Raw genomic sequence first — 115,343 nt, forward strand, 5'->3', positions numbered from 1 at the left:
TGGCCATTGCTTTTCCCGACGCTACCGTACGCCTGGCCGCGAGTCTCGCGGCGGCGCGCGAATGCATTGCCCAGGCAGCGCCCGACCTGGCGCTGGTCGATCTCGGTCTGCCGGACGGCAGCGGCGTCGATCTGATCCTGGCCCTGCGCGAACGCGCCCCCGGCTGCGCCTGTGTGGTCACCACCATCTATGCCGACGACCATCACCTGTTTCCGGCCCTGCGCGCCGGGGCCACCGGCTATCTGCTCAAGGATGCGCCGCAGCAGCGGCTGGCCACGCAACTGCGCGGCATCGTCGAGGGCGAGCCGCCGTTGTCGCCGGCCATCGCCCGCCGCCTGCTGCAGGTGTTCGAGCCGCCGCCGGCCAGCGAGGCCGCCGAACACCTCTCGCCACGCGAACGCGAAACCCTGGTGCTTATCGCCAAGGGCTACCGCCTCAACGAGGTGGCCGAGTCGCTGGGCGTAACGCGCAACACTGCCGCCGGTTACATCAAGAGCGTGTACCGCAAGCTGGCGGTCTCCAGTCGGGCCGAGGCCACGCTGGCGGCGCTGCGACTGGGGCTGGTCAGCCAGGATTGCTGAGCCAACGCAGCAGGCGTCTGCGGCAGGGCATCGCGTGCGAGCTGCTGATTCCGGCGTCGATCACCGCCCCGGGCCGGTCGAATTTTCGGTCAGTCGATGCCTGGTCTCTCCGGCTTGATCGGCAACGCCGTGTCAATCGACGACGGCACGAAAGGCCGGTGCTCGTGTCACAGGAATACGTGGCTTATCCACGATAACAATCTCCACTGCCGCGGTTCGCGCATACGGGCCGGAACCGGGAACGAGTGTTGCGCTACCCGCCCGGATCGGTCCCGGCCGCGGCCGGCCAATACACGCAGAGGAAGCAGCTATGCATCGAACCTGGATCGTGGTGGCGGACTCGGCACGGGCCCGCATCTTCGAACGCGACGGCCGCTGGCAGCCGCTGGCGGAACTGCAGGGCCTGGCGCACCCGGAATCACGGCTGCATCACGGCGACCTCAAGACCGGCGGGCGGGGTGAACAGCAGGAAAGCACCGGCCGCGCCAGCCATGCCTCGGACTGGTCCACCACCCCCTCGCAGCAGGAGGCCAAGCGGTTCGCCCGGGAAGTGGCCGATACGCTGCACGAGGGCCGCACGCAGAATCGCTTCGAGCGCCTGGTGCTGGTGGCGGCGCCGGCATTCCTGGGACGGCTGCGCGACAAGCTCGACGGGCCCACCCGCCACTGCGTGACCCAGACGCTGGACAAGAACTGGGCGCGCCACGCAACCCCGGAGATCCAGGGGCTGCTCGAGCAGCACTTCTGACCGGGGTTCGTCTAACCCTCGAGAATCAGGCGATAGCCGGGTCGGTCCAGATAGGCCTGTTCCCGCTCCAGGTCGGCCCGGGTGAGCGGGTGCTCGGCCAGCCAGTCGGCGTCGCACTGCAGTTGCAGCCGCTTGCCGGTCACGTTCAGTGACACCGGGGGCCGGGTAGCCCGGGGGTCGCGTCCGCGATGGAGCAGCACGGCCAGCCGCAGCAGCACTGCCAGGCGTGTGGCGCCCGGTTGCTGGGCGACGGGCAGCGACTCGATCAGGTTGTCGCGGAACTTGCCCCGATGCAGCCGGATGAGCGTGGCCAGCACCGCCTGATCCGATTTGGAAAACCCCTGCAGGTCGGCGTTGCGGACGATGTATTCGCCGTGCTTGTGGTAACCCTTGTGGGCGATGGTCAGGCCGATTTCGTGCAGCTGACCGGCCCAGTGCAGCAGATGCCGGTCGGCGTCATCGGCAATCCAGTCGCCGGCGTCCCGGCACAGGCGGGCCGCGGTGTCCGCCACCCGCCGGGCGTGGGCGGCGTCGACGCCGTAACGGGCGCAGGCGGCCGCGACCGTGGCATCGCGCACGTCGTGGTGTTCCAGCCGGCCGAGCAGGTCCAGCAGCAGTCCTTCGCGCAGGGCCTTGTCGGACACCTGCATGGCGTCGACGCCGAGGCTGTCGAAGATGGCACTGAGTACGGCCGCGCCGCCGGCGAAGATGGGTGCGCGTTCGGCAGACAGGCCGGGAAGCTTGTCGGGGTCGACCCGGCCGGTCTTGACCAGCGTCTTGCCCAGCTTGCGCAGGGCGCCGGCGGTGATGGCCTCCTCGCACCAGCCGGCGGTCACGCACACTTTCTGCACCGCCTTGATGCTGCCGGACGCGCCCACCGCGACGTCCCAGCCGGCCTCGCGGTAATCCCGGATCAACGGCTCCAGCCCGACCTGGGCATCCAGCACCGCGGCGGTCCAGTCGGACGCCGATACCCGGCCGTCGGCGAAATGCCGCTGGGTGTGCACCACCGCCCCGAGCGACACGCTCTCGATCAGCGTCGGGTCGGCGTGTTCGCCGATGATCAGTTCGGTGGAGCCGCCGCCGATATCCACCACCAGCCGGCGGGGCACTTCGGCAGCCAGGTCTCGCGCCACGCCGCCGTAGATCAGGCGGGCTTCCTCCGCGCCGTAGATGATCTCGATCGGGTGGCCAAGCGCCTGTTCGGCGTCGGCCAGGAATTCGTCGGCATTGCGGGCCCGGCGCAGGGTGTTGGTGCCCACCGCCCGGACCCGGCCGCGCGGCAGATGCCGCAGCCGCTGGCCGAACCGGGCCAGGCAGTCCAGCGCCCGGTCGCGGGCCTCGGCGGACAGCCGGCGGCGCTTGTCCAGCCCGGCGGCCAGCCGGACCGATTCCTTGAGCCGGTCGACGATATGCAGTTCGCTGCCGGCGGCCCGCGCCACCACCATGTGAAAGCTGTTGGACCCGAGATCCACCGCGGCGACGCTGGCGGTGGGCTTAGCATTGGGCCCGGAGGCACTGGTCATGGTGACGGGATCGCGGCGCTGAAAGCGTGAGTGTAAGCAAAACACGGGGCCTGCCGCAGCCGCGGAGGCTCGCGGCGTATCATCCCGGCATGCCGATGCTGCCCCCATCCCCGCGCACCCGCCGGATTCTGGTCCTGTCGTTGCCCATCGTGGGCGGGATGACCTCGCAGAATCTGCTCAATCTCGTCGACACCGCCATGGTCGGTGCGCTGGGGCCGGCGGCGCTGGCGGCGGTGGGCATGGCCAGTTTCCTGAGCTTCATGGCGGTGGCCATGGTGATCGGCCTGTCCACCGGCGTGCAGGCAATCGCCGCCCGTCGATACGGCGAGGGCCGGTTCGATGAAACGGCGGTGCCGCTCAATGGCGGCTTGCTGCTGGCGCTGCTGCTGGGCCTGCCGATCAGCGTGGTGGTGTTCGTGTTCGCGCCGGATATCTTCGCATTGCTCAACGAAGATACGGATGTGATCCGCGAGGGCACGCCCTACCTGCAGGCCCGCTGTCTGGCGGTGGCGGCGGTGGGGATGAACTTCTCGTTCCGGGGCTACTGGAGCGCGGTGGATCAGCCACGACTGTATCTCTACACCCTGCTGGTGATGCACGCGGCCAATATTCTGATCAGCTATGTACTCATCTTCGGCGCGCCCGGCATACCGGCCCTGGGCACGCTGGGGGCCGGCATCGGTACCGCGGCCAGCACGGTCCTGGGTACGCTGATCTATTTCCGGCTGGCGCGACGCCGGGCGGATGCCGCGGGCTTTCTGCACCGGCGTCCGGACTGGCGGCAGCTGGGTCGCCAGTGGCGGCTGAGCCTGCCGGCGTCGGCCCAGCAGTTCCTGTTCGCGGCCGGGCTCACGGCGCTGTTCTGGATTCTGGCGCAGGTGGGCACGCGGGAGCTGGCGGTGGCCAATGTACTGATCAACGTGACGCTGGTGGCGGTGCTGCCGGCCATCGGGCTGGGGCTGGCGGCGGCCTCGCTGGTGGGGCAGTCCCTGGGGCGTCGAGACCCCGCCGAGGCGCATCGCTGGGGCTGGGATGTGGTGCGGGTGGGCGGTCTGGTGCTGGCGCTGCTGGGGGCACCCATGCTGCTGGTGCCGGATCTGATCCTGGGCGTGTTCCTGCACCAGCCCGATCTGCTGGAACTGGGGCGTCTGCCGCTGCGCATCATCGGCGCGGGCATCGCCATCGACGGTATCGGCCTGATCCTGATGCACGGCCTGCTCGGCGCCGGTGCCACCGGGCCGGTGATGCGGGTGGCCCTGGGTTTGCAGTGGCTGTTCTTCCTGCCACTGGCCTGGCTGATGGGCACGCAGTGGGGCCTGGGGCTGCTGGCGATCTGGCTGGTTTTCGTCGGTTCCCGGGTGCTGCAGACGCTGGTATTCGCCTGGCTGTGGCAGCGGCGCGGGTGGCAGCGGATCGAGGTTTAGCCGATCGGTTGCCCCTGCCAGCAGGCGCGGGCGAAATCCGCGATCTCCGCCACCGCCGCATCGGCCTCGGGCAGCAGCCCGGCATGCAGATGGAATACGTGCCACAGGTCCGGGAATCGCGTGAGCGTCACGGGCACGCCGGCGGCCCGCGCTGCCTTCACGGTGGCCAGTCCCTCCGAGACCAGGATTTCATCGTCGGCCAGATGCACCAGCATCGGCGGCAGGCCGTGAAAGTCCCCGAACAGGGGTGACAGCCCCGGATCGGCCAGTGGCCGGTCGCCGGCATAGGCACGCGCGGCATAGGCCGCGAAATCGGTGGTGAGCATCGGGTCGATATCGGCGTGGGTGGTCATGCTTCTGCCCGAGCCGGTGAGATCGGCCCATGGCGAGATCAGCGCCAGCCCGGCCGGCTGCGGCAGGCCCGCTTCGTGCAGTGCCATGGCGGTGGACAGCGCCAGTCCGCCACCGGCGGAGTCGCCGGCGAACAGGATCCGCGACGGCTCGATACCGCGATCCAGCAGCCAGCGATAAACGGCCAGCGCGTCGTCGCGGGCGGCCGGGAAGGGATGTTCCGGCGCCAGCCGGTAATCGGGTACCCGCACCGTGGCCCCGGTTGCCAGGGCCAGGTGGCCGGTCAGGGCGCGGTGGGTGGCTGGCGAGCCGAAGACGTAGCCGCCGCCGTGCAGATAGAGGATGGTGTCCGGCCCGGCCTCGACCGGTGCCAGGGTCTCCAGGGGGATGCTGTCGACCCGGGTGTCCGAGCGGCGCACCCCGCGCGGGCAGGGATTGGTCCGCGCCATGGCCGCCATCCAGGTCCGGCGCAGGCCGACCGGCATGCGTGGCGACATCATCGGCTGGACGGTGCGGCGGACCAGGGCCCGTAGCAGGGGGCGGCGGCGTGACATGGTGATGGCGGGTTGTCGGTATTAAAAAGGCCCTTCCCGGGGGAAGGGCCTGGCGGTCGCGATGGCGGCTCGAATCAGGCCGGCTGTGGCTGGCGTCGCAGGCTTTCCAGCAGGTGCCGGGATACCGCGTGGGTCAGCATCTCGTGGGCCCGCTCGATGGCGTGATCCAGCGCCTCGTGGCGGACCTTGAACTTGCGGTGGGCGCGGGCCTTGAGTTCCTCGAGGCTGGGCAGTTCCGGCAGCTCGATTTCCGACAGGTAGGCCTCGGCTTCCTCCCACTTGCGGTGGGCCAGATGCCGCAGGTCGTCCATGCGGTGGCTGCCTTCCCAGCGCTGACGGATGTTGGCGCTGATGCGGTCCACCGAAAAGCCGTCGGCGATGTATACCGCGCACTTGTCGATGACCTTCTGGGTCGGGGCCTTTTCATTGGCCAGGATCGACTTCGGCGGCTGGCGCAGGTCCCAGACCAGCCCCACGGCGCTCAGCCCCTTGAGGAAGTAGTAGGTCAGGTCGAATTCCCACCAGAAGAAACCGTTGCGCGCGGTGGAGGGATAGTAGTGATGGTTGTTGTGCCAGCCCTCACCCATGGTGATGATCGCCAGCAGCCAGTTGTTGCGGGAATCGTCCCCGGTCAGGTAGCGCTGGCGGCCGATCATGTGGTTAAGCGAGTTCACCGTGAAGGTGGCGTGGTACACCAGCACCGTGGACAGGATGAAGCCCACGAACACGCCCGGCCAGCCGGCGATGAAGAAGCAGGCCACGGCCAGCAGCAGCCCGGGCGCGAACTGGTTTTTCTCCAGCCAGCGGATTTCCGGATACTTGGAGAAATCCTGGATCAGATCCAGATCGGGGCTGGAGCGGGCCTTGCGATAGACCCAGCCGACGTGGGCGTCGAACACGCCGTACTGCCGCGGGGAATGGGCATCCGCCGGCATGTCCGAGTCGCGGTGGTGTTCGCGGTGCTTGGCGGCCCACCAGAGCGGGCCCTTCTGCAGCGCGGTGGCGCCCAGGAAGGCCATCACGAACTGGAAGCCGCGGCTGGTCTTGTAGCCGCGATGGGAAAAGTAGCGGTGATAGCCGCCGGTGATGCCGAATACCCGCAGCACGTAGAGCGCCACGCACAGGGTCACGGCCTGCCAGGTGAAGCCGGTCCACCAGATGCCGACCAGCGCCACGTGCAGCAGCGCGAAGGGGATGAACTCGCGCCAGTTGAAGTCGTCGCTGAGGTCGGGATTGGCGGGATACTTGCGGGAGTCGGTCACAGTGTTACTCATGCAAAATGGTCTGAAACAGTTAACGGCCGAAGTGTCAGCCATTTGAGAATGATTTGCAATTGAATGCCTCGATCAAGCCCATAAGTATGGCATATTACGCGCCCTCCCGGCGCCTCGATGCGCCGCGTTTCCATCGATGTCCGCACCGCTCATGACTGCCGACGCCTTTTTCGAGCCGCACGCCGATCACTGCCTGGCCACGCCGCTGACCCGCGGCCCCTGGAGCCCGGATCATCAGCATGGCGGCCCGCCGGCGGCCCTGACCGTCCGGGCGATGGAACGGGCCCTGCCCGCCGATCCGGCCATGCAGATGGCGCGGGTGACGTTCGAACTGCTGCGGCCGGTGCCTATCGGTCCGCTGGCGGTGACCACCGAGATCACCCACGCCGGCCGCAAGCTGCACCTGATCGAGGCGGTGCTTGCCGCGCCCGGCGGCCCGCCGCTGATTCGCGCCCGCGGGCTGGCCATGCGGGTCGACGCCGTCGCAGTGCCGGCGGCCCAGCCAGGCTTCGAGGCGCCGGTGGCGCCGGCGGATGCCGACCCCTTCGAATTCCCCTTCTTTACCGGCGACACCGGCTATCACACCGCCATGGAAACCCGCCTGGCCACCGGCGAGTTCGGGTCCGGCCGGGTGACGGCCTGGATGCGCATGCGGGTGCCGCTGGTGGCCGGCGAGGCGCCCTCGCCCCTGCAGCGCGTGGTGGTGGCGGCCGATTCCGGCAACGGCGTGAGCCTGCTGCTGGATGTCAGACACTTCACGTTCGTGAATCCCGACCTCACTGTCTATCTGCATCGGATGCCGCGCGGCGAATGGGTTGCCCTTGAAGCGAGTACCCGCGCCCAGGCCAACGGCATCGGCCTGGCCGATACCCGGCTGCATGATGAGGCCGGCGTCATCGGCCGTAGCGACCAGAGCCTGCTGATCGCGCCCCGATGACGGCCGAACGCGGCTCCCGCTGGCGTCTGCCGCTGCTCTGTCTGCTGGCATTGACCCTTGCCTATGTCTGGTTATGGCAGAACCGTCCCACCGCCACCCCGGTGGACCCGCTGGCGGGTGAGCCAGCCGATCAGCCGGCGGATAGCGCCCCGGTGGCTGGCTCCAGGAGATCACTGGACCTGAGCTTTCCGGAAAGCGTGCCCGACGGCCGTGGCAGTGCCCTGTCGGCCCTGCGCGACCCCGGGTCGACGATGGTCAACGGCCAGGGCCGAACCTCCGGCGGCGCTGACCGCGGGTCTTCGGCAACCGGCTCCGGCGTGCCGGTATCGGAACGGATGCGGCTGCACGGCGATGTGGGTGCGACCGCGGCGGACGGCGACGCGGGTATCGGTATCGGGGTGGAAGTGCTGGTGGATTAGGTTCCACGCCTGCCGGGAACGCCATGCGTGATGTCCTGCCGTCGGGCGGCTTTCAAGCCGCCATTTCGCGATCACGGAGAGCGAACAAAAAACGGCCGCGAAAATCGCGGCCGAGAGGTTCGGGTCGGAGAGGAGGACCCGCGGTTGGAGAGAATTCTCCGGAGGAGATCAGATACCCAGTGCGGACAGGTCCGCGGTTTCCAGGCCCGGCAGCGTGTCGGTCAGCGCCGCGGCGGTGAAGAAATCGGCAGCCAGGAATTCGCCGGTCCCGATAATGGAGTCGGCGATGAACATGGCGGTACCGTTGAAATCGTTGACCAGGAAGTCCGCGGTGCCGGTGATGCTGCCGGTGAGGTATTCCTGTGGGGTGATCTCGCCGTTGGCCAGGGCGAAGAAGGCATCCACATCGCCGGCCAGGAAGTCACCGGTGGCGGCCAGGCCGTCCGTCAGGAAGAGCGTTGTGTTCTCGACGTCGGCGGCCAGGAATTCGGCGGTGGCGATGATCGAGTCGCCGGTCAGCGTCAGCAGGCCGGACAGGCTGGCTTCGGGCGCCGCCCGGGCCGGCAGGGCAGCGGCGATCAGCAGGGTGGCGAAAATCAGCTTCTTCATGGTTTCCATCCTCGAACAAAGGTTGAGACAAGAGCGTTCGGATGGATTCATGCAAGGGGCGGGCCAATCCCGGAATCCGTGTGTCTCGGGCGACAATTCGGTCGGCCGCGAGGGCGGCGGCGGCTGTCGGCCGGATGGGGCGGGCCGGTTTGGCGCGTGACGCACCGGGGTGGCGCCCCGCTTTGCGTCAGTCCGGGTCGGGACGCAGGCCGGCGAAATCGAACAGGTCGGTATCGGCCAGCTGTGACGGGGCGATGCGAGTCATCGAGCGGAATATCTGCTCGGTGCGCCCCGGGGCGGTGCGCTCCCAGTCCGCCAGCATCGACTTGATTACCTGCCGCTGCAGATTGTCCTGCGAGCCGCAGAGATTGCAGGGGATGATGGGGTACTCCTGCAGGGCGGCCCATTTGCCGATATCGCGTTCGGTGCAGTAGGCGAGAGGCCGGATCACGACGTTGGCACCGTCGTCCGATTTCAGCTTCGGCGGCATCGCGGCCATGCGGCCGCCGAAGAACATGTTCAGGAACAGGGTTTCCACGATGTCGTCGCGGTGGTGGCCCAGCGCGATCTTGGTGAAGCCGTTTTCCCGGGCGTAGCGGTAGAGGATGCCCCGCCGCAGCCGCGAGCATAGCCCGCACATGGTACGGCCTTCCGGCACCTTGTCGGTGACCACGCTGTAGGTGTCCTGCTCGAGAATCTCGTAATCGACGCCGGTATCATCGAGGTAGGCCGGCAGCACGTGCTCGGGGAAGCCCGGCTGCTTCTGGTCGAGATTCACCGCCCGCAGCTCGAACGACACCGGGGCCTTGGCCTGCAGATGTAAAAGCATGTCGAGCAGGGTGTAACTGTCCTTGCCGCCGGACAGGCATACCATCACCCGGTCGCCGTCCTCGATCATCCGGTAGTCGGCAATCGCCTGGCCGGTCAGCCGCCGCAGGCGCTTGGCCAGCTTGTTGGCATTGACGGACCCGGGCTGAAGCGCGGTGGCGGGCACTGACATGGTCTGGTCGTTCGCGGTGGTCGAATCGGGCGGCATGGTAGCAGCCGGCTGGTGCGTGAGCATCGGCCCGGCGTCAGTCCAGAAAGCGTTCGGCCCGGGCCGGATCGGGCACCAGGCATTGGTCGTGACGCCCGAACCAGCGGTAGCGGTTGCGGGCCACCCGGTCGTAGACCCAGTCGCGCACCGGCCGCGGTACGGCCCGCAGAACCAGTCCCGCCCGCCACGGCAGGGGGAGCTGCCGCAGGATATGCAGGAAGGCGGTGGATTTCTGATGGAGCCGGCCGTTGTCCACCACCAGCATGCTCTCGTACTGGTCGGTCGGCAGGTCGTACCAGGCCAGGATCGCCTGGCCGGCGGGGGATTGCATGGTGGCCAGCCGGAACCGGGCATGGCGGTCGGCCTTCAGCAGCCAGCGCACCCAGGCCGAGCAGAGCCGGCAGACGCCGTCGAACAGCACCACCCGCTCGCCGGGTGCCAGTCCGGGCGGCAATGCGCCGGATGTGCTCAACGGGGGTTCACTTCTCCACGAAGGCACGTTCGAACACGTAATCCCCGACATCACCGATGTGCTTGGCCACCTTGAAATCGCGCGCGTCCAGAATGCTGCGGAACTCGTCCAGCATCGCCTGGCTGCCGCAGATCATGGCGCGGTCGCGTGCCGGGTCGAGCGGGGTGTCGAGCCCCAGGTCCGCCTGCAGCTTCCCGCTGGTAACCAGGTCGGTCAGTCGGCCCTCGTTGCGGAAAGGCTCGCGGGTGACCGTGGGGTAGTAGTGCAACTGGGCCTTGATGATGTCGCCCAGCAGCTCGTGCTGCGGCAGTTCGCGGGTCAGGTAGTCGTGATACGCCAGATCCCCCACCTCGCGCACGCCGTGGGTGAGCACCACGTTGTCGAAGCGCTCGTAGGTCTCCGGGTCCTTGACGATGGACAGGAACGGCGCAAGCCCGGTCCCGGTGGCGAACAGATACAGATTGGGCGCCGGATGCAGATCGTGGATCAGCAGCGTGCCGGTGGGCTTGGTGGACAGCAGGATATCGTCACCCGGCTGGATGTTCTGGAGCCGCGAGGTCAGGGCGCCGTCCGGCACCTTGATGCTGAAGAACTCCAGCGTGTCCTCCCAGTTGGCACTGGCCACCGAGTAGGCCCGCATCAACGGCTTGTCCTCGACCTCCAGGCCGATCATCAGGAACTGGCCGTTCTCGAACCGCAGGCTCGGGTCCCGCGTGGTGCGGAAGGAGAAAAGGCCGTCGTTCCAGTGATGAACGTCGAGGACGCGTTCGGTTTGCAGTTTGGGCATATCGGGTCGGGTGGAATCATCCGGAATCGAAATCTCGCGCCGTGGCGCGGCTCAGCCATCCAGTATAACTGAGAATGGTTCTCGATTGTAGGGTGGTGCCGGGCGCGGCAGGTCCTATCGCAGCTGGAAATTGACCGGCACCACGAGTTGCAGACGGGCGATGTCCATCTCGTCCGGCATCGCCGGCATGGGGTCGGCGCGGCGGATCATGTCCGCCACCGCTTCGTCGAGCAGCCGCTGGCCCGACTTTTCGCGGATTTCCCACTCCAGCACCTTGCCCTCGCGGTCGATCACGAAGTAGAGCAACACCTTGCCCTGAATACCCAGCCGCCGGGCCCGGCGCGGGTACTCCTTGTGCCGCTCCAGCCACGCCTGCAGCTTGGTGCGGTAATCGGGCGTCGCGTCCGCCACCCCGCCGGTGGCGCCGGCGGTGGTTTCGGGGGCCTCCTGTTCGGCGGGCGTCGAGTCCTCCGGCGGCGGTGAACTGCGTGGTGGTGGCGGAGGCGCGGGTTCCGGCTCGGGTCGGGGCTCCGGTTCGGGCTCGGGCACCGGCGTGGGCTCGGGCTCCGGCTCTGGCTCTGGCTCTGGTTCGGGCTCTGGTTCGGGCTCCGGTTCCGGTTCCGGTTCCGGTTCCGGTTCCGGCTCGGGCTCGGGCTCCGGCTCCGGCTCCGGCTCGGGTTCCTCGACCGGCTCCGGCGCCGGTTTGGGCGCCAGCGCCACCGTGATGGCCCTGGCCCCCTCGTCGACTGCCTGTGGCTCGGGCGGGGCGTTGACCAGACGCAGGAACAGCCCGACATGCACGGCGGCGGCCACCGCCAGCACAACCCCCCATTGCTGCCAGCCGGGTCGCGTCATTCGCCGCGATGCACGGTCAGCAGCCGAATCCGGGGAATGCCCGCTGCCCGGATATCGGACAGCAACTCGGTCAGCTCGGCCGCCGGCAGGCCCGAGTCGGCCTTCACCTGCAGCAGGGTATCGCCCTCGCGCTCGCGCAGCCGCGCGGTCAGCGCCGCCCGCTCGAGCGTGTCCCCGCCCAGTGCCAGCTCCCCATCCGCGCTGATCGCCAGCACGTGGTTGTCCGGATTGCTGCCGTCGGCATGCTCGGTACCCGGCGGCTCCACCTCGAACGGCGCCCGCGTATGCAGCGCCCCCGCCACCATGAAGAAGATCAGCAGCAGGAACACGATATTGATCAGCGGAAGAATGTTTTCCTCCGTATCCCGGCGTCGTTGCGGCAGCGGTAGCAGCATCAGCGCCCCTGTCCCAGCCCCAGGGCCTCGATGCCGGCCCCGGCCAGCGCATCGAACGCCGCCACCGTCGGGCCCAGCGTCACCCCGGCATCGGGCTCGACCACCACCGCCGAGGCCTCGCCCGATTCTATACGGGCCTGCATCAGCGCCGCCGCCTCGGCGGGGTCTTCATACACCCCGCCGTCGTAGCGGATCGAGCCATCGGCCAGCACCGTCACCGTGATCGGCGGCGGCGTATCCCGATCCGCGGGCGTGCTGCCCGTGGCCAGCTCGATGCCCCGCCAGTCCAGTAGACTCGAGGCCAGCATGAAGAACACCAGCAGAATGAACACCACATCGATGAGCGGGGTCAGGCCGATGCGGTGCGCCCGCCGGGGCGCGACCTCAATGTGCATGGGCGGCCTGGTCTCCCGTGCCCGCGGGGGCCTCGGCGGTGTCGCTGCCCAGCCCGGCCTGCTGGGTGAACAGCCGGGTCAGCGCGTCCTGCATGTCCTCGTGCAGGCACTCCACGCGCCGCTCCAGGTAATTCAGCGCCGCCACCGCGGGGATGGCCACCACCAGGCCCACGGCGGTGGTCAGCAGGGCCTCCCAGATGCCCCCCGACAGCACCGCCGGATTGACCTGGCTGCCGGCATTCTCCAGCTCGCGGAAGGCCTCGATCATGCCCATCACCGTGCCCAGCAGGCCCAGCAGGGGCGACAGGGTGCCGATCACCTCCAGCGGGCGGAAGTGGGCGCGCAGGGCGCTGAGGTCGCGGGCGCCCACCCGGGCGGCTTCCTCGCGCACCAGCGCCGGGTCCACCCCGGCGCGCAGACCGCGCATGGTGGTGGCCAGGGCCCGGGCGATGGGATTGCGCCGGCCCTCGAGGGTGTCCAGGGCCGCCGGGGCCCGCCCGGCCTGCCAGTCGGCCAGGGCCGGCTCGATGAACGACCGGTCCCCCAGCCGCACGCTGGCAAACTGCCAGAGCTTCAACAGCACAATCGCCAGGCCGAATACCGATAGCACGCCCAGGACGGCGACGACCGGGCCGCCCAGACTCAGAAGTTCGAATGCGGCGCTCGGATCGAGCCAGCCGGAAGGTTGCATAACGCGCCTCGCCTTATTGCCTGCATGCACAGTCGGATTGATCAGCCGCGCAGTATGCCCAACCGTGTCGGTTAATGCGAATCATTGCCATTTGATCGGATACGCCCTTGCACCGCGACCGCGCCCCGTGATCGCGCCGATTGCCGGCTGCTGGCGCAGCGGCTGCCCCCGCCACCCGGCGTTGGTGCGACTACAACACCAGACCGGGCCGTGATTCCGGGGTTCCTGCCGCTCTGGCGTGGTGTTTGCAGCAGCTGGTGTCGAGCATGGCGCGGGTGACGCGCCGGGCTCCTCTCCCGCTCGGGGGCCTCTCACGAGGTTCTGACATTGCGGTTCCGGGCGGGTCGTTCGACCTGCCCGGTTTTCTATCGATCGAGACTCGCTTCTCAGGCGCCGACGGCCTGTGCCATCTCCGGCGCCTGGCTGGCACGCTCCTCGGCAATCATCGCGGCGCAGCGCATGCCGATCATGATGGCTGCCGCGTTGGTGTTGCCGGCGACCAGGGTCGGCATGATCGAGGCATCGGCCACCCGCAGGCCTTCAACACCGTGCACCCGCAGCCGCTCGTCGACCACCGCCTGGTCGTCCCGCCCCATGCGGCAGCTGCCCACCGGGTGGTAGATGGTTTCGGCCTTCTGCCGGATGAAGGCGCGCACCTCGGCGTCGGACTCGACCGACTCGCCGGGCAGCATCTCCTTCTTGTAATGGCGCGCGAAGGGGCCGCTGCGGAGAATCTCGCGGCCGATGCGAAAGCCCCGCACCAGCGTGTCCAGGTCTCGCTCGTCGCTCAGATAGTTGGCCTCGATGCGCGGCGTATCGAAGGGGTTGGCGCTGTTCAGGCCGATGCGGCCGCGCGAGTGGGGCCGCAGCGCGCAAGCGTGCAGCGACACGCCGTGGCCATAGGGCAGCTTGCGGGCATGGTCCTGCAGCAGCGCGGTGATGAAATGGAACTGCACATCGGGTGTATCCAGGTCGTCTCGGGTGCGCACGAAGGCCCCGGCCTCGGCCGCATTGGAAGCGAACAGCCCCTTCTTGTGGAACGCGTACTGCCAGGCTGCGATCAGGCTGCGGGGAATGGCTAATGCCGCCACCGCCAGCCCGTGGCGGGTGCGGGTGCGCAGGTTGATCATCACGTCCAGATGATCCTGCAGGTTGGCGCCGACCCCGGGCAGTTCCTGCCGGATCGGTATGTTCTGGGCGTCCAGCTCGGCGCGCGGGCCCAGGCCGGACAGCATCAACAGCTGCGGTGACTGCACCGCCCCGGCCGCCACGATCACCTCTGCCGCGGCCGCAGCCCGGCGCGTGTCGCCCCCCTGGCGATAGCGCACGCCGCAAGCACGCCGGCCGTCGAACTCGATGGCGGTGGCGTGGGCGCCGGTCAGGACGGTGAGATTCGGCCGGGCCATCACGCTCGGGCCCAGATGGGCGGCGGCACTACTCCACCGCCGGCCTTCGCGGATGGTGCACTGGTACCAGCCGGCGCCTTCCTGGGTGGCGCCGTTGAAGTCCGGATTGGTCGGGATGCCGGTTTCGGTGCAGGCCTCGATGAACGTCTGTGACAGCGGATTGCGGTAGCGCGGATCGCTGACCGTCAGCGGGCCGCCGACCCCGTGATAGTCATCCGCGCCGCGTTCGTTATCTTCCATCGCCCGGAACGCGGGCAGCACGTCCTGCCAGCCCCAGCCGCGATTGCCCAGTGCTGCCCAGTGATCGTAGTCGCGGGCATGGCCGCGGATGTAGATCATGCCGTTCATGCTTGATGAGCCCCCCAGCATCCTGCCGCGGGGCCAGAACAGGCGACGGTTGTCCAGGGCGGGTTCGGGGGCGGTGTCGAATGCCCAGTTGCGGGTCTTGCCGCGCAGCAGGAACATCGTGCCGGCCGGCCAGTGCACCCAGGGGCGATTGTCGCGCGGCCCGGCTTCCAGCAGGCAGATGCGGCTGTGGCCGTCGGCGCTCAGATGGGCGGCCAGGGCGCAGCCGGCCGAGCCGGCGCCGACGATGACGTAATCGTACATGGCGTGGGCATGCTCCTCGGAATCGACAGGCCCCGGTTTATAGCATGCGACAGTCCCCGCCTGCCGGGGCGGTCAGAAGCGGCTGTCCAGCCACGGCAGGTCGGGCGGCTTCTCGCCCGGGGCGTCGATCAGGCGCCGGATCAGCAGGCTGCCGTCCAGCCGGTAGAGGTCTATCAGCGCCTGCCGGTAGGCCAGGAATGCGTCCGCCCGGTCGAGCTGGGCGGCCAGCAGGTCACGCTGAGCCTGGGCCACCAGCAGGGAGGTGGAACGCCCGACCTCGAAGCGGGCCTGTTCGGCTTCCAGGGTTTCTTCCTGCAGGGCCAGGGTGGCGGCGGTGGCGTCGATCTGGGCCGCGGCGCGGCGAGCCTCGATCACCGCGTTGCGGACTTCCGCACTGATCAGCCGGCCCAGATTGGCCAGGCTCGCTTCGGCCTGGACCACCTCGCGCCGGGCCCGGAGGTCCTCCGCATCGGCGGCGCGGTTGCCCAGGGGATACTCGAATTCCAGCGCGGCGGACAGATCATAGGTGTCGCCGCTGTCGACCTGGCTGTAGGCCTCGCCGAAGCTGTCGGAAAAACCGGTCTGGCCCAGGGTGACGAACAGGTCCAGCCGCGGCAGCAGGCCGTTGCGGGTGGCCACCACCTGCAGTTCGTTGCGGGCCAGCAGCAGTCGGGCCTCGTTGATCTCGGGCCGGCGGGCCAGGGCCAGGTCGATGTGCTCGGCGGCAACCGGGTCGTCGCCCGGGGTGAATTCCACCTCGCTGGCCAGCCGGATGTCGCGTTCGCCGTCCTGCTGGCCCGGCGGGTTGATCTGTCGCAGCAGGCTGGCCTTCAGCCGCTCCGCCTCGGCCCGGCCGTCGATCAGTGCCTGCCGGCGGCGGGCCACTTCCGCCTTCACCGCGGCCAGCTCCGTGCGGGCCACGGTGCCGGCCTCGATGCGTTGCCGGGCCTGTTCCACCTGCCGCTCGGCCAGTTCCAGCGACGATTCCAGAATGCGGATGCGCTCGCGCGCGCCCAGATACTGCCAGTAGGTACGTTCCACCTCGGCCACCAGCGTGGCCACGAAACCACGCAACTGATAGGCGCTGGCGGCGACGTCGGTACGGGCCTGGCGCAGGGCTACCAGGTTGGTGCCGATGCCGGCGCCGCGCAGCAGCGCCTGGGTCAGCGTCAGACCCACCCGGGCGCCGGCCTGGGTGGGGGCGCGGTTGGACTCGAACTTGTCCTGCGAAACGGACAATTCGACGTCGGTACCGGTGGGGAAGTACTGGCGCAGCCCCACCGCCGCCGATTTGGTGTCGCGTTCGATCAGCAGATTCTCGTTGGTGTTGGCGAACTGCTGCTGGCTGACTTCGGCCCCGATACTGGCGCTGGCGAACACACTGGGGTCGAAGCGCGCCCGTTCGACATCGGCGAAGGTGCCGGCGATTACCGGGTTCTGGCGTTCGGCCAGCAGTTCCGGGTTGGCCTGCAGGGCCAGGGCCACGGCCTCTTCCACCGAAAGTTCGAGCGGTCCGGTAACCGGCGCGTCCACCGTCTGGGGCGGGGCCACGGTGTTGTCGGGCTCGATGCCCTGGGCGGTGGCTGCCAGGAAAAGACTGCCGAACAGACCGGTGAGGAAAGTGAAACGACGCATTATTGAGGGCTGCCTTGTCGGGCGGGTGGCCAGGCGCGGTGGAAACCGGCGTAGACCACGGGGATCACGATCAGGGTAATCAGGGTGGATGACAGCAGCCCGCCGATCACCGCCCGGGCCAGCGGCGCCTGGGATTCCGAGCCTTCGCCGACGCCGATGGCCAGCGGCGTCAGGGCCAGGATGGTGGTGGTGGCGGTCATCAGGATCGGGCGCAGCCGGCGTCGGCCGGCCTCGCGTACGGCGTCCAGCGGGCTGTTGCCCTGACGCTGCAGGAGGTTGGCCTGATCCACGATCAGGATGGCGTTGTTGACCACGATCCCGATCAGCATCAGACAGCCCACCAGCGACTGCGCGTTCAGGGTGGTGCCGGTAAGCAGCAGCATGGCCACCACGCCAATCAGCGCCAGCGGCACGGTGATCATCACGATGAACGGGTCGCGCAGCGATTCGTACAGGCAGGCCATCACCATGTACACCAGCAGCAGCGCCAGAATCACGTTGATGCCCATCTCGTTGAAGGTTTCCTGCTGTTCCTCGAATTCACCGGCCAGGGCGATATCGTAATTGCTGGGCACGGCGATACCGGCCAGGGCGGTTTGCACGTCCTCCACCACCGAGCCCAGGTCGCGACCGGAAATGTTGGCGTAGATCAGGTTCAGCCGCTGCTGGTCCTCGCGGTCGATCTGCACCGGGCCGCGGGCTTCGGTGAGCGAGGCCACTGCGCCCAGCGGCACGGTATTGCCCTCGCTGGTGGGCACGGGCAGGTCGAGGATGTCATCCGGCGGGATGGTGCGGTTGTTGGCCAGCTTGAGCAGGATGCGTACCTCGTCGCCCTGATCCAGGTAATAGCCGGCGGTGGTGCCGGCGATGGCGGCTTCCACGGTACGGCCCACGGACTCCACCGATACGCCCAGGTCGGCCGCGCGGCTGCGGTCGATGTCGATCAGCCGCTGGGGTTCGCCGCCGGTGCGCGGCAGACGCACGTCGGTTATGCCGGGAATGTCCTGAATGGCGTTTTCCACCTGCCCGGTCAGCCGGTTGATCACGTCGAAATCGTAACCGCGGACTTCGATCGAGAGATTCTCGCCCTCGCTCTGATTGCCCGACAGAAAGCGCAGGAAGAAGGGCTGGCGGGTTCGCACCCGCACGGTGGTGTCCGGCAGGCCGGTAATGGCCTGGCGCAGCGCGGCGGCCACTTCGCTGCTGGAGCGGTCACGCTGGTTCACCGGCGGCAGTTCCACCTGGATGTCGGTTTCCGCGCCGCCCTCGGTTTCCACACTGGTGACCATCGACAGCAGTTCCGGCACCTCCTCGCGGATGATCGCCTCGGCGCGGCGGCTCTGGCGATCGAGCACGTCCATTGGTGTTCCCAGCGGCATTTCCAGATCCACCCGTACCTCGCCCTCGTCGCTGGCGGGCATGAACTCGGTGCCCAGCAGCGGCACGGCGGCTACCGCGGCCGCCAGCGCAAGACCCGTCACGGCCAGGATGCGGCGCGGGCGCCTCAGGGCCCCGGCGAGGCGGTCCCGATAGCCATCCTGGACACGGTTGAAGCGCCGGCCGATACCCGCGATCAGGCGACCCAGCCAGGGCCACGGCGGGTTGGGGCGAGCGTTGACCAGCCGGGCGGTGAGCATCGGCACCAGGGTCAGCGCCACCAGCAGGGCGCAGATCAGCGCAAACGCCACCACGATCGCCAGTTCCCGGAACAGCTGGCCGGCCAGTTCGCGGGCGAACAGCATGGGGATGAAGATGGCCAGCGTGGTCAGGGTGGAGGCCACGATGGCGGCGGCGATCTCATTGGCGCCGTTCACGCCCGAGTCGATACGGTTTTCGCCGCCCTCCTCGCGTCGGCGCAGGATGTTGTCGAGCACCACGATGGCCGAATCCACCATCAGCCCAACGCCCAGGGCCAGTCCGCCGAGCGTCATCAGGTTGATGGTGTAGCCGTTGAAGAAGATCAGCGCGAAGGTGGCGATCAGCGATACCGGAATCGCCGTGCCCACCACCAGCGTGGCGCGGGGGTTGCCCAGGAAAAGCAGCAGCACCAGCACCGCCAGTGCGCTGCCGTAGAGCAGCGAACGGGACACGTTGGCGATCGATCGCTCGATGAAGCCGGCGGAATCGAAGAACGGCCGGATCGACAGCTGCGGGTATTCGGCGTTGAGTTCGGCCACTTCTTCCAGCACCCGGCGCGAGACGTCCACGGTGTTGGCGTCCGACTGCTTGCGCACCGCCATGCGCACGCCGTTGTCGCCATTGATGCGGATGATGCGGTTTTCCCGCTGCTGGGTATCCACCACGGTGGCGATGTCGGCGACGGTCACGGGGGTGCCGTCGCGGCTTGTTACCACGGTGTCCCGCAGGTCGTTCAGGCTGTCCAGCCGCCCGGGCGTGCGCAGGGTGATCTCGCGCTGGCCCACCTCGATCGAACCGGCCGGCAGATTGCGGTTGGCCTGTTGCAGCGCCTGGCTGATGTCCACCAGCGACAGGTTCAGGGCCTGCACCTGGGCCAGGTCCACGTTGACCTGGATTTCACGCTCCGGTCCGCCCCAGATTTCGGTGGAGGCCACGCCCGCCACCTGCTGGATGCGGTAGAGCAGGCGGTTATCGATGATCCGCCGCAGTTCCACCGGATCGATGGGGCTGGCAATGCCCAGCGCCATGATCGGCAGATCGGCGCTGTCGAACTTGCGGATGCGGGGTCGTTCGGCATCGTCGGGCAGGTCGTCGACCTCACTGAACAGCCGGTCGCGCACGTCGTTGGCGGCCGCGTCGAGATCGGTCCCCCAGGCGAAGCTCAGCGTGATATCGGACTCGCCTTCGCGCGATCGCGAGCGCATCTCCTCGAGCCCCGGGGTGGCCGCCACCGCCTGTTCCACCACCCGGGTGATCAGTTCCTCCACCGTCTGTGGCGAGGCGTTGCGGTAATTCACCCGGATGTTGAGCGAGGGTGCTTCGATATTGGGCAGCAGGTCGACCGGGATCCGGGTGAGCGCCACCAGCCCCAGGAGCACGGCGATCAGGGTGATCATCACCGTGGTCACCGGCCGGGCGACCGCAAAACCCGGTAATGTCACGAGCGCTGGGCCTGGCCGGCGCGGGTGATGGCGGCACCGTCGGTGAGCTGGTCCTGGCCGAGCACGACCACCGGGCCGGCCAGCGAGTCGACGCCGCGCAGCGCCGCCCGGTCATCGGTTTCGAGGGCGACCTCGACCGGCACGAAGCTGGCGGTATCGGCGTCGGGCGCCACGGTGAATATCCCCTGACGGCCCTGGCGGCTGACCAGGGCGGCGCGGGGCACGATCACGGCGTCGTCCACGCGCCGGCTTTCCAGGCCCACCTGCACGAACATGCCGGCGGCCAGCCGGCGGTGCTGGTTGTCGACGATCAGTTCCACCCGCGTGCGCCGCGATTCCGGATCGAACCGCGGGGCGATGCGGCTGATGCGTGCCTCGACCGCCTCGCTGTCGGGGCCCGGCGGCAGAATCTGCGCGGGATCGCCCACGGCGAGGCCGCCGTAGAGGGACTGCGGCACCTCGATCACCGCGCGCAGCTGGTCGATGTCCACGATCGACAGCAGGGGCGTGTTGGCGGCCACCGTGTCGCCGGCGTCCACCATGCGTTCGCCCACCAGCCGGGTCTCGTCCTCGCCGGGCCAGTCGGCCCGCACCCGGGTGTAACCCAGCCGCACCTCGGCCGAGTTCAGGGCAGCCTGGGCCTGATCCCGTTGCGCGCGAGCCACTGCCACCGCCGCCTGCTGGGCCTGCGCCTCGCCGCGGGCGTCATCGAGTTCCGAGGCCGAGGCCACGCCGCGGGATTCCAGTCGCTCGATCCGATCCAGCCGCCGGGTGGCCAGGTCAGCCGCGCTGCGGGCCTCCTGCAGGCGGGCGTCGGCCACCGCGAGCTCGGCCCGCGCCTGGGCCACGCTCTGCTCGAACTCGGCGTCGTCCAGCCGGATGACCACGTCGCCCCGGGCCACGGAGTCGCCGATATCGGCCAGCACTTCGACGATCTGCCCGGCCACCTTGGGTGCCACCTGGAATTCGGCGGCCGGCTCCAGATTGCCGGCAAGGCGCTGACGGGTCACCAGCGAGCCGTGTTCGGCCGGCGACAGTTCGACGGCGATGGCGACGCTCGAGCGACTGCTGGTCGACTCCGGCGCGGGCGTCATCAGCGCGTAGGCCGCAGCCGCGAACGCGACGCCGATCAGGCCTGCGATGAGCAGGCGTCGGTTCATGTGGGTCTCCTGTCTGGCGGTCCGGTGCAGGTCGGGCAGGTCCGCAGTGTACGCATACCGGTCCGAACTGGTTGTGGCGTCACGAGCGGTCCCGACCGGGTGGCGCCACTTGCACACGTGGGCCCGCGCAGGTTAAGAACGCTGTCATGTGGGCCGCTCACTATGACCGTGCAAATCGACCGGAGTTGCGTGGCAGCAGCACCGGTCCCCGCGAGGATGATGCCGTGGAGGTCTTTCCGAGAGTTCTGAAGCTGGATGTCGGCGGGCTGCCGGTCGAATGGATCGACTGGCGCGAGGCCGTCGGCCTGTATTTCACCGACAAGATCGCCTGGGAGGCGGGGTCGGAGAAGATCCGCCTGCGCGGCGGACGCTGCCGTGAAACGGGGGACCGCAGTGAACTGGCGATCGACTCGATCGTGGCGGTGCGTGATCGTTCCCACCGGTTTGCCCGCGGCCTTGTGCCCACGCTGTCGCGGCGCGAGCTCTACCATCGTGACGGCGGCATCTGCATGTACTGCGGGCTGCACATGAACTACCGCGACATGCAGATCGAGCACGTGGTGCCGCGCTCCACCGGCGGGGTGCACGAGTGGACCAATGTGGTCGCCGCCTGCGAACCCTGCAACCGGCACAAGGACGATCGTACCCCGGAAGCGGCGAAGATGAAGCTGCTGGCGCTGCCCTATGAACCCAATCTGGCGGAGTGGCTGATCCTGGCCAATCGCCGCATCCTCGCCGACCAGCAGGCGTTTCTGGAGCGGCTCGCGCCACGACGCAACCGTTTGACTTGAAAGTATTTCGCGGCGGTGAAATCACTACCCGTCTGTGTAGTGGTCACCGGCGACCGAGGCCGTTAACTTGAATGTCATGGTCGGCCCTGCTGGTCGACCCATCAGCTTCGGCGCCGGCGAACTCGCCCCCGGTCACCCCGCGTAGACCCGTCGGTGCGGAAGGTTGGTGGGCCCGGGATTCCCGGGCCCACCAATTATCTTCTGAACCCGCCGCCGCGGCTCAGCGCTCGCGCAGCTTGATGTCCCCGCTCTTGAGATCCTGGATGGTGCCCACCAGGGCAACCAGCTGATCGCGGCTGATCATTTCATCAATCTTGGTGACGATGCTGTCATGCAATTCCTGCACCGATGTCGCCACGGCCTCGACGCGCGTGTCACGCAGGGTTTCGTCACCGCGGGTTTCCACCACATAGTTGTGGCGGATGCCGAGGTTGTGAACGTTCAAGCGGTTGATTGCCACCGCACTGCCGGTGACCGGCTCCACCAGCTGGTAGAGGAACTGGCCTTCGAGCAGCAGTTCGCCGGTCTCGGTGCAATGGTCCTCCACGCACTCGCGGCTGTCCACGTTTCGCATGAACGACAGGGTGGCGCTGGGGATGCTGGTCAGCATGACGTCCTGACGGTCTTCCGTATCCAGTGCCGCCATCCCCTCGAGGTCGCCCGACGCCTGGAAGCCGCGGGCCGTGAACAGGCGGCCGATGTTTTCGGCCACGGCGTTCTCGAATTCGGTCTGGTACGCCTCGCGATAGATCGCGTTCACGTCTTCGGCGATGTTGCTGTAGTCGAGCAGGATCAGCTTGACCTGGCCCCGGTACTGCCACTGGGTATTCTCGTAGGGTGGAAGTTCGACTTCGTAACCGGGAATTTCGCCGACGTCCTCGGCCAGCCGAAGGTCCGGGTGGAACATGGCGATGGTGATCCCGACGTCCTCGCCCTGATTCGTCAGGGGATATTCGTAATCCGGTGTTGGCGCGGCGGTGGCGGCGGCACAGCAGAGACCGGCGAGCAACGGGATGACCTTGGTCGACAGAATGGACGGCATGATGGGACGCTCCCTTCTTGAATTGTCTCCCCGGTGACTTCTTCCGGGTCTTGGTATTGCATAATCGTGTACGCGGGCGTGGCGATCGCGGATGACCGCATGGCGTGCCAGCGTAACCTGCGTTCAGCCGGGGTCGACGGATACTACCCTTTCGAGTGGTAGACCCCCCGGCGCTGGCCGCTAGACTTCGTGGTAGCCTAATTCGCGTCGCCCTAGGTGACGCTGCCCTGAGAAACTGTCCCGCATAACAACCAAGGGGCGCAGGGTGCGAGATTGCGAGGAGGGGTTCACGTGAGTCAGGACGGCATCCGTCGACAGGCGGTTAATCCGCAACCGTCGACGGAGGCATCAGCGCCGTCCGTGGCGGTGTGTCGCTGCCGGTCACGCTCAGTCATGTCCCCCGCTTCATCGCCAGCCGGCAATTCCGGTTGGCGTCGAGCCGCTGTGGTCCGGTAGCCGGGCCGCGGCGATACAACAGATCAGACAGCAATGGGAATGAGGGGACATGGTCGACGTCCGTAAGAGCATCGCAACCTTTGTGTTCCGGCACCGCATACTGGTGACCGGCGTGGTCGCCGCACTGACCGTGTTCTTCGCGGCCGGGTTGCCCAATGTGACCATCAAGACGATCTTCTCGGATCTCTTGCCGGTCGGTAACCCCTTCGCGGAAACCTTCCGCGACCATCCCAACTTCGGTAATCCGCTGACCGTATCGATCATGGTCAAGCGCAAGGATGGCGACATCTACAGCACCGAGACCCTGCAGAAGGTATGGGATCTCACCCGGGACATCGATCTGGCGCCGGCGGTCGACCATGATCAGGTGCTGTCCATCACCACGCCCAAGGCCCGCTATGCCGAGGCCACGCCGTTCGGCATCGACATGCGCCCGCTGATGGGTGACGAGGTGCCGCAGACGGCCGAGGGCATCGCGGACTTCAAGTCCCGCGTGAACCGGTCCCCCAACGTGCGCGGTTTCCTGGTGTCGCCGGACGGCTCGGCCACGCTGATTCAGGCCACTTTCATCGAGCAGAGCCTCGACTACGGCGAGACCTTCGAGTTCGTTCAGAACCTGGTCGAGGAGGCGCGTGACGAGAATCACGAGATCCACGCCGCCGGCCAGCCGATGCTCACCGGCTGGGTGTATCGCTACCAGTTCCAGATGCTGCTGATCTTTGGCGTTACGCTGGCGGCACTGTTTATCGCGCTGTTCCTTTACATGCGCAATGTCGCCGGTGTGGTGACGCCGTTCATCACCGGCGTGGTGTCCGCAGTCTGGGGCTTCGGTTTCGTCGGCTGGCTGGACCTGGCGGTGGAGCCGTTGCTGCTGCTGGTGCCGCTGTTGCTGGTGGCGCGAGCGTTCTCGCACACGGTGCAGTACATCGAGCGGTTCTACGAAATCCTGTCCGTGGTCAAGGACAAGGACAAGGCCGGGGAGATCGCCCTGCGTGTGATGATGGGGCCGGGCACGCTGGGCATCATTACCGACGCGGCGGCGATTCTGCTGATCATCATCGCACCGGTGCCGGCGATGCAGCGGTTCGCGCTGTTCTGCGGCTTCTGGGCTATGATCCTGATCCCGACCTCGCTGTTCCTGGCGCCGCTGATCCTGTCGGCATTGCCGCTGCCGCGGAATCTCAACGACATCGTGGACCGCGATGGCGGCGGGGGTGGCATTCACCGCGCCATGGCCAAGTTCCTCGGCGGGACCGCGTCTTTGACCTACGGCAAGAAGGCGATTCCGACCGGCATCGTGCTGGCCATCTTCGGTGCCGCCGCGGCCACCATCGGCTGGCAGATCAAGGTGGGCAACCCGGTCGAGGGCAGCTCGCTGCTGTGGCAGGACTCCGAGTTCAACGTTGCGGTACGGCAGATCAACAACTTCTTCCCGGGCGTGAACACGCTCGAGATCGTGCTCGAATCCAAGGAGGCCGGTGAAGGCAGCCTGGAGCGCACCGCCCGCAAGTCCGACGCCGTACATACCATGCTGGCGCTGCAGGACTACATGGAACGGGCGCCGGATGCGCCGCGGGCGACGCTGTCGTTCGCGGACTATCTCGGCGCATCCGTGCGCCTCTACAACGGCGGTGACCCGCGCTGGGTGCCGCTGGGTTTCGAGGATTCCGACACCCAGGCGGCGGCGTCCGCGTCCATGATGGGGTCCGGGCCCAAGGCCTTCTCCCACGTGGTGGACATGAAGCAGCAGAACGCGACGGTGTCGTTCTGGTACAAGGACAACAAGCAGGAAACCGTGGACGACGCGCTGCGCCACGCGCGTGAGGCGGTCGAGAAGGTTGGCGTCGAGCACGAGAACTTCATCGTGCGGCTGGGCTCCGGCACCATCGCGCTGCAGCAGGCGGTCAACGACACGGTCGAGGCCAACTACTGGGAAATCGTGCTGTTTCTCAACCTGATGATGTTCGTGCTGGCGTCTTTCGCCTTCAAGTCGTTCATCGCGGCGCTGATCCTGCTGGTGCCGGTGAATATGTCCAACTTCGTGATCGTGGCGTCCATGTCACTGATGGGCGTGGGCCTGGACATCAACTCGGTGCTGGTGGCCGCGGTAGGCGTTGGCGTGGGCATCGACTACGGCATCTATCTGCTCGCCCGCATCGTCGAGGAATACGACAACCAGGAAGGTGACTTCGGTCGCATCATCCACGAAGCGGTGACCACCACCGGTCGCGCGATCGCCTTCACCGCGACCATCATGCTCATCGGCATCATGCCGTGGTATTTCCTGTCCGGCCTGAAGTTCCTGGCCGACATGGGTCTGCTGCTGGGTCTGGTGATGCTGATCAACATGATGATGTCGCTGCTGGTGCTGCCGCTGCTGATCTGGTTCATCAAGCCCAAGTTCGTGCAGCGCAACGACCTGATCGTGTGCGAACACGTCGATCTGAGCCGTTACCAGCAGGAGGGCTAGCATGCGCCGAACACGGCAGGTTACGGCAGACAGGCACGCGGCACCCACGCCGCGGCGAGTTCATCGAACGGAGAACAGGGGTATGGGATTGGCAAGGCTGGCGCGGACCACGGGGATGCTGGTGGCACTGATCGCGGGCACCGCCGCTGCGGCGGAATCGGGCCCGGATGTGACCACGATCACTACCGGTACGGCCCATCGCGATCTGTTCGCGGTGGCAGTGGGCGAAGGCGGCGTGGGAGTCGCGGTTGGCGATCGCGGTTCGCTGGTGGTCAGCAGCGACGGCGGCCAGACCTGGGAACGCCAGGATTACGACACCCGGCGTGCCTTCCTCGACGTCACCATGGTCGGTGATCGGCAGGTGGCTGTCGGTCAGGACGGTGTGATCATCTGGCGCGATGGTGACGGCGAGTGGACCGAGGTCGAGCCGCTTACGGAAGAGCGTCTGCTCGGTGTCAGCATCAATCGCGACGGCTTCGGCGTGGCGGTCGGCACTTTCGGTGCCATGCTCATGACCGAAGATGGCGGCGAAAGCTGGGCCAACGTCGACTTCGACATTACCCAGGTAACCGAGGGCGGCTATCAGGCCCACATCAACGACGTCACCGTTACCGACGACGGCACGGCCCTGGCGGTGGGCGAATTCGGCCTGGTGCTGCGCTCCACTGGTGATGCGCGTGACTGGGAGGTGGTGCGGCGCGGGGAGAGTTCGCTATTCTCCATCCAGATGCGCGCTGACGGAACCGGTTATGCCGTGGGACAGGAGGGCACCGTGGCCCGAAGCACGGACGGGGGTGAAACCTGGACCGATCTGTCCACCGGTGTGGATGCCAATCTGCTCGGCGTACACGCCGACGACAGCGGCCAGATCGTGGCGCCCGGCATGCGGCACATGATCTACAGCAACGACGATGGCGAAACCTGGCAGCAGGTGACCGCCGGTGACGTGAACGAGAACTGGTACATGGGTGCCACGGTGGCCGGTGACGGCTCGGTGCTGGCCGTTGGTCACACCGGTCGGATCATCCGGATCGGCGGGGCACGGACAAACTAGGCGCTGCAGGCAGTCGCGAACAGCCTCCGAAGGCTTGGCAGGCGGCGCCGGCGGTGTATATTGAAGCATTCAGAAAGCTAGAACTTCTCAGGAGGGGTGCGCGATGAAAGGGAGAATCAGTTGGGTGGCTGCCGCGAGCGTCGCCGCCGGGACGATGCTGACGGTGCCGGTGGCACAGGCCGGCATCTTCAATGACATCATGGGAGACATGGATCTCTCGATCGATTACGGCGGCTTTCTGCGTAACGAAACCGCATTCAAGCTGACCAGCGACGAGAATCCGTACAACCAGGCCGGCAACCTGTACAACGGGGTGCCGACCCAGCGCAACAACGCGCCGGTCGGGGTGCCCGTCGGTATTCCGGATACGGTAACTCGCGCCGTGCCGCGCGAGGACAACAGCATCAACCTCGAGTATCTGCGCGGCGAGTTCAAGCTGCAGGGCGGCATTACCGACAACCTGCGCTACAAGATCAGTGTGCGCGGCATCGCCGATCCCGATCTGTACAACAATTTCGATGTCGACGAAGTACCGGGCGCCGACCCGGTCGGCAGTCTGCAGAACAACCCTAACCTGTTCCAGTTCCGCTACGAGGACGGGCCGGTACTGTTGCCGGGCCAGGAACAGGCCATGGGCGTCAGCAACGCCCAGGATCTTGCCGACATCCAGGGCGCCGAGGGCAGCAGCCCGCTGGAGTTCGCCGGCGAGCAGTACATGATCGACTTCCCGCAGCTGTACCTGGACTACCAGAACGGCCCGCTGACCATCCGTCTGGGTAACCAGCAGATTGCCTGGGGCGACCTGCTTTTCTTCCGCATCATGGACGTGCCCAACGGGCTCGACCTGCGCCGCCACAGCCTGCTGGATTTCGTGCCGGAGGAATTCTCCGACAAGCGCGTGCCCTCGCTGGGCTTGCGCGTGTCCTACCTGATCGGCGGCTCCACGTTCCTCAAGGGCTGGGAAATCGATTCCTACGTGCAGCGGTTCCGTCCCACCATGTACGGCAACCCCAACACGCCTTACAACGTGATCCCCTCGCAGTTCACGGTGCGTGACGAGTTCAAGCAGTACGACAGCGAGTTCAACTACGGCGTGCGTCTGCGTGGCCCGGCCGGCCCGTTCGATATCACCCTGCTGGCGAACCGCCGCTATAACCATTTCGGTATTTTCCAGTGGACCGACGCCGACGTGGAGCAGGGGCTGCAGCCGGCCGGCGTCAGTGGTATCGGCGGTGGTCTTCTTACCGAGGTTGACGGCCTGTTTGGTTCGCTCGGCATCAACACCAACCTTGCCGGCAACTTCAATGGCGTGACCGTGCCGGGCACCGGTGCGCTGCTGGCCGACATCCCGTTCGAACCGGATCCCACCGGCGTGGTCTCGGGTCGGGAGTTCTCGACCTACGGTGCGCTGGCCCGGCTTGATCACTTCAATGGTCTGAACGCGGCCATTCGCGAGATGCCCGCCGCGCAGACGCTGGGCGCGATGGAAGCCTCCAGCGCGGCCGAGCAGGAACGCCAGGAAGATCTGTTCTTCGCGCTGACCGGCGGCCTTCGCGGCCACATCACCCGCGATTTCTACCGCGAGAACAACTTCGGCATGGGCATCGGCTACCGCATCGAGGGGCCGCAGGACTCGCTGTTGTTCGACCAGATCAACGCCAGCCTGGAGATGAAGTACACCCCGGACCGACATTTCACCCCGATCACGCTGGATCCGAACGACCGCGAGATCATCGTCGAGGACGAGTACGAAATCGGCCTGGTGTTCCAGAAGTTCGTGCGCTACAGCAACACCTTCCCGGCGGCGTTCGCGATTCTGCAGTACCTGCACCGGTCGGAGTCGGATATCTTCAACCGGCATCTGTCCGGTTTCGGTGGCGACCCGTTCGCGGAGGACGCGGCAGACCGGATTCCCCGCGGTATCGGCAGCTTCAATGCCATTGCCTTCGCGTTCCAGCAGCCGTTCGCCAACCGGGTGTGGCGCATCGATTTCGCCACGCTGTATGACGTCAAGGGCGGCATCCTGACCCAGGCCGGTCTGCGCTGGAAGCCCAGCCGCGCCTGGACCTTCCAGGCCTTCGCCACCATCGTCGAAACGATCCACGGCGAAGATACGGAGAATGCGCTTTCGACGGTGGATTTCGCCGACGAAATCACCACCCGCATCGAGTACCAGTTCTAGGCGCGACGGCCGATAACCGTTACCGGCAGGGCGATCTGCCGGGACGGGGCTGAATCCATTGCCGGCGGCCGGGGCTTCCCGGTCGCCGGTTTTTCGGCCTTGCCGGATGTTCTTCCCGGTGAGTTCCGGCCTTCGCCGTTGTCCAAGCGAGGTGCCTGCCGCTTCACGGCATGCCTGACCTGGCCACGCAAGGAGGCTTGAAATGCATATCCGCCGATTTGACCGCGACTACAGCCGCCGCCGTTTCCTGGCCGGCCTGGGTGCGGCCGGCTCCGCCGGCGTGCTGGCCCCGCTGTGGTCGACGATGGCCCGCTCGGGCGAGATCAACGAGGCCTATCCCGACGAATTGCTGTCGGTCGACGAGTACACCAAGGGCAAGGTAAGCACCGGCGATACCATCGACGCATCCAACGTCGAGCACGTCCGCGACCTGCTGGACGAGATCAAGTACAAGCAGATTCGCGACATGGGCCGCAAGCTCAAGGTCGGCCCGACCACCACCGACATGATGCGCCTGTCCCCCTGGGAATATCAGGAAGCCACGCTCCGGAATCAGGGCAAGGCCCAGTTCGATGATCGCGGCAACGTGGTCACCGCAGATGGCAAACCCTGGATCGGCGGCAATCCGTTTCCCGACGCCAAGACCGGCGTCGAGCTTTTCGCGGCCCTGACCCTGAGCTGGGGTCGGCATGACGCCTCGCTGTACGCGATCAAGGAATACGACATCGGTGCCGAGGGTGACCTGGAGTACGCCTACGACCTGGTGTGGGCGGAAATGGCACCGGTTGCCCGCGTTTCCATGAATCCGCGGCCGTACTGGCGGGATCACATGGACAAGCTGCGTTTCCAGAGCGTGATCTTCACCGCGCCCAACGACATTGCCGGCACCTCGTTTCTCAACATCTGGGACTACGATCAGCACGAATTCCCGGAGCTGGTGGGCTACCTGCCCGAGTTCAAGCGGGTGCGCGAATACCCCACCAACCAGCGCTTCGAGCCGCTGGTGCCGGGCGGCACGCTGTTCCTGTCCGACGCCTGGGCGGCCGGCGACCCCATGTACACCTGGGGCAACTACAAGATCGTGGACCGCGGGCCCATGCTCACCGGCATCTCCGAAGGCTGGAACCCCGACCACCCCAACTGGGAGCACAACACCCACGGTGGCGCCAAGGGTCAGACATTCTGGGACACCACGGTGGAGCTGGTGCCCGAGGCGATTGCCGTGGAAGCCGAGCCCACGAGTTACAGTCGCGCGCCGGTGGGCAAGAAACGGGTCTGGTTCGATGCGCGCACCGGTCTGCCCATCGCGATGAATTCCTATGACCGCAAGGGCAACGTCTGGCGCAGCTTCGACGGCGCCTATGCCATCTATGACGACGGCAATGGCCGCCGTGTGATGGACGGAGAGCACCCCTACTGGTCCTGGGCACACGTGCATTGCTACGACATCCAGACAGGGCGCATGTCCCGGCTGGAACAGGTCAGGGAAGTCGGGGCGGGTCATCACATGCAGGTCAACACCGACAGCATGTACGACGATTATCTGACGCGTAATGCCCTGCGCCGGTTCGGCTGAGCCGTGCCCGCCGCCTGATCGATCCGGCGGCGCCCACTCGCCGCGATGAAGCAACAGGCCTATATCGCCGGGGCGGGCATGAGCCGCTTCGGCAAGCATGCGGATCGTGACCTCAAGAGCCTTGCCGCGGAAGCGGTGCGGGCTGCGCTGGATGATGCCGGCATGGTCGCGGGGGACCCGGAGTTTGCCTATGTGGGCACCGCCGGTGCCGGCGCGATCACCGGCCAGACCTGTGTGCCGGGTCAGGTAGTCCTCCGGGCGGCAGGTCTGGGCGGCATACCGGTGGTCAACGTGGAAAACGCCTGCGCCACCGGCGCCACCGCGTTTCATCAGGCAGCCTCGATGATCACGTTCGGGGCCTATGACGTGGTGCTGGTTCTGGGCATGGACAAGCTTCACCACCCGGATCGGCAGCGCACGATGGATCTGCTCACCGGCGCCATCGACGTGGCGGAACGGGCGTCGGTGATGGCGGACGTGACCGAGCGCATCCGAGCGGCCGGCCTGACGCCGGATACGGCTGACGCCGGGCGCACCCGGTCGCTGTTCATGGATATCTACGTGGCCTGGGCCGCGGCCCACATGCAGGCCCATGGCACCACCCGGGCGCAGTTCGCGGCGGTGTCCGCCAAGAATTCGGCCCACGGCAGCCTCAATCCCCGCGCCCAGTATCGGGACCGGCTCAGTGTCGACCAGGTGCTGGCCGCTCGCGAGGTCGCCTGGCCGTTGACCCTGCCCATGTGTTCGCCGATCGGCGACGGGGCGGCGGCGCTGGTGCTGGTCTCGGCGCGGCGGATGCGGCAGATGCCGGACCGGAACCGCGCGGTGCGGGTGCTGGCCTCCTGCCTGGGCGGGGGTGGCGCACCTGATCGGCCGCCGCTGGCCGAACGCACGGCCACCGCGGCCTATGAGGCCGCCGGCATCGGTCCCGAGGATCTGTCCTGCGCGGAAATCCACGACGCCTCGGCGCCGTCCGAAGTGCTCCTGTACGAGCAGCTCGGTTTCTGTGGCGCGGGGGCGGGCGGCGATTTCGTGGAAGCGGGCCACAGCGCCCTGGGCGGGCGACTGCCTGTGAATACCTCCGGCGGCCTGCTGCGCAAGGGACACCCCATTGGCGCGACCGGCTGCGCCCAGATCGTCGAGCTGACCGATCAGCTGCGCCGCGAAGCGGGCGCGCGCCAGGTCGACGGCGCGCAACTGGGATTGGCCGAGAACGGCGGTGGTTATCTCGACGACGACAGTGCGGCCATGGTGGTCAGCCTGCTCGCCCGCGAGGCGCGGGCGGCCTGACCCTGTGGTCCCGGTTTCTGGCATATTGGACGCACCGCGGCGCTGCCGCGCCCCCGTCCGACCGAACGTGAACGACAGGATGTTGTATCAACTGCGAACGGGCGCGCTGGCCGCGCTGTTACTGCTGCCGGCCGGCCTGGCCCTGGCCGCCACCGACCGCGGCCAGGCCGCCGAGCAACAGCGGGCGGTCGCCATGACCCAGGAGCGGGCCTTCGACCTGCTGTCGGCCCGCCGGGGCGAGGCCCAGTCCGTGGCTTTCCCCGCGGAAACCGATGTCTCGATATTCATCGGCATCAACGTACCGTCCTTCGTACTGGAGGAGGTCACGCTGTTCCTTGATGGCCGGCGGGTGACCAACAAGCGCTATTCCCGCGCCGAGGCCCTGCTGCTGCACAGCGACGAGCGGCGGCTCGACCGGGTGGTGCGCACCAACGTCGAACCCGGCTCGCATCGGGTGCGGCTCGAGTTCGCGGGACGCCTGCGGGATGCCGAGCCGGACGGGACGCAACTCACCGGCGAGATCGATCTCGAGTTCGACAAGGGCGAGGCCCGCAAAGCGCTGATCCTGCCGGCCGCCCCCGCCGCGCTGCAGATGAACCGGCGGCTCGACCCCAAGCCGTGGCAGTGGCGCGAGGAAGCCGAAGACCCGCGCCTGGCCCTCACTCGCTATCTGCGCGCCCGCGACCAGTCCTTCGAGGCCATGATCGAACTGATCGACATGGCTGCAGTCAGCGGGCAGGAAAACCTCAAGCCGGCCTACTTCGCCCTGCTTGCCCACGTCTATCTCGACTTCGGCATGGCCGAGCAGGCGGAACAGGCGGTGGAGACGTACACACGGCTCGGCGCCGAGCGCGAACCGTTCGAGGATATCCGCCTGCGCCTGGCCGAGCTGGATCTCAAGCGCGGCAATTACGGCCCGGCCGGCCGTCGGCTGGACAAAGCGAAACAGTTTCTTACCCCGGCGCAGCGGGTGCGCTGGCAGGATACGCTCTCGCGCCTGCAGATGGCCGAAGGCGCCTTCGCGCAGGCCGCGGCCACGCTGGCCAGCGGCGAGAACGCGCTGGAAGTCATCACCGAGGTGGACGACGCCAACAACCAGAGCCTGACCATGCGCTACAACCTGGCGGTCGCCTGGCTGCGCAGCGGGGAGGTGGCCAAGGGCCGAACGCTGCTGGACCGGATCGGCAGGCTGACGCCGTTCACGCCGGCACAACGCTTGCTTCGCGATCGTGCGAACGTGCTGCTGGGGTTCAGTTTCCTCAACGCCGACCAGAGCGCCACCGCCAAGCACATGTTCCAGCGGGTCCGTCTGCACGGGCCGCTGTCCCCGGTAGCCCTGCTGGGGCTGGGCCGGGCCGAGATCACGCCACCCGGCGACCGCCAGCAGCGGGTCGCGATCGGCGACGAGCCCGAGGCCGGGACCTACGGTATTGCCGACACCGAATCCGGCCGTCTGCAGCGCAGCGACCAGCGCGACCGCTTCAGTGCGGATGGTTACAGCAAGGTACAGCTCGGTACCTATCCCATCGCAGATATCGCCGCCGAGGAAGAACAGCAGCGCCAGCGGGCGCTGGTGGCCTGGCAGACGCTGACCCAGCGCAATCCCCGCCACGAGGCGGTGCAGGAGGCGCTGGTGGCGATTCCCTATCTGCTGGAGGAATTCGAAGCCTACGGCGCCGCCCAGCAGCAGTACGCGCAGGCCATGGACATGCTGCAGGCGGTGCGTGACGAGCTGACGCGCGCGATCGAGGGACTGGAAGGCGGCGAACCGGTGTCGCTGCCGGCGGCGGGTGACTCGCTCACGGCGCTGGGCCGCGAGTGGCGCCGTCAGGCCCTGGGCGACTCGCTGGCCAGCTCGCGCTGGGTCCAGCGAATGCTGGCCTCCAACGCGTTCAGCGAACCGCTGGCCAACATCCGGCGCATCCGCCGGTTGCAGACGGCGCTGGCGCAGGCGCCTACTGCCACGGCGCGCCCGGTGGCCTATGACGGCGGCGCGTCACGGGCCGTGGCCGGGCAGGTGGACAGCCGGGTCATGGCGATGCTGGACAAGGCGGCGGACACCGAAATCCAGCGCCTGGCCTCGGTGGCCATCGACACACTCGCCACCCAGCGCGAGCAGCTGGACCGTTTCCTGCAGGCGGTTCGCTACGGCGTGGCGCGCATGCATCTGCGGCCGGCGCTGCGTGAGCAGGAAGAAGCCGAGGCCGAGGGTGAGGACAGCGGCGTGAAGGATTTCGCGCCGTAGCGTGAGCCGCTACAGCAGCTGCATGTGCCGGGCGGCGCTGATCGCCTGCACCCGGCTGTTGACCCCGAGTTTCGAGTAAATGTTCTTGAGGTGGAATTTCACGGTGTTCTCGGACACGAACACGTGACGGGCGATGTCCTTGTTGGAGGCCCCGTTGGCCAGCAACTGCAGGATTTCGCTCTCGCGTTCGGTCAGGGGTTCGAGCGGGCGGTGGGGATCCCCGGCCGGGGTGCGGACCGCGTCGGCATCCACCACGCCGGCGGTGGCCAGAATGCGCACCACGAACTGCTGCACGGGGCCCTCGGCGCCTTCCACGCCGGCGCTGCTGGTCAGTATTGCCAGATCGCTGCGCAGCAGGTCGATCACCGCCGGGCCTTCCTCCAGGAAGGTCCGGACCAGGCCGGCCGGCGCCGCCAGATTGAGCGCCCGTCGCAGCGAGCGATGGGCCGCGTTGGCGTTGTCGAGGCGGCGGTGGCCGATGGCCTCCAGGATATGCAGCTTGATCTGCCGCCGGGTCCGCCGCTGGGCGGCGGCCGCGGATTGTTCGGTCGAGATCAGGCGCATGGCCGCTTCCGGATTGGCCTCGCGCAGGCCCAGCCGGATTCTGCCGATGGCCTCGCCGGCGGTGTCCTCTGCAAACGGCAGCCACCCGGTCGGTAGCGGCGCCGGTTCGGCCTGGATCGCGGCGGCAATGCGCCGCGCATGGTCGACTTCGTCAGCTGCCAGTGCCCGACGTACCCGCTCCCAGCCGACCAGTCGCAGCAGCCGCGGCCAGCGACTGGCATGGCCGAGGGTTTCCGCCTCCTCGAGGACGGTGGTGGCGCGCTTGCCGTCGCCGCGGCTGTCATGGATGCGGGCGGCGGAGAAATAGGCCAGCGCCAGGTAGTCCAGCAGCGCGGCGTCGGCGATCACATCGTGATAACGCCGGAACTGGTCCAGCGCGGTGTCGATGTCGTCGACCTCGTACAGGGCGTGCACGTAGCAGGCCACGATCGCGGCCGAGGCGAAGGAGTCGTCCACCTGCACCCGCGGCTCGTCCAGACACTGCCGGAACATGCCGATGGCGTCCTGCGTCTGCCCCTGCAGCAGCAGGTTCATGGCGGCCGTACCCACCGAATAGCCCCAGCTGAAGGTGGCGTCGCCGCGGTCCGAGTGGGCGCGGGCCAGCGACAGGATTTCGCGGGCGGATTCGAACTCGCCCCGGGTCATCGCCAGATAGCCTTCCAGATTGGCCGCCGCCCCTAGTTCGAAGGCGTGAAAGCCCTCGACCTGGCTGTCGCGCACGTCCATGGTGGCCACGATGTCGGCGGCCTCCTGAATGTCATCCCGGACCACCGCGGCCATCGACAGCACTACGGCCGGATGGGTCTGCATGCGGGCCCGCTCGGTGGCGGGGATGTCCTCGATCATGGCCAGCAGGGGGGCGAGCTTGCGGTGCCGGCGCAGGAATGTCAGCGCCCAGACAATCTTGACCACCAGGTCCGGGTTGGCCCGCAACTGCCTGGCGGGGATGCGCTCGCTCCAGCGCTCCACGGTCATCAGATTGCCCTCGGCAATCAGCATGGTGGTCCAGCTGTCCAGAATCCGGGCGCCGAAGTCGGCGTCGCCGCTGGCGAGGGCATGGTGGATGGCCTCCTCGTGCAGGCCGTGGTCGTGGAACCAGCGGGCGGCTCGCTCGTGGATGCGGCGGGCGGCCTCCGGGTCCTGTTCCTGCAACTGGTCGGCCAGGAACGAGGAGAACAGGGTGTGGTACTTGAACCAGTAGCCTTCAGCGTCGAGGCTGCGCAGGAACAGGCCGGCGCTTTCCAGCGCCTGCAGCATGCGCTGGGCGTCGTCGCGTTCGAGCACCGCATTGCACAACGGCGCCGACAACCGCGTGAGCAGTGAGCTCTGCAACAGGAATTGCTGGACCGCCGGGGTCTGCAGCTGCAGCACATTGTCGGCCAGGTAGTCCGCCAGCGGGCGGGGCCGGAAATCGGCGATGTCGCGCAGCGATTCGCGTACCGACGGCTGGGCGAGCGACAGCCGGTAGAGCTGCACCGCGGCGGGCCAGCCTTCGGTGCGGTCGTGAATGGCGGCGGTTTCCTCCGGCCGCATGCCCAGGTCGCTGACGTCCTGGAAGAAGCGGACCACCTCGTCCCGGGAAAAGCACAGATCCGCCGGCCGGATCACCATCGCCCGGTTGTTCACCTCGAGGCGCGACAGCCCCACCCGCGGCAGGGTGCGGGTGCCCACGAAAATGCGCACCTCCGCCGGTACCGATTCGAACAGGTTGCGGAAGAAGCTCAGGACCGGGCGGTTGGACAGGGTCTGGAACTCGTCCAGGAACAGCGCCACCGGGCGGCCGATGGCCACCAGCTGCGTGGTCAGCCAGTCCGCGTGCTGGGTACGCCCCCGCGCCTGAGTCGGGATATCCTGCGCGTCTTCCCGGCTCGCCACGGTATCCACCAGTGCCTGCATGTGGGCGGCGAAGCGCGTGATGTCGTTATCAGCCTCGTCGAAGGTCAGCCAGCCGCAGCGCATGCCCTGGGCGTCGCAGGCGCTCCAGGCCTGTTGCAGCAGGGTCGTCTTGCCGTGACCGGCGGGGGCCTGGAGTAGCACCACGCGCGGGCTGTTGCGGCCGAGAATCCGTTGCAGAATGGCATCCCGGCGTACCGCGCCCGGCGTGCCGGCCGGTGCGAACAGCTTGTGAGCAATCACCTGATCGCCCGTCCGGCGCGTTTGCCGCTGGCGGCGACTCAACCGCGGCACCCCTCGGCGACGATCGGCCACCGGGTTGGTGGTGGATTCATGAGCAACTCCCGCATCGACCATGCAGCCGGGTGGAAGCACGGTATCCGGCGGGCCAGCCCGCGGGCGTGGCGCGCATCGGGCCGACTGTCAGCGCCGGCGACGATTGTTATGGTGGCCGCTACTAAACCGTGCCGGACCGGTCAGCGTCAACTGAGCAGGCCGTAATCTTTTCTACTGCGGCGCACAATGCGGTAGCATGTCGAGTTGTCTGCCATTCGGCTTAATACCCCACGGGGTAGCAGGGGCCTGCCATGGATGCGTTACTTCTTTCCCGCCTGCAATTCGCCTTCGTGGTCAGCTTCCACATCCTGTTTCCGGCCTTCACCATCGGGCTGGCAAGCTGGCTGGCCATGCTCGAAGGCCTGTGGCTGGGCACCGGCAAGGATGTCTTCCGCCGGCTCTATCGCTTCTGGGTGAAGATATTCGCGGTGTCGTTCGGCATGGGTGTTGTGTCGGGCATCGTGATGAGCTTCCAGTTCGGCACCAACTGGAGTGTGTTCGCCGAGGCCACCGGCAATGTGCTGGGCCCGCTGCTGTCGTACGAGGTGCTCACGGCCTTCTTCCTGGAGGCGACGTTCCTCGGCATCATGCTGTTCGGCTGGGATCGCGTGGGCCGTGGCCTGCACTTCCTGGCCACGGTGATGGTGGCGGTGGGCACGTTGTTGTCCACCTTCTGGATTCTGTCCGCCAATTCCTGGATGCACACGCCCGCGGGCTTCGAACTGCGCGACGGCATCTTCCATCCCACCGACTGGTGGGCGATCGTGTTCAACCCGTCGTTTCCCTATCGTCTGGCCCACATGGTGCTGGCGGCCTACCTGACCACGGCATTCGTGATTCTCGGAGTGGCGGCCTGGTACCTGCGCCGTGGGCTGGCGCCCCAGGGGGCGAAGGTGATGCTGGCCATGGGCGTGGGTTTCATCGCCATCACTGCGCCGCTGCAGATCGTGGCCGGCGATTTCCACGGGCTGAACGTGCAGGAGCACCAGCCGGCCAAGATAGCGGCGATGGAGGGCCACTGGGAAACCCGGCGCGGGGCCCCGCTGTATCTGTTTGCGATACCTGATCCGGCGAACGAGACCAATCATTACGAAATCGCCATCCCGAAGCTGGGCAGCCTGATCCTGGCGCATGATCTGGACGGCGAAGTGCTGGGACTGGATGCGTTCCCGGTGGAAGACCGTCCGCCGGTGATTCCGGTGTTCTACGCCTTCCGGGTGATGGTGGCGCTGGGGATGCTGATGCTGCTCGCGGCGGTCTGGGGGCTGTGGCTGTGGTGGCGCGGCCGGTTGTTCGAGCCCGGCTGGTATCACCGCTTCATGGTCTGGATGGCGCCGGCCGGCTTCGTGGCGGTGCTGGCCGGCTGGTTTACCGCGGAAATCGGGCGTCAGCCGTGGGTGGTCTATGGTGTGATGCGCACCGCCGACGCGGTGTCGCCGATTCCCGCCGGCGCAGTGGCCGCCAGCCTGATCACGTTCGTGTGTGTCTACTCCGTGGTGTTCGGCGCCGGGCTCTACTACATCCTGCGGCTGATCCGGCAGGGGCCGGAAGCACCGCCACCACGCACGTCCGGCTTCAAGACCCCGGCGCGGCCGATGTCGCTGCCGGACGAGCTCCCGGAGGATTGACCATGGTGGAATGGCTTCCCCTGATCTGGTTCGGAATCATCGGCTTCGGCGTATTCATGTACGTGCTGCTGGACGGCTTCGTGCTGGGCATCGGCATGCTGTCGCGCCTGGCTGCCACCGAGGAAGAGCGCGACATCATGATGAACTCGGTCGCCCCCATCTGGGACGGCAACGAGACCTGGCTGGTGCTGGGCGGGGCCGGTCTGCTGGCGGCGTTCCCCCCGGTCTATTCGGCCATGCTGACGGCGCTGTACCTGCCGCTGACGCTGATGCTGATCGCGCTGATCTTCCGCGGCGTGGCGTTCGAGTTCCGGTTCAAGGCGCGCGACAAGCGGGGCTGGAATCTGGCCTTCCAGGCCGGGTCGGTAGTGGTCACCTTCTGCCAGGGCGTTTCGCTGGGCGCACTGGTCCACGGGATCAACGTGGTAAACAATCAGTATGCCGGCGGCAGTTTCGAATGGCTGTCCCCGTTTGCCCTGATGACCGGGCTGGCGCTGGTGGCCGGGTATGCCCTGCTCGGCGCCACCTGGCTGGTGATCAAGGCGGAAGGGCCGCTGCAGACCCGTGCCTACGGCTGGAGCCGCACATTGCTGGCCGCCGTGGTGGTATTCATGGCCCTGGTCAGCCTGTGGGTGCCGTTTCTCGATGACGCCTATGCCCAGCGCTGGTTCGGCTGGCCCAACATCGTCTGGTTGCTGCCGGTGCCGGTTATCACCCTGGCGCTGTGCGCGGGGCTGTACCGCAGCCTGGGCCGACGGGCCACGTTCAAGCCGTTTCTGTACTCGCTGGGGCTGTTCGCGGTGGGTTATGCGGGGCTGGCCATTTCCATCTGGCCGCATATCCTGCCGCCGCACCTGACCATCTGGAACGCGGCCTCGCCGCCCGCCACCCAGGGCTTCCTGCTGGTCGGGCTGGTTGCGCTGCTGCCCTTCATCCTGTTCTACACCGCTTACTCGTACTGGGTATTCCGCGGCAAGGTCACCGCCTCGACGGGGTACCATTGAACCGGCAGGATGAGGAAACGCGGCCGCCGGTGCGGCGTTCGTGGCCGCAGCGGCTGGCCTGGTTCGCCGGCCTCTGGCTGGCCGGCCTGGTGGTCGTCGGCGGGGGCGCCTACGGCCTGCGGGCGCTGATCAGCCTGCTTTACTGACCCGCGGTCCGCAGCTGGGTGTCGATTTCGGCGGCGATGGTGTCGTAATCGACCACCCCGGGAAATACCTTGTTGCCCACCATGGTTGTCGGGGTGGAGGTCACGCGCAGCTGCTCGGCTACGGCCGCGCTCTGGGCCACCCGCTGGTCGGCTGCCCCCTCGTCCAGACACTGTTCCAGGGCATCAGCGTCGACGCCGCTTTCCACCGCCATATCGAGGAACTCGTTGGTCACGTTGCCGGCCGAGGACCAGCGGGACTGCCGCTCGAACAGGACTTCGTGGTACGCCCAGAACTCGCCCTGCCGCCCGGCGCAGCGGGCCGCCGCCGCCGCCTGGCGCGCATGCTGATGCATGGGCAGCGGGAAGTCGTAGAACACGAAGCGCACCTTGCCCTCGTCGGCATAGTTCTCGCGGATGCGCGCCGCAGTATCCGCGAAGGCGGCGCAGGCCGGGCACTGATAGTCGGCGAATTCCCGCACCACCACCGGCGCATCGTCCGGCCCGTAGGCCACGCCGCGGCGGTCGAATTCGGTGGCCAGCTGTTCCATGGTCTGCGGGTCCAGCGTACGGCCGTCACGGCTTGCGGTGCTGTCGGTGCCGCCACCGCCGGTGATGCGATCACCGAACGTGATCACCAGCAACGCCAGGATGATGGCGCCGACGAACAGGCCGACGGGCACCACGAGGGCCCGGACGAGGCTGTTCTGCGGCGGCGGGTTGTCGGGGGTCTTGCGGCTCACGCGGGTCTCCGGAAAATCAGCTGGAACGGCCGCGAGCATAGCCCAAACGGCCGTGCGAAATAAATCTGGCGGCGCCTCAGTGACAATGCTTGAGATTGCGGGTGAGCAGCCAGTAGTTCACCGGCCAGGCCGCGAGATAGCCGCAGGGCAGGGCCAGGCCGAAGCCGATCCAGAATATCGGCGCCGCCAGCGACCCGGCCTGCACACCGCCCACGGCGTAATCGATGCCGTTCATGGCAATCTCCATCACGGAAATCGAGGCCACCTCGCCCAGCCAGACGGTCGCCAGCGCCGCGCCCAGGGCCAGGCCGTGATTACGCATGACCGTGACCGCCGCCAGGCTGATGCCGACCACGAAGGCCAGGACCACCGCGAGACTCATGGTCGCGAACGCGCCCCAGCCGGCCAGCGTGCCGATGACCAGCCCCAGCAGCTCGCCGATCCCGCAGCCGGTCAGGCAGTGCAGGGTGACGTGGGCAGAGGACTTGAACAGCCCGCTGGTGTGGCCGCCGTGTTCGCAGGTCTGATCGGTTGCGGTGTCGTTCATGCTGTTGTCTCCTGATCGAGCGCTTCGATGATGGGGCAGCCGCTGACGGTGCCGCGCCCGGAGCAGCGCTGGTCCAGATCCGCCAGGGCGTCGCGCATGCGCTGAAGGTCGGCCAGTCGCGCGTCTAGGTCCGCCAGCCTGGCCCGGGCCAGCTCCTTCACGGCGGCCCGGTTGTTGCCGGCTTCCCGCAGGCTTAGCAGTTCGCCGATCTCGGCCAGGGTGAAGCCCAGGGTCTTGGCCCGCCGGATGAATCGCAGCCGGCGGGCCGCGTCCGGCGGATAGCGGCGGTAGCCGTTGCCGGATCGCGGGGGCGGCGGCAGCAGGCCGCGACGTTCGTAGTAGCGGATGGTTTCCACGTCCGAGCCGGCGCGGCGGGCCAGCTGGCCGATGGTCATGTCGGACTCGGAAAGCGCGTTCATGGTCGCCATTGTCACCCCGGAGTTGACTACGGGGTCAAGTCGAAAGAAAGCCCCGTTGCCGAATCGGCAACGGGGCGCTGCAGGCGGGTCCGTCGATCGGTGTCAGGCGGCGGCGTACCGCGCCTTGAGCGCGGCTTCCCGGCCGGGCTGCAGATTGGCCCGGTCCAGGTCGCCGTCGTAATGGGCGACCACCTTCGGGTCCATCACCCGGTACCAGAGCCAGGGAATATAGGCCAGCACGATCATGCCGGCGTAGCCGGTGGGCAGCTGCGGGGCATCGTCAAAGTGGCGCAGGGCCTGGAACCGGCGGGTGGGGTTGGCGTGATGGTCGGAGTGGCGCTGCAGGTGGTAGAGCAGCACGTTGGTCACGATGTGGTTGTTGTTCCAGGAGTGTTCCGGCTTGCAGCGCTCGTAGCGGCCGTCATCGCCCTGCCGGCGCTTGAGGCCGTAGTGCTCGAGGTAGTTGACGGCTTCCAGCAACGAGGCCCCGATGGCGGCCTGGATCAGCAGGAACGGCAGCACGACCCAGCCGAACAGCAGCGCGAGGCCGCCGAACAGCACCACGGTCATGGACCAGGCCTGAAGGTTCTCGTTCTCGAACGACCACACGCTCTTGCCACAGCGGGCCAGGCGCTGCTTCTCGATCTCCCAGGCCGAGGTCAGGCTGCCGATCACCGTGCGTGGCAGGAAGCGGTAGAAGGATTCGCCCATGCGCGAGCTGGCCGGGTCCTCGGGGGTGGCCACGCGCCGGTGGTGGCCCTTGTTGTGCTCCACGAAGAAATGCCCGTAGGCCACCGGGGCCAGCGCGATCTTGGCCAGCCACTTCTCGCCGGCGGGCTTCTTGTGCCCGAGTTCGTGCGCGGTGTTGATGCCCACGCCGGAGAGGATGGCAAGCGACCAGGTCAGGCCGGTCAGTGCCACCCAGTCGAGCGAGCCACTGCCCACCAGCCAGGCGGCCCAGACCACCACCACGTACTGGACCGGGATGAACAGGTAGGTGCACCAGCGGTAGTAGGGATCGTCCTCGAGCTGGCGCAGCACGCTGTCGTCGGCGTTGCTGTCGTCGTCGCCCACCAACCAGTCGGCGAGCGGAACCAGCCCGTAGAGAAAGGCCGGGGCGAAAAACCAGGCCCAGCTGCTGCCGGTGAGCCAGGCAAGCGCCCCGCCGATCATCGGCAGGAAGGCGACGACGGCGCCCCACAGCCAGAGATAGCGTTTGCTGTCGTGGGCGCGGGCGAGTTCGGCGGTGGTGACACTCATGTTGACCAGTCTCCTCGTTGATCGAATTGACCGAGTGGTCAATTCCGGCTGCGCCGTTCAGTGCAGCAATAAGTCGGACGATAAAATTAACCGACCGGTAAGTCAATAGCATGCTATCCTTTGGCCAAATTCCCGCGATGGCACGCCCATGCCCCGCCGCCCCGCCAGTGAACAGGGCGATACCCTCAAGCAGGTCCGCGAGGCCGCATTCTCGTTGTTCGGCCGTTACGGCTATGACGGCGTGTCGATGCTGGCCGTGGCCCGAGCCGCCGGTCTGACCAAGGCCGCGCTCTACTGGCACTACGACGGCAAGGAAGCCCTGTATACCGACTGCGTGCGCCAGCTGAACGCGTTGTTCCGCCGCCACGTGTTCACCCGCATGGCGGCCGAGGACACCCCGATCGAGCGTCTGATGGCGATCTTTCGCGGCATGGGAACGCTGCTGGCGGACCCGGCGGTGGACGAGGGCGTGGCCGGCTACTGGCTGATGCCGTCCACCGCGGACGTCGCGGAGGCGCGCGCGGTACAGGCGCAGTTCGAGGAGGCGTCGGCCCGGGTCATTGGCCAGGCCATCCAGGCGGCGGTGGACGACGGCGACCTGACGCTGGATATCCCCGTCGTGGACATGGCCCAGGCGGTGATGGCCACGATGGAAGCGATCGTGCTGCCGCTGCGGCGCAGCAACCCCGAGCGCAGTCGCCGTCTGATTGCCGCCCTGGCGCATACGTTCTTTCGTGCCCACGCGGTCCGGCCGGAGCTGGCGCGGATGGCGATGGGCGAAAGCGGCCTGGCCACGACTTAGGTTCGGCATAACTGCCGATGGCCCTGACATAGTAGAGTGTGGCTTCCGTAGCGCATCGGGGGCGCACGACAGGAGGAGTGATCATGAGTACTGCCGTACAGGACATTCGCGACCGGTTTGCCCAGGCACCGGACAATCAGGCCACCGAGATCGAGCGCGTATTCGCGCTGCAGCAGAAGCGGGCCCTGACCCTGCGCACGAGCACCGCCGCCGAGCGGATCGCCAAGATCAAGCGACTCAAGCAGGCGCTGCTCGACCGCACCGAGGCAATCCACGAAGCCTGCTACAAGGATTTCCGCAAGCCGCCGGCCGAGGTCGACATGACCGAGATCATGCCGGTGGTGATGGAGGCCAACGACGCCATCCGCCATACCAAGCGGTGGATGAAGCCGATGAAGGTGCCCACCACGCTGGCAATGCTGGGCACCAAGGCGCACGTGCGCTACGAGCCAAAGGGTGTGAGCCTGATCGTGTCGCCGTGGAACTACCCGGTCAATCTCACCTTCTCGCCACTGGTGTCGGCGCTGGCGGCCGGCAATACCGCGATCCTCAAGCCCTCGGAGATGACCCCGCACTGTTCCCAGCTGATGGAGGACATGGTGCGCGAGGTATTCGACGAATCCGAGATCGCCGTGTTCCAGGGCGCGGTGGAAACCTCGCAGAACCTGCTGGACAAGCCGTTCGACCACATCTTCTTCACCGGCTCCCCGGCGGTGGGCAAGATCATCATGGGCGCCGCGGCCAAGCATCTGACCTCGGTTACGCTGGAGCTGGGCGGCAAGTCGCCGGTGATCGTCGACAAGAGCGCCGACCTGGACAAGGCGGCCCGTGCGGTGGCCTGGGGCAAGTTCTTCAACAACGGCCAGACCTGCATCGCGCCCGACCTGACCTACGTCCACGCCGACGTGAAGGATGAGTTCGTCGAGGCGATCAAGCAGCGGCTGGAGACGATGTACGGCTCGCTCGAGAGTATCGAGTCGAATGCGGACTACGCCCGCATCGTCAACAACAAGCACTACAAGCGGATCAAGCATCTGCTGGACGACGCGCAGTCTCGTGGCGCCAGGGTGCTGGCGGGTGGCCAGCATGACGACGCCCAGGACTTCCTGGCCCCGACCCTGCTGACCGACATCGAGCCCGATGCCGAGATCATGCAGGAAGAGATCTTCGGGCCGCTGATGCCGATCATGACCTTCAAGGACACCCGTGAAGTGATCGACGACATCAACAGCCGGCCCAAGCCGCTGGCGCTGTACGTCTTCGGCAAGGACAACGCGTTTGTCGATCGCGTCATCGGCGGCACCTCGGCCGGCGGTACCGCCATCAACACGGTGATGATGCAGTACCTGCACGGCAATCTGCCGTTCGGCGGGGTTAACAACAGCGGCATCGGCATGGCCCACGGTCACTGGGGCTTCAAGAGCTTCTCGCACGAGCGGGGCATCGTGCGCGATCGCTTCTCGTCGACCCACCTGATGCACCCGCCCTACACGCCGTTCACGCGCAAGCTGATCAACTGGACGATCAAGTATTTCGTCTAGATATTCGGGTATCGCGACCCGCCGCGGCGGGTGTTGACCGGCACGGCCCCACCATCAGGTGGGGCCGTTTCATGTGGCCTGGCGTAAAATAACGGGCTCGAAACAGCACAACGGAGACAACCTGATGGCGAGTGCCGCGCAACGCTTCAATCACGCGCTCAGCGAAGAGAACCCCCTGCAGATCGTCGGGGCCGTCAACGCCTACAGCGCGATGCTGGCCGAACACAGCGGCTTCCGCGCCATCTATCTGTCCGGCGGCGGCGTGGCCAACGCGTCCTACGGCCTGCCGGATCTGGGCATGACCAGCATGAACGACGTGCTCGAGGACGTGCGCCGCATTACCGCCGCCACCGACGTGCCGCTGCTGGTCGACATCGACACCGGCTGGGGCAGCGCCTTCAACATCGCCCGCACCATTCGCGAGATGGAGCGCGGCGGCGCCGCCTGCGTGCACATCGAGGACCAGGTCGCGGCCAAGCGCTGCGGGCACCGGCCGGGCAAGGCCATCGTCTCCCAGCAGGAAATGGTCGACCGGGTGAAGGCCGCGGTGGACGCGCGTGACGAAATGCTGGTGATGGCCCGCACCGATGCGCTGGCCGTGGAAGGCCTGGACGCCGCCGTGGAACGTGCCGCGGCTTGCGTGGAAGCCGGCGCCGATTTCGTGTTCGCGGAGGCGATGACCGACATTGCCATGTACCAGCGTTTTGTCGACATCGGCGCGCCGGTGCTGGCCAATATCACCGAATTCGGCGCCACCGACCTCTACACTACCGAGGAACTCGCCGCCCAGGGCGTGCGCATGGTGCTGTACCCGTTGTCGGCCTTCCGTGCCATGAGCCAGGCCGCTCTAAATGTCTACGGAGCGATCCGCGCCGATGGCACCCAGAAGAACGTGCTCGACGGCATGCAGACCCGCAACGACCTCTATGAGCACCTCGGCTACCACGAGTACGAGCAGAAGCTGAACGCGTTGTTCGGTCAGTCGGACTGACCAGCCGCCCGACGCACCATGCATCTGCTCGCCGTGGGCGGTGGCGGCGCGCTGGGCCGTGCCGCTCTGGACCGCATTCGTCAGCTGCCCGCGGTGGCTCGTATCACCGTGGCCGACTATGACGGTGCCGCGGCCGCTGCGGCTGCCGCCGAGCTGGGGGCATCGGCCGCGCCGCTGACGCTGGACATCTGCGATGCGGCGGCGCTTGACGCCGCGGTGGCCTCGGCCGATGTGGTGCTCAACACCAGCGGGCCCTATTTTCGTTACGGGCTGATCGTGCTGAAGGCGGCCCTGGCCGCCGGCCGCCCTTACCTGGATGCCTGCGACGATCCGGAAACTACCCTCGGCATGCTGGTGCTGGACCGGCAGGCCCGAACCGCCGGCGTGCCCGCGCTGATCGGCCTGGGCGCCAGCCCCGGCGTGACCAACCTGCTGGCGGTGGCGGCTCTCGAAGCCCTCGACGACACCCGGCGGCTGGCCACTGCCTGGCGCGCCGACGGCCGGCTGAGCGATGCGGACAATCGCGGGCCGCGGGACACGGCCACCGCGCTGGACCTCCACCGGGTGCAGCAGGCCAGCGGGCAGGTGTCGGTGTACCGCCACGGGGCCCGGGAACTCGCCGAGGCGCTGGCCCCGGTGAAGCTCTCGCTGCCCGGCTACGGCAGTCGTGTGTTCTATCAGTTCGGTCATCCGGAAGCGGTGACGCTGGGCCGCCGGTTTCCGGACCTGGCCGATGCGCCGAGCCTGATTGCCCTGACCGCCAGCCAGCACCACGGCTGGAAGGCGCTGATGCGCAGTAATACCGGTGCCGAGGATGAAGTCGACCGTCTGGCCGGGCTGCTGGCCGCCGGCGCCTTTCCCGGGCCCGGTCTGGGCCGGCGTCTGCGGCGATTCAGCGGGGGAGTGGCACCGCCAACGGCGGTACCCGAGCTGTTTGCCCTGGCCGAGGGACAGCGGGCCGGTCGCAACGCCTCGGCCCTGGCCGAACTGACGGCAGTGCCGGCCAGCAGCTACGCCGAACTGGCGGGCAGCGTTCTCGCGCTTGGCGTCCAGGCGATTGTCGATCGCCGTCTGCCGGAACCGGGCATTTTCACCCCCGAATCCGTGTTCGTGCCGGCAGCGTTCTTTCCGGCGCTGGCCGCCCTGATCACGCCCGATAATCCGGAAAGCGATCTGTTGAAAATCACCGTTACCTGATCCATCGCCGTCATTTCTGCGTAATAATGGGATGGAACGACCAATAATCGAGCCGGCCTCGACGCCGGTCGGAGGAGATTCCCATGCGCGAATTGTCGGTGCGGCCGCTGATAACGGCCCTGGCCGCCCTGTTTCTGCTCGCCGCCTGTGGTGGCGATTCCGGCGGGGGTGGTCTGAGTCTCGGCCCCGGCGGCGACAACGGCGGTGACCCCGGTGATCCCGGCAACCCCGATCCGGCCAGCCGCGCCGGCGAAACCTACCGCCAGGCCATCCAGGTACCGAGCACCGACGATACCCTGATCGCCCAGGTATTCGAGCCGTCAACCGTGACCGATGGCGAGACCTACCCGCTGGTGCTGCACAGTCACGGCTACGGCGGCAGCCGCAACGCCACCCCCAGCGATTTCCAGCAGCGCCTGCGCGACGCCGGCTATTACGTGATCTCGTTCGATCAGCGGGGATTCGGGGAATCCTCCGGCACCGTGCGTATCCAGTCCCCGGATTTCGAGGGCCTTGACCTGATTGCCCTGCTGGACTGGACCGAAGCCAACCTCGAGCAGCTGGCCTACCGCGACGGGCGCATGGTGGTGGGCAGCTACGGTGGTTCCTACGGGGGCATGTATCAGGTGCTGCTCGCGGCGGCGGACCCGGAACAGCGGCTGCGCGTGATCGCGCCGGATATCACTCCGCATGATCTGACCTTCTCGCTCAACCCCGGCGGCGCGATCAAGTCCGGCTGGGCCTTGGCCCTGATCGCCGGTGGCGAACTGCCGCTGCTGGGGCTGGCGACCGGCGGCGCCGGGCCGGAAGCGCTGGTGGACGAACTCGTCACGCTGGCGCTGGAGCGCCAGAATCTGCGCCAGGATCCGCTGATCGTCGAAATTCTCGCGGACGGGGCGCTCACCAATCGACTGTCCGACTCGGGTCGGAATCTGCTGGCCTATCACAGCTTCCGGCATTTCTGTGACGCGCAGGTCGCCGGGCCGCAGGATGGCTTCGTGGTGGGCATGCCCGACCCGCGGGCATTCAGCCCCGGCACCCCGCCGCCGGCCGTCGACGCCCTGATCACCCAGGGGTTCAAGGACACCCTGTTCAACGTCAACGAGGCGCTGGAAAACTATTCCTGTCTGCGCCAGGCCGGTGGCGACGTGCGTCTGCTGACGCACCAGACCGGGCATGTGCTGCCGGCAAGCCTGGAAACCCTGGGTCTTGAGGACCCGCTCGACCCCTTCTACGCGGCGATTAACCCGCCTGCGTTTCAGGACAGCGGCGGCAGTTTCAGCTGTGGCGGTCTCGATCTGGACGATGTGCGCTTCGGCTGGTTCGAAGCCAAGCTCAAGCGTGATTCGGCGGCGCTGGATTCGGCGCTGCCGATCGGCGACGAGATCTGTCTCAGCCTCGCCGAGGGTGACGCGATAACCGTCGACGAGGTTGCCGCCGGCGGCACCTCATTCGACCTGGCCATGACCACCGAAACCAACAGCCTGACTGGCGTGCTGGCTTCGCTGGCGGGCGGGGAAGTGCTCGAGCCCCTGGAACTGGGCACGACGCCGCTCGCCACGGTGGATCAGCCGCGCATTCTGGCGGGCGTGCCCCGTCTTTCCGTGACCGTGGAGCCGGTCATTTCCCTGCTCGGCGATCTGGGCCTGGACTGCGCCCTGGAGGTTCTGCCGGGTCTGCTGCCAACCGGTTGCGATCCGATCCTGCTGTTCGCAGTGGTCCAACGGCCGCCCGGCCAGCAGCGCTGGGACATGGTGGACGACCAGCTCACGCCCGTGCGCGGCTTCGACACCCATGAGCTGGACATGGTGGCTATTGCCGAGCGGTTGCCGGCCGGCACGGAACTGGGGCTGCAGGTGTTCGGATTCCATCCGCAGTACCCGGTGACGCTGTCCCGCGATCTGTTGGTGCCGGCGGTGACCATCGGGGGTCGTGTGGAGCTGCCGTTGCTTGAGGCCACGGATATCGTTCGGGATGGTGTCTGATGTGGGGGCGTTTTGCTGGAGGGCCGCAGGGTGCCATTCATGGCGCCGATCTAATTTCCGCGGCAATTTAAAGAAGAAGATTCCGCCCCGCTGAAGCGGGCCGGGTGACTTTCTTGTGCGACAAGAAAGTCACCAAAGAAGCGCTTCCGGCGGGCGAGTCTTGCCTCGAACGGGGTTCGAGGCAGGATGCCCTGTGCGCTTCGGTCGGCGAGGGGGTTTCCGACAGTACATCCTTGTACTGCCGGAAACCGCGCGCCCGTCCTGGGCGCGCCCCTTCGGGCCTGGAACCTCGCCGCCCTGCAGTGCTCGGCTCGTCCCGACGGGAATAAAAAAGGTGCCACATCCGGGTTCGGCTGCTTCTTCCTCCCGTTAGCGCTTGCCGCCCGATCGCCGGGGCATCGGGTAAACGGGCCACGGATGGCCCGTTTAGTGCCGTTCAGGACACGATGTCCTGTCGGCACGGCCCGCTTCATGCGCCGGCGGTCGGGCGGGAATCCCCCGGTCAGCGCGGCTGCGCTGACCGGGGGACAAGCGGTTCGGGCGCCCTTCTTTTCGTTGCTTTTCTTGGGCGCGCAAGAAAAGGAACTCGCCCTTCAGGGCGAAATTCTTCCGTTTAGCAGCATGAGTCGCATCATGAAGTGTCGCCGATCTTGACTGTCCGCTTCGAACGGACGACTGGCCTACTCGGTCAACCGCCTCTGCGCCTCCCGATACTTGGCCGCGGTATTGTGCAGCACCTCGTCAGGCAGCCGCGGTCCCGGCGCGGTCTTGTTCCAGTCCAGCGTCTCGAGGTAATCGCGGACGTACTGCTTGTCGAACGAGGGCGGGCTGATGCCGGTGCGGTACTCGCTGGCCGGCCAGAAGCGTGACGAATCGGGGGTCAGGACTTCGTCGATGAGTACCACCCGGCCGTCGGCGTCGGTGCCGAATTCCAGCTTGGTGTCGGCGATGATGATGCCGCGCTCGGCAGCGTAGGTGGCTGCCTGCCGGTAGATCGCCAGCGAGATGTCGCGTACCTGCTCGGCCAGATCACGGCCGACCAGGTTGACGGTGGTTTCGAAATCGATGTTCTCGTCGTGTTCGCCGGCCTCGGCCTTGCTAGAGGGTGTGTAGATCGGCTCGGGTAACTGCTGGGCCTGTGCCAGGCCGGCTGGCAGTTCGATGCCGCAGACCCGGCCGGTCTGCTGATAATCCTTCCACCCGGAACCGATGAGGTAGCCGCGCACGATGGCCTCGATGGGCAGCGGGGTGAGTCTCTTCACCAGCATCGCGCGGCCCGATACCTGCGCGAGTTCGGCCGGCGACAGGAAGTCGGTCAGCGCCCGGCCGGCCACGTGGCTGGCCACGCGGTCGCCGAAGTGGTCGAACCAGAAACGCGATACCGAGGTCAGTACCGCGCCCTTGCCGGGGATGGGGTCGGGCAGGACCACGTCGAATGCGGAGATGCGGTCGGTGGCCACAATCACCAGATGATCCGCATCGGCGGCATAGATGTCGCGCACCTTGCCGCGGTTGAGCAACGTCAGGCTGGTGAGATCGGATTCGTACAGCGTGTCTTGCATCGGGTGGGTCCCGCACCTTGAAAAGCCGGCAAGCGTAACCGCGCGAACGCGGCAGGCCAATACGCGGCGGTTGATTACAGCCGGCGGTGCGTCAGTGCCGGAAAGCGTTCGCGGGTGCGCAGCAGTCCGGCCACGTCGACATCGGCCATGGCCAGGCCCGGGCCGGCGGCAACGCGGTCGAGCACGCGGCCCCAGGGGTCGACGATCATGCTGTCGCCGTGGGTTTCCCGGCCGCTGGCGTGGCGCCCGCCCTGATCCGGCGCGATCACGTAGCACAGGTTCTCGATCGCCCGCGCCCGCAACAGTACTTCCCAGTGGGCGCGGCCGGTGGCGGCGGTGAAGGCGGCGGGCACCGCGAGCAGTTCGGCGCCGGCTGCGGACAGTTGCCGGTAGAGTTCGGGGAAGCGCAGGTCGTAGCACACCGTCAGCCCGAGGCGGCCCAGCGGGGTATCGATGACCACCGGTTCGGTGCCGGGGATGGTGCTGCCGGATTCCTTGTACTGTTCCCCGGTATCCGGCACCGATACGTCGAACAGGTGGATCTTGTCGAAGCGCGCCACCCGGGCGCCGTCCTCGGCGTAGACCGGGCAGGTCGCGAATGCGCGATCGCTGCGATCGTTGCCCCGGATCGGCAGCGTACCCCCGACCAGCCAGACCTTGCTGGCCGCGGCGGCGTCGGCGAGGAAATCCTGGATCGGCCCGCTGCCGTCGGGCTCCGCGATCCGCAGCTTGTCCGACTCGCGCTTGCCCATGAAGGCGAAGTTCTCCGGCAGAACAACCAGCCGGGCACCGGCATCGGCGGCGCGCCGGATCAGCTCGCCGGCGGCGGCCAGATTGCGGTCGCGGTCGGCACCGGAAACCATCTGGATGGCGGCAGCATTGGGCATGGTTCGGGTCTACTCCTGGGTGGCCTCTTCCACGGGGTCGATCTGCGGATCGCTCCACTGGCCGGTCAGATCATAGGTCACGCTGGAAATTTCCGCGATCGGTTTGCGCAACAGCCGCTGGGCCACGAACAGGGCGGCCCCCACCGCGGGCCCGCCGAGTACGGTGCCGGCAATGGCCGCGGCGGATGACATCTTGGGCACGATGGTCACCCGCTGATCGTAGTCTCGGGCCGCCAGGCCCACCCGGCCGCGAATGCGGATGATGGCCGACGGCGTGTTGATGCGCAGATTGTCGGTGCGAGCATCGCCCGCGGTCACGTTGAAATCACCCTGCAGCCGGTCGAAGGCCATGCCCTCGTTCAGCACGTCGCGGAAATCCAGCAGCAGCCGGCGAGGCAGGGCGTAGAAATTCACCAGCCCCAGCACCCGGCCGGCGCCGGGTTCGATCGGCACCAGCGTGCCGTCCTCGAGCTTGAAGCTGAGGTGCCCATTGAGTCTTTCCGGCACCAGACCCGCGGCGGACGGTTCGAAGCGCAGCGCGGTAACCACCCGCGCCTTGTCGGCCCGCACGCTGGGGCTGAAGCCCAGGGCCTGGATCAGCCGCGCCAGGCCGCTGCCCTCCAGGGTGCTGTCGAATGTTGCCTGCGATTGCCCGCCGGTCCGCGTCCACTGGCCCTGGCCGGTCAGGTGCGTATCGTTGCCGTTCAGCGAAAGCTCTTCCAGGGCCACGCCGTTGTCGACGGCCCGGGCAGTGGCGGTCAACCGCCCCAGTGCGGTGCCATCGACCCAGAGTTCACTGATGGCAAGATCAACGCCGGGTAGCTGACCGGGGTCCATGGGGGCATCGGTGGCCGCCTGATCATCGGTGGGTTCGGTACGCGCAGCCGGCAACAGCGCCAGATGATCCAGCCGGGCATGCACGGTCGGTCGGCTGTTGCCGGTCTCCCAGCGGACGTTGCCGGTGGCGCCGTCGCCGCTGAGATCGGCCTGCCAGCCGCGGTCGGCGGGCAGCGGCTTTACACGGAAACGCGTCGTCGGGACTGCCTGACCCTGCAGTCGGAGCCGGTCCACGGTCAGGTCACCGCCTCGCAGCCCAAGGCCAGATCCGTTGCGGGCACCGCCTGTCGGCAACAGGGCCTGCCAGGCCGGCAGGTCCAGCTCGGCCAGATACCCGCCCACCCATAAACCGTCGCCGGCCGGCGGGTTCACCGGGTCAGTGCCGAATACCAGGTCCGCCGCCTGCAGACGGTCGTCGGTACGGCGGAGTTCGGCGCGCAAGCGGTCGGCATAGTCCAGGGTGATGCGATTGCTGTCGGCGCTGACCGTGACCGACAGCGGGGCGCTGGTGCCGGCCGGCTTGCCCAGCGGGGCCGGCAGATCGAGGGCCAGGTCGGTCAGGTCACTGTGCAGCCGGAGGTCCGATATCCGGCCGCCGGCCGACACCCGCAGCCCTGCCTGCCAGACGGCGCTGCCGTCGGCGCGGGCCACCAGGTCGGCCGGCAACAGCGGTTCCCACCATGGCGCCTGGGCCGGCAGGCTCAGGTCGGCTCGGGCATCGATGGCCAGGCCGTCGGCCCCGGCCGGGGTCAGGTCCGCCTGCACCGGCATGCCCATGAACCGTCCCTCGATGCCCTGCGCATACAGGCCCTTGAGGTCGAAGCGCAGATCGCCCTCCAGGCCCTGCAGAGGCCGTGGCAGCGCCGGGTGCGTGAGGGTGACGCCGCGCAGGTCGATGGTGCCGTCCACGGCCACATCGGCATCGAGATCCGGCTTCAGCGGCAGCGACAGGGCCAGCGTCAGCCCCGCCGGCCCGCTGACCTCGAGAACTTCTGCAATCCGCCCGAACTTGTCGGCCAGTGGCGACGCGGGAATGAAGCGCATCATGGCATCGGCGCCGGCTTCGTCGAGCCGCCCGTCGACCGCCAGGACGGGTTCGCGCACGTTGGGGACATGGGCGCTGGCCGGCCCTACCTCGACGCCGAGGATGCGCCCCCGCGAGGCCTGGATGTCGAGGGTGTCCCCAACCAGCGTGAGTTGGCCTTCGATGTCCTGCATCGCGGGCCAGTCGGGCTTGTAGGCCATGTCCACGTCTTCGCCGACCACCGAGACGCGGAACTCGCCATTACCCGCGGCGAACGGAAACTGCGATAGCGGACCCGCCAGACGTACCTCGGCGCTGGTGACGCGAGCCGCGGTGATCGCGCGCGGCAGCCAGTCCCGCAGCCGCTTGTTGGGCATGTCATCGGCCTGGGGCAGATGCGCGAACAGCGGCGGGAGATCGGCCGATTCGCCGGTGAACGTCAGATCGGCGCGCGGGGCACCGCCGTTCCCGTCCCAGCTCAGTTCGCCGCCGCCGGCAAACGTGGTTTGCCCCGAGGTCAGCCGGGCATCCGCCAGATGCAACGTGCCGCCGCCCCCGCTATCCGGTGACCAGCTCAGCTTGCCGCGACCGTTGGTCAGCGGCAGTTCGCCGCGCACGTAGCGCTGCCAGGTCAGGCCGCCGTCCACATTTTCGACCGTCAGCGTGGCGCCTTCGGGGCCGAGGGTGGACTGGCCGTCGATTCGCCCCAGCGCCAGACCCAGCCCCGCATGATCCAGGGCCAGGTCCTCGAAGGCCACCAGGCCTCGTGTCTGACCCGGCGTTCGCAGCGGCATCCGGAACGACAGCCGTGATATCCGGCCCTGGCCCGTTAGCTGCCGGGCGCCGAGCAGGCCCACTCGCGCCGCGGCCGCTGCCAGGCTGGCCGGCAGATCGGTGATCTCGCCGCTGAGGCTGGTCAGCGCCGGATTCAACCGGGCCCGGCCGTTGGCCTCAACGGGGCGATCATCCGCGCGTAGCGATTCGAGGTTGATGGCATAGCCCTCCGCGTCGGGCTCAACGTTAAAGTCCATCCGCAGCGGCGGGGCGACGGGGCTGGCATCCCGACCCCGAAGCGCCTCGCTGACGGCCGTGGCCCGCGCGCCGTCCAGCGCCCGGTCGGCCCAGTCCACCCACAGTTCAACATCGCTGTGTCCGCCCTCGAGGCCGGCGGTCTCCAGCCCGGCTTCGGACAGCAGCTCCGGTGCGTTCAGGCCGCCGAGGCGGATGTAGGCATTGGCGGCCAGATCCCGCCAGCGGGTGAGATCGCCGTAGGCGAAGATATCGGCATGCACGTGGTCGCCCCAGGCCGGCGGCAGTTCGGCATCGCCGATCACCCGGTGGCGGCTGTCCTGCGATTGCAGGGTCAGTTCGACATCATCCAGGGTGCCCAGTATCCGGGTGTTGGCGCCGGCGGCCAGGCCCAGCTGGCCGTCGCGAACGCGGATGCGATCCACCCGATCCAGCCAGGTGGCGGCATCGTCCAGGCTGAAAGCCGGGCCGCCGCCGCTGGCCAGCCCGCGCAGACGCAGCCCACCGTCATCACCGCGGTAGATCGCCAGCTGCGGCCCCACCAGCGTGAGGTCGCGCGGAATGCGGCCGCCGCGCAACAGGTCCACGAAGCTGAAGCGTACTGCCAGCTGCTCCAGGCGCACCACGGTGGGGCCGCCGGCGGATTCCAGCAGCGCCACATCGCTGAGTTCCAGGACCGGCCCGGTCCAGTCCCAGGCCAGACCCAGGCGGCCGATAGTCAGCGGCTGCTCTAGCTCCTCGCCGATGCGTTCGGTGAGTTCGGCACGGTAGCCGGGCAGGGTGCGGTCGATCAGGCGTACGGCGCCCACCGCCAGTCCGGCCACGATGACCAGACTGGCCAGGGTGACCAGCAGCAGGGTCTTGAGTCGCAGGTTGCGGCGCCGCATGGCGGCGGCTCAGCCGCGGTCGGCCCGCGGGCGCATTCGGTTGGTGTCTGGCGGCATGGTGTCGGTGGGTGTCACTGGTTTGTACGTCTGTGCCGGTGGGCGCCTGCGGCCGGAAGCTGTTCTCGCGGCAGCCCCGCTACATCAGTACGACATCGAAATTGGCCTGTTGATACAGCGACTCCGCCTGTAAGCGTATCGGCCGATCAATGGTAGCGGACAGTTCGGCCAGTGCCTCGGCCTGTTCATCGAGCAGTACCGCCACCACGTCCGGGCTGGCCAGCAGCAGGATTTCCCGGGCCTCGAACTGGCGGGCGCTCCGCAGGATGTCGCGGAAAATCTCGTGGCAGACGGTTTCCGGCGTTTTCACCGAACCGCGGCCCCCGCAACTGGGACAGGTCTCGCACAGCTGATGTTCCAGGCTGTCGCGGGTGCGCTTGCGGGTCATCTCCACCAGGCCCAGAGGCGAGATCGGGTAGATGGTGCTGCGGGCCGAGTCCTGCGCCAGGGCCTTCTCGAGCATCCGGAGGACCTGCTGGCGGTCCGCCTCCAGGGTCATGTCGATGAAATCGACGATGATCAGGCCGCCCAGGTTGCGCAGGCGCAGCTGCCGGGCCAGCGTCTGGGCGGCTTCCAGGTTGGTGCGCAGGATGGTCTCGTCGAGATTGCGGCTGCCCACGAAGCCGGCGGTGTTCACGTCCACCGTGGTCATCGCCTCGGTCTGCTCGATCACCAGGCTGCCGCCGGATTTCAGCGGCACGGTCGATTGCAGGGCCCGTTCGATCTCGTCCTCCACCCCGAACAGGTCGAAGATGGGCGCGGCACCGGTATAACGCTCGATACGTTCGACCATCTCCGGCACGAAGCGACGGGCGAAGTCCACGGTTTCCTGCCAGGCCTCGGCGTCGTCGATGCGGATGCGCTCGACCGCCGGCGAGAGCAGATCCCGGATCATCCGGGTGACCAGCGGCAGGTCGCCATGCACCAGGGTCGCGGGCTGGGCGGTTCGGACCTGCTCGTTGATCGATTCCCACAGACGCGCGAGAAATCGCATGTCCGCGGCCAGGGCATGCGGCTCGGCCCCCTCGCCAACGGTACGCACGATGAACCCGCCCGGCATCTCCATCTGGGTCTTCAGACGGGTGACCACTTCGATCAGCCGCTCGCGCTCGTCCGTGTCCTCGATGCGGGCGGACACCGCCACCTGCTCGTTGTGCGGCATCAGCACGAGAAACCGCGAGGGAATGGACAACTCGGTGGTCAGCCGTGCGCCCTTGCTGCCGATCGGCTCCTTGACCACCTGCACCAGCACGTTGTCGCCGTCAGCAAGCAACTGCTGGATGCCGGGCGCCTCGATGGTGTCCTCGCCGTGCTGGCGGACGATATCGCTGGCGTGGAGAAAGGCGGTACGGGCCAGCCCGATTTCAATGAAGGCCGCCTGCATGCCGGGCAGCACCCGCTGCACCCGGCCCATGTAAATGTTGCCCGCTACGCCGCGGCGCGAATCGCGCTGCAGAAAGACTTCCTGGAGAGAAGCGTTTTCCACCTGGGCAACGCGGGTCTCCCCCGGTGCCACATTGACCAGGATTTCGAGGCTCACGGCAGGTGGCCTCAGTCGGAATCCGGATCGTCAGTTCGGCGGCTGGATTTGTGATGACAATGGTTCATGGCACCGATTGTCGAACGGCGCCCGGATTGCTGCAAGTTTCGGTGCCGCTGACGGCGATTTCAGCGGTGGTAGGGATGTCCGGCCAGCAGCGAGGTCGCCCGGTAGAGTGCCTCCGCCACCACCACCCGCACCAGACCGTGCGGCAGGGTCAGCGGGGACAGTGACCAGCTCTGATCGGCCCGGGCCCGGCAATCCGGCGACAGGCCATCGGGCCCGCCGATCAGCAGGCTGCGGTCGCGGCCGTCCATGCGCCAGGCTTCGATCTGGTCCGCGAGATCACGGGTGCGCCAGGCGCGGCCGTCCACATCCAGCGCGACTACGGCGTGATTGTCAGGCACGGCAGCCAGCATCCGACGCCCCTCGTCGGCCACCGCCGCGTCCGGGGGTTCCTGCTTGCGGCGGTGCCCCAGCGGGATTTCCGTGAGTTGCAGCGGACAGTCATTGCCCAACCGCTTGGCATACTCGCGATATCCCCGCTCGACCCAGTCGGGCATGCGGGTACCGCAGGCGACCAGATTCAGCCGCAAACCGCGCCTCCGGCTCAGCCCGGCAACAGGCCGTAACGTCCGCCGGCGGCCACCGCCACCACGATCAGGCCCAGCAGCAGGTTGACGCCGATCAGCACGCGAATCTGATTGAGGTAGCGGGCCCCCTCGTTGAGGGTGCCGGCCTCCAGGGCCAGACGCAGCCGGCGCCAGGGGGCGAAGTACACATGTCCGAACAGCGCGAACATCAGCCAGCCGAGGCCGTGCATGATGTGCACATGGGTTCCGGCGCCGCCCATGCCGCCCAGCACCGCGAAGATCAGCCAGTAGCCGGTGGCCAGCAGCGCGATTACCGACAGCCACACGAACGGGAAGAAGCGGGCGAACACGCCGGCCCACAATGCCAGCCGGTCGGCCAGTGCCAGTTGCCCGGCGGCCGGGCGCAGGGCCATGTAGGCGAAGAACATGCCCCCCACCCAGACGACGGCGGCGAGTACGTGGAGTGCGATGGCAAGGCCGTTGATGCTCATGGCGATTCCCTGCTGTGAGGCAATGCCCGGTAGGTTACAGTACGCCGGCCGTGAAACGTGTCGCGCCCGGCCGGTTCGCCCGGCGCGGATGACATCAACAGTAGGAGACGATCATGGCGCTGGCGGATCGTGATTTCCTGATTGCCCCGTCCATTCTGGCTGCCGACCTCGCCCGCCTCGGCGACGAGGTGCACGACGTGCTCGAGGCTGGCGCCGACTGGGTGCATTTCGACGTGATGGACAACCATTACGTGCCCAATCTCACCTTCGGGCCGCCGGTGTGCAAGGCGTTGAAGGATTACGGCATTACCGCGCCGCTGGACGTGCATCTCATGGTCAAGCCGGTGGACCGCCTGATCGGGGATTTTCTCGAGGCCGGTGCGGCCAGCATCACCTTCCATCCGGAGGCCAGCGAGCATATCGATCGCAGCCTGCAGCTGATCCGCGACGGCGGCGCCAAGTGCGGGCTGGTGTTCAACCCGGCTACGCCGCTGTACTACCTCAAGCACGTACTGGACAAGATCGACATCGTGCTGATCATGTCGGTCAACCCGGGCTTCGGCGGCCAGAGCTTCATTCCCGAGGCGCTCAACAAGCTGCGGGAAGCACGCGAGCTGATTGACGCCTCCGGCCAGGACATCCGGCTGGAAGTGGACGGCGGGGTGAAAACCGAGAACATTGCCGAGGTGGCGAAGGCCGGGGCCGATACGTTCGTGGCCGGTTCGGCGATCTTCAGCAAGGATGACTACGCCGCCACCATCGCCGACATGCGGCGCGAGCTGGATCGCCTGCGTTCGGTCTAGAGTGCCTGGCTGGCGGTTGATGACGCAGTCGCGTCTCGCCGTGGACGGCGGGAACGCGTTAAGCTTGGCGCATCCGCGCAACGCGACAGAGTTCCATGCGGCAACGATATTCGATAGGCAACGCCGCCCCGCGGGCGGCATGGCGATGGTGAAGCGCCGCCGCCCGGTCTAGCCGGGCCTGATGGCCCTGTGCCGTCGCCGATGCCCATTCGTTCGCCTGAAGTGTCGTTGCCATGTCCCAGTTCGCCTCCTTTCAGCCCGTCAAACGCGTTCCCGTGGTCCGCGAGGTCCTTGCCGATCTCGACACGCCCCTGTCGGTATATCTCAAGCTAGCCGATGCGCCGTACTCCTTCCTGCTGGAGTCGGTGCAGGGCGGGGAACGCTGGGGCCGTTATTCCATCATCGGCCTGCCCTGCGACGAGCGCATCCGGGTTTCCGGGTCATGCCTGCGCCACGAGCGTGGCGACGACCTGCTGGCCGAGGTCGAAACCGATGATCCGCTGGCCTGGATCCAGGCCTTTGCCGACAGCCGGCCGCTGCCGCGTCTGCCGGAACTGCCGCGGCTGACCGGTGGGCTGGTGGGCTATTTCGGCTACGACACCATCCGCTACATCGAGCCGCGCCTGGCCGGCGTCGATAAACCGGACCCGCTGAATCTGCCGGACATCCTGCTGCTGGTTGCCGAGGAACTGGTGGTGTTCGACAACCTGTCGGGCAAGCTCTACTGCATCGGTCATCACGTCGCGGGGGATACTGCCGATGCGGACCGCGTGGCCGCCCGGCTGGACGGGCTGGTGGCGAAGCTGGCCGAACCCCTGGCCCTGCCCGAGGCCGCGCTGGGCGACGACAGCCTGGACGACGCCAGTTTCGTGTCCGGGCTGACCCAGGCCGGCTACGAGGACGCGGTGCGCCGCATCGTCGACTACACCCGCGCCGGCGACGTCATGCAGGTGGTGCCCAGCCAGCGCCTGTCGGCCCCGTTCACGGCGGAGCCGCTGTCGCTCTACCGAGCGCTGCGCTGTCTGAACCCTTCGCCCTACATGTATTTCATGAATTTCGGCGACCACCACGTCGTCGGGTCCTCGCCGGAAATCCTGGTGCGGGTCAGCGACGACGAGGTCATGGTCCGGCCGATTGCCGGCACCCGGCCGCGCGGGGCTACGCCCGAGGCCGATGCCGCCCTCGAGGCCGAATTGCTGGCCGATCCCAAGGAGCTGGCCGAGCACCTGATGCTGATCGACCTGGGCCGCAACGATGTCGGGCGCGTCGCCGAGACCGGCAGCGTCGAGGTCACCGACCGCATGGTGATCGAGCGCTACTCGCACGTCATGCATATCGTGTCCAACGTCACCGGCCGGCTGCGTGCGGGCCTGCGGCCGCTGGATGCGCTCAAGGCCACGTTCCCGGCCGGAACCCTGTCCGGCGCGCCCAAGATACGGGCGATGGAGATCATCGACGAGCTGGAACCCGTCAAGCGCGGAGTCTACGGCGGGGCGGTGGGCTATCTGGCCGACAACGGCGACATGGACCTGGCGATTGCCATCCGCACCGCCGTGCTCAAGGATGGCGAAATCCATGTCCAGGCCGGCGGCGGCATCGTGGCGGACTCGCAGCCGACGAGTGAATGGGAGGAAACCATGAACAAGGCCCGCGCGGTGATGCGCGCGGCGGCGATGGCAGCGCGCGGACTTTAAGAATGGATCCGCAGATTTCGCAGATTGCACAGATTTTTTTGTGCGGGCTGCCGACGCGCCGAAGTCATTCAAAGCCTATTCGACGGCCTGCATGCAATTACGCTAGCTACTGCCAGGAACAACCGATCTGTGCGATACCAACCGCGTCAGCGGCAACCCTGTCAATCTGTGAAATCTGCGTAATCTGCGGATAAAATTCTTTTCTACTGCAAGGCTGGTAAGCCGGAACATGATTCTCGTCATCGACAACTACGACAGCTTCACCTACAACCTGGTCCAGTACCTGGGCGAGCTGGAGGCGGATGTCGAGGTGCTGCGCAACGATGCCAGCGACCTGGCGGCGATCCGCGCCATGCAGCCGGCGGGCATCGTGATTTCGCCCGGCCCCTGCACCCCGAACGAGGCCGGGGTATCGCTGGAGGTGGCCCGCGAACTGGCAGGGCGGGTGCCGATGCTGGGGGTCTGTCTCGGGCACCAGGCCATCGGTCAGGCGTTTGGCGGCGAGGTGGTGCGGGCCCACGACGTCATGCACGGCAAGACCTCGGTGATCCATCACACCGGGGAAGGCGTGTTCGCCGGTCTGGCCAATCCGCTGACCGCTACCCGCTACCACTCGCTGGTGGTGGCCCGCGACACCCTGCCGGCGGATTTCGCGGTAACGGCCTGGACCGAGACCGAAGCCGGCGAGGTCGACGAGATCATGGGGCTGATCCACCGGCCCACGGGCGCCGAGGGGGTACAGTTCCATCCCGAATCCATCCTCTCCGAGCATGGCCATGCCATGCTGAGGACCTTCCTCGACCGCACGGCAACGCCGGTGCCGGCAGCCTGAATGACCCAATCGGCGGATCAGATTTATTTTGTAACCGCAGATTACGCAGATTTCGCAGATGGGGCGAGGGGATGAATAGTGCATTCCGGCGGATTACGCGACGAGTATCGAACAGGTGGCGGCAAAGCTGTGCGCGCAAGGCCACTCAAGTTGAGTAGCCCGTTAAAAATCTGCGCCAATCTGCGTAATCTGCGGTTTCTCTTCTTCGAATTTTCAAACAACGCCAAGCCATGATCGACGCGCAACTGATGAATCATCTCGTCGCCGGGCGGGACCTTGATCGAGACACCATGGTTCAGGCCATGCGCACGATCATGACGGGCGAAGCCACTCCGGCGCAGATCGGCGGCTTCCTGGTAGCGCTGCGCATGAAGGGTGAGACGGTGGCCGAGATCACCGCCGCTGCCGAGGTCATGCGCGAGCTGGCCACCGCGGTGCCGGTGGACGCGGCCTATACCGAGGAGCTGGTGGATACCTGCGGCACTGGCGGCGACGCGGCCGGGCTGTTCAACGTTTCCACCGCGGCGGCGCTGGTGGTGGCGGCCGCCGGCGGTCGCGTGGCCAAGCACGGCAACCGCTCGGTCTCGGGCAAGAGCGGCAGCGCGGATGTGCTGGAAGCGGCCGGGGTGAATCTGAACACCAGCCCCGATCAGGTTGCCCGTTGTGTGCACGAACTGGGCGTGGGCTTCATGTTCGCGCCCGGCTTCCACGGCGCCATGAAGCACGCCATCGGCCCGCGCCGCGAGCTGGGGGTGCGCACCATCTTCAACATGCTGGGCCCGCTGACCAATCCCGCCGGGGCTCGCAATCAGGTGGTGGGCGTGTTCAACGGCCATCTCACCACGCCGATTGCCGAGGTGCTGGGTCGCCTGGGCAGCCGCCACGTGCTGGTGGTGCACGGCGAGGACGGTCTGGACGAGCTGTCGATCAACGCTCCGACCCGGGTGGCCGAACTGCGCGACGGCCGGGTGGAAAGCTATCTGCTGGCGCCCGAAGATGTCGGCTTGGAGCGGGGATCGCTGGATGCCCTGCGGGTGGAGGATGCCGGGCAGAGCCTGGCACTGATCCGCCGGGTGCTGGACGGCGAGCCGGGGGTGGCGCGCGACATGATCTGTCTCAATGCGGGGGCGGCCCTTTATGTATCCGGTCACGCCCGCGACATTGCCGAGGGTGTCACCCGCGCCGGTGACGCGGTGGACAGCGGCGCGGCGGCCGGCAAACTCGCCGCCCTGGCCGAGCTCACGGCGGGCATGACGCCATGAGCGACGTGCTGACCCGCATTCTGGCCACCAAGCGGGCCGAGATCGCCGCGCTGCCGGCGGTCGACGTGCTGGCCGAGCAGGCGGCGGCCGCGCCGGCCCCGCGTGGTTTCGCCCGGCAGCTGCATCAGGCCGCGGACGCGCGGGGCATGGCGGTAATCGCGGAGATCAAGAAGGCATCGCCCAGCAAGGGCGTGATCCGCGAGGACTTCGACCCGGCCTGGCTGGCCGGCTGCTATGCCGATGGCGGCGCCGCCTGTCTGTCGGTGCTGACCGACCGGGAGTATTTCCAGGGCGCGCCGGAATATCTTGCCGCCGCCCGCGCGGCCTGCGATCTGCCGGTGCTGCGCAAGGACTTCGTGATCGACTCGCGGCAGGTGCTGGAGGCCCGGGCGATGGGCGCTGATGCCGTGCTGCTGATCGTGGCGGCGCTCGATGACGCGGACCTGCGCGCACTGTCCGTGCAGGCCCTGGATCTGGGCATGGACGTGCTGGTCGAGGCCCATGACGGCGAGGAACTGGCCCGCGCCCTGACGCTTGACGAGCGTTGCCTGCTTGGCATCAACAATCGCGATCTGCGCACGTTCCACACCAGCCTGGATGTGAGCATCGCCCTGCGCGACACGGTTCCTGCCGATCGTCTGCTGATCAGCGAAAGCGGCATCCACACCCGGGGCGACCTGGCCCGCCTGCGCGGCGCGGACATTCGCGCCGTGCTGATCGGAGAATCCCTGATGCGCCAGCCGGATCCCGGGCATGCGCTGGCGGGCCTGCTTGCGTAGCCCGGCCAAGGCGTTTCAAGTTTCCGGTTTCGTGTTTCATGGTCTATCGGAACCCACGGAGCCGGCCCAACTCGAAACTCGAAACCTGAAACTCGAGACATCCGCATGAAAGCCACCATCAACTGGCAGGACAACCTGCACTTCACCGGCAGCGCCGACAGCGGCCATCACATCGACATCGACGGGCCACCCGATCTGGGGGGCGAGAACGTCGGCTTCCGGCCGATGGAGCTGATTCTGCTGGGCGTGGGCTCCTGCAGCGCGATGGACGTGATGCACATCCTGAAGAAGGCGCGCCAGCCGGTGACCGGTTGCGACATCGAGGTGGACGGCACCCGCGCCGACACCGATCCCAAGGTATTCACGGCGATTCACCTCAGGTTCGTCGTCACCGGCGATGGTCTGTCGGACCGCCAGGTAGCGCGGGCCGTGCAGCTGTCGGCGGAGAAGTACTGTTCCGCCTCGATCATGCTGCAGAACAGCGTGACCATCACCCACGATTACGAGATTGTTTCCGCGAGCGGCTGACGCGGGCATAATTCGCGCCCTTTCGTCACAGCCCGTACAACCGCTGGAGGTGCCATGGACAAGCTGAGACTCCACGGTTTCAACAACCTCACCAAGTCGCTGTCGTTCAACATCTACGACATCTGCTATGCCCGAACCGGCGAGCAGAAGAAGGCCTACGTGGCCTATCTGGACGAGGTGTTCAACGCCGAGCGGCTGACGCAGATTCTCACCGAGGTCACCGACATGATCGGGGCCAACGTGCTCAATATCGCCCGCCAGGACTACGAGCCCGAAGGCGCGTCGGTGACCATCCTGATCGCCGAGGAAACCGCCTACGACGGGCCGTTACCCGAATCCGTGGTGGGGCATCTGGACAAGAGCCACATCACCGTCCACACCTATCCGGAGTTTCATCCGGACCACGGCATTTCCACCTTCCGGGCGGATATCGACGTGTCCACCTGCGGGCTGATCTCGCCGCTCAAGGCGCTGAATCTTCTGATCAACAGCTTCGAGTCGGACGTGGTGGCGCTGGACTACCGGGTGCGCGGGTTCACCCGTGACGTGGAGGGCGCCAAGCACTTCATCGACCACCAGATCCACTCGATCCAGGATTACATCGCCGACGACATCAAGAACCGCTACCAGATGGTCGACGTGAACGTGCCGGCCGAGCGTATCTTTCACACCAAGATGCGGCTGCTGGACTTCGATATCGATGACTACCTGTTCGGCGACAGTCCCAATGACCTGAGCACCGAGGAGGCCGACGGCATCCGCGAGCGTATCGAGCACGAGGTCAACGAAATCTTCTACGGCCGCAACATCGTCGTGGACGGGGACGGCTGACCGGCAGTGGATATCAAGCCGGAACAGGTTTCCGATCACCTGGCCCGGGGCGCGCTGGCGCCGATCTATCTGCTGGCCGGCGATGAGCCGCTGCTGCTGGATGAAGCCACGTCCGCCATCCGTGCCGCCGCCGTCGCCCAGGGGTTCGACGAGCGCCGGGTGCTACATGCCGAACCCGGCTTCGACTGGTCGGAGCTGACCGCGGCGGTGAGCGAGCCGTCCCTGTTTTCCAGCCGGCAGCTGATCGAACTGCGGCTGTCATCGAAAGGCCCCGGCCAGCCCGGCAGCGCCGCGATCAAGGACTTCGCCGCCCGGGCGCCGGCGGACTGCATGCTGCTGGTACACGCCGGGCGCCTGGACGCGGATCAGCGCCGCTCCGCCTGGGTCAAGGCAATCCAGGGCAGCGGTCACGTGATCTACGCCTGGCCGTTTCCGGTGGCTCGCCTGCCGCAGTGGATCGAACGGCGGTCCACCGCCCGCGGTCTGACCCTGGACGAGGAGGCGCTTGCGGTGCTGGTGGCGCGCACCGAGGGCAACCTGCTGGCCGCGGCCCAGGAGATCGAGCGCCTGACCCTGCTGTTTCCGGAAGGCCGGGTGGACGCCGACGGCATGCGCGCGGCCACCGGCGATTCCGCCCGCTTCGACGTGTTCGATCTGTCCACCAAGGCGCTGGATGCCGACACCGCCGGGGTGGTCCGCAGCCTCGACCGGCTGCGCGAGGCCGGCATCGACCCGGTGCCGGTATTGTGGGCCCTGGTTCAGGACCTGCGCCTGCTGTTCACCGCCAGCCTCGCCGCCCGCCACGGCGGGGTCGATCGGGTGGTCAACGATCGCCGCGTGCGCATGCCGCCGGCCCGCCGCCAGCAGATCGGCGCGGCCGCCCGCCAGCGCCGGCCGCGCGATCTGCTGGCCTTGCTGCGCCGGGCCGCCCATGCCGACCGCGTGTGCAAGGGTGCGGCCCGGGGGCGGCCGTGGGAGGAACTGTTAACATTGGCATTGGGACTGGCCGGCCGGCCGATGGCTGTCTCGGCCCCTGAATCGAGGACAAACGGAGCGCCATGAGCGCAACTCAGACTGCGACCGCCGACGCCGCCAACGGCGTGGCCGAGACCATGCAGGCGATGGGCCGACAGGCCCGCGAGGCCGCCCGGACCATGGCCGCCGCCGATCCGGGCAGCAAGAATGGCGCCCTGTTCGCCATAGCCGATGCGATCGAAGCCGCCGAGGCCGATCTGCTGGCTGCCAATGCCCGGGACCTGAAGGCCGGGAAGGGGCGGTTGGACGATGCCCTCATGGAGCGGCTGGAACTCACCCCTGCCCGCATCGCGGCGATGGCCGAGGGCGTGCGCCAGATCGCTGCGCTGCCCGACCCGGTCGGTGCGATCAGCGACCTCGCCTACCGCCCATCCGGCATCCAGGTCGGACGCATGCGCGTGCCGCTGGGGGTGATCGGCATCATCTACGAGTCGCGGCCCAACGTCACCGCCGACGCCGCTGCCCTGTGTCTGAAATCGGGCAATGCGGCGATCCTGCGCGGCGGTTCGGAAGCGCGTGAATCCAATCTGGCCATTGCCGCCTGCATCGAGCGGGCGCTGGCCGATGCCGGCCTGCCGGCCGCGGCGGTCCAGGTGGTGGCCACCACCGACCGGGCCGCGGTGGGTGAACTGCTGCGCATGGAGGAATACGTCGACGTGGTGGTGCCGCGGGGTGGCAAGTCGCTGGTGGCGTTCGTGGCCGAGAATGCCCGGGTGCCGGTGATCAAGCATCTGGACGGCGTCTGCCACGTTTACATCGACGACGACGCGGACATCGACAAGGCGGTGGCCATTGCGGTGAATGCCAAGACCCAGCGCTACGGCACCTGCAACACCATGGAAACGCTGCTGGTATCCGAGGCCGTGGCCGATCGCGTGCTGCCGCGCATCGGCGAAATCCTGGCCCAGGCCGGCGTCGAAATCCGTGGTTGCGACATTACCCGTGGGCTGCTGACCGATGCCGTCCCCGCCAGCGATGCAGACTGGGGCGAGGAATATCTCGGGCCGGTGCTGGCCGTGCGGGTGGTGGCCGGCGTGGATGCGGCCATGGCGCACATCGACGCCTACGGCTCGCATCACACCGATGCCATCGTCACCGAGAACATGGTCAATGCGCGCCGTTTCATGCGGGAAGTGGATTCCTCCTCGGTGATGGTCAACGCATCCACTCGCTTCGCCGACGGCTTCGAATACGGCCTGGGCGCGGAGATCGGCATTTCCACCGACAAGCTGCACGCGCGCGGGCCGGTAGGGCTGGAAGGCCTGACCACGCTGAAGTACGTGGTGTTCGGGGATGGCCATGTCCGTTGATACCCGGCCGATGCGGGACGTCCGCTCCTGATGTCGCTGACTCGCCCGGTCGGCATCCTCGGGGGTACGTTCGATCCGGTGCACAACGGCCATCTACGGTTGGCCATCGAGCTGGTGGACCAGCTGGGGCTGGCCGAAATGCGGCTGATCCCCTCGGCGCGACCCCCGCATCGGGGCGAGCCCGCGGCCTCGCCCGGCCAGCGCGCCAAATGGCTGCGGGTGGCCATCGCCGAACAGCCGGGACTGCGGCTGGACGACCGCGAGCTGCTGCGTGACGGCCCCTCCTACTCCGTTGATACGCTGGTGGGCCTGCGCGCGGAACTGCCCGACACGCCCCTGTGTCTGGTCATGGGCATGGACGTGTTCGCCGGTCTGCCGGACTGGCATGAATGGCAGCGGCTGTTCGACTACGCCCATATCCTTCTGGTGGCCCGGCCGGGCACCGACGAGGCCCTGCCGGCCGCGGCCCAGGCGGTGCTCGATGCGCGCCTGCAGCCGCATGCCGCGGCGCTGGGGCAGTCACTGGCGGGTGCAATCGTGCGCTGCGAACCGCCGCCGCTGGCGATCTCTGCCAGCCGCATCCGGTCGCTGCTGGCGGCGGGCCGCTCGCCCCGATTCCTGTTGCCGGACGTGGTTCTGGCCGACATCCTCGACGCCGACGTCTACCGGCAACAACAACCTGCGGATTGCGCATGAACGATGACCAACTGCGGACCCTGGCGCTCGATGCCCTGGAAGAACTCAAGGCCGAGCACATCCAGGTGCTCGATGTCCGCGAACTGACCACCATCGCCGACCACATGATCGTGTGCACCGGCCGCTCCGGTCGCCACGTCAAGCGGCTGGGCGAGACCGTGGTCCAGCACGCCAAGCAGGCCGGGCTGACACCCGGGGTGGAGGGTCTGGCCCAGTCCGAATGGGTGCTGATCGATCTCAACGGGGTGATCGTACACATCATGCAGCCCACCACGCGGGCCTATTATCAGCTGGAAAAGCTCTGGGACATGGGCGGCGAATCCGCCACCGAACAGGGCTGATCGGTTTCGATCACGAGGCAGACATGGCAGCAGCGACGCAGGCAACTACCACCGATACCCTCGCCCAGGCGCAGGATGCCCTGCTGGGCCCGACCGCGCTGGAATCGAGCCAGATCGCCCGGGTGCTGGGCTCGCTGATGCGGCCGAACGTGGACGCCGCCGATCTCTACTTCCAGCGTCGCCGCCGCGAGGGTTGGGCGCTGGAGGACGGCATCGTGCGCACCGCCAGCGCCGGCGTGGAACAGGGCGTGGGCGCCCGTGCCATCAGCGGCGAGAAGACCGGTTTCGCCTATTCCGAGGACCTGACCCTGCCCGCACTCACCCGGGCCGGCGACGCCGCTTCGGCCATCGTGCAGGCCGGCAGCACCGGCCGGGTGGCGGCCTGGCAGTCGACGTCCGCGCCGTCGCTGTACGCGGCCCTCGATCCCGCCGACGGCTGGGACGAGGGGGCCAAGGTGGCGTTGTTACATCGCGCCGACGCCGTGGCCCGCAATGCCGACGACCGGGTCACCCAGGTGCAGGTCAGTCTGGCCGGGGTGCAGGACGTCGTGATGGTGGCGGCCTCCGACGGCACGCTGGCCGGGGACGTGCGTCCGCTGGTGCGTCTGACGGTCACCGTGCAGGTGGCCGCGGGCGGCCGGCGCGAACGGGCCAGCGCCGGGGGCGGTGGCCGCTGCGGCTACGATTTCTTCGTCGCCGACGACGAAGACGGCCGCGCGCGGGTCGAGGGCTACGCCCTGGAGGCCGTGCGCCGTGCACTGGTGCGGCTGTCGGCCGAGGAGGCGCCGGCCGGCACCATGAGCGTGGTGCTGGGCCCGGGCTGGCCCGGGGTGCTGCTGCACGAGGCGGTCGGCCACGGGCTGGAAGGCGATTTCAATCGCAAGGGCAGTTCCACCTACAGCGGCCGCGTGGGCGAGAAGGTCGCCTCCGAGCTGTGCACCATCGTGGACGACGGCACCATCGCCGGCCGCCGCGGTTCCCTGAGCATGGACGACGAAGGCGTGCCGGGTGGCTTCAATACCCTGATCCGGGACGGCGTGCTGGTGGGCTACATGCAGGACAAGCACAACGCCGGCCTGATGGGGGTGGCGCCCACCGGCAACGGCCGCCGGGAATCCTTCGCCCATCTGCCCATGCCGCGCATGACCAACACCTACATGCTGCCGGGTAGCGACGACCCCGCCGCCATTCTCGGCTCGGTCGACGAGGGCATCTTCGCGGCCAATTTCGACGGCGGCTCGGTGGACATCACCTCGGGCAACTTCGTGTTCTCCGCGTCCGAGGCCTATCGCATTGAAGGCGGCCGGCTGGGCGCCCCGATCAAGGGCGTCACCCTGATCGGCAACGGCCCCGACGTGCTCGAGAAGGTCTCCATGGTCGGCAACGACCTGGCCCTGGATACCGGCATCGGCGTCTGCGGCAAGAACGGCCAGAGCGTGCCCGTCGGGGTCGGTCAGCCCACCCTGCGGGTGGACGGGCTCACCGTCGGCGGCACCCAGGGCTAGGCTGCCCCGCTTGGGCCAGCGCGGCGACCTGCGCATCGTCGGCGGCGCCTGGCGCGGGCGGCGTATCCCGATCGCCGACGCCCCCGGCCTGCGGCCAACCCCGGACCGGGTTCGTGAAACCCTGTTCAACTGGCTGGCCCCACAGCTGCCGGGGGCCCGTTGTCTGGACGCCTTTGCCGGCAGCGGCGTGCTGGGGCTGGAGGCCCTGTCGCGCGGGGCCGCCGGTTGCGTGTTCATGGAGCCGGACCGCCCCTGCCGCGAGCGACTGGCCGCCGCGGTCGACACCCTGGGCGCGACCGGCGCGGTCATCGACCCGGGCCGGTCGCCGGACGGCTGGCCCGGCCTGGCGGAATCGGGTTTCGATCTGGTGTTTCTCGACCCGCCTTTCGACGCCGATCTGCTGATCCCGGCCCTGGCCGCGCTGCCGCCCCGGCTGCGGCCCGGCCATCGGGTCTATCTGGAGTTCGCTGCCCGCCGGGAACCCGATCTGCTCGCCGGCTGGGCCTGGCACCGGCGCAAGCGGGCCGGGGACGTGGGCTATGGTCTTGCAACCTGGTCGGGTGCGGGCGAGGATGCGGAGCATGACTGAGCACAAACCCGTGCGGGCGGCCTATACCGGCACGTTCGACCCCATTACCAACGGGCACGCGGATGTCATCCGCCGCGCGGCCCGCCTGTTCCCCGAGCTGGTCGTGGCAGTGGCCAATAACACGTCGAAGAAATCCATCTTCGAGCCCGACGAGCGCATCGAACTGGCCCGCCGGACGCTGGCGGACCTGGACAACGTCACCGTCATGGGCACCTCCGGTCTGATCGTGGACTGGGCCCGCGAGCAGGGCGTGACCGTACTGGTGCGCGGCGTGCGCGGCGTGGGGGATTACGAGTACGAACGCCAGATGGCGGTGATGAACCAGCATCTGAACCGCGACGTGGAAACCGTGCTGCTGGCCCCCTCGCCCCAGTACGCCCATATCTCCTCCACGCTGGTGCGGGAAATCGCGATCCTGGGTGGTGACATCGGCGGGCTGGTACCGGCCCCGGTGGCCGAGGCGCTGGCGGCCAAGTCCCGCGGCTGACCCCCCGCCGGCCTGTTCCGGCTCGACACAGATTCAGTGAGGAGACCATTACCGTGCGTATCGTTCCCGGTCGAATGATTCGATCCCTTGTCCTGTGGCTGACCCTGGCCGGCGCCGCAGGCATGGCCGCAGCGGCGGAACCACCGCCGGGTGCGGCCGTGGCCAGTGCCCATCCCGCGGCCACCGAGGCCGGCATCGAGATTCTGGAAGCCGGCGGCAACGCATTCGATGCCGCGGTGGCGGTATCCGCCGCGCTGGCGGTGGTGGAGCCGCAGGGCTCGGGCCTCGGCGGCGGCGGTTTCTGGCTGCTGCATCAGGCCGGGTCCGGTCGCAACGTCATGGTGGACGGCCGCGAGGAGGCCCCGGCGGCGGCCACCGAGGACATGTACCTGGACGAGGACGACGACTACGTGTCGTCGCGTTCCAAGAACGGGCCGCGGGCCGCCGGGATCCCCGGCGAGCCGGCGGCGCTGGCGCACATTGCCGAGAAATACGGCGAGCTGCCGCTGGCCGAGTCGCTGGCGCCGGCGATCCGCCTGGCCCGGGACGGCTTCGCCATCGGCGACGAGTTGGTGACCCTGCTGCACTGGCGGGCGACTACCATGAAGACGGTGGGTGGTGTGGCCGGTGAGCTGTTTCTGCCCGGGGGCGTGGTGCCCGACGCCGGCTTCGTGCTGAAGCAGCCGGCCCTGGCCGACACGCTGACCCGGCTGGCCGAGCAGGGGCGCGACGGGTTCTACACCGGGCCGGTCGCGCAAGCGCTGGTGGACGGCGTGCGTGCGGCCGGCGGTATCTGGCAGCTGTCGGATCTGGCCGATTACGACGTGATCGAGCGCGCGCCCATCGTCTCGAGCTTCCGGGACATGACGCTGATCGGCGCGCCGCCGCCGTCCTCGGGCGGGGTAGTGCTGGCCGAGGCGCTCAATATTCTCGACCGCCTGCCCTGGTCGGGCCTGTCCGAGGTCAAACGCAAGCACCTGGTGGTCGAGGCCATGCGCCGCGCCTATCGGGACCGCGCGGCCTACCAGGGCGACCCGGATTTCGTGGATATGCCCATCGACCGGCTGATCAGCGGTGATTACGCGGCCGGGCTCCGCGTGGGTATCTCGCTGGAACGAGCCACGTCCAGCGACAGTCTGGCGCCGGCGACGGCGGATGTGTCGCCCGGTACGGATACCACGCACTTCTCGGTGATGGATGCCGCCGGCAACCGGGTGGCGGCCACGCTATCCGTGAACTATCCCTTCGGCAGCGGTTTCATGCCGGCCGGCACTGGAGTAGTGCTCAATAACGAGATGGATGATTTCTCCGCCAAGCCGCTGACGCCCAACGGCTATGGTCTGATCGGCACCGGCGCCAACGCCATCGCACCGGGCAAGCGACCGCTGTCCAGCATGAGTCCCAGCTTCGTGGAGGCGCCCGACCGGACCCTGGTGATCGGCACGCCGGGCGGCAGCCGCATCATCTCCATGGTGTTGCTGGGCATTCTCGAGTTCGCCGAAGGCGCGGACGCCCAGGCGATTGCCGCACTGCCCCGGTACCACCACCAGTTCCGACCGGATCATATCTACTTCGAGCCGGCTGCCCTGTCCGACGCCGAACGGGACGCGCTGAAGGCCATGGGGCACGCGCTGGAGTTGTCCGATCGGGATTACGGGGACATGCAGGTGGTGATTCACGACCGCGCCGGTAATCGGCTGGAGACCGGGAGTGATCCGCGGGGTATCGGGGCTGGAAAGGTTCTGGTGGCCGAAGAAGACGATTAAACCGTGCAGCGCGACACGATGTGTAGGGCGCCATTCATGGCGCCTGCCCGAATCAAAAGGCCACCCAACATCAGGCAAGGCGCTGGGGTCGTGCCGGGCAATTGCCGACGACGCCGTTACGCTGCCCGTGATGCCTCGTCAAAACGCTCGGCGAGCGCATTGGCCTCGGCGATGACCCGCTCCCGATACTGAGCCTCCAGCAGCTGGCGCTCCGCATCCAGCCGCTCGATCTCGGCCCGGGGGCGCTGGCGGCGGGCCAGCCGCCGGGGCATGTGTTCGGTGGCGTCATGCAACCCGTAGATGGCCGGGTAGTGATACTGGCCCTCGCCCGGCGGCAGGCGGTTGTCGATCAGTACCTTGAGGCGGATCGCCGCTTCGGTGAGGTTGAGATCGTCCTGCAGCAGGGCGTTCGTGATCAGCCGGATGCTTTGCGACTGGTCGGCCCGGGCCGCGCGGTGCTGTTCGGCCAGCGCCCGCCGGCGGGCCAGCACGCGCCGCCAAAGCCAGGCGGCGTAACCGGCCAGGCCCAGCACGATGACGGCGCCGACGATCATCAGGAAATCGAGCATGGCCGCATTGTACGCGCCGGTTGTCGGTGTCGACGCGTTGTGGTGCACTCCGTTCACGTCATCCGCCGCCGCTTCTTCATGGTCGAAAGCCTCTATCCCCCGGTTCCCCGCTCGCAGTCGGACCTGCGCCATCTGCCCGGCGAGCGCGGGTTGCCGGTGCTGGGCCAGACGCTGTCGTTCGTGTTCCGCATGGACGAGATGCCCCGGCGATTGTGGGAGCGCTACGGGCCGGTGTCGCGGGGGCACGTGCTGTTCGAGCCGGTGGTGAACATGCTGGGGCCGGATGCCAACCAGTTCGTGCTGGCCGACCGGGCCGGCAATTTCTCCGCCTACGGCGGCTGGGAGCCGATCATCGGCCGGCTGTTTCCGCGCGGGCTGATGCTGCGTGACGGCGAGGACCATCGCGCCCACCGCCGCATCATGCAGACGGTGTTTCGCAAGGAAACCCTGGCCGAGGACCTGGCGTTGATGCAGCCGGTGATCCGGCAGCACGTGGAGGCCTGGCCGGAAGAGCTGGCGTTCTACCCGGCGATCAAGTCACTGACGCTGGAGATTGCCGCCGCCATCTTTCTGGGCCTGCCGCTGGGCCGGGAAGCGCGCGAGATCAACGCGGCCTTCGTGGACGTGGTGGAAGCCTCCATGGCCATCATCAAGGCGCCGCTGCCCGGCACCCTGTTGCGGCGGGGCCTGATCGGCCGCCGCCGGCTGGAGCGTTTCTTCCGCGAGCATCTGCCGGCCAAGCGCGCCGCCGAAACCCCGGACCTGTTCAGCCGGCTGTGCCACGCGCGCTCGGAAGACGGCGAACGCTTCTCCGACGCGGAGGTCGTGGATCACCTGGTGTTCGTGATGATGGCCGCTCACGACACCACCACCAGCGCGCTGTCGTCCATGGCCTATCTGCTGGCACGGCACCCCGACTGGCAGGCCAGCCTGTACGACGAAGTGAGCAGCGTGTCGGCGCCGCTGGCCCATGAGGATCTGGACCGGCTCGAGCAGACCGCGGCGGTCCTGCGCGAGGCCCTGCGTCTGTATCCGCCGCTGCCGGCGATGCGGCGCCGGACCCTGCGGGACTGCGAGTTCGAGGGTTTCCACCTGCCGGCGGACACGCCGATCAACATCTTCAACCACTTCACCCACCACATGCCGGAATACTGGGACGAACCCGAGCGTTTCGATCCCACCCGCTTCCAGCGCCAGGAACACCGGCGTCATCCCTTCCAGTTCATTCCGTTCGGGGCCGGGGCGCACACCTGCATTGGGCTGCATTTCGCCGAACTGCAGGTGAAGGCGGTGATGCAGGCATTGCTGCGGCAGCGCCGGCTGACGGTCGAGCCGGGCTATCACATGCCCTGCCAGGTCAGTCCCATCAGCAAGCCGCGCGACGGTCTGCCGCTGCAGTTGATCCGTCGCGGCTGATTCGCGGCCGGGCGAGAATTCGAGGCGCGCTCAGGCGCGACGAACGCGAACCTCGGCCACCACGCCACGCTCGACGAGCTTGCCGCGGACTTCCGCGGCTACCTGATCGTGGACCCGACGGCTCACCAGCCGTGGCGCCACGCGGCCGAGTTGTCCGCCCCAGCGAGTGTGCTCGCGTGCCAGTTCGATCGGATTGTCGATCGTGATCTCGATGGCGGTGCCGCGTTCTGCCGGATCGAGCCGGGCCTGCACCTGGCGCAGCCGCGCCCAGAGCACGACGCTGAGAGCGCCGAGCCCGGCAGTGGCGAGGATCAGGGCAACAACAAGGGCAGCAGAACCCGGGGGCATCGGCGCGAGCAGGGCAGGTTGGCGGCGCGCAAGCTTAGGGCGTGACCGCGTTGCCTGCAACGCGCCCCCGGCGTCGGATGACGGTCAGGCGGCGTCGCTGTCGTCCTTGCTCTGGGCCGCGCCTTTCTTCTTCTTGCCCGGCAGGATACCCATCAGTTTGCAGATGATGCCCAGCATGATCTCGTCGGCGCCGCCGCCGATGGAAATCAGGCGGGTGTCGCGCAGGGCGCGGGCGGTTTCCGACTCCCACATGTAGCCCTGGCCGCCCCAGTACTGCAGACAGCTGTCAGCCACCTCGCGGGCCAGCCGACCGGCCTTCAGCTTGGCCATGGAACACAGCATGGTGGCGTTCTCGCCGCGGGTCATGGCCTCGGTGGCGCGGTAGACTGCCGAGCGCAGCATTTCCACCTCGGTCTTGAGTTCGGCCATGCGGAAATGGATGGTCTGGTTGTCGATCAGCGGCTGGCCGAAGGTCTGGCGGTCGCGGGTGTAGTCGATGGTGGCATCGATCAGGCGCTCCATGCCCTTGAGCACGCTGGCGGCGCCGAACAGACGCTCCTCCTGGAACTGCAGCATCTGGTACATGAAGCCGGCGCCTTCCTGGCCGATCAGGTAGCGCTGCGGCACCCGCACGTCGTCGAAGAACAGCTGTGCGGTGTCCGAGGACCACATGCCCAGCTTGTGCAGCTTGCGGGCCCGTTCCACGCCGGGGGTGTCCAGCGGCACCATGATCAGGGACTTGTTCTCGTGGACCTTGCCCTCCGAGGTGTTGGCCAGCAGGCAGATCCAGTCCCCCTTCATGCCGTTGGTGATCCACATCTTGGAGCCGTTGATGATGTAATCGTCGCCATCCTTGCGGGCGGTGGTCCTGATCCCGGCCACGTCGGAGCCGGCCTGGGGTTCCGACACGCCGATGCAGGCCACCTGTTCGCCCGATACCGCCGGGCCCAGGAACTCGGCCTTGAGTTCATCCGAGCCGAAGCGGGCCAGCGCCGGCGTGGCCATGTCGGTCTGAACGCCGATGGCCATCGGTACCGCGCCGCAGGACACCCGGCCGATCTCTTCGGCCAGGACCAGTCCGTAGCTCCAGTCCAGGCCCAGGCCGCCGACGGATTCGGGCTTGGTGATGCCCAGCAACCCGAGCTCGCCCATCTTGCGGAACAGCTCGTGGGAGGGGAATTGCTGGGCCTCCTCCCACTCGTCGACGAAGGGGTTGATCTCGTTGTCGACAAAGCGCGCGACCGTGCGGCGCAACTCTTCGTGTTCGCTGGTGAACTGCATGGCTGATCCTCGTCGAGGCAAATAATGAAATCGGTGTTACCGGGAAGAATCCCGTAATGCAGGCGTTGTTAGTAGCACGGCGGCAGCGAAGGGCTCAACAGGTAACGGAAATTTCCGTTTTCGGTTGCGATCCCCGGTGTCCCGGATGACGCGGACTTTCCCGGGTGTCCGGTAGCGGTTACATTGCCGGGAAAACGCGACGATGCACGTCACGACCACAACAACGGAGGAGAGCGAACATGGGGGATTTGCAGGGCAAGATCTGTCTGGTGACCGGCGGACTGGGCGGTATCGGCCGGGCCTGCGTGGAAAAGTTTCTTGCCGAGGGCGCCACGGTCCTGTTCACCGATCTGGACGAGGCCGCCGGCCGGGCCGCGGCCGAGGAGCTGGGCGACCGGGCGGCATTCATGGTCCAGGACGTCACTGATACCGACGCCTGGCGCGAGGTCTTCGCCACCATGCGGGAACGCTGGGAGCGGGTCGACGTGGTGGTCAACAACGCCGGCATCGCCGAAGTGGCCAATATCGAGGATGTCAGCCCGGCGTCATGGCGGCGGACGCTGGCGGTAAACCTGGACGGGGTGTTCCACGGCACCCAGCAGGGTATTGCGGCAATGAAGGCTGGCGGTGGCGGGTCGATCGTGAACATCGCCTCGATCGAGGGCTTCATCGGCGAGCCGATCGTGCCGGCCTACAACGCCAGCAAGGGCGGGGTGCGGATCTTCTCGAAATCGGCGGCCAACCACTGCGCCCGGTCCGGCTACAACATCCGCATCAATTGCGTCTGCCCGGGGTTCGTGGGCACCGAGATGGTGTCCGGCGCCATGGCCGCCCTGCCGCCCGATCAGGCGGCCGATTTCGAGACCGCCCTGATGCAGCGGGTACCGATGGGCCGCCTGGGCGAGCCTGCGGAAGTGGCCAACGCGGTGGCGTTCCTGGCCAGCGACGAGGCCAGTTTCATCACCGGCGCCGATCTCTGCGTGGACGGCGGGCATACCGCAAGCTGAGCCCCTAGGCGGGCCGCGTCGTCCGTCAGTGCTCAGATATCGGTGAAATCGCCGCTGCGGCCCTTGCCGTCGGCGAAGCGCCCGGCGCCGGTCACGCCCTCGCCGGACAGGCAGGCCTGGCCGTTGTACCACTCGCGCTGCTGGGCCTCCCGCACGCTCAGGCCGTGCTGCATGTATACCGAGCGCCGGTCGGCGTTCATGCAGGCCTGGGGGAAGCGGGCGATGTCGGCGGCCATGGCCTCGGCGTGTTCGCGGGCGCTGCCGGACGGCACGATCGATTCGCAGGCGCCAATGCGCAGGGCCTCCTCGGCGCCGACCTTGCGGCCGGTCAGGATGATCTCCATTGCTCGGCCCTGGCCCACCAGCCGTGGCAACCGTACCGTGCCGCCGTCGATCAGCGGAATGCCCCAGCGCCGGCAGTAGACGCCGAAATAGGCGTCTTCGGCCATCACGCGGATGTCGCACCAGATGGCCAGTTCGAAGCCTCCGGCCACCGCCGGGCCCTCGACCGCCGCGATTACCGGCTTGGACAGATCCAACCGGGTGGGGCCCAGCGGTCCGCGCGGCACCGGGGCGTTGTCGTCGAACGGGTAATCCAGTTCCGGCAGTGGGCGGTTGCTTTCGCCCAGGCTACTGACGTACTTGAGATCCCAGCCGGAGCAGAAGGCCCCGCCCTCGCCCCAGAGCACCGCCACCCGAGCCTCCGGATCGGCGTCGAACTCATTGAACGCCGCAACCAGCGCGTCGGCGCTGGCCGGGTCCATGGCGTTGCGGGCCTCATCGTAACGGCTGTGGATGATGGTCCAGATGTGGCCCTGCTTTTCTGTGCGAACGGTCATGCGTGGCTCCCGATGGGTGGCAGGCCGGCAACCTTAGCAATTGGTCATCGCCTGCGCGCCACCCGGCGGCTCGACCTGCATCAGCACGACAGACAGAGCCGAAAGACTTACTGGCTGCCAAGAAAGTCGGCTGGGGTCCGGATGGGGATGCCGCGGAAACTGTCGAGGTCGAGCAGGTCGCGGTCGCCGCTGACGATGACATCCGCATGCGCCGCCAGCGCGGTTTCCAGCACCCGGTTATCCGCCGGATCCTGCGTGATGACCTGCAAAGCTTCGGAGGGAGCAACGAATTCGAATGATGTGCTGAACACCCGCAGCATCTGCGCGACTTCCGTCGTGGTCAGCCCGAACTTCGGGCGACGCAGGACCGCGTCCAGTTCCCGGAACATCGGGGTGCTGGTGTAATTCACCAGCCGGTCACTGGCAATCAGTCGCAGAACCCGGTTGGGCGGACCGCCGAACAGCAGACCCGAGACGATGACGTTGGTGTCGCAGACAACTCTCAAGCCTGCCGCACGGCATCGATTTCGCGTTGTATATCCGCTTCGGTCAGCCCCTGTTCGTCCGTGGCGCGTTGCCCGATATCGAACAGGGCGTCCCAGCGGCGCTGACGCTCGATGTAGCTGCGGGCCGCTTCCCGCAACAACTCCGACCGCGAGCGGTGCTCGCGCCGTGCCACCTCGTCAATGGCGGTCAGCAGTTGATCCTGAAACGAGATGTTGACGGTGGTCATGGTGACGGCGCTCGTGAATATACAAGCATTGTATGTGCGCGCCGTCTACCCCGCAACCGGGATTTCCGGCCGCGGCGCGGATTGGGCACCCAGGCACTCAGGCCGCGGCACCGTCCCGGTTGCCGCCATCGCCGGACAGGCTCAGCAGCATCTGATTCATCCGCCGAACGAAGGTGGCGGGATCGTCCAGTTCGCCGCCTTCGGCCAGCACCGCCTGCTCGTGCAGCAGGTGGGCCCATTCGCCGAAACGGTCATCGTCGGTTTCGCCGTCCATGCGCTTGACCAGCGGGTGAGTGGGGTTGACCTCCAGGTGGGCCTTGCTGCCCATGGGAATGGACTGGCCGGCCTCCTTGAGGATGCGCTCCAGATGCGCGGACAGCCCGGCCTCGTCGGCCACCAGACAGGCCGGGGAATCGGTCAGGCGGTGGGTGACGCGGACTTCACCGACGGTCTCGCCCAGGGCGGTCTTGAGTCGCTCCAGCAAATCCTTGGATTCGTTCTCCAGCTTTTTCTGTTCGGCCTTTTCCTCGTCGGTTTCGGCCTCGCCCAGGTCCAGCGCACCCTTGGCCACGGACTGGAATGCCTTGCCCTCGAATTCGGTGAGGTGGGCCATGACCCACTCGTCCACGCGGTCGGTGAGCAGCAGCACCTCGATGCCCTTCTTGCGGAACACTTCCAGATGCGGGCTGTTCTTCGCAGCGGCCAGCGATTCCGCGGTGTGGTAGTAGATTTTCTCCTGCCCCGGCTGCATGCGGGCCACGTAGTCGGACAGCGATACCTTCTGGGCCGGATCGTCATCGTGGGTGGAACTGGCCCGGATCAGTTTCGCAATGATCTCGCGGTTGTCGCCGTCCTCGACCACGCCTTCCTTGAGCACCGGGCCGAATTCGGACCAGAATGCGGCGTAGTCTTCGGGGCGCTTCTCGGCCATGTCCTCAAGCAGGCCCAGCAGCTTCTTCACCGAGCCGGCGCGGATGCGGTCGATCACCCGGTTGGACTGCAGCAGCTCGCGGGATACGTTCAGGGGCAGATCGTTGGAATCGATGATGCCGCGCACGAAGCGCAGGTAGCGGGGCATGAGCTGCTCGGCGTCGTCCATGATGAACACCCGCTGCACGTACAGCTTCACGCCGTGGCTCTGGCGCTGCGGGTCGAACATGTCGAACGGCGCGCGCTTCGGGATGTACAGCAGTGACGTGTATTCCTGGCTGCCCTCCACCTTGTTGTGGGTCCAGGTCAACGGGTCGTCGAAATCGTGGCCCACGTGCTTGTAGAAGGCCTTGTACTCGTCCTCGTCGATGTCGGACTTCGGCCGGGCCCACAGCGGGGCGCCGCGGTTAACCTGTTCCCAGTCGCCCGCCTTCTCGTCGTCGGCGTCGCCCTCGGTCCGCATCTTGATGGGGAAGGCGATGTGGTCGGAATAGCGTTCGATCAGGTGGCGCAGCCGCACGGGCTCAAGGAACTCGTCCTCGCCCTCGCGCAGGTGCAGCGTCACTTCGGTGCCGCGGCCGGGCCTGGCCACCTCTTCGAGGGTGTATTCGCCACCGCCGTCGGATTCCCAGCGGATGCCGGTTTGCTCGCCGGCCTTGCGGGTGGTGACCGTGACCCGGTCGGCGACGATGAACGACGAGTAGAAACCCACGCCGAACTGGCCGATCAGGTGCGCGTCCTTTTTCTGATCGCCTGACAGCGAATCCAGGAACGCCCGGGTGCCGGACTTGGCGATGGTGCCGATGCGGTCGATCACCTCGTCCCGGTTCATGCCGATGCCGTTGTCGGTGATGGAGATCGTGCGGTTGTCCGCATCCACCTCGATCCAGATCGCCAGATCCGGGTCCTTTTCGAACAGCGAATCGTCGGCCACCGCCTGGAAGCGCAGCGTATCCAGCGCGTCGGAGGCGTTGGATACCAGCTCGCGCAGGAATACCTCCTTGTTGGAATACATGGAGTGGATCATCAGCTGCAGCAGCTGCTTGACCTCGGCCTGGAAGCCGTGCGTTTCGCGGTTGGCGGTGTTGTCGCTCATCGTCGTGAAGTCCTTGCGGTTCGCCCAATCGATCCCGGCGAGATAGGGTCGGTACGGCGTTTTTCAAGCGGAGACGCGACTTGCGTATCGAATCGGTGAATGCCGTGACGCTGTTCGTGGCGGAGATGGGAGCCGCCTGCGCGTTCTACGAGGCACTGGGTTTCGTATTGAAATTCGGCGGCCCCGACGCGCGGTTTACCAGCTACCACGCCGGTGACAGCTTCCTGAATCTGGCCGTCGCCCCGGCCCCGGAGACCGGCTGGGGCCGGGCGATATTCCATGTGGACGATGTGGATGCCGTATACGCGACGGCCCTGGCGGTCGGGCTCGAGCCCGCCTTTCCGCCGTGCGATGCGCACTGGGGCGAGCGCTATTTCCACATCCGCGACCCGGACGGACACGAGCTGTCCTTCGCCCGGCCGTTGTCCGGCGCTGGTGTCGTTCCCGATACCGGGCCGCTGCGATAGAATGGGTCGCTTGCGGGTCAGGTGGACCCGGAACAAGACGACGAGGACGCCGACATGGGTATCTGGTTGCTCACCGCCTTTGTACTGTGCGCGGTTTACGTGCAGATGCGTGGCCGGGTCCGGCACGCGGGGCTTGGCCGGAAGATTTCCGACCACGCCAATCTGTTCGCGCCGATCAACTGTCTGTTCTACTGGACCTCGGCAGTGCGCAGCGATCCCTATGCGGCCGTAGACCAGTTCCCCGAGTTGCGGACACTTCAGGAAAACTGGGAAACCATCCGCGACGAAGCCCTGGCGCTCAACGACAGTGCCCGCATCGCCGCCTCCGACCGGCTCGATGACATCGGCTTCAATTCCTTTTTTCGCTCCGGCTGGAAGCGCTTCTATCTCAAGTGGTACGGGGCCAGTCTGAAATCGGCCGAGCAGCTGTGTCCGCGGACCGTGGCGCTGGTCAACCAGTGCAAGTCGGTCAAGGGGGCCATGTTTGCCATGCTGCCCCCGGGTGGCCGGCTGGTAAAGCATCGCGACCCCTACGCGGGCTCGCTGCGCTATCACCTGGGGCTGGCCACCCCCAATTCGCCCGACTGTTACATCTGCGTCGACGGCCAGAAATACCACTGGCGGGACGGCGAGGCAGTGATGTTCGACGAAACCTTCATCCACTACGCCGCCAACGAAAGCGACAGCAATCGCATCATTCTGTTTCTGGACGTGCGCCGGCCGGTCCGCCTGTTCCTGGTGGACTGGTTCAATACGCTGTTCTCGCGTCTGGTGGTGTCGGGTACCGCGAGCAAGAACACCGAGGCCGACAAGGTCGGCTTCATCAACAAGGGGTTCTACTACCTCTACCAGTTGCGCACGCTGGCCAAGCAAGTGAAGGCCTGGAACCGGCCGGTCTACTACGCGCTCAAGTACCTGCTGTACGGCGGACTGGTCTACTGGCTGTTCCTGCGCGGCTCGCTCGAGTGGTTAGCCGGGGTGGTCGGCGTATCGGGCTGAGTCGCCGGCTCGAGCGCGGCCGACACGACGGGCCCGCAAGCAGCACGATTCCCGCGCGGCCGTAAGGCCGGCGCGGGTCGCAACCACGGCGATCATCTCCCCCGTCTGATGTTGGTCGGCAGCCTGATGCCCGGCCGCCCGCCGTTCCGTTCTCGGATTCCCGGCCGACGATCTCGATTCGTGTCGTTGCACGGCAGCACTGGAAACTCCCGAGCGCGTTCCGTAGAATGAATGCGAATGACTTGCATTAATAACCAGCAATGACTGAGGGAGAGCTCATGACACATCGATATCGGGGAATGGCGGCGGTCGCCGGCCTGGCCATGGGTCTGGCGCTGCTGGCGCCGGGCCTGGCCGCAGCCCAGCAGGAATCCGGCAACGGGGCCACGGAACTCGGGCCGATCAGCGTCCAGGCACAGGGTGAATCGGCCACCGGCCCGGTGGATGGCTACAAGGCCGAGCGTTCCACCACCGCCACCAAGACCGACATCCCGCTGATCGAGTCGCCGCAGTCGGTGTCGGTGATCTCGCGCGAACAGCTGGAGGATCGCCAGGCCGACAATCTGGCGGAAGCCGTGGCCTATACCCCCGGGATCTACGTGCAGAACCGCGCGGCGCAGCGGGTGATCGATTCGTTCTCCATCGACATCCGCGGCTTCTCCGCCCAGAACGCGACCTACCGCGACGGCACCCAGATCCAGGCGGGTCTGGTGTACGACTCGCCGCTGGAAACCTACGCCTTCGATCGCATCGAGATCCTGCGTGGCCCGGCGTCGATCCTCTACGGCCAGGCCCAGCCCGGCGGCATCATCAATCTGGTGACCAAGAAGCCGACTGTCCAGCCACTGCGAGAGATCGGTCTGGAGATCGGCGGCGACGGCCACAAGCAGGCCACCGTGGACATCAGCGACCGCATCGATGAAAACGGCGACTGGCGCTACCGAGTGACCGGTCTGGTGCAGCGGGCCGATACCTTCATCGATTTCGTCAACGACGACAGCACCTACATAGCACCCAGCCTGACCTGGCAGCCCACGGATGCGACGTCGCTGACGCTGCTGACGCACTACCAGTCCTACGAGACCCGCTATCCCTGGACCGCGTTTCCACGCCAGGGCACGGCGGACCCGGGCCAGTTCGGCCAGGTGCCCGACAACCGCTACATCGGCGAGCCCGAGTTCGACCGCTACGATTCGCAGGAATGGGCCGCCGGTTATCTGTTCGAGCACGAGTTCAGCGACGTGCTGACCTTTCGCCAGAACCTGCGCTACCGGGAGATCGAGTACGACGTACTCGACACCTTCCGCAACTATTTCGGGCCCTACATCGACGATGATCTGCGCACGCTGGTCGACCGCGGCCAGCGCATCCGCTACGACGAGGGTGACACCCTGACGGTGGACAACCGCCTGATTGGCAAGCTGCGTTTCGGGGCGGTTCAGCACACGGTACTGGCCGGCATCGACTACAAGACCCTGACGCTGGATACGCAGACCAGCGGCTTCGTTCCCATCAACGGGCCTGCCAGCGACCTCGACCTGTTCAACCCGGTGTACGGCCGCGACTTCGTGCCGCCCAGCCTCAATCCGCCCACGTCCACCGACGCCGACCAGATCGGCCTGTACCTGCAGGATCACATCAAGTTCAACGACCGCTGGGTGGTGTCGCTGGGCGGGCGCCAGGACTGGGTGGAAGAAGAAACTACCGGCCAGCCGACTGAGGATCAGGACGAACTGTCGCTGCGCGCGGGCGTGGTCTACCTGGCCGGCGGTGGCTGGGCGCCCTACGCCAGCTACTCGGAATCCTTCACCCCGAATTATGGCGAGAATCAGTTCACCGGCGAGGCTTATGACCCGCAGGTGGGCGAACAGCTCGAGGCCGGGCTGCGCTATCGGCCGCCCGGCAGCGGCCTGTCCGCCACCGTGGCCGTATTCGATATCACCCGCGAGAACGAGGTGGTGCAGAATCCCGCCAACCCGGGCAACCCCATGGATCAGGTGCAGATCGGTGAAACCGAGTCCACCGGGGCCGAGCTGGAAGTGATCGCCGACCTCACGGCAAACCTGCAGGTCATTGCCGGCTACACCTGGCAGCAGGTGGAAGTGGGCGAGGCCGGCGGTGCTCAGGCCACCAACGGCAAGCGGCTTGCCAACAAGCCGGAGCACCTGGCCAACCTCTGGCTGGACTACACACTCTATACGGGCCCGCTGGCCGGTCTCGGGCTGGGTGCCGGGGTGCGTTACACCGGTTCGTCGTTTGCCGACGGCGCCAATGCCGTCCGGTTCCCTTCGGCCACGCTGGTGGACGCCGCCGTACGCTATGACCTGGCCGGCAACGTGGGTTTGCAGCTGGCCGCCAACAATCTGTTCGACGAACAGCCCATTTATTGCGCGGGCACGGCCCCGACTTCGACTTGTGATTACGGCGTCCCGCGCCAGGTGGTCGGCAGCCTGACTTACCGCTGGCAGTAAGTAGCCGGCGGCCTCCGGGGCGCGGCAATGGCGCCGCGCCCCGCATTCCCGGCCTGCCGGCTCGCGGCGGGCCGAAAAACAATGGAAGGGAAAGACGATGAACAGTCGGTTGTTCATGACCGTCTGCGCCATCGGCTTGCTCGGCAGCATGGCTCTCATGCGCGTCGGGCCCGCAAACGCTGAGCCGGAGGCGCGCAACGACAATCAGGAAGCCGGCGAATCCCGGCTGGACCCGATCGAGGTGTCCGGCGACAGCGGCCGGGAAAGCGATGCCTACATCAATCTGGATCAACCCAGCCAGGTGGGCAAGAACCGGGTGCCGGTGGCGGACACGCCGCAGTCCATCGAGGTGGTGGAGCAGGACTTCATCCAGGATATCGGCGCCCAGACCATCGAGGACGCGCTGGTCTATTCGTCGGGGGTGTTCGCCGAGCAGTTCGGCTTCGATACCCGCGTGGATACCGTATCGGTACGCGGGCTCGATGCCTCCCGCTATCTCGACGGCCTGCGCTCGATCTACGGGTTCTACAACAGCGTGCGCACCAACCCCTACGCGCTGGAACGCATCGAGGTACTGAAGGGGCCGTCGTCGGTGCTCTACGGCCAGTCGGAACTGGGCGGCATCATCAACGCCGTGTCCAAGCTGCCGCGTGCCGAGCAGCAGGGCGAAATCTGGGCCCAGGCCGGGTCGTTCTCGCGCCTGCAGTTCGCCATGGATCTGACCGGGCCGCTGACCGAATCCGGCAATCTGCTCTACCGGTTGGTCGCACTGGGGCGGGATGCCGATACGCAGGTGGATTTCGTTGAAGACGACGGCTATGTGCTGTCGCCTTCGCTGACCTGGAAACCGCGTGACGGCACCGAGCTGACCGTCCTGCTCAACCGTCAGGTCAACACCGGCAAGGTGTCCGCGCAGTTCCTGCCCTCCCGCGGCACCATCGACCCCGCCCCGCGTGGCCGTATCCCCACGAACACTTTCGTGGGCGAGCCCGAGTGGGACCGCTACGACCGCGAGAAGACCGAAGTAACGCTGTTCCTGGATCAGCGCCTCACCGAGAACTGGGATTTCCGGGCCACCGCGCGGCATACCGATTCCGAAGCCGAAACCCGTGAGCACTGGACCCAGGTGGGCGAGGTGCCGGACGACGACGGCAACATCCCACGCACCATCTTCCAGAGCGACAAGGCCACTGACGTCACCAATCTCGATCTTCGTCTGGAAGGCGTGGTGGAGCTGGGGCCGACGCGGCACCACCTGGCGATCGGTCTGGACCATCAGGATGCCCTGTTCACCGAGGACAACTACTACTCCGGGCCCGGTGAGGGCGGCACCATCAACGTCTACGATCCGCAGTACGGCAATCTCCAGTCCCAGGTGCTGGACCCCGTCGACCGCCCGGACAGCGAAATCCGCCAGACCGGCCTCTACCTGATCGATCACATCGAGATCGATCGGCTGGTGGTGTCGGCGGCGCTGCGGCGGGATGACTCGGAAAACACCACGCTGGCCGTGGCCGGCCCGGATACCACGACCGAGGACGAGGTGACCACCGGCCGCGCGGGCCTGATGTACCGCTTCGATTCCGGTATATCGCCCTACGTCAGCTACGCGGAATCGTTCGTGCCCAATCTGGGTACCGACGAAGCCGGCGGCACGCTCGAGCCCACCACAGGTTCGCAGGAGGAAATCGGGCTGAAGTACCTGTCGCGCCGGCACAGCCTGTCGGTGGATCTGGCCTGGTTCGATATCGAGCAGGAAGACCGCGTTGCCCGCGGCAACACCCCCGGCGGTGTGACCCAGACCGGGGCCGTGGTCGACGGCTGGGAGGCGCAGGTCAAGAAGCGGTTCGGTCGCTTCGAGGTGCTGGCCAACTACACGCGGCTCGACGCGCGTGACGCGAGCGCGGGTACCCGCCTGGGCTATGTCGCCGAGGAGCTGGCCTCGGTCTGGAGCAAGTACCGCTTCGTGAACGGCTTTCGCCTGGGCGCCGGCGCCCGGCATCAGGCGGGGCTGGTTGGTGGCGGCGGCGCCACGGCAATCCCCGACGTCACGCTTTACGACGCCATGGCGGGGTACCGCACCGGCGCCTGGGACTTCAGCGTCAACGCCCAGAACGTCACCGACAAGACCTATGTTTCCTGGTGTCGCGGGCCGGGGCTGGACTGCGGTTACGGCAGCCGGCGCAACGTCACCGGCAACGTCCGCTACCGTTACTGACGGGGTCCTCACGGTGCCATCAGGCCCGCGGGGCCGTGCTATGCTGCATTACCGACAATAAATCTTTCCCGATAATGCAGCAGGCCTTCCCCGTCGGCGCGGCCGACCTCGCCCGTGCCATCGCCGCCGGCGAGATCGGCAGCCGCCAGGCGCTGGACGTGTTTCTCGAGCGCATCGAACGCCGGAATCCGGCCATCAACGCGGTGGTCGTGCAGGATATCGAGGGCGCGCGCGCCCGGGCCGATGCGGCCGACGCGGCGCGGGCGGCCGGGCAATCCTGGGGGCCGCTGCACGGCGTGCCCATGACGGTTAAGGACACCTGGGAAGTGGCCGGCATGGTCACCGCCTGCGGCGATCCCGGTCTGGCCGATTATCGGCCCGCAACCACAGCCGTGGCCGTCCAGCGGCTGCTCGATGCCGGCGCCATCGTGTTCGGCAAGACCAACACCCCGCGCATGGCCCAGGACCTGCAGACCTACAACAAGGTCTACGGCACCACCAACAATCCCTGGGATGTCAGCCGCACGTCGGGCGGGTCCTCCGGCGGCGCGGCGGCCGCGGTGGCTGCCGGATTCACCGCCCTGGAACTGGGCAGCGATATTGGCGGGTCGATCCGCACCCCGGCCCACTGGTGCGGGGTCTATGGCCACAAACCCAGCTACGGCCTGATCCCGATGACCGGCCATATTCCGGGGCCGCCGGGGACCCGGTCGCAGCCGGATCTGGCCGTGGGCGGGCCGCTGGCCCGTGACGCCGCCGATCTGGAACTGGCAATGGACGTGCTGGCCGGGCCCGATGACCTGGCCGGCCGGGCCTGGCGGCTGTCGCTGCCGCCGGCCCGGCATTCCTCGCTCGCCGATTTCCGCATCGGCTGCTGGTTCGATGACGAGTTCGCGCCGATCGATACCGAGACTCGCCGCCTGCAGGGTACGCTGGCGACGGCGCTTGAGGGGGCGGGGGCCGAGGTCGACGCATCGCCGGATCTGCCGGTTCGCTTTCCCGACAGCTTCCTGCTGTATCAGCAGTTGCTCAACGCGGTGGTCGGGGCCGGCATTCCGCCGAAGCTCTACCGCAGGGCCCGGCGGGCAGCCGCCCTTTTCCGGCTGATGCGGCGTACGCGGGCCGGCACCCTGGGCGGGTTCGTCGCCGAAGCCACCCAGAGCCACAAGACCTGGGCCGGCGCCCACGAACGGCGCGAGCGCCAGCGCCGCGACTGGGCGGCGTTCTTCGAACGCTTCGACGTACTGCTGATGCCGGTGACCGCCACCCCGGCCATCCCGCACAACCAGGAAGGCAACCTGTTCGCCCGCCGCATCGACGTGGACGGCCGGGCGCTGCCGTATCACGAGATGTTCAAGTGGATTGCCCCGCCGACGTCGGCGTATCTGCCGGTGACCGTGGCGCCGATCGGCCGCACCGCCGGCGGGCTGCCGGTTGGCGTGCAGATCGTGGCGCCGTATCTGGAGGACCGCACCGGAATCGCCTTCGCCCGGCTGCTGGCTGACGCGATCGGCGGCTTCGTGGCCCCGCCGGCGTCCTGAGGTCGTCGGCGCGGTCCATCCGTGGCACCGTATCGGATCGCGAACATCAAGGAACGCCGTGACTGCCATGCGTCTGACGCTGATTGCCGTATTCTGTCTTCTCGCCGGCCTGGCCCGGGCCCAGTCCGTCGAGGATCTGGGCGCGGATCTCGAAAATTTCGACTACCCGCATCCCGTCGAGGTCTTCGATCTGGAGACCCTGCGCGGCCCGGTGCCCATGGCCTACATGGATGTCGCGCCGGAAGGCGAGGGCAACGGCGAAACCGTCCTGCTGCTGCACGGCAAGAACTTCTGTGCCGCCTACTGGGAGGCCACCATCGCCACGCTGGTGGATGCCGGCTACCGGGTGGTCGCACCCGATCAGGTCGGTTTCTGCAAATCCGGCAAGCCGGCGGCCTACGGCTACAGCTTCCATCAACTGGCGGCCAACACGGCGACGCTGCTCGACCAACTCGAGGTCGAGCGAGCGACCGTGCTGGGACACTCCATGGGCGGCATGCTGGCGACCCGGTTCGCGCTGATGTTTCCCGAGCGCACGGACCGCCTGATGCTGGTCAACCCGATCGGACTGGAGGACTGGAAGGCGGAGGGCGTGCCGTATCGCGGAGTCGACGCCTGGTACCGGCGCGAGGCGGGCAAGGATTTCACCGCCATCCGTCGCTATCAGCAGAACTACTACTACGACGGCGAGTGGAAGCCCGAATATGAGCGCTGGGCGAGGATGCTGGCCGGCATGTATGTGGGTGACGACGTCTCCCGCGTGGCTTGGGCCCAGGCGCTGACCTACGACAGGGTCTACACCCAGCCGGTAGTGCATGAATTCGGCAATCTCCAGGTGCCGACCACCCTGTTCATCGGCCAACGCGACCGCACCGCCCTGGGCAAGGACCTGGTCGACGACGAACTTGCCGACCGCCTGGGCGACTACCCGGCCCTGGGCCGCGACGCCCGCGACGCCATTCCCGACGCCGAACTGGTCACGTTCGACGACATCGGCCATCTGCCGCATGTCGAGGCACCGGCGCGGTTCCATGACGCGTTGCTCGAAGCGTTGAACGTGCCAGCGACCGAGTAGTCCGGGTACAGGCGTTCAGACACGTCATCAGGCCATGCGGGGGCGCCGGATATGCTGGTCAGCAAGGCCGCGTGCGGGATGGGTTCCGCAGGAAAGCTCGTTTCTCCGGTCCCTGATAGAGCGCGCGCGGTTGCATCGCTGACGTAGTTGATTCGGGTGCGTCTCGGACATTGCCGTCGCCGCAGTATCGAAATCACGATTGTTAATTCATTCAGGATAGACTGAATGAACTGAATGCCACATAATGGCGCCCATGCCTGAATCCAACCCGACAGCCGTCGAAGCCTTCATCGAGCGCATGGGCCTGCATGCCCAGGGTGACGGGCTGCCGCGCATCGCCGGGCGCATGCTCGGTTACCTCATCGTGCACGGCGGTCCGGCCAGCCTGGCGGAGCTTGCGCGCATGCTGCAGGTCAGTCGTGCCAGCGTCAGCACCAATGCGCGGGTGCTGGTGAATCTGGGTGCGATCGAGCGCACCAGCATGCCGGGCGACCGCCAGGACTACTACCGCCTGGCGCCGCAGCCCTACGCCCGCATTCTGGAGGGTTACCTGGAACGCATGCGGCGCACCCGCATCGACGTGGCGCAGCTGGAGGCCGATCTGCCGGCCGAGTGGGCCGGCGCACGGACGCGCATCACCGAGATGCGCCGGTTCTACGACGCCGCGCTGGACAACACCGAGCGTGTGCTGGAGGCGCTGGCGCAGGAAGAAGGAAAACACCGATGAGGGACTGTCCCGGAGCGCGCCCGTGAAGCGGCTGCGCAACCTACACCCGGCGTGGATCGCCGCCGCCATCGCTGCGGCGGTCGCCCTGTGGATGGCGACCGGCCAGGTGGGCGAGGAACCGCGGCCGCAGTCGAAGACCGACGAGTCCGCGCCCGAGCCCGGCCGGGTGAGCGTGCAGGTACGCGAGTCCGAGGCCGAGCCGGTGATGCGGGAGGCCCGCCTGAGCGGTCGTACCGCGCCGGTGCGTGCGGTGACCGTGCGCGCGCGCACCCAGGGCCGGGTGGCGGAGATTGCCGCCGAACGCGGTGCACGGGTGTCCGAGGGCGAGGTGATCGCGCGGCTCGATCCCGACGACCGCCGCAGCCAGCTGGCCGAGGCGCGCGCCACCCTGGAGCAGCGCCGGCTGCAGTTCCAGGCCGCCGAGTCCATGCAGGCCAAGGGCTACCAGACCGAAGTCGATCTCGCCCAGGCGCGCGCCAATCTGGACGCCGCGCGGGCCGCGGTCGAGCGCATCCGTACCGACATCGACCACACCACCATCCGGGCGCCGTTCGACGGGGTGCTGGATACGCGCCCGGTGGAGGTCGGCGACGTGCTGGCGGTGGGCGACACCGTGGGCCGGGTGATCCAGCAGGACCCGTTCATCGTCTACGGCAACGCTCCCGAGGACGTGGTGCCCTATCTGGAGGAGGGCCAGCCGGGTAGTGCCGAACTGATCTCAGGCAAGACCCGCGAGGGGAAGGTGCGCTACATCGCCAGCGAGGCCGATGAAGCCACCCGCACCTTCCGGGTGGAACTCAAGGTCGATAACCTGGACGGCCGCCTGATCGCGGGTGCCTCGGCCGAACTGCGGCTGCCGTTGGAGGAAGTCACCGCGCACGCGGTGGAGCCGGCCATCCTGACCCTGGACGAGGACGGCGTGTTCGGCGTCAAGTCGGTGACCGACGATGGCACCGTGCGCTTCCACGCCGCCGACATCGTGCGCAACCGCGACGGCCGGGTGTGGCTGTCCGGCCTGCCGGAGCGCCTGCGGCTGATCACCGTCGGCCAGGGCTTCGTGCGCGCCGGCGATGCGGTGGACACCGGCACCGAGGACGATAACGACGCGCCGACCGCGGCCGCCGCAGCCGAAGCGGAGTCGCCGGCGCCGTGAACGGATTGCTGGATGCCGCGTTCGCGCGGCCGCGCACCGTGCTGGTGGCGCTGGCCGCCATCCTGATCGCCGGGATGATCGCCTACGTCGAGATTCCCAAGGAAGCCGAACCCGACGTCACCATTCCCACCATCTACGTGTCCATGGCGCACCAGGGCATCTCCCCCGAGGACGCGGCACGCCTGCTGGTCAAGCCCATGGAGCAGGAGCTCAAGGGCCTGGAGGGGATGACCGAGATCCGGGCCACCGCCGGCCAGGGCTACGCCAACGTGGTGCTGGAATTCGAGGCCGGCTTCGATCCCGACCGGGCGCTGGACGAGGTGCGCAACCGGGTCGACCGGGCGCGCCCGGAACTGCCGGACGAGACCGACGAGCCGCATGTCCAGGAGGTCAACGTCGCGCTGTTCCCGGTGCTGATCGTCAATCTCTACGGCGACGTCGCCGAACGCACGCTGGTGCGGCTGGCGCGCGATCTGAAAGACGAGCTGGAAGGCCAGTCCGGGGTGCTGGAGGCCGATATCGGCGGCGATCGCGAGGAGCAGATCGAGCTGATCATCGACCCCACCCGGCTGGAAACCTACGGCCTGTCGCTGGAGGAGGTCTACAACGCCGTCAGCCGCAACAACCAGCTGGTGCCGGCGGGCGCCGTGACCACCGGCAGCGGCCGCTTCCCGCTCAAGGTGCCGGGGGTGATCGACGACCCCGACGAGTTTCTGAACCTGGCGATCAAGGAATCCGAGGGCCGTGTGGTCACGGTGGACGACGTTGCCGAAGTGCGCCGGACCTTCCGCGACCCGCAGGGCTTCGCGCGCCTGAACGGCCAGCCGACGCTGGCGCTGGAGGTCACCAAGCGCCTCGGCGCCAACATCATCGAGACCAACGAAGCGGTACGCGAAGCCACCGAGCGCCTGCGCGAGAACTGGCCGGACGCGGTCCGGGTGGCCTACACCCAGGACCGTTCCGAGGACGTGCGCACCATGCTCTCGGACCTGCAGAACAACGTGCTGTCCGGCGTGCTGCTGGTGATGATCGTGATCGTGGGCATTCTCGGTCTGCGCGCCGGCACCCTGGTGGGCGTGGCCATTCCGGGGTCGTTCCTGCTCGGCATCCTGGTGCTGTCCGCGATGAGCCTGACGGTGAACATCGTGGTGCTGTTCTCGCTGATCCTGGCACTGGGCCTGCTGGTGGACGCCGCCATCGTGGTGGTGGAACTGGCGGATCGTTACCAGGCCGAGGGCCAGCCGCGCACCCAGGCCTACAAGCACGCCGCCCAGCGCATGGCCTGGCCGATCATCTCGTCGACCCTGACCACACTGGCCGCGTTCGCGCCGCTGCTGGTGTGGCCGGGCGTGATCGGCGAGTTCATGCGCTACATGCCCATCACCCTGATCGCGGTGCTGTCGGCGTCGTTGCTGATGGCGCTGGTGTTCGTGCCCAACCTCGGCGCGGCCGTAGGCGGCGCGCCGCCGTCCGGCGGCGAGCGCGCCTGGCGCCCCGGCGACAGCCTGACCGGCTACACCGGCGCCTACGTGCGGGTGCTGCAACGCATGCTGAATCATGCCGGCAAGGTGGCGCTGGGGGCGGTGGTCGCGCTGGTCGGCTCGGTGGTCCTGTACGCGAACGTGGGCAAGGGCGTGGAATTCTTCCCCGACATCGAACCGGACAACGCGGTGGTCCAGATCCGCGGGCGCGGCTCGCTGTCGGTCGAGGAAATCGACAGGTTGGTGCGCAAGGTGGAATCGCGCGTGGTGGGCATGGACGCCTTCGAATCCGTGTACGCGCGCAGCGGCCTGCAGTTTCGCGAGGGCACCGCCGACGACGTCATCGGCCAGGTCCGGCTGGCGTTCGAGGACTGGGAAACCCGGCCGCCGGCGGCCGAGGTCCTGGCCGAGGTCCGTAGCCGGGTGGCGGATATCCCCGGCGTGGCCATCGAGGTGCGCGAGCAGGAACAGGGGCCGCAGGAGGGCAAGCCGGTGGTGCTGGAGCTGTCCGGACCGTCGCTGGCCGAACTGGCACCCGCCGCCGAGTGGGTGCGCAAGGGTATGCGCGAGGTCGGCGGCTTCACCGACGTTACCGACAGCCGGCCCACGCCGGGCCTGGAATGGCGCCTGCAGGTCGATCGCGGCGAGGCCGCACGCTACGGCGCCGACATCGCCTCCATCGGGCAGGCGGTGCAGCTGGTCACCCAGGGCATCAAGGTGGGCGAGTACCAGGCCGCCGATGCCGAGGACGAACTGGATATCCGGGTGCGCTATCCACGGGCCCACCGTGACCTGGACGCCCTGAGCGATCTGCGCGTGCAGACCGCCGACGGCATGGCGCCGGTAAGCAACTTCGTCACCCGCGTGCCGGGCCAGAAGGTGGACCTGATCCACCGCACCGATGGTCGGCAGACGGTCAGCGTGGAGGCCGATGTCGCTCACGGCCGGCTGGTGGCCGCGCAACTCGCCGAGCTGCGCGACTGGGTGGCGGAGAACCGGGCCGACGCTGATCTCGATCCGCGCCTGGGCGTGACCTTCAAGGGCGAGGACGAGGATCTGCGTGAGGCCGAGTCGTTCCTGAGCAAGGCCTTCCTGGCCGCCATCGCGCTGATCGCGATGATCTTGCTGACCCAGTTCAACAGCTTCTACCAGGCGTTCCTGATCCTGTCCGCGGTGGTGTTCTCCACCATCGGCGTGCTGCTGGGGCTGATCGTCACCGGCCGGCCGTTCGGCGTGGTGATGTCGGGCATCGGCGTGATCGCGCTGGCCGGCATCGTGGTCAACAACAACATCATCCTCATCGACACCTACAACCTGATCCGGGCCGAAGGCCGCGGCTATCTCGACGCCGTGCTGCAGACCGGCGCCGAGCGCCTGCGGCCGGTGATCCTGACCACCGTGACCACGGTGCTGGGCCTGATGCCGATGGTGCTGGGGCTGAACATCAACCTGTTCGCGCGGGAGGTCAGTATCGGCGCCCCCTCCACCCAGTGGTGGACGCAGCTTTCCACCGCGGTGGTCGGCGGCCTGCTGTTCGCCACCGTGCTGACGCTGATCGTGACGCCCTGCCTGCTGGTGCTGGGGGCGCGCACGCATGATTGGCTCGCCGCGCGCCGCGGCGCGCGCACGGAGGGAGGCTGACATGCGCGCAACCGCCGTTATCACTGCCGCCGTGCTGCTGCCGTTGGCCGGCACCGCCGTGGCCGCCGACGACCTGCTGCAGGTCTACGACCGGGCCCGGTCGGCCGACACCGAATTGCAGTCCGCCCGCGCCGAAGCCGGTGCCGCCGATGCCCGCTACCGCCAGGCGCGCGGACAGCTGCTGCCGAACATTTCCGGCAGCGCCAGCTATTCGCAGGTCAGCCAGGAGCAGCGCTTCGAGGGCACCGATGGTGCCGACGCCGGGTTCGGCGGCGGGGGTGGCAACGACGATTTCCAGGAACAGCAGTCGTTGGCGCTGTCGCTGAACCAGCCGCTGTTCGATTGGGCGGCCTGGCAGTCCAAGGATGCCGCGGCGGCGCGCGGCGACGCCGCCGAGCGCGATCTCGCCGCGGCCGAGCAGTCCCTGATGGTGCGTACCGCCCAAGCCTACTTCGACGTGCTGGCCGCGCGCGACGACCTGGAGGCCGCGCAGCGCCAGCAGGAAGTCATCGCGCGCCAGCTCGACCGTGCCGATGCCGCGTTCGAGTCAGGCCTGTCGCCGGTGACCGAGCGTCAGGAGGCGCAGTCGGAGCTGGACGGCGCCCGGGTCGATGCCATCACTGCCCGCAACGGCCTGAACCGGGCGCGCGACGCCCTGCGCCAGCTTACCGGACAGGCACCGGCGGGTCTGGCGCCGCTGGCGGATACCGGACCGGCATCCGCGCCGGAGGCCGACGTCGAGACCTGGCTGGCGCGGGCGCAGTCCCGGAGTCCGGCCGTGGCGGCCGCACGGCGCGCCTACGCGGCGGCCCGTGAGGACGTGGACAGCCAGCAGGGTGGGCACCTGCCCACGGTGTCGCTGGTGGGGCGGATCGGTGAGAGCGAGCAGGTGGTCAACTTCCCGGTCGGCGGCACCAGCGGCGAGTTCGACTCGATCACCGAAACCCGCTCGGTCGGCATCGAACTGAGCCTGCCGATCTTTTCCGGGGGCGCGACCAGCGCGGCGGTGGACGAGGCCCGCTATCAACTGGAACAGGCCCGCCAGGACCTGATCGCCGCCCGCCGTCAGGTGACCGTGGACGTACGCACTGCCTACGACGACGTAACCGCCGCCGCGGCCCGCATCGAGGCCCTGGATGCCGCCATCGCCTCCGGCGAGACCGCGGTGGAGGCGGCGCGCGCCGGCCGGCAGACCGGTACCCGCAATATCCTCGATGTGCTCGAGGCCGAGATCGAACTGGTGCGTCGGCGTGCCGACCGCCAGCAAGCCTGGTACGACTTTTTCGGGGCCAAACTGCGGCTGCGTCAGGCGGCCGGCATTCTGGGCAGGGACGACCTCGAACGCGTCAACGCGCGTCTGGCGAAGGCGGACACGGCAACCGGGCAGGAGTGAGCATGCCGCGTTCGATGCGGGTTCCCGGGGCCGGGTTGGCGTGGCCACTCCTCATTTCCACCGCTGCCCGGAAGCGGGATTAGCCCGCCATAAGCTTCAAGCCCAGCGGCCCGGATGATCGACATGCGGGAAAGTCACAACGGGCCGATCGCGTTCAATCCGCCGCCGGCCCGAACGGCGAGGCCATGCGCTCGGGCCCGTCGTTGTCGTCGGCGATTTCCAGCCGCAGGGTACTGGGGTCCAGTTTCAGGTCCGAGTGATTGATGATCGCCTTGACCCGATCATCGGGCAGTTGCAACTTCAGCCCGAAGCTGCGCGTGACCGGCGTGGACACCACCTGGTCGACCGCCAGGGTGGTGGATAGCACCGTCTCGAGCCGGGTGTTGAGGTTCTGGTTGGCTACCACGGTGAGCGGGCCGTCGTACTTGAAGCGGATGGTCTCGCGCACCGGCACCTTGAGGTTGACCGGAATCTTGAGCTTGAGCGGCAGGCGGGCCTTGATCTCGATATTGCGGTACTGCTTGATGGTGCGGAAATCCAGGTCGGTGCGGGCGGTGATGTCGGCGTAGGTGTCCACCGGCAGCAGCCCGTTGTAGGTGATGTCGAAGTCCAGCGGGACCTGGGCGTCGAGCGACACGTCCAGCTCATACTCGCCGCGCATGGGCACGACCACCTCGCGGTCGAACGGCACCTGGGCGTTGATCAACCCCTTCATGCCGATGTCCAGCACGTTGGTCACCTCGGTCTCCACTTCCAGTTCGTCCGGCAGACCCAGGGCCAGCGGCTGTTCCGAAATGGTCAGCCCCAGCCGCAGGTTGAGCAGCAGCCAGAAGCCCGCAGCACCGCCGATCACCACCGCACCCACCACCAGGCCGCCGCCCAGCAGCCAGGGCAGGATGCCGCCGCGTTGCTGCAGCGGCAGCGGTATCACGGAGATTCCTCCGCGCCGGCTTCATCTTTCAGGCCGACGTCGAGCGTGCGCAGCGGCAGCTTCAGGTCGGCGTAGTCGATGATCACTTCGGTGGGGTCCTCGGGCATGAACACCCGGGCCTTGAGCTGGGATTTCACCGGCACGCTGAGATCGGCCTGGATGGGGATGTCGGCGTCGATGGTCGTTTTCAGCGGGACTTCCAGATTCTGCTTGAGCTTGGCGGCCACCGGCGCGGTGAATTTGAGCTGGACGTTCTTGTCCACCGGGATGTTCAGATTGATGGGCACGTCGGCCTTGATCGGGATGTCGCCGCGGATGGGCAGCTCCAGCGTGTCGCCCAGGACCTCGGCCGTGATCACCGCATCCACGCTCAGGGTCTGATCGATGGTGATGGTCTCGTTGACCGGCACGTTCATCCGGATCGGGACCTCGGCATCGAACTTGGCCAGCAGGTTGAGGGTTTCGTCCACCGGGATGGAGACGGTCTGGTCGATGGGCACGCTGGTGGAGATGACGTCGTCCAGCGTGATGTCGAGGTTGTTGAGCACGTCCGCGGTGGCGTTGAGCGGTTCCGGAATGGTCACCATCGCCGGCTGATTGGTCAGCAGCAGCCGGGCATCCACGTTCTTGAATACCCAGTAGCCGATCAGGGCGCCGCCGGCGGCGGCCCCGGCCAGCACCACCAGCAGGAACAGCCAGAAACCGATCGCGCCCCGCTGGTGGCGGGGTGACGAAGCATCAGCGCGCATGTGGCTTGCCCTCTTCAGAATTCATAACCAACGGACAGCGTGAGATTGTCGCGGTCGGTCAGGATGTTGTTGTTACCGCCGCCCGCGAAGATGGTCTGGGTGATGTTGGCGGACCAGCGGCCGGCGTTGAGTTCCAGGTCCAGGAACAGGATCTTGCGGCCCTCGATGAAGTTGGCCGCCAGGCCGGGCGATACCCCGTCCACATCGTGGAACAGGGCAATGGTGGGTACCAGCGAGGCGCCCGACCAGGGCACGTTCTGGTAGCTGAGCAGCGACGCCACCCGATAACCCCAGGCGAACTCGGTGACGAACCCGTCGGTGGTCTGGGCCGGGTTGATCTTGAGCGCGTCACCGGTTTCGGCAATGCCGGGCGAGGCGTGGGTGAGCGTGCCCTGGGCCTCGAACTGCAGGTCGCGCTTGTCCGGTAGATCCGGCAGCCAGGAGGTCGCCACGTCGAACAGCAGAATGAACTGGTCCGCCCCGAATGGCGCGCTGGCGCCCCCGCGCAGCCGGGTGAAGTTGAAGCTGGTGGTCAGGTTCTTGAGCCGTTCGTAGCCGTGGATGGACTGACCCGGGCGGATCTCGCCGGGGGTGCCGCCCCGGTAGGCGGTGACGAAATCCGGCAGGGCCCGCTGCGAGCCCGCCAGCGTCGCCCCGCCCAGACCTTCCAGGGTGGGAAATCCGAGGGCCTCGGTCAGGCTTTCCTGGGTGCCGGCGATGGTGTCGCAGACCGGCCCGAGAATGCCCAGGGCATCCAGGCTGTTGCAGGCGTTGCCCGGGTCCAGTGAGTCCACTGCGTTGGGGATCAGCGGCACGTCGTTGCGCGGGAAGGCCGGCTGGAAGGCGGCGAACAGCACGTCCTCGATATCCACCTGTACCGGCAGGTTGGGGCGGAAGGCGAACTCCCCCTGCATCGCCCAGCCGCCGATCAGGGTGTTGTAGGTCAGCCCGAAGATGTGGATGTCCTCCGGATATTCCAGAAAGTAGGTGGCGGTATCCAGCGGCAGGGCGTTGCGCTCGGTGAGCAGGCCGCCGGTGCTGGGCCCAGTGGGATTCAGCCCGCAAGCGGCGAAGAAGTCGGCGACATTGGTGGCGTCCAGCCCCAGCGGATTGCCCTCGCGCCGGGCGCAGGTGGCATCGGTCGCGGTGGCCCCCACCAGTGGAATGCGGCTGTGGTAGTTGGCGGCATAGAAGCCGATGTCCAGGCCGCTGTCGCCGATGGCGTCGGTAAACCAGTTGACGCGGATGCCGTACTGGCCGCCATCCTCGGGTTCCCGGTTGGCCGAGCGGGCGCCGGCAAAGCTGGTATCGGTGACCAGTGCCGCGGTGTCGTTGGCCGGGGTGCCGAGCTGGTTCGGGTCATCCGGCGTCTTGCCGAAAGGCAGCGGAATGGCATCGTCGGAGGACACCTCGTTGTTGGCGTCGAAGAATGACACCAGCCCGCCCTTGGGCGGCAGCAGGTACGGCCGCCATTCGAACTGATAGAACGCCTCGGCGGACAGGGTCGGTGTGAGCTGGGTGCCGAACGAGGCCAGCCCCACCGGCCGGTAGAGTTCGGTCAGCTCGAACCCCGGGCGCAGCAGATTGGTGTAGGCCGGTGGATTGATGAAATTGAGTGAGCCGCGCAGGGCGATGGTGCCCTCGCCCCAGGGCAGCAGCTGGCGCCCGATCTTGACGTCCAGTTCGCGCTCGCCGATGAACGGCACCCGGAAGAACACGTTGAGCTCGCGCAGATCGAACAGCCGGCCGAGCTGGCGCTCGGTTTCCTCGTTGCGCTCCTCGGTGACCTGAACGCCGGGCTGGGGACCGGGTTCCACGATCTGGTTGGGCCGGGTTTCCTGATAGTTGATGTTGATGGGGTCGACCAGCGCCAGCCAGCCGATCTCCATCCCCACGTTATCGAACCAGCCGCGGTCGCCGAATCGCAGCGTGGCCATGGACAGCCACTTGGTGGTGGTGGCGGTGACGTCGTACTTGTCGTAGTTGAGGTTGCCGTCGTCGGTGAACATCGCGGTGGCCCCGGGCGCGGCCAGGAAGCGCTCGTTGGGTTCGGTGTCGTCCGGGTCCACGCTGATGCAGTCGTCGGCGGCACACAGATCGCGGTTCTCCGGCAGCGAGGCCTTGCCGATCAGGTCCCGGTCGGGGCTCTGGGTGCGCAGCTGAATACCGGTGGAAAGCTTGTTCTGCCAGTCGATGTCGATACCGCCCAGGGCGTCGACATCCCAGCGCAGCGCCTGCGCCGGCAGGGCCGTGGCCAGTGCCGCCAGTGCAATCAGCAATCCCCCCTGCCGCATAGGCATGCGGTGTCTCCTCTCGCGTCTCTCGCGTCTCTCGCGTCGCCCCGGCTCGACGGCCGGTGGCCTGTTGCTTTAATCGCGCTTGCGGCTGCGCCAGAACTGGATGCGTGGCAGGTCCTCCGCAATCTCCTCGGTCTGCCCGGCGATGCTTTCGATCTGCCCGCCCAGGGACTCCAGGAACAGGGCGATGCGGAACACCGTCATCACGAACTCCAGGAACACCCGGATGGCGGTGACCACGGCCACGAACAGCGCCGGGCCGATCACCAGCAGCCAGGCCACGCCCATGGTCCAGGACTGCCCGAAGCCCCAGGCAATCCAATACACTGTCAGCAGGGCGGCGAAGCCGATCGCCAGCCCGTAGATGATGGGCAGCATCCGGGTCGTTAGCAGTTCGCGCATCTGCAGGTCGAAAAGCTGGCGCGCGAACAGCCGGCCGAGTTCCGCCACCGACCGCCGCAGGGAGGTCGGCCGGGTATCGCCAGCCGGGTCGGGCTGCGATGGTGGTACTTGATCACCCATGACGCCCCCGCGAGAAAGAGGAAAGCCGCTTTACTCGTTTACAGTAACGAATGTAACTTAAGTGTGACGGCCTGCCAACCAAGCTGCAGCATGGGGCGAGACGGGCCGCGACAACCGCCAATGCCGTGCGACAGGAGTCCCCGATGAGCGATCGCCGTTTGCCCCTGCGACGGGCCCCGTTGCCGTTTCGCCTGCTGGGCAGTGCGGTTCGGGCCGCCGGCAGCCTGCCGGGCGGTGATCTGGCCGCCCGCGGGGCCCGTGAAACCGAATCCTGGCTGCTGGGCGAACTGGCCCAGCGCCTGGATGGCTTGCGGCACGAGCCGGGGGCAGACGGTGACGCCGGCGACGTGACGGACCTGCCGCCCCAGGCCGATGCCATCGCCCGTTTCCAGGGCCTGCTGGCAGTCTCGCTGAACCAGCGCCCGGAAGATGCCCGCCGGTATCTGTTCGACCGGATCGTGGCGCAACTGGTGCCGGACGAGGCCCGCATCATCGCGGCGCTGTCGGATGGCGAGCCGGTGGCCGTGTGCCACGTCGGCGCCGGTATGCGGGTGGGGCCGGTGTCGCGCTGGGTGCTGGAAAACGCCTCCACCGTGGGCAAGGATGCCGGGGTCATGCTGCTCGATCAGGTGCCCAACTACATCGCCCATCTGCGCCTGCTCGGTCTGGTGCAGTTGGGCGGGCCCAGCGACGCCCTGCACACCCGGTACGAAATCCTGGAAACCGACGCCCGCGTGCGCGGTGCCGTGGCAATGGTGGACAATGAATTGAAAATGCGGCCGCGCCTGCAGCGCGGCACGCTGGTGTTGTCGGAACTGGGGCAGGCGCTGTGGCGGGCCTGCGAGGCGTCGGCAATCGAACACGACGGCTAGCTGGACTCAGCGGATTCGGGGGAGGGCAGATGGAGGAAGCCGGGTTTCTCGGCCTGGGGCTGGAAACATGGAAGTACATCTCCATGCCCGTGATCAGCGCGGTGGTGGGCTATGTTACCAACGTGATCGCCATCCGCATGATGTTCCACCCCCTGGAGTTCATCGGCATCAAGGAGCCGATCCTTGGCTGGCAGGGCATCGTGCCGCGCAAGTGCGCGAAGATGGCCGGCATCGCGGTAGATACCATCACGTCCAAGCTGCTCGACGAGGAGGAAATATTCTCGCGGCTGGACCCCCAGCGCATCGCCGACGAGCTGGAGCAGCCCACGCTGGCCATGGTCGACGAAATCACCGAGGCGGTGATGCGCCGGCATCAGCCGCTGTTGTGGGAGTCGCTGCCCGGCGCGATCAAGCGCCAGATCATTCGCCGTGTCCAGGGCGAGGCCCCGGAGGTGATCGCCGAGGTGATGGGCGAGGTGCGCACCAACATCCGCCAGATGTTCGATCTCAAGGATATGGTGGTATCGAGCCTGGTGCGCGACAAGCCGCTGCTCAATCGCATCTTCAAGGAAACCGGGCGGGCCGAGTTCAAGTTCATCGGTCGCTCCGGGCTCTATTTCGGCTTCCTGTTCGGCTGCCTGCAGATGGGCGTCTGGGTGTTCTACCAGACCTGGTGGCTACTGCCGGCGTTCGGGCTGATGGTGGGTTACGCCACCAACTGGGTGGCACTGAAGATGATCTTCAATCCCAAGGAGTTGTGGCGGATCGGCCCGTTTTCCGTCCAGGGGCTGTTCCACAAGCGGCAGATGGAAGTGGCGCGGGATTACGGCGAGCTGGTGTCGCAGGAAATCCTCACACCCGGCAACATTCTCGAGGCCATTCTCAAGGGTCCCTACGCGGACAAGCTGTTCGCGTTGGTGGGCCGGCACGTGCAGGAGGCGATCGACGATTCCGCCAGCGTGGCCCGGCCGTTTGTCGCCTGGACCGTGGGCACGCGAAACTATCGGCTGATGAAGGAATCCGCCATCAGCGAGGTGCTGGCCCGCATGCCGGTGGCCCTGCAGCACGTCACCGACTATGCCGAGGACGCGATGCAGATTCGCGAGACCCTGGTCACCCGGCTGCAGGCACTGAATTCCACCGACTTCGAAGGCATGCTGCGGCCCGCCTTCGAGGAGGATGAATGGATTCTGATCGCGGTGGGCGCGGCGCTGGGCTTCGCGGTGGGCTGGTTCCAGTTGATCGTGTTGTTCGGTAGCGAGTTCGCGGCCGCATTCGGCTGATCGTCAGGAGAACGAAGTCATGGCAGACAAACCCGGCAAGAGCCTGCGCCTGCCCACGCCGATGCCGGTGCGTCTGCTGCGCCGGGCCGCCGAGCGGGCCCAGGAATGGCCGATGGCCGGCACCGCGGTGAAACGACTGCAGGCGGCCGAGGAATGGGCCGTCAATGAACTCAAGCACCGGCTGGACGAGCTGTCCGACAGCGAGCCGCGCCGGCCCCGGCACAGCCAGGCGGGCGATGCCCGGGCGATGCTGGCCGGACTGCTCACCGATGCCGATCGGCTGACCCTGGACGAGGCCCGGGAGCGTGAGTTCATCGGGGTGCTGGGTCAGCTGTGCCCCGGTCAGGCCAAGATGCTGGCGGTGCTCGGCGACGGCCGGCAGTTGCCGCTGGTGCATGTGGGCGCCGGCTTGCCCGCCGGCGCCATTCGTGAGTGGGTGCTGGAGAACGCCACCAGCCTGGGGCGCGAGGCGGGCGTCACGCTGCGTGACGACGTGCCCCGTCTGGTCGGTCACATGCGTTCGCTGGGCCTGCTGCACGTGGGGCCGGAGGATGCCGGCCTCAAGACCGCCTACGAAATGCTGGCTGCCGACACCGGCGTGCGTGACGCCAGCGTCTACATCAAGACCACTCTGCGCCTGTGGCCGCGGCTACAACGGCATACCGTGTCGCTGTCGGGTTTCGGGCAGGCGCTGTGGGCGTTTGCCGGGCCGGGATCGTGACCGACGGCCCCTGGCTCTGGGTGGCGCTGGGCGTGCTGACCTTCGTGTTCGGCTTCATGCTGTCCTGGTGGCAGATGCGCCGGCGGCTGCAGGCCCGGGTGAACGAGGTGGTGGCCGAGGAGGTAGCCAGACGCATCCAGCAACGGGTGCTCGACGAGCTTGGCGGTCGCCGGCCAACCGAAACGCAGCAACGACATGAATCAGACCATGACGCAGAAAAACGCTGATCGCATCACCTTTGGGGATCTGGCCCGCGCCGGTCTCCGGGATATCGTACGTACGCCCAGTCTGGCCCGCGGCGTGGGGCTGATCGGCGCCTCGCGGGTACTCAAGCACCTGTCAATCGGCCGCCTGGTGGAACACCACGCCCGGCGCCACCCGCACCGCACCGCCCTGCGTTTCGAGGACGAGGAATACAACTACGCGGAGTTCAATGCCGCGGCCAATCGCTACGCCCACGTGCTCAAGAAATCCGGCATCCGGTCAGGCGATCGGGTCGCGGTGCTGGTGGGCAATCGTTCGCACACGCTCATGGCGATAACCGCCATCGTCAAGCTGGGCGCGGCAGCGGCCATGTGCAATACCAAGCAGCGGGGCGAGGTGCTGGCTCACAGTCTGGGTCTGGTCGAGCCCGCGGCCGTGCTGGTTGGTGACGATCTGCACGAGGCCTTCGACGAGGTGCGTGGCGGGCTCGGGTTCGACCAGGGCGATCGCGTCTGGCATCTGGGCGAGGACAGTCGCCCCCCGGATTCCGCCGCCTACCGGGATCTGAACGCGGAGGCGCGCTCGCAGTCCGCCGCCAATCCCCCCGATACCCGCCGGGTGGAAAAGTCCCAGCCAGCCTTCTTCATCTTCACCTCCGGCACCACCGGGATGCCCAAGGCCTCGGTGATGAGTCACACCCGCTGGCTGCGCGGCGGGGCCGGGCTGGGCCTGGCCGGCATGGGGTTGTGCGCGGACGATGCGCTCTACTGCTGCCTGCCGCTCTACCACAACAACGCGCTGACCGTGTCCTGGGGCGCGGTGCTCTGCGCCGGGGCCACCATGGCGCTGGGCCGCAAGTTCAGCGTCTCGGCCTTCTGGGACGAGGCCCGCCGCTACGAGGCCACCGCCTTCTGCTACATCGGCGAGCTGTGCCGCTATCTGCTGCGGGCCCCGGCCGGGCCCGGCGACCGCGATCACCTGGTGCGGGTGATCATCGGTAATGGTCTGCGCCCCGACATCTGGGACGAGTTCAAGAGCCGCTTCGGCATCGAGCGTGTCTGCGAGTTCTACGGCGCCAGCGAAGGCAACCTAGTGTTCGTCAACGGCTTCAACATGGATCGCACCGCCGGGTTCTGCCCGTTGTCATTCGCGGTGGTGGCGTTCGATCCGGTCACCGAGGCACCCACCAAGGACGACCACGGCCGCCTGCAGGAAGTGGCCACTGGCGAAGTGGGCCTGCTGGTGACCAAGATCACCAACATGGCCCCGTTCGAGGGATACACCGACGTCGAAGCCAGCGAGAAGAAACTGTTCCGCGATGCGTTCAAGAAGGGCGACTGCTGGTTCAATACCGGCGATCTCGTGCGCGATCAGGGCATGCGCCACATCGCCTTCGTCGACCGCCTCGGCGATACCTTCCGCTGGAAGGGCGAGAACGTGGCCACGACGGAAGTGGAAAAGGCCCTCAACAGCCACCCCCAGGTTGCCGAAAGCGTGGTCTACGGGGTCGAGGTGCCGCACACGGACGGTCGCGCCGGCATGGCCGCGATCACACCCGAGGGCGACGACCTCGATTGGGCCGGTCTGGCCGTGCATCTGAAAGCGGAACTGCCGGCCTATGCGGTGCCGGTGTTTCTCCGCCTGAAGGGCGAACAGGAAGTCACCGGCACCTTCAAGCACCGCAAGGTGGAGCTCAAGAAGGAAGGCTTCGCGCCGCCGGATGACGAGGCGGTCTACTGGCTGCCGCCGGGCGGTGACGCCTACGAGCTCATGACCGCCGACGCCCGCCGGGCAATCGAGCAGGGCGAGATATCGCTCTAGCCAGGCCGGCTCAGGGTGACGCCGTAGAACTCGGTCATCAGCCGGTACAGGGGATCGTGAGCGTTCGCCAGTACGTCCGGGGACTGGAAGAACATTTCCGACGCGCCCAGGAACAGCGCATCCGGTATATCCGTGTCGGCCAGCGTCGGCAGGGCCTCGCGCGTGGTGCGGTCGGTGGCCACTGCCGTGAACTGGCGCCACCATTTTTCCGGATACTCGGCCGCACAACGGTTGCGGGGATGGGCCGTGCGCTGATCCGCCAGCCGCGCGGCGAAGGCCCGGATCACCGGGTTGCGCGGGCTGCCGCTCATCGCGTCTTCCACGTCAATCCAGGCCAGGCCGATGCGGGCAGGGGGATCGTCCGCGTCGTCAAGCGCGACCTCGCGGACGTCCGGAAAACAGTCCGCATCCCGGCCCAGCCGCAGCAGGCAGGCGTTGCCGGCCACCGCCAGGCGGATGATGTCGGGTACGGTCTGGCCGCTGGCGGTGAACCTCTTGCGCTTGAGGAAAAGGCGGACCCGGGTGGCCAGGCGTTTCCGTTCGGCCGGGGTCAGCCGCGAAAAGGCGTGGACCGTGGCCGCGAGCCGTTCGTTATCGACCCCCGGCGCGCGCCGCCGGCGGGCGATCACGACCGGGACGAAGAACAACACCACCCCCAGGGCGGCAATGCCGGCCCCGGCGGCGATGAATACCAGTGCCCCGTTCACGCGTCCGGCGTCAGACCAGCCCGGTGCTCTGCAGCAGCATCACTGCGGCCTGGCCGCCGCCCCCGGTAATACCCATCTCGTCGCCGAACAGCACCACCAGCTGGAATACGCCGACCATGAAGCCGAGTGCGGCACCCACCGCGATCAGGATCCACTCGTCCTGTTCGAATGCGGGGCGCAGCATGCCCTCGAACTCCTCCGGGGACAGGGCCTGCAGGCGTGTCATCAGCGTGTTCTGCAGATCGAGCGCGTCGTCGGCATAGGCCTCCACATGCTTGAGCGCGTCCGGCATGTTGTCGATGATCCTGGCCACCGCGCTGTTCTTCATCCGGATGTAATTCTGGGTGCCCACGGTGAAGGTGACGAACGGTTTGGCGATGCTGGTCTGGTCGTCGATCGCCTTCTGCACGTGTCGGCCGATCATTGCGAATACCTTGTCCGAGTACGGCCCCTTGAGCACGGCCTCGATGATGTTGGCCGGGGTGATGATCTCCTGCGACACCAGCCGGCCGTAGTCGGCGGCGACCTCCTCCTGGCGTTTCATGAACAGGCCCTGGATGTTGAACGGGCCGATGCGGAAGACCTCCTTCGGATTGAAGATCATCTGCAGGGCCAGCCAGTTGGTGGCGTAGCCCACCGCCAGGCCGAAGGCGGGCAGCAGCCACCATTCCTGGAAGAACAGCCAGACGATCATCTGCACCACGCCGAACAGGCCGCCGAAGTAGATGCCGGACCGGGCGATGAACTTGAACTCCGCGTAGCCCACTTCCTGAAAGATAGTGTTGAGCAGGGCCTTGTCGCGGGTCAGGTTGGTGATGACCATGTCCTTGAGGTCATACATCTGCTCGATGTTGGTCTTCAGCTCGGCCATGATCTCGGCCACGATCTCCGGCATCTCGCGGTTGATGCGCTTGTAGATCTGGTTCTTGACCACGTTCGGCAGGGATTCCCACAGGGTGGGCTGGTGTTCCCGCATCACCTGGTTGGTGATGTCCTCCACCATGTTGTTGAGCGGTCCCTCGAGCTCCTCGGCGATGCGCTCGGGATCCAGCCGCTCGAAGATTTCCTTCTGGTCGATCAGCTTCTCGGTGATGGTGTCCACCGAAATGCCCGCCATCTTGGCGGCCCGCCGCGGGATGATGCCCTGCCAGCCCAGGATCGGCTTGTACACGCCGACGAATTCCAGCGGATGAAACATCATGTAGATGGCGACCACGTTGGTGCCATAACCCACGATCGCGCTGATCACCGGCATCGACAGATAGACCAGGGGATTGGCCAGGAAATCGGCAAAGCCTTCCATGATGAGTCTCGCTCCCGTCGTCGAGCGGGCCGGGGGCCGCTCCTCCCTGCACCTGGTCACGATGTCGCGATCGTGCCGGTTTAGTGTTGTAAAAGTCAGTAATGACTGTAACAGTATGTCAGAGAATTCTGTAAGCCAAATCACGGCGGCTGCAGCCTGGCGGGGCCGGCGATAACGAACTTGCCCGACCCCGACTCGACGTGGCGCCAGGCAAGATTGCGGGAGGGGAAAAGCATGAGTCAGAACCCGATGCAGGCGCTGCAACAGCGGCTGGGGGCCAATGCCGACGAACTGGCGTTTCTGGAATTCGTGGACGACGACACGCTGACGGCAATCAGCGAGGCCGCCGGCCGCGAACTGGATGCCCGTCACGATGCACTGACCGCCGCGATCACCAACGGCGTTGCGGCACTGCCGGGCATGCTCGGCGGCCTCGCCCGCCGCGTGCTCACCTGAGGGGCTGGCGATGACCGAGCAAGCCCTGCCCGATCTGGAAACCCGCGCCGAGCTGGCCAAGCTGTCCGCTTTGCTGGATCTGTCGGAAGATCAGCTGACCGGGTTGCGCGGCAGTGGGGCGGCGAATATCCGTCGCCTGCGCCGGCGCATCCTGCAGTCCGCCTTCGAGGACCGCCGCGACCGCTTCGCCCGGCTTGAACGGCTTACCCGGCTGCTGCCCAAGGCCATGCTGGCGCGCCTGGCCGAATCCGCCTTCGGGCCGTTGCTGTCCGGGCGTCTGGTCGGCGAAATGAACGCCATCCGCGCGTTCAAGATCGCCAAGCGGCTACCGCCGGGCTTTCTTGCCGATACCGCCATGCACGTGGATCCGGACAAGGTGCGGCCCATCATCCGGCGCCTGCCGGCCGAACTGATCCGCGACGCCGCCCTGATCCTGGTCGAGCGCAAGGACTACATTACCCTCGGCCGCTTCGCCGATGCCCTGTCCGCCCCGGCCATCCGCGCGGTGGTGGCGGCGGTGGATGACGACGCCGTGCTGCTGCACATCGCCTTCTACATGGAGGAGAAGGCGCAGTTGTCGCGCATCCTGCGGATGATCGACAACGACCGCGTGGCCCGCATCATGCGCGCCGGGACGGAACAGAACCTCTGGCCCGAGGCGCTATCGGTGATCGACAACGTCGACGACGACCTGCGTGGCCGGCTGGCCAACATCATGGCCGAGCAGGACGAGGCCACCCTCAACGGGCTGGTAGGAGTGGCCCACGCGCAGAATCTGTGGGGGCCGGTGCTTCGCGGCATGGCCCGCATGAACCCCAAATACCACCGCAAGATCGTCAACCTGCCCGCCGTACGCGACGAAACCGTGCTGGGCGATCTGGTCAATACCGCCTACCGCGAGGGCCTGCTGGAAGCCGCCCTGCCGCTGGCCCGGCCGATGCGGCGGGAGTGGCAGCGGGTGGTCGCCCATGCAGCACTTGCCCAGGGCCCGGAAGTGGCCGAAGCCGCGATGTGGGCCGCCCACAATGCCGATCAGTGGGACGTGGCCATCGACCTGTTCGAATACACCGACGATGCCGAGCGCGACATGATTGCCCGGCTGCCCATTGCCGCCAACAAGCACGTGCTGGAAAGCCTGATCGCCACCGCCGCGCGCACCGGCCGGCTGGGACTGCTACTGGATTTCGTTGAGCGTATGGAAACCGCCGGCCAGCGCTCGGCGGCGCAGATCAGCCTCGCCAACGACGGCGACCTGCTGGAATCGATCCTGGATGCCGCCCGTGATACCGGTGGCTGGGCGGCGGTGGCGGTGGCCCTGTCGTCAGTGGAAGCCGATGATCTCGGCCAGGCGGGCGAAGTCTATCGCCGCCAGAGCGCCGACGATCAAGCCGCATTCCAGGCCGCCGCCCGCGACCGCGGCGTGTGGGATCAGCTTGCCCCGGCGCTGGAGGGCACCGCGGCCTGAGCACCAGCTGGTTAGGGGAGCCATCCCCTCTCCCCGTGGGAGAGGGCCAGGGAGAGGGGCTCAGCTGTGCCGCCCGACCTCTGCTCAGGCCTTCCCGCCCAGCGCCCCTTCCGCCAGCGCCAGCACGTCAACCGTCGCCGCCTCGGCCAGGTCCGGCCGGGATAGCCGGTGATTGGCCTGGCGCACGATGTTCTCCTGCACCGCGATGGCCAGCGGGTTGATGCGATCGAGCAGCCGGGTGGGAAGCGCCCGCAGTTCGCGCGGCATGCGGGTAGTCACCTTGACGTTCCGATGCGTGAGCGGCCGGGGCACCAGCTTGATGGTCAGCGGGGCGAAGGTGTGCACGTCGATGGCCACGCGGATGCTCACGTCCATGGGCAGGCCGACGGTCATGCCCATCACCTTGATCTTGAGCGTGAGCACGCCGCCCAGCACCAGCGAGAAGGCCACTTCCGCGTCGTCGCTGACCCGCCGTTCGATCTCGATGTCGTGGGGCGCGAACCGGTAGGAGGCCACCAGCAGTTCGTTGGGCAGGGCCTCGGCCGAGCCCTCCATGGTGGCCTGGAGAATCTGTTCCACTTCCGCGCGCAGGCGCGGCACGGTCACCAGATGGCGGATGAACTGCTCGCCGAAGGTCTGGTAGGAAATCGGCTCGCCGTCGGCGGGTTCGTCGCCGTCGGCGAGGTCGAGATGGTCGGTATCGTCCTCGCTGGCCATGCCGGGTCTGCGTCCTGTCGGTCGGGCCGATCAGCGCGCGGGCGCCGGTCGGCAAAACGCAGACATTACGTCAATTGGCCGCCCCGAGTCAGGCTCAGCCGGCGCGGCGATCCACCCGGGCCGCTGCCGGCACCCGCGTCCACTGCGAGGTGCAGGGAATGCGGTCCCGGTCGCAGCGTTCGCGATAGCGCTGGCCGATTTCCACGATCTCTTCCAGCAACCCGGTGCGCAGGGTGGTGGGCTGCAGGCCCAGGTCGATCAGACAGCGGGCGTCGGCGGCCAGGTCGTTGGCGTCGGCTTCCTTGCGCGGGTTGTCGAGATAGGCGATCTCGGCCCCGGTGAGTTCCGCTACGATCCGCGCCAGATCGGCCACCCGGTGGGTCTCGGTCATCTGGTTGAAGATGCGTACCCGTTCACTGGTTGCCGGGGGATGCGTCAGCGCCATCTCGATGCAGCGCACGCTGTCCTGGATGTGGATGAAGGCCCGGGTCTGGCCGCCGCTGCCGTGCACGGTCAGCGGGTAGCCCACCGCGGCCTGCATCAGGAATCGGTTGAGCACGGTGCCGTAGTCGCCGTCGTAGTCGAAGCGGTTGATCAGGCGCTCGTCCAGCCGGGTCTCGCGGGTCTGGGTGCCCCACACCACGCCCTGGTGCAGGTCGGTGATGCGGATGCCGTCATTCTTGTTGTAGAAGTAGAACAGCAGCTGATCCTGGGTTTTGGTCATGTGGTAAATGCTGCCCGGGTCCGGCGGGAACAGGATTTCCCGCTCCAGTCGGCCGCCGTCCGAGGCCTCGGCCTGGATGGTCAGATACCCCTCGGGAATGCGCATGCCGCCGCCGTAGCCGTAGACGCCCATGGTGCCCAGGTGCACCAGATGGGCGTCGATGCCGGTTTCCACCAGCGCGCACAGCAGGTTCTGGGTGGCGGAGAGATTGTTCTCCAGCGTGTAGCGCTTGGTGGCCGCCGACTTCATGGAATAGGGGGCCGAGCGCTGTTCGGCGAAGTGCACCACCGCATCCGGCCGCCAGTCGCGGATCAGGCGTTCCAGGGCGTCGTAGTCGCGGGCGGCGTCGAGATCGGTCCACTCGATCTGCCGGCCGGTCAGCTCGCGCCAGGCCGCCAGCCGGTTGCGCAGCGGCGCGATCGGGGTGAGCGAATCCACCCCCAGTTCGATGTCGATCTTGCGCCGCGAGAGGTTGTCCACCAGATGCACCGCGTGCCCGCGGGCGGACAGATGCAGGGCCGTGGCCCAGCCGCAGAAGCCGTCGCCACCGGGAATCAGGATCTTCATCCGGGTCTCCTTTGGGGTCGCAGAATCGCCGCACGCCCGGACTGGCGCGCCGGTACCAGGTTGTGCCGGAATTCGCGGGCCGAGGCCGCCCAGCTCCAGCGCTCGGCCTGGCGGCGGCAGGTGTCGCCGTCCAGTGCCAGCGCGGCCAGCGCCGCGGCGCGCAGGTCCCCGTCAAGCACGCCCGTTTCGCCCGAGTCCACTACCTGGGACGGCCCGGTGACCGGATAGGCCGCCACCGGCACGCCGCAGGCCATCGCCTCGAGCAGCACCAGGCCGAGGGTATCGGTGCGGCTGGGAAAGACCAGGCAGTCGGCGGCGGACAGATGCCGTACGAGATCGTCGCCCAGCTTCAGGCCCAGCCAGTGCACCTCGGGATAGCGCCGCGACAGCGACGGGAAGGCCGGGCCGTCGCCCACCACCACCTTGCTGCCGGGCAGGTCGAGATCGAGAAAGGCCTGGATATTCTTCTCCACCGCCACCCGGCCCATCGACATGAATATCGGGCGGGGCAGGTCGGCCAGCACGTCGCTGGCCAGCGGCCGGAAGCGTTCGGTGTCGACCCCGCGCGCCCATTGCCTGAGGTTGGAGAAGCCGCGCTCGCGCAGGAAGTCGGCCAGCGGCGGCGTGCTCACCATGGTGGCGTCGGCCGCGCCGTGGAAGCGCGCCAGCACCCGGTAGCCCAGCGATACCGGCAGGAACGGCAGCCGGGCGTGCAGGTACTCGGGAAACCGCGTGTGGAACGAGGTGGTGAAATGTAGCCCGTGGCGCTGGCAGTAAAGCCAGGCGGCCATGCCGCAGGGACCTTCGGTGGCAATGTGGATGGCATCCGGCTGCCAGCGCTTGAGCCGGCGCGCGACTCCCGGGTAGGGCACTGCCGCCAGCCGGATTTCCCGATAGGTGGGCAGGGGCACGGTGACGAAACGCCCCGGATGAATCACCCGCACCTCGTCGCCGGCGCGGTGCAGTTCGGACACCAGCGCGGACAGGGCCGTGACCACCCCGTTGACCTGCGGGTGCCAGGCGTCGGTAATCAGTGCAATGCGGCTCAAATCGACGGTCCGTGATCAGGCACCGCGTCAATTTGCGTCAGTCAGATGACCGTTTGATAAAGCCCGGGCGACGTTTTCGTGACAGCGGCTGGGGCCGCAGGCGCGGGTTAGCCGACTGGCGGCCAGTCCGTGCTGTAGCGCTTGGTGCCGATGATCACCGCGCGGAAGATCAGCACCGCCTCGCGCGCCAGTCCGCCGGCATCCAGCCCGGTGTCCTCGACCAGCCATTCGGTGATCAGTTCGTTGACCACGCCCACCAGGGCCACCGCGGGGAAGTGGTAGTCACGCTGGGGCAGTTCGCCGGCCTCGGCCAGATGCTGGGAGTAGTCACGGATGATCGAGGCCAGGTTGTGAATCGCCTCGCGGCGGTGGCTTTCCATCTCGCGGCTGACGCCGACCGATTCCATGCACATCACCCGTGCCCGGCGCGGATCGTTGAGCAGGTAGAGCACCGCCTGGCCGATAGCGTCCGACACCCGTTCGTGCAGATCCCGGTCGGGGTTTTTCAGTGCCGTGGCCAGGACCGTGCCGGTGGCCGCCACCAGTTCGTCGAACACCGCCCGCAACAGGGCTTCGCGGCCGTCGAACTGTTCGTAGAAGTGGCGGGTGGCCACGCTACCGGTGGAACAGATCAGCTCGATCGGCGCGTTGGCGTAACCGCGCTCACCGAACAGCGCGAGGCCGGCGTCGAGCAGGCGCTGGCGGCGCTCGCCGCGCAGCTGTTCCGGGGTGCGGCCGCGGTAACGGCGGCCGGCGGGCTTGGTGGTCGTGGCCAAGGGTCGAACCTCATTCCGGGCACGTTTGAGGGTCATGTTAGCGCAAACCGCAGCATAGGAAACCTACCTTTCCGGAAACTTGACATACCCGTCACGCTGGCGTAGGTTCTGAAAAGATTTCTTTCCTATGTTGCATCGCGGCACCCGGCTGGCCCGGCGTTGCCCGCGACAGGAGTCGACAACATGATTGCTCTGGCCATTGCGCTCGCGATTCTCGCCCTCTACGGCACGCTGCTTTATCGCGGCGTCTCGCTGGCCGTGTTCACGGCCGTGACCGGCGGATTGCTGGTCGCCGGCTACGCAACCGGCATCTACGGCACGCTCGGCGCCGGCATTGCCGCCGCGCTGTTCCTGCCGCCGGCGGTGCTGTTCAACCTGGTGCCGCTGCGCCGCGCGGTGGTCTCGCGGCCGCTCTACAAGGTCTTCCGCAGCGTGCTGCCGGAAATGAACCGCACCGAGCGCGAGGCCCTGGAAGCCGGTGACGTGTGGTGGGAAGGCGAATGTTTTCGTGGCCGGCCGGACTGGTCGAAGCTGCTGGAATTCCCGTACACGACGCTCACCGATGAAGAACAGGCCTTCCTGGACGGCCCGACGCACGAACTGTGCGCGATGATCGACGACTGGGAAGTCCACTTCGAACGCAAGGACCTGCCGCCGGAGGTCTGGCAGTTCATCCGCGACAACGGCTTCTTCGCGATGCTGATTCCGAAGTCGCATGGCGGCCTGGGCTTCTCCGCCTACGGCCAGTCCTGCGTGGTGGCCAAGATCGCCACCCGCAGCCTGACCGCGGCCGTCACCGTGATGGTGCCGAACTCGCTCGGGCCGGGCGAGCTGCTGGTGCATTACGGCACCAAGGCGCAGCAGCAGAAGTGGCTGCCCGGCCTGGCCGCCGGCCGCGAGATTCCCTGTTTCGCGTTGACCGGGCCGGAAGCCGGGTCGGACGCCACCGCCATGCCGGACACCGGCGTGGTGGAAAAGCGAGTGGTCGACGGCGAAGAAGTGGTGGGCATCCGCCTGAACTTCTCCAAGCGCTACATCACCCTGGCCCCGGTGGCCACGCTGATGGGCCTGGCCTTCAAGCTGCAGGATCCGGACGGCCTGCTGGGTAATCCGGACAAGACCGACTACGGCATTAGCTGTGCGCTGATCCCCACCGATACCGACGGCATCGAGATCGGCCGCCGCCACTATCCAGGCGCGGCCTTCATGAATGGCCCGATCAAGGGCACCGACGTTTTCGTGCCGGTGGACGCCATCATCGGCGGGCCGGAACAGGCCGGCAACGGCTGGCGGATGCTGGTGGAATGCCTGTCCGCCGGGCGCGGTATCTCCCTGCCGGCGCTGTCGACCGCTACCGGCAAGGGCATGTACGGCATCACCTCCGCGTATTCGAAGATCCGCCGCCAGTTCGGCGTGGCCATCGGCAAGTTCGAGGGTATCCAGGAACCGCTGGGCCGCATCGGCGGCTACGCCTATTCGATGGAGGCCTGCCGCAATCTCACCGCCAGCGCGGTGGATCACTGCGCCCCGTCCATCGTCACCGCGATGATGAAGTATCACATGACGGAGATGATGCGCACCGTCATCACCGACGCCATGGACATCCACAGCGGCAAGACCATCATCATGGGGCCGCGCAACTACCTGGCCGCGGCCTACCAGGCCCTGCCGGTGGCGATCACCGTGGAAGGCGCCAACATCATGACGCGCAACCTCATGGTGTTCGGCCAGGGCGCGATCCGCTGCCATCCGTACGTGTTCGCGGAAATGGAAGCCGCCCGCCATGCCGACCCGAAGGCCGGCCTGCGCGATTTCGACAGGCTGCTGTTCGGTCATATCGGCTATTCCGTGAACCGCGGCGTGCGGGCGTTGGTGCTGGGCCTGACCAATGGCCGGCTGGCCAAGGCGCCGGTGGACGGCGAGACTGCCGGCTACTACCGCCAGCTGGAGCGCTACTCCGCGTCGCTGGCGTTCGCCTCCGACGTGGCCATGGGCGTGCTCGGCGGTTCGCTCAAGCTGCGCGAACGCACCTCGGCGCGTCTGGGCGACATGCTCAGTAATCTGTACATGGCCTCGGCCACGCTGCGCTACGTGCACGAGCACGGGGAAAGCGAGGCCGACATGGCCCATGTGCGCTGGGTAATGGCCCATCATCTGGCCGAGCTGGACAAGGCTCTGTACGAGGTCATTCGCAACTTCCCGGTCAAGGCGGTGCGGCCGATCCTCAAGCTGGCCACCATGCCGCGCGGCCGACAGTTCGACGGACCGTCGGATGCCGACAACGCCGCCGTATGCGACGTGATGCTGGACAGCGCCACCGACAGCG

99 protein-coding genes (2 of these 99 only partly in view) are annotated in these 115,343 nt (G+C 67.3%); 55 read left to right on the plus strand and 44 right to left on the minus strand.

The features are described 5' to 3' along the window. Positions 1-581, plus strand: partial view of a response regulator gene (locus RM531_RS01320; protein ID WP_311656704.1) — the 3' portion only. It extends 88 nt beyond the left edge of the window; only the last 581 of its 669 coding nucleotides appear in the window; its start codon lies beyond the left edge, outside the window; the stop codon is at positions 579-581. Positions 582-891: 310 nt separating this feature from the next. Then, complete coding sequence (locus tag RM531_RS01325; RefSeq protein WP_311656705.1) at positions 892-1,329, plus strand: host attachment protein; 438 nt, start codon at positions 892-894, stop codon at positions 1,327-1,329. Between the two features lie 11 nt (positions 1,330-1,340). Here the strand turns inward: RM531_RS01325 and RM531_RS01330 are convergent, their stop codons facing one another. Next, complete coding sequence (locus RM531_RS01330) at positions 1,341-2,855, minus strand: Ppx/GppA phosphatase family protein (protein ID WP_311656706.1); 1,515 nt, start codon at positions 2,853-2,855, stop codon at positions 1,341-1,343. 89 nt (positions 2,856-2,944) lie between these two features. On the opposite strand from RM531_RS01330, the gene RM531_RS01335 reads away from it, so the two are divergent. Further along, positions 2,945-4,279, plus strand: coding sequence for an MATE family efflux transporter (locus RM531_RS01335; protein ID WP_311656708.1), 1,335 nt, complete (start codon positions 2,945-2,947; stop codon positions 4,277-4,279). On the opposite strand, the gene RM531_RS01340 is transcribed toward RM531_RS01335, so the two are convergent. Together RM531_RS01340 and RM531_RS01345 are read right to left on the minus strand one after the other, a co-directional pair. After that, complete coding sequence (locus RM531_RS01340) at positions 4,276-5,184, minus strand: alpha/beta hydrolase (RefSeq protein ID WP_311656709.1); 909 nt, start codon at positions 5,182-5,184, stop codon at positions 4,276-4,278. The genes RM531_RS01335 and RM531_RS01340 overlap by 4 nt on opposite strands. A gap of 74 nt (positions 5,185-5,258) precedes the next feature. Continuing rightward, complete coding sequence (locus RM531_RS01345; RefSeq protein ID WP_311656710.1) at positions 5,259-6,458, minus strand: acyl-CoA desaturase; 1,200 nt, start codon at positions 6,456-6,458, stop codon at positions 5,259-5,261. A 136-nt stretch (positions 6,459-6,594) separates the two neighbouring features. Here RM531_RS01345 and RM531_RS01350 point away from each other — a divergent pair, with 136 nt between their 5' ends. Both RM531_RS01350 and RM531_RS01355 read left to right on the plus strand, forming a co-directional pair. After that, positions 6,595-7,395 carry a thioesterase family protein gene (locus tag RM531_RS01350; protein ID WP_311656711.1) on the plus strand — a complete coding sequence of 267 codons (801 nt, stop codon included), beginning with the start codon at positions 6,595-6,597 and terminating at the stop codon, positions 7,393-7,395. Further along, positions 7,392-7,814 carry a hypothetical protein gene (locus tag RM531_RS01355; protein ID WP_311656712.1) on the plus strand — a complete coding sequence of 141 codons (423 nt, stop codon included), beginning with the start codon at positions 7,392-7,394 and terminating at the stop codon, positions 7,812-7,814. The genes RM531_RS01350 and RM531_RS01355 overlap by 4 nt, the downstream gene beginning before the upstream one ends. A 168-nt stretch (positions 7,815-7,982) precedes the next feature. Here the strand turns inward: RM531_RS01355 and RM531_RS01360 are convergent, their stop codons facing one another. The 12 genes from RM531_RS01360 to RM531_RS01415 all read right to left on the minus strand — a co-directional run bounded on the left by RM531_RS01360 (position 7,983) and on the right by RM531_RS01415 (position 20,944). Continuing rightward, positions 7,983-8,423: a hypothetical protein gene (locus RM531_RS01360; RefSeq protein WP_311656714.1), complete on the minus strand. Its 441-nt coding sequence runs from the start codon at positions 8,421-8,423 to the stop codon at positions 7,983-7,985. 187 nt (positions 8,424-8,610) lie between these two features. Beyond that, entirely contained in the window at positions 8,611-9,423 is an 813-nt protein-coding gene (gene ttcA, locus RM531_RS01365) for a tRNA 2-thiocytidine(32) synthetase TtcA (protein WP_349255374.1), read from the minus strand. 73 nt (positions 9,424-9,496) lie between these two features. Continuing rightward, positions 9,497-9,931, minus strand: a complete 435-nt coding sequence (locus tag RM531_RS01370) for a thiol-disulfide oxidoreductase DCC family protein (protein WP_311656716.1) — start codon at positions 9,929-9,931, stop codon at positions 9,497-9,499. Between the two features lie 7 nt (positions 9,932-9,938). Beyond that, the gene (locus RM531_RS01375; RefSeq protein ID WP_311656717.1) at positions 9,939-10,718 is read right to left on the minus strand and encodes a ferredoxin--NADP reductase; all 780 of its coding nucleotides are present in this window, start codon (positions 10,716-10,718) and stop codon (positions 9,939-9,941) included. 114 nt (positions 10,719-10,832) lie between these two features. Beyond that, positions 10,833-11,573, minus strand: a complete 741-nt coding sequence (locus RM531_RS01380; RefSeq protein WP_311656718.1) for an energy transducer TonB — start codon at positions 11,571-11,573, stop codon at positions 10,833-10,835. Next, complete coding sequence (locus RM531_RS01385) at positions 11,570-11,968, minus strand: ExbD/TolR family protein (protein ID WP_311656720.1); 399 nt, start codon at positions 11,966-11,968, stop codon at positions 11,570-11,572. The genes RM531_RS01380 and RM531_RS01385 overlap by 4 nt, the downstream gene beginning before the upstream one ends. Then, a complete protein-coding gene (locus RM531_RS01390) occupies positions 11,968-12,363 on the minus strand; it encodes an ExbD/TolR family protein (RefSeq protein WP_311656722.1) in 396 nt (131 codons plus the stop codon). The genes RM531_RS01385 and RM531_RS01390 overlap by 1 nt, the downstream gene beginning before the upstream one ends. After that, positions 12,353-13,054 (minus strand): MotA/TolQ/ExbB proton channel family protein, encoded by a 702-nt coding sequence (locus RM531_RS01395; protein ID WP_311656723.1) that lies wholly within the window; start codon positions 13,052-13,054, stop codon positions 12,353-12,355. The genes RM531_RS01390 and RM531_RS01395 overlap by 11 nt, the downstream gene beginning before the upstream one ends. 386 nt (positions 13,055-13,440) lie before the next feature. Beyond that, positions 13,441-15,069 carry a GMC family oxidoreductase gene (locus tag RM531_RS01400; RefSeq protein WP_311656725.1) on the minus strand — a complete coding sequence of 543 codons (1,629 nt, stop codon included), beginning with the start codon at positions 15,067-15,069 and terminating at the stop codon, positions 13,441-13,443. A 72-nt stretch (positions 15,070-15,141) separates the two neighbouring features. After that, positions 15,142-16,704 (minus strand): TolC family protein, encoded by a 1,563-nt coding sequence (locus RM531_RS01405; protein WP_311656726.1) that lies wholly within the window; start codon positions 16,702-16,704, stop codon positions 15,142-15,144. Next, positions 16,704-19,784, minus strand: coding sequence for an efflux RND transporter permease subunit (locus RM531_RS01410; protein WP_311656728.1), 3,081 nt, complete (start codon positions 19,782-19,784; stop codon positions 16,704-16,706). The genes RM531_RS01405 and RM531_RS01410 overlap by 1 nt, the downstream gene beginning before the upstream one ends. Then, entirely contained in the window at positions 19,781-20,944 is a 1,164-nt protein-coding gene (locus RM531_RS01415) for an efflux RND transporter periplasmic adaptor subunit (protein WP_311656729.1), read from the minus strand. The genes RM531_RS01410 and RM531_RS01415 overlap by 4 nt, the downstream gene beginning before the upstream one ends. Before the next feature lie 146 nt (positions 20,945-21,090). Between RM531_RS01415 and RM531_RS01420 the strand changes: the two genes are divergently transcribed. After that, positions 21,091-21,735 (plus strand): HNH endonuclease, encoded by a 645-nt coding sequence (locus RM531_RS01420; protein ID WP_311656732.1) that lies wholly within the window; start codon positions 21,091-21,093, stop codon positions 21,733-21,735. A 220-nt stretch (positions 21,736-21,955) separates the two neighbouring features. Here RM531_RS01420 and RM531_RS01425 read toward each other — a convergent pair whose 3' ends face one another. After that, entirely contained in the window at positions 21,956-22,777 is an 822-nt protein-coding gene (locus RM531_RS01425; RefSeq protein ID WP_311656733.1) for a hypothetical protein, read from the minus strand. 505 nt (positions 22,778-23,282) lie between these two features. Between RM531_RS01425 and RM531_RS01430 the strand changes: the two genes are divergently transcribed. The 6 genes from RM531_RS01430 (at position 23,283) to RM531_RS01455 (ending at position 34,050) form a co-directional block, all read left to right on the plus strand. Beyond that, on the plus strand, positions 23,283-25,703 hold the full coding sequence (locus tag RM531_RS01430) for an efflux RND transporter permease subunit (RefSeq protein ID WP_311656734.1): 2,421 nt from the start codon (positions 23,283-23,285) through the stop codon (positions 25,701-25,703). Positions 25,704-25,785: 82 nt separating this feature from the next. Then, complete coding sequence (locus RM531_RS01435) at positions 25,786-26,757, plus strand: WD40/YVTN/BNR-like repeat-containing protein (RefSeq protein WP_311656735.1); 972 nt, start codon at positions 25,786-25,788, stop codon at positions 26,755-26,757. A gap of 124 nt (positions 26,758-26,881) precedes the next feature. Then, the gene (locus RM531_RS01440) at positions 26,882-28,939 is read left to right on the plus strand and encodes a DUF1302 family protein (RefSeq protein WP_311656736.1); all 2,058 of its coding nucleotides are present in this window, start codon (positions 26,882-26,884) and stop codon (positions 28,937-28,939) included. A gap of 202 nt (positions 28,940-29,141) precedes the next feature. Further along, positions 29,142-30,515: a DUF1329 domain-containing protein gene (locus RM531_RS01445; protein WP_311656737.1), complete on the plus strand. Its 1,374-nt coding sequence runs from the start codon at positions 29,142-29,144 to the stop codon at positions 30,513-30,515. Positions 30,516-30,560: 45 nt separating this feature from the next. Further along, on the plus strand, positions 30,561-31,805 hold the full coding sequence (locus tag RM531_RS01450; RefSeq protein WP_311656738.1) for a thiolase family protein: 1,245 nt from the start codon (positions 30,561-30,563) through the stop codon (positions 31,803-31,805). A 79-nt stretch (positions 31,806-31,884) separates the two neighbouring features. Beyond that, positions 31,885-34,050 (plus strand): hypothetical protein, encoded by a 2,166-nt coding sequence (locus RM531_RS01455; RefSeq protein ID WP_311656740.1) that lies wholly within the window; start codon positions 31,885-31,887, stop codon positions 34,048-34,050. Between the two features lie 9 nt (positions 34,051-34,059). Here the strand turns inward: RM531_RS01455 and RM531_RS01460 are convergent, their stop codons facing one another. Then, positions 34,060-36,750 carry a winged helix-turn-helix domain-containing protein gene (locus RM531_RS01460; RefSeq protein WP_311656741.1) on the minus strand — a complete coding sequence of 897 codons (2,691 nt, stop codon included), beginning with the start codon at positions 36,748-36,750 and terminating at the stop codon, positions 34,060-34,062. Positions 36,751-37,094: 344 nt separating this feature from the next. Between RM531_RS01460 and RM531_RS01465 the strand changes: the two genes are divergently transcribed. From RM531_RS01465 to RM531_RS16050, 3 genes are read left to right on the plus strand one after another with little or no spacing between them, the layout of a single operon-like run. Further along, positions 37,095-38,471: a cytochrome ubiquinol oxidase subunit I gene (locus RM531_RS01465; RefSeq protein ID WP_311656743.1), complete on the plus strand. Its 1,377-nt coding sequence runs from the start codon at positions 37,095-37,097 to the stop codon at positions 38,469-38,471. Further along, positions 38,468-39,475 (plus strand): cytochrome d ubiquinol oxidase subunit II, encoded by a 1,008-nt coding sequence (cydB, locus tag RM531_RS01470; RefSeq protein ID WP_349255366.1) that lies wholly within the window; start codon positions 38,468-38,470, stop codon positions 39,473-39,475. The genes RM531_RS01465 and cydB overlap by 4 nt, the downstream gene beginning before the upstream one ends. Positions 39,476-39,504: 29 nt before the next feature. Beyond that, complete coding sequence (locus RM531_RS16050) at positions 39,505-39,621, plus strand: DUF2474 domain-containing protein (RefSeq protein WP_349255276.1); 117 nt, start codon at positions 39,505-39,507, stop codon at positions 39,619-39,621. On the opposite strand, the gene RM531_RS01475 is transcribed toward RM531_RS16050, so the two are convergent. The 4 genes from RM531_RS01475 to RM531_RS01490 all read right to left on the minus strand — a co-directional run bounded on the left by RM531_RS01475 (position 39,615) and on the right by RM531_RS01490 (position 42,587). Next, a complete protein-coding gene (locus RM531_RS01475) occupies positions 39,615-40,361 on the minus strand; it encodes a DsbA family protein (RefSeq protein ID WP_311656747.1) in 747 nt (248 codons plus the stop codon). The genes RM531_RS16050 and RM531_RS01475 overlap by 7 nt on opposite strands. A 76-nt stretch (positions 40,362-40,437) precedes the next feature. Further along, the gene (locus tag RM531_RS01480) at positions 40,438-40,908 is read right to left on the minus strand and encodes a DUF4396 domain-containing protein (protein ID WP_311656748.1); all 471 of its coding nucleotides are present in this window, start codon (positions 40,906-40,908) and stop codon (positions 40,438-40,440) included. Then, a complete protein-coding gene (locus RM531_RS01485; RefSeq protein WP_311656749.1) occupies positions 40,905-41,327 on the minus strand; it encodes a MerR family transcriptional regulator in 423 nt (140 codons plus the stop codon). Before RM531_RS01485 ends, RM531_RS01480 begins: the two co-directional genes overlap by 4 nt. A 102-nt stretch (positions 41,328-41,429) precedes the next feature. Next, positions 41,430-42,587 (minus strand): alkane 1-monooxygenase, encoded by a 1,158-nt coding sequence (locus RM531_RS01490; protein ID WP_311656751.1) that lies wholly within the window; start codon positions 42,585-42,587, stop codon positions 41,430-41,432. A gap of 148 nt (positions 42,588-42,735) precedes the next feature. Between RM531_RS01490 and RM531_RS01495 the strand changes: the two genes are divergently transcribed. The 5 genes from RM531_RS01495 to RM531_RS01515 all read left to right on the plus strand — a co-directional run bounded on the left by RM531_RS01495 (position 42,736) and on the right by RM531_RS01515 (position 49,103). Next, positions 42,736-43,389 (plus strand): TetR/AcrR family transcriptional regulator, encoded by a 654-nt coding sequence (locus tag RM531_RS01495; RefSeq protein ID WP_311656753.1) that lies wholly within the window; start codon positions 42,736-42,738, stop codon positions 43,387-43,389. Between the two features lie 83 nt (positions 43,390-43,472). Then, positions 43,473-44,930 carry an aldehyde dehydrogenase family protein gene (locus RM531_RS01500; RefSeq protein ID WP_311656755.1) on the plus strand — a complete coding sequence of 486 codons (1,458 nt, stop codon included), beginning with the start codon at positions 43,473-43,475 and terminating at the stop codon, positions 44,928-44,930. A 124-nt stretch (positions 44,931-45,054) separates the two neighbouring features. Next, entirely contained in the window at positions 45,055-45,921 is an 867-nt protein-coding gene (gene prpB / locus RM531_RS01505) for a methylisocitrate lyase (protein WP_311652342.1), read from the plus strand. Between the two features lie 18 nt (positions 45,922-45,939). Then, entirely contained in the window at positions 45,940-47,118 is a 1,179-nt protein-coding gene (locus RM531_RS01510; protein WP_311652341.1) for a saccharopine dehydrogenase NADP-binding domain-containing protein, read from the plus strand. Positions 47,119-47,201: 83 nt separating this feature from the next. Beyond that, a complete protein-coding gene (locus RM531_RS01515; RefSeq protein WP_311656757.1) occupies positions 47,202-49,103 on the plus strand; it encodes an alpha/beta fold hydrolase in 1,902 nt (633 codons plus the stop codon). A gap of 680 nt (positions 49,104-49,783) precedes the next feature. On the opposite strand, the gene RM531_RS01520 is transcribed toward RM531_RS01515, so the two are convergent. From RM531_RS01520 to RM531_RS01545, 6 genes are all read right to left on the minus strand, one after another. Next, positions 49,784-50,665: a phosphoribosylaminoimidazolesuccinocarboxamide synthase gene (locus tag RM531_RS01520; protein ID WP_311656759.1), complete on the minus strand. Its 882-nt coding sequence runs from the start codon at positions 50,663-50,665 to the stop codon at positions 49,784-49,786. A 74-nt stretch (positions 50,666-50,739) separates the two neighbouring features. Continuing rightward, positions 50,740-51,552, minus strand: a complete 813-nt coding sequence (locus RM531_RS01525) for a carbon-nitrogen hydrolase family protein (RefSeq protein ID WP_311656760.1) — start codon at positions 51,550-51,552, stop codon at positions 50,740-50,742. 9 nt (positions 51,553-51,561) lie between these two features. Further along, the gene (locus RM531_RS01530; RefSeq protein ID WP_311656762.1) at positions 51,562-55,329 is read right to left on the minus strand and encodes a YhdP family protein; all 3,768 of its coding nucleotides are present in this window, start codon (positions 55,327-55,329) and stop codon (positions 51,562-51,564) included. 136 nt (positions 55,330-55,465) lie between these two features. Further along, entirely contained in the window at positions 55,466-56,926 is a 1,461-nt protein-coding gene (gene rng / locus RM531_RS01535; protein WP_311656763.1) for a ribonuclease G, read from the minus strand. A 128-nt stretch (positions 56,927-57,054) separates the two neighbouring features. Then, on the minus strand, positions 57,055-57,522 hold the full coding sequence (rlmH, locus tag RM531_RS01540; RefSeq protein WP_311656765.1) for a 23S rRNA (pseudouridine(1915)-N(3))-methyltransferase RlmH: 468 nt from the start codon (positions 57,520-57,522) through the stop codon (positions 57,055-57,057). A 14-nt stretch (positions 57,523-57,536) separates the two neighbouring features. Beyond that, entirely contained in the window at positions 57,537-58,010 is a 474-nt protein-coding gene (locus tag RM531_RS01545; protein WP_311656767.1) for a CopD family protein, read from the minus strand. Positions 58,011-58,123: 113 nt separating this feature from the next. On the opposite strand from RM531_RS01545, the gene rpe reads away from it, so the two are divergent. The 15 genes from rpe (at position 58,124) to ggt (ending at position 72,468) form a co-directional block, all read left to right on the plus strand. Further along, positions 58,124-58,813 carry a ribulose-phosphate 3-epimerase gene (gene rpe, locus RM531_RS01550; protein WP_311652332.1) on the plus strand — a complete coding sequence of 230 codons (690 nt, stop codon included), beginning with the start codon at positions 58,124-58,126 and terminating at the stop codon, positions 58,811-58,813. A gap of 233 nt (positions 58,814-59,046) precedes the next feature. Continuing rightward, positions 59,047-60,507, plus strand: a complete 1,461-nt coding sequence (gene trpE, locus RM531_RS01555) for an anthranilate synthase component I (RefSeq protein WP_311656769.1) — start codon at positions 59,047-59,049, stop codon at positions 60,505-60,507. A gap of 229 nt (positions 60,508-60,736) precedes the next feature. Then, complete coding sequence (locus RM531_RS01560; protein WP_311656771.1) at positions 60,737-61,339, plus strand: anthranilate synthase component II; 603 nt, start codon at positions 60,737-60,739, stop codon at positions 61,337-61,339. Positions 61,340-61,569: 230 nt separating this feature from the next. After that, positions 61,570-62,601 carry an anthranilate phosphoribosyltransferase gene (gene trpD, locus RM531_RS01565; protein WP_432280492.1) on the plus strand — a complete coding sequence of 344 codons (1,032 nt, stop codon included), beginning with the start codon at positions 61,570-61,572 and terminating at the stop codon, positions 62,599-62,601. Next, entirely contained in the window at positions 62,598-63,380 is a 783-nt protein-coding gene (gene trpC, locus RM531_RS01570) for an indole-3-glycerol phosphate synthase TrpC (protein WP_311656772.1), read from the plus strand. Before trpD ends, trpC begins: the two co-directional genes overlap by 4 nt. 105 nt (positions 63,381-63,485) lie before the next feature. Next, positions 63,486-63,908, plus strand: a complete 423-nt coding sequence (locus RM531_RS01575) for an OsmC family protein (RefSeq protein ID WP_311656774.1) — start codon at positions 63,486-63,488, stop codon at positions 63,906-63,908. Positions 63,909-63,962: 54 nt separating this feature from the next. Next, on the plus strand, positions 63,963-64,739 hold the full coding sequence (speD, locus tag RM531_RS01580; protein WP_311652324.1) for an adenosylmethionine decarboxylase: 777 nt from the start codon (positions 63,963-63,965) through the stop codon (positions 64,737-64,739). A 6-nt stretch (positions 64,740-64,745) separates the two neighbouring features. After that, positions 64,746-65,801, plus strand: a complete 1,056-nt coding sequence (gene holA / locus RM531_RS01585; RefSeq protein WP_311656776.1) for a DNA polymerase III subunit delta — start codon at positions 64,746-64,748, stop codon at positions 65,799-65,801. Next, positions 65,798-67,084 carry a glutamate-5-semialdehyde dehydrogenase gene (locus tag RM531_RS01590; protein WP_311656777.1) on the plus strand — a complete coding sequence of 429 codons (1,287 nt, stop codon included), beginning with the start codon at positions 65,798-65,800 and terminating at the stop codon, positions 67,082-67,084. The genes holA and RM531_RS01590 overlap by 4 nt, the downstream gene beginning before the upstream one ends. A 30-nt stretch (positions 67,085-67,114) precedes the next feature. Continuing rightward, on the plus strand, positions 67,115-67,780 hold the full coding sequence (nadD, locus tag RM531_RS01595; protein WP_311656778.1) for a nicotinate-nucleotide adenylyltransferase: 666 nt from the start codon (positions 67,115-67,117) through the stop codon (positions 67,778-67,780). Then, positions 67,777-68,121: a ribosome silencing factor gene (gene rsfS, locus RM531_RS01600; protein ID WP_311656779.1), complete on the plus strand. Its 345-nt coding sequence runs from the start codon at positions 67,777-67,779 to the stop codon at positions 68,119-68,121. Before nadD ends, rsfS begins: the two co-directional genes overlap by 4 nt. A gap of 23 nt (positions 68,122-68,144) precedes the next feature. Further along, entirely contained in the window at positions 68,145-69,626 is a 1,482-nt protein-coding gene (gene tldD, locus RM531_RS01605) for a metalloprotease TldD (RefSeq protein WP_311656781.1), read from the plus strand. A 10-nt stretch (positions 69,627-69,636) separates the two neighbouring features. Next, complete coding sequence (gene rsmD / locus RM531_RS01610; protein WP_311656782.1) at positions 69,637-70,215, plus strand: 16S rRNA (guanine(966)-N(2))-methyltransferase RsmD; 579 nt, start codon at positions 69,637-69,639, stop codon at positions 70,213-70,215. After that, positions 70,208-70,702 (plus strand): pantetheine-phosphate adenylyltransferase, encoded by a 495-nt coding sequence (gene coaD, locus RM531_RS01615; protein WP_311652317.1) that lies wholly within the window; start codon positions 70,208-70,210, stop codon positions 70,700-70,702. The genes rsmD and coaD overlap by 8 nt, the downstream gene beginning before the upstream one ends. 74 nt (positions 70,703-70,776) lie before the next feature. Continuing rightward, positions 70,777-72,468, plus strand: a complete 1,692-nt coding sequence (gene ggt, locus RM531_RS01620; RefSeq protein ID WP_311656784.1) for a gamma-glutamyltransferase — start codon at positions 70,777-70,779, stop codon at positions 72,466-72,468. A 116-nt stretch (positions 72,469-72,584) separates the two neighbouring features. Here ggt and RM531_RS01625 read toward each other — a convergent pair whose 3' ends face one another. Next, complete coding sequence (locus RM531_RS01625; RefSeq protein WP_311656785.1) at positions 72,585-73,094, minus strand: DUF2489 domain-containing protein; 510 nt, start codon at positions 73,092-73,094, stop codon at positions 72,585-72,587. Here RM531_RS01625 and RM531_RS01630 point away from each other — a divergent pair. Further along, positions 73,080-74,453, plus strand: a complete 1,374-nt coding sequence (locus RM531_RS01630) for a cytochrome P450 (RefSeq protein ID WP_311656786.1) — start codon at positions 73,080-73,082, stop codon at positions 74,451-74,453. The two genes, RM531_RS01625 and RM531_RS01630, sit on opposite strands and share 15 nt — an antisense overlap. A gap of 30 nt (positions 74,454-74,483) precedes the next feature. Here RM531_RS01630 and RM531_RS01635 read toward each other — a convergent pair whose 3' ends face one another. Then, positions 74,484-74,801: a hypothetical protein gene (locus tag RM531_RS01635; RefSeq protein ID WP_311656788.1), complete on the minus strand. Its 318-nt coding sequence runs from the start codon at positions 74,799-74,801 to the stop codon at positions 74,484-74,486. Positions 74,802-74,885: 84 nt separating this feature from the next. Continuing rightward, positions 74,886-76,082 carry an acyl-CoA dehydrogenase family protein gene (locus tag RM531_RS01640; RefSeq protein ID WP_311656790.1) on the minus strand — a complete coding sequence of 399 codons (1,197 nt, stop codon included), beginning with the start codon at positions 76,080-76,082 and terminating at the stop codon, positions 74,886-74,888. A 239-nt stretch (positions 76,083-76,321) separates the two neighbouring features. Between RM531_RS01640 and RM531_RS01645 the strand changes: the two genes are divergently transcribed. Then, a complete protein-coding gene (locus tag RM531_RS01645) occupies positions 76,322-77,089 on the plus strand; it encodes a glucose 1-dehydrogenase (RefSeq protein WP_311656792.1) in 768 nt (255 codons plus the stop codon). Between the two features lie 32 nt (positions 77,090-77,121). Here RM531_RS01645 and RM531_RS01650 read toward each other — a convergent pair whose 3' ends face one another. The 4 genes from RM531_RS01650 to htpG form a co-directional block, all read right to left on the minus strand. Beyond that, complete coding sequence (locus RM531_RS01650) at positions 77,122-77,928, minus strand: crotonase/enoyl-CoA hydratase family protein (protein ID WP_311656793.1); 807 nt, start codon at positions 77,926-77,928, stop codon at positions 77,122-77,124. Between the two features lie 107 nt (positions 77,929-78,035). After that, positions 78,036-78,434: a putative toxin-antitoxin system toxin component, PIN family gene (locus tag RM531_RS01655; protein WP_311656795.1), complete on the minus strand. Its 399-nt coding sequence runs from the start codon at positions 78,432-78,434 to the stop codon at positions 78,036-78,038. Next, positions 78,431-78,661, minus strand: coding sequence for a CopG family ribbon-helix-helix protein (locus RM531_RS01660; protein ID WP_311656797.1), 231 nt, complete (start codon positions 78,659-78,661; stop codon positions 78,431-78,433). Before RM531_RS01660 ends, RM531_RS01655 begins: the two co-directional genes overlap by 4 nt. Before the next feature lie 97 nt (positions 78,662-78,758). Continuing rightward, positions 78,759-80,687 (minus strand): molecular chaperone HtpG, encoded by a 1,929-nt coding sequence (gene htpG, locus RM531_RS01665; protein ID WP_311656799.1) that lies wholly within the window; start codon positions 80,685-80,687, stop codon positions 78,759-78,761. Positions 80,688-80,767: 80 nt separating this feature from the next. On the opposite strand from htpG, the gene RM531_RS01670 reads away from it, so the two are divergent. From RM531_RS01670 to RM531_RS01715, 10 genes are all read left to right on the plus strand, one after another. Beyond that, the gene (locus tag RM531_RS01670; protein ID WP_311656801.1) at positions 80,768-81,154 is read left to right on the plus strand and encodes a VOC family protein; all 387 of its coding nucleotides are present in this window, start codon (positions 80,768-80,770) and stop codon (positions 81,152-81,154) included. Between the two features lie 54 nt (positions 81,155-81,208). Then, positions 81,209-82,153, plus strand: coding sequence for an aspartyl/asparaginyl beta-hydroxylase domain-containing protein (locus tag RM531_RS01675; RefSeq protein WP_349255375.1), 945 nt, complete (start codon positions 81,209-81,211; stop codon positions 82,151-82,153). 278 nt (positions 82,154-82,431) lie between these two features. Continuing rightward, positions 82,432-84,624: a TonB-dependent siderophore receptor gene (locus RM531_RS01680; protein ID WP_311656805.1), complete on the plus strand. Its 2,193-nt coding sequence runs from the start codon at positions 82,432-82,434 to the stop codon at positions 84,622-84,624. A gap of 97 nt (positions 84,625-84,721) precedes the next feature. Next, positions 84,722-86,842, plus strand: coding sequence for a TonB-dependent siderophore receptor (locus RM531_RS01685; RefSeq protein WP_311656807.1), 2,121 nt, complete (start codon positions 84,722-84,724; stop codon positions 86,840-86,842). Between the two features lie 74 nt (positions 86,843-86,916). Beyond that, on the plus strand, positions 86,917-88,383 hold the full coding sequence (locus RM531_RS01690; RefSeq protein ID WP_311656808.1) for an amidase: 1,467 nt from the start codon (positions 86,917-86,919) through the stop codon (positions 88,381-88,383). Positions 88,384-88,450: 67 nt separating this feature from the next. Continuing rightward, positions 88,451-89,458: an alpha/beta fold hydrolase gene (locus RM531_RS01695; protein ID WP_311656809.1), complete on the plus strand. Its 1,008-nt coding sequence runs from the start codon at positions 88,451-88,453 to the stop codon at positions 89,456-89,458. Positions 89,459-89,711: 253 nt separating this feature from the next. Next, positions 89,712-90,185, plus strand: a complete 474-nt coding sequence (locus RM531_RS01700; protein ID WP_311656810.1) for a GbsR/MarR family transcriptional regulator — start codon at positions 89,712-89,714, stop codon at positions 90,183-90,185. A gap of 22 nt (positions 90,186-90,207) precedes the next feature. Further along, positions 90,208-91,338, plus strand: coding sequence for an efflux RND transporter periplasmic adaptor subunit (locus RM531_RS01705; protein WP_311656812.1), 1,131 nt, complete (start codon positions 90,208-90,210; stop codon positions 91,336-91,338). After that, positions 91,335-94,460 carry an efflux RND transporter permease subunit gene (locus tag RM531_RS01710; RefSeq protein WP_311656813.1) on the plus strand — a complete coding sequence of 1,042 codons (3,126 nt, stop codon included), beginning with the start codon at positions 91,335-91,337 and terminating at the stop codon, positions 94,458-94,460. Before RM531_RS01705 ends, RM531_RS01710 begins: the two co-directional genes overlap by 4 nt. Position 94,461: 1 nt before the next feature. Further along, entirely contained in the window at positions 94,462-95,853 is a 1,392-nt protein-coding gene (locus RM531_RS01715; RefSeq protein ID WP_311656815.1) for a TolC family outer membrane protein, read from the plus strand. A gap of 154 nt (positions 95,854-96,007) precedes the next feature. Here the strand turns inward: RM531_RS01715 and RM531_RS01720 are convergent, their stop codons facing one another. The 4 genes from RM531_RS01720 to RM531_RS01735 all read right to left on the minus strand — a co-directional run bounded on the left by RM531_RS01720 (position 96,008) and on the right by RM531_RS01735 (position 100,352). Continuing rightward, the gene (locus RM531_RS01720) at positions 96,008-96,784 is read right to left on the minus strand and encodes a hypothetical protein (RefSeq protein WP_311656816.1); all 777 of its coding nucleotides are present in this window, start codon (positions 96,782-96,784) and stop codon (positions 96,008-96,010) included. After that, entirely contained in the window at positions 96,781-97,533 is a 753-nt protein-coding gene (locus tag RM531_RS01725) for a hypothetical protein (RefSeq protein ID WP_311656818.1), read from the minus strand. The genes RM531_RS01720 and RM531_RS01725 overlap by 4 nt, the downstream gene beginning before the upstream one ends. A 14-nt stretch (positions 97,534-97,547) precedes the next feature. Then, positions 97,548-99,833 (minus strand): DUF1302 domain-containing protein, encoded by a 2,286-nt coding sequence (locus RM531_RS01730; protein ID WP_311656820.1) that lies wholly within the window; start codon positions 99,831-99,833, stop codon positions 97,548-97,550. A gap of 69 nt (positions 99,834-99,902) precedes the next feature. Next, positions 99,903-100,352 carry a DUF4282 domain-containing protein gene (locus RM531_RS01735; RefSeq protein WP_311656822.1) on the minus strand — a complete coding sequence of 150 codons (450 nt, stop codon included), beginning with the start codon at positions 100,350-100,352 and terminating at the stop codon, positions 99,903-99,905. Between the two features lie 143 nt (positions 100,353-100,495). On the opposite strand from RM531_RS01735, the gene RM531_RS01740 reads away from it, so the two are divergent. Genes RM531_RS01740 through RM531_RS01760 form a run of 5 tightly spaced genes read left to right on the plus strand, consistent with a single transcriptional unit; the run spans position 100,496 to position 105,253 of the window. Next, positions 100,496-101,224 carry an Abi-alpha family protein gene (locus tag RM531_RS01740; protein WP_311656824.1) on the plus strand — a complete coding sequence of 243 codons (729 nt, stop codon included), beginning with the start codon at positions 100,496-100,498 and terminating at the stop codon, positions 101,222-101,224. A 29-nt stretch (positions 101,225-101,253) separates the two neighbouring features. Further along, positions 101,254-102,507 (plus strand): DUF445 family protein, encoded by a 1,254-nt coding sequence (locus RM531_RS01745; RefSeq protein ID WP_311656826.1) that lies wholly within the window; start codon positions 101,254-101,256, stop codon positions 102,505-102,507. A 19-nt stretch (positions 102,508-102,526) separates the two neighbouring features. After that, on the plus strand, positions 102,527-103,228 hold the full coding sequence (locus RM531_RS01750) for an Abi-alpha family protein (protein ID WP_311656828.1): 702 nt from the start codon (positions 102,527-102,529) through the stop codon (positions 103,226-103,228). Continuing rightward, a complete protein-coding gene (locus RM531_RS01755; protein WP_311656830.1) occupies positions 103,225-103,455 on the plus strand; it encodes a hypothetical protein in 231 nt (76 codons plus the stop codon). The genes RM531_RS01750 and RM531_RS01755 overlap by 4 nt, the downstream gene beginning before the upstream one ends. Continuing rightward, complete coding sequence (locus RM531_RS01760) at positions 103,436-105,253, plus strand: long-chain-acyl-CoA synthetase (protein ID WP_311656832.1); 1,818 nt, start codon at positions 103,436-103,438, stop codon at positions 105,251-105,253. The genes RM531_RS01755 and RM531_RS01760 overlap by 20 nt, the downstream gene beginning before the upstream one ends. Here the strand turns inward: RM531_RS01760 and RM531_RS01765 are convergent. Further along, a complete protein-coding gene (locus RM531_RS01765; RefSeq protein WP_311656833.1) occupies positions 105,250-105,960 on the minus strand; it encodes a zinc-dependent peptidase in 711 nt (236 codons plus the stop codon). The two genes, RM531_RS01760 and RM531_RS01765, sit on opposite strands and share 4 nt — an antisense overlap. A gap of 10 nt (positions 105,961-105,970) precedes the next feature. Continuing rightward, entirely contained in the window at positions 105,971-107,263 is a 1,293-nt protein-coding gene (locus tag RM531_RS01770) for a DUF445 family protein (protein WP_311656834.1), read from the minus strand. A gap of 234 nt (positions 107,264-107,497) precedes the next feature. On the opposite strand from RM531_RS01770, the gene RM531_RS01775 reads away from it, so the two are divergent. Continuing rightward, a complete protein-coding gene (locus RM531_RS01775) occupies positions 107,498-107,719 on the plus strand; it encodes a hypothetical protein (protein WP_311656835.1) in 222 nt (73 codons plus the stop codon). Between the two features lie 10 nt (positions 107,720-107,729). Continuing rightward, on the plus strand, positions 107,730-109,184 hold the full coding sequence (locus RM531_RS01780; RefSeq protein WP_311656836.1) for a hypothetical protein: 1,455 nt from the start codon (positions 107,730-107,732) through the stop codon (positions 109,182-109,184). Between the two features lie 84 nt (positions 109,185-109,268). Here the strand turns inward: RM531_RS01780 and RM531_RS01785 are convergent, their stop codons facing one another. The 4 genes from RM531_RS01785 to RM531_RS01800 form a co-directional block, all read right to left on the minus strand. After that, a complete protein-coding gene (locus RM531_RS01785) occupies positions 109,269-109,901 on the minus strand; it encodes a hypothetical protein (protein WP_311656838.1) in 633 nt (210 codons plus the stop codon). 94 nt (positions 109,902-109,995) lie between these two features. Beyond that, positions 109,996-111,192, minus strand: coding sequence for an NAD-dependent epimerase/dehydratase family protein (locus tag RM531_RS01790; protein WP_311656839.1), 1,197 nt, complete (start codon positions 111,190-111,192; stop codon positions 109,996-109,998). After that, positions 111,189-112,241 (minus strand): glycosyltransferase family 4 protein, encoded by a 1,053-nt coding sequence (locus tag RM531_RS01795; protein WP_311656840.1) that lies wholly within the window; start codon positions 112,239-112,241, stop codon positions 111,189-111,191. The genes RM531_RS01790 and RM531_RS01795 overlap by 4 nt, the downstream gene beginning before the upstream one ends. 107 nt (positions 112,242-112,348) lie before the next feature. Next, positions 112,349-113,017, minus strand: a complete 669-nt coding sequence (locus RM531_RS01800) for a TetR/AcrR family transcriptional regulator (RefSeq protein ID WP_311656841.1) — start codon at positions 113,015-113,017, stop codon at positions 112,349-112,351. A gap of 183 nt (positions 113,018-113,200) precedes the next feature. On the opposite strand from RM531_RS01800, the gene RM531_RS01805 reads away from it, so the two are divergent. Next, positions 113,201-115,343, plus strand: partial view of an acyl-CoA dehydrogenase gene (locus RM531_RS01805; protein WP_311656843.1) — the 5' portion only. 356 nt of this gene lie beyond the right edge of the window; only the first 2,143 of its 2,499 coding nucleotides appear in the window; its start codon is at positions 113,201-113,203; its stop codon lies beyond the right edge, outside the window.

The sequence above is a fragment of the Spectribacter acetivorans genome (assembly GCF_031846305.1).
GTDB classification, from domain to species: domain Bacteria; phylum Pseudomonadota; class Gammaproteobacteria; order Nevskiales; family Salinisphaeraceae; genus Spectribacter; species Spectribacter acetivorans.

Bases quoted from the DNA above. Each gene is read 5' to 3' on its own strand.
- RM531_RS01325 (WP_311656705.1), top strand. From the start codon at position 892: ATGCATCGAACCTGGATCGTGGTGGCGGACTCGGCACGGGCCCGCATC.
- RM531_RS01330 (WP_311656706.1), bottom strand. From the start codon at position 2,855: ATGACCAGTGCCTCCGGGCCCAATGCTAAGCCCACCGCCAGCGTCGCC.
- RM531_RS01335 (WP_311656708.1), top strand. From the start codon at position 2,945: ATGCCGATGCTGCCCCCATCCCCGCGCACCCGCCGGATTCTGGTCCTG.
- RM531_RS01340 (WP_311656709.1), bottom strand. From the start codon at position 5,184: ATGTCACGCCGCCGCCCCCTGCTACGGGCCCTGGTCCGCCGCACCGTC.
- RM531_RS01345 (WP_311656710.1), bottom strand. From the start codon at position 6,458: ATGAGTAACACTGTGACCGACTCCCGCAAGTATCCCGCCAATCCCGAC.
- RM531_RS01350 (WP_311656711.1), top strand. From the start codon at position 6,595: ATGTCCGCACCGCTCATGACTGCCGACGCCTTTTTCGAGCCGCACGCC.
- RM531_RS01355 (WP_311656712.1), top strand. From the start codon at position 7,392: ATGACGGCCGAACGCGGCTCCCGCTGGCGTCTGCCGCTGCTCTGTCTG.
- RM531_RS01360 (WP_311656714.1), bottom strand. From the start codon at position 8,423: ATGAAGAAGCTGATTTTCGCCACCCTGCTGATCGCCGCTGCCCTGCCG.
- ttcA (WP_349255374.1), bottom strand. From the start codon at position 9,423: ATGTCAGTGCCCGCCACCGCGCTTCAGCCCGGGTCCGTCAATGCCAAC.
- RM531_RS01375 (WP_311656717.1), bottom strand. From the start codon at position 10,718: ATGCCCAAACTGCAAACCGAACGCGTCCTCGACGTTCATCACTGGAAC.
- RM531_RS01380 (WP_311656718.1), bottom strand. From the start codon at position 11,573: ATGACGCGACCCGGCTGGCAGCAATGGGGGGTTGTGCTGGCGGTGGCC.
- RM531_RS01385 (WP_311656720.1), bottom strand. From the start codon at position 11,968: ATGCTGCTACCGCTGCCGCAACGACGCCGGGATACGGAGGAAAACATT.
- RM531_RS01390 (WP_311656722.1), bottom strand. From the start codon at position 12,363: ATGCACATTGAGGTCGCGCCCCGGCGGGCGCACCGCATCGGCCTGACC.
- RM531_RS01395 (WP_311656723.1), bottom strand. From the start codon at position 13,054: ATGCAACCTTCCGGCTGGCTCGATCCGAGCGCCGCATTCGAACTTCTG.
- RM531_RS01400 (WP_311656725.1), bottom strand. From the start codon at position 15,069: ATGTACGATTACGTCATCGTCGGCGCCGGCTCGGCCGGCTGCGCCCTG.
- RM531_RS01405 (WP_311656726.1), bottom strand. From the start codon at position 16,704: ATGCGTCGTTTCACTTTCCTCACCGGTCTGTTCGGCAGTCTTTTCCTG.
- RM531_RS01415 (WP_311656729.1), bottom strand. From the start codon at position 20,944: ATGAACCGACGCCTGCTCATCGCAGGCCTGATCGGCGTCGCGTTCGCG.
- RM531_RS01420 (WP_311656732.1), top strand. From the start codon at position 21,091: ATGTGGGCCGCTCACTATGACCGTGCAAATCGACCGGAGTTGCGTGGC.
- RM531_RS01425 (WP_311656733.1), bottom strand. From the start codon at position 22,777: ATGCCGTCCATTCTGTCGACCAAGGTCATCCCGTTGCTCGCCGGTCTC.
- RM531_RS01430 (WP_311656734.1), top strand. From the start codon at position 23,283: ATGGTCGACGTCCGTAAGAGCATCGCAACCTTTGTGTTCCGGCACCGC.
- RM531_RS01435 (WP_311656735.1), top strand. From the start codon at position 25,786: ATGGGATTGGCAAGGCTGGCGCGGACCACGGGGATGCTGGTGGCACTG.
- RM531_RS01445 (WP_311656737.1), top strand. From the start codon at position 29,142: ATGCATATCCGCCGATTTGACCGCGACTACAGCCGCCGCCGTTTCCTG.
- RM531_RS01450 (WP_311656738.1), top strand. From the start codon at position 30,561: ATGAAGCAACAGGCCTATATCGCCGGGGCGGGCATGAGCCGCTTCGGC.
- RM531_RS01455 (WP_311656740.1), top strand. From the start codon at position 31,885: ATGTTGTATCAACTGCGAACGGGCGCGCTGGCCGCGCTGTTACTGCTG.
- RM531_RS01465 (WP_311656743.1), top strand. From the start codon at position 37,095: ATGGATGCGTTACTTCTTTCCCGCCTGCAATTCGCCTTCGTGGTCAGC.
- RM531_RS01480 (WP_311656748.1), bottom strand. From the start codon at position 40,908: ATGAACGACACCGCAACCGATCAGACCTGCGAACACGGCGGCCACACC.
- RM531_RS01485 (WP_311656749.1), bottom strand. From the start codon at position 41,327: ATGAACGCGCTTTCCGAGTCCGACATGACCATCGGCCAGCTGGCCCGC.
- RM531_RS01490 (WP_311656751.1), bottom strand. From the start codon at position 42,587: ATGAGTGTCACCACCGCCGAACTCGCCCGCGCCCACGACAGCAAACGC.
- RM531_RS01495 (WP_311656753.1), top strand. From the start codon at position 42,736: ATGCCCCGCCGCCCCGCCAGTGAACAGGGCGATACCCTCAAGCAGGTC.
- RM531_RS01500 (WP_311656755.1), top strand. From the start codon at position 43,473: ATGAGTACTGCCGTACAGGACATTCGCGACCGGTTTGCCCAGGCACCG.
- prpB (WP_311652342.1), top strand. From the start codon at position 45,055: ATGGCGAGTGCCGCGCAACGCTTCAATCACGCGCTCAGCGAAGAGAAC.
- RM531_RS01510 (WP_311652341.1), top strand. From the start codon at position 45,940: ATGCATCTGCTCGCCGTGGGCGGTGGCGGCGCGCTGGGCCGTGCCGCT.
- RM531_RS01515 (WP_311656757.1), top strand. From the start codon at position 47,202: ATGCGCGAATTGTCGGTGCGGCCGCTGATAACGGCCCTGGCCGCCCTG.
- RM531_RS01520 (WP_311656759.1), bottom strand. From the start codon at position 50,665: ATGCAAGACACGCTGTACGAATCCGATCTCACCAGCCTGACGTTGCTC.
- RM531_RS01525 (WP_311656760.1), bottom strand. From the start codon at position 51,552: ATGCCCAATGCTGCCGCCATCCAGATGGTTTCCGGTGCCGACCGCGAC.
- RM531_RS01530 (WP_311656762.1), bottom strand. From the start codon at position 55,329: ATGCGGCGCCGCAACCTGCGACTCAAGACCCTGCTGCTGGTCACCCTG.
- RM531_RS01545 (WP_311656767.1), bottom strand. From the start codon at position 58,010: ATGAGCATCAACGGCCTTGCCATCGCACTCCACGTACTCGCCGCCGTC.
- rpe (WP_311652332.1), top strand. From the start codon at position 58,124: ATGGCGCTGGCGGATCGTGATTTCCTGATTGCCCCGTCCATTCTGGCT.
- trpE (WP_311656769.1), top strand. From the start codon at position 59,047: ATGTCCCAGTTCGCCTCCTTTCAGCCCGTCAAACGCGTTCCCGTGGTC.
- RM531_RS01560 (WP_311656771.1), top strand. From the start codon at position 60,737: ATGATTCTCGTCATCGACAACTACGACAGCTTCACCTACAACCTGGTC.
- trpD (WP_432280492.1), top strand. From the start codon at position 61,570: ATGATCGACGCGCAACTGATGAATCATCTCGTCGCCGGGCGGGACCTT.
- trpC (WP_311656772.1), top strand. From the start codon at position 62,598: ATGAGCGACGTGCTGACCCGCATTCTGGCCACCAAGCGGGCCGAGATC.
- RM531_RS01575 (WP_311656774.1), top strand. From the start codon at position 63,486: ATGAAAGCCACCATCAACTGGCAGGACAACCTGCACTTCACCGGCAGC.
- speD (WP_311652324.1), top strand. From the start codon at position 63,963: ATGGACAAGCTGAGACTCCACGGTTTCAACAACCTCACCAAGTCGCTG.
- RM531_RS01590 (WP_311656777.1), top strand. From the start codon at position 65,798: ATGAGCGCAACTCAGACTGCGACCGCCGACGCCGCCAACGGCGTGGCC.
- nadD (WP_311656778.1), top strand. From the start codon at position 67,115: ATGTCGCTGACTCGCCCGGTCGGCATCCTCGGGGGTACGTTCGATCCG.
- rsfS (WP_311656779.1), top strand. From the start codon at position 67,777: ATGAACGATGACCAACTGCGGACCCTGGCGCTCGATGCCCTGGAAGAA.
- tldD (WP_311656781.1), top strand. From the start codon at position 68,145: ATGGCAGCAGCGACGCAGGCAACTACCACCGATACCCTCGCCCAGGCG.
- coaD (WP_311652317.1), top strand. From the start codon at position 70,208: ATGACTGAGCACAAACCCGTGCGGGCGGCCTATACCGGCACGTTCGAC.
- ggt (WP_311656784.1), top strand. From the start codon at position 70,777: ATGATTCGATCCCTTGTCCTGTGGCTGACCCTGGCCGGCGCCGCAGGC.
- RM531_RS01635 (WP_311656788.1), bottom strand. From the start codon at position 74,801: ATGCCCCCGGGTTCTGCTGCCCTTGTTGTTGCCCTGATCCTCGCCACT.
- RM531_RS01640 (WP_311656790.1), bottom strand. From the start codon at position 76,082: ATGCAGTTCACCAGCGAACACGAAGAGTTGCGCCGCACGGTCGCGCGC.
- RM531_RS01645 (WP_311656792.1), top strand. From the start codon at position 76,322: ATGGGGGATTTGCAGGGCAAGATCTGTCTGGTGACCGGCGGACTGGGC.
- RM531_RS01650 (WP_311656793.1), bottom strand. From the start codon at position 77,928: ATGACCGTTCGCACAGAAAAGCAGGGCCACATCTGGACCATCATCCAC.
- RM531_RS01660 (WP_311656797.1), bottom strand. From the start codon at position 78,661: ATGACCACCGTCAACATCTCGTTTCAGGATCAACTGCTGACCGCCATT.
- htpG (WP_311656799.1), bottom strand. From the start codon at position 80,687: ATGAGCGACAACACCGCCAACCGCGAAACGCACGGCTTCCAGGCCGAG.
- RM531_RS01675 (WP_349255375.1), top strand. From the start codon at position 81,209: ATGGGTATCTGGTTGCTCACCGCCTTTGTACTGTGCGCGGTTTACGTG.
- RM531_RS01680 (WP_311656805.1), top strand. From the start codon at position 82,432: ATGACACATCGATATCGGGGAATGGCGGCGGTCGCCGGCCTGGCCATG.
- RM531_RS01685 (WP_311656807.1), top strand. From the start codon at position 84,722: ATGAACAGTCGGTTGTTCATGACCGTCTGCGCCATCGGCTTGCTCGGC.
- RM531_RS01690 (WP_311656808.1), top strand. From the start codon at position 86,917: ATGCAGCAGGCCTTCCCCGTCGGCGCGGCCGACCTCGCCCGTGCCATC.
- RM531_RS01695 (WP_311656809.1), top strand. From the start codon at position 88,451: ATGCGTCTGACGCTGATTGCCGTATTCTGTCTTCTCGCCGGCCTGGCC.
- RM531_RS01700 (WP_311656810.1), top strand. From the start codon at position 89,712: ATGCCTGAATCCAACCCGACAGCCGTCGAAGCCTTCATCGAGCGCATG.
- RM531_RS01715 (WP_311656815.1), top strand. From the start codon at position 94,462: ATGCGCGCAACCGCCGTTATCACTGCCGCCGTGCTGCTGCCGTTGGCC.
- RM531_RS01725 (WP_311656818.1), bottom strand. From the start codon at position 97,533: ATGCGCGCTGATGCTTCGTCACCCCGCCACCAGCGGGGCGCGATCGGT.
- RM531_RS01730 (WP_311656820.1), bottom strand. From the start codon at position 99,833: ATGCCTATGCGGCAGGGGGGATTGCTGATTGCACTGGCGGCACTGGCC.
- RM531_RS01735 (WP_311656822.1), bottom strand. From the start codon at position 100,352: ATGGGTGATCAAGTACCACCATCGCAGCCCGACCCGGCTGGCGATACC.
- RM531_RS01740 (WP_311656824.1), top strand. From the start codon at position 100,496: ATGAGCGATCGCCGTTTGCCCCTGCGACGGGCCCCGTTGCCGTTTCGC.
- RM531_RS01745 (WP_311656826.1), top strand. From the start codon at position 101,254: ATGGAGGAAGCCGGGTTTCTCGGCCTGGGGCTGGAAACATGGAAGTAC.
- RM531_RS01750 (WP_311656828.1), top strand. From the start codon at position 102,527: ATGGCAGACAAACCCGGCAAGAGCCTGCGCCTGCCCACGCCGATGCCG.
- RM531_RS01760 (WP_311656832.1), top strand. From the start codon at position 103,436: ATGACGCAGAAAAACGCTGATCGCATCACCTTTGGGGATCTGGCCCGC.
- RM531_RS01770 (WP_311656834.1), bottom strand. From the start codon at position 107,263: ATGGAAGGCTTTGCCGATTTCCTGGCCAATCCCCTGGTCTATCTGTCG.
- RM531_RS01775 (WP_311656835.1), top strand. From the start codon at position 107,498: ATGAGTCAGAACCCGATGCAGGCGCTGCAACAGCGGCTGGGGGCCAAT.
- RM531_RS01780 (WP_311656836.1), top strand. From the start codon at position 107,730: ATGACCGAGCAAGCCCTGCCCGATCTGGAAACCCGCGCCGAGCTGGCC.
- RM531_RS01785 (WP_311656838.1), bottom strand. From the start codon at position 109,901: ATGGCCAGCGAGGACGATACCGACCATCTCGACCTCGCCGACGGCGAC.
- RM531_RS01790 (WP_311656839.1), bottom strand. From the start codon at position 111,192: ATGAAGATCCTGATTCCCGGTGGCGACGGCTTCTGCGGCTGGGCCACG.